Origin of the sequence: Pectobacterium colocasium (genome assembly GCF_020181655.1) — a bacterium.
In the GTDB taxonomy this organism is placed as follows: Bacteria; Pseudomonadota; Gammaproteobacteria; order Enterobacterales; family Enterobacteriaceae; genus Pectobacterium; species Pectobacterium colocasium.
In genome coordinates this window covers 1,441,273-1,556,615 of record NZ_CP084032.1, presented here as the reverse complement: position 1 = coordinate 1,556,615, position 115,343 = coordinate 1,441,273, and the positions used below count along the sequence as shown (strand labels likewise).

Here is a 115,343-nt window from a genome sequence, read left to right as displayed (position 1 = left end):
CGGTGATGCAAGAGGTTTTTTTCTGGAAACGTTTGAAAAGAGACGTTATCAGGAGATGTTGGATATCGATGTAAACTTTGTCCAAGATAATCACTCTCGCTCAAGTAAAGGCGTATTACGAGGCCTGCATTTCCAGAAAACCAAACCACAAGGAAAACTCGTCCGCGTTGTACGCGGAGAGGTATTTGATGTAGCGGTAGATATTCGTCATGGTTCATCTACCTACGGAAAATGGTATGGAGTGCTCCTATCTGAAGAGAATAAAACCCAGTTCTGGCTGCCACCTGGCTTGGCACACGGTTTTGTCGTTCTCTCTGATACCGCAGATTTCGAATACAAGTGTACGGATTATTATGATCCGAGCGATGAAGGTTGCTTGCTATGGAACGATCCCGAGCTTGGCATTGAATGGCCGATAACCGCCCCTTTACTATCTGAGAAAGATAAACTAGGGAAATTATTCAAGGACCTGGCAAAATGAAAATATTACTGACTGGCGCAAATGGGCAATTGGGTCGCTGTTTTCAGGATAGTCTTCCCGCCCACTGGCAAATATGGTCAACGGATGCCAACGAGCTTGATATCACTGATTTAAAGCAGGTTGAAGCGGCTGTAGCGCGTTATCAACCGGATGCGATTGTTAATGCTGCAGCTTATACAGCCGTTGATAAGGCGGAATCAGAATCTGTCTTAGCAGAAAAGATCAATGTTACTGGTCCCCATAATTTGGCTACCGTGGCACATGAGAAGGGAATCCGCTTAGTACACGTGTCAACGGATTATGTCTTCGATGGACATGCCACGACGCCTTATATTGAATCCAGCACCACCAATCCCTTAAGCGTGTACGGCAAAACAAAGTTAGCTGGCGAGCAAGCTGTAACCAAAGCAGCACCAGACGCCATCATCGTTCGCACTGCCTGGGTGTTCAGCGAATATGGTAATAATTTTGTTAAAACGATGCTGAGGTTGGCAAAAGAGCGTGATGCATTAAGTATCGTTGCCGATCAGAAAGGATGCCCAACTTATGCTGGAGATTTAGCGCAGGCGATTATTTCTCTTCTTGAGAAAAATGCGGAAAGCGGAATTTATCACTATTGCGGTGATAAAGAAGTGAGCTGGTATGAATTTGCAAAAACCATTTTTGAAATGGCAAAACAGCAAGGCGTTATCGATAAACTCCCACAGTTAACGGCGATAACAGCTGAGCAATACCCTACCCCAGCACATCGACCTCAGTACTCTTCACTGTCGTGTGAAAAAATCGCGAGATTGACAATAAAACCATCAGACTGGGTTGGCGCGCTGTCACGAACCCTGCCACGCTGAATGAAAGACCTGCTTTATTATAAAAATAAAGCAGGTCTTAATTTACTAATAATTTATACCACTAAAAATAACCTATCACTGCCGTAGCAGACTTAAAATCGCGTCAGTTTTCTCGACCATTAAAGCGCTATTTGCTTTGGATTCTACATTCAGGCGAACAACCGGTTCCGTGTTAGAAGAACGAAGGTTGAAGCGCCAGTCCTCAAACTCCAAACTAATACCATCCGTCTCATCAATAAACAGAGCTTCAGACAAGTACGCCGCTTTAACACGCTCTATCGCGTTAGCGGGTTCGCTTAATGTGGAGTTGATTTCTCCAGATGCTGGATAAGCCTGCATCCTTTCACTCACCAAATCGTGAAGGCTTTTATTTTTTACACAAAGCAATTCAGCGACCAACAGCCAGGGAATCATTCCAGAGTCACAGTACGCGAATGAGCGGAAATAATGATGAGCGCTCATTTCTCCGCCGTAGATTGCATCTTCTTGCCGCATCCGCTCCTTAATAAAGGCATGCCCTGTTTTGGACATAACAGGCTTACCCTGCTGGGAGCTAACAATATCAATCGTATTCCAGCTCAGTCGAGGATCATGGATGATTTTGGCACCGGGTTCTTTTTGGAGAAAAGCATCGGCCAATAAGCCAACAATGTAGTATCCCTCAATAAACTCGCCGAGATGATTGAACAAGAAACAGCGATCAAAATCACCATCAAAAGCAATCCCCATATCCGCAGAATGAGCGATAACCGCATCAGAGGTATCTTTTCTACATTCCGGTAAAAGCGGATTAGGGATGCCATTAGGGAAAGAACCATCGGGCTGATGGTGCACTTTGATAAAGGTTACGGGAATATTTAATTGGTTAAAGCGTGCTTCCAGCGCATCAATAACGTGTCCTGCCGCGCCATTACCACTGTTGATGACTAGCTTTAATGGTTTAAAATTTGCAGGCTCTATATAGGTCATTAAATGCTGAACATAATCGTCAAGCACAGAGATTTGGGTGTACTCGCCCTTTTCTTCAGCGCGAACCGCAGGAAAAACATTTTTCTCCGCTAATGCCTGAATATCACGCAGCCCAGAATCACCACTAATCGGCCTGGCACCTTTGCAAACCAATTTCATTCCGTTGTAATCAATTGGGTTATGGCTTGCAGTAACCTCAATTCCCCCGTCAATTCCCAGATGATGTGTCGCGAAATAGATTTCTTCTGTCCCCACTAATCCGATATCTAATACGTTCGTCCCCGCATCGCGTAAACCTTCGGACAGCGCTAATTTCAAACTTTCACTGGTCAACCTGACATCGCCTCCGACAACAACATTTTTGGCTTTAGTAAACTGACCATAGGCTCGGCCAATCCGGTAAGCAATATCTTCATTAAGCTCGTCATCCAGACGACCCCGAATATCATAGGCTTTAAAACAGGTTAGCGTAGACATCAATAATACCCTTTATACTCTGCCATATCGATCTTGCAGTCTAACGATGTCATCGTCAGCCAAATAATGCCCTGAACGTACCTCAATCATTACCAGATCGATAGCGCCAGGATTTTCTAAAATATGAACAGCACCAGGCGGAATAAACGTAGATTGATTCTCTGAAAGGAAAAACTCTTTTTCATCAATACTTACTTTGGCCGTGCCCACTAGCACAACCCAATGTTCTGCCCGATGGAAATGCTGTTGCAGGGAAAGACCATGCCCTGGGTGGACAATGATTTTTTTTACCTGATAGTGGTCGCCGGAATCAATATTGCTAATTTTACCCCACGGACGAAATGACTCAGGATGCTCGCGGTAGTGATGGAGATTACTTTCTTTCAGGCAATCAACCACTTTTTTGACATCTTGCGATCTATTTTTAGCAGCTACCAGAAGTGCATCTCCGGTATTAACAATAACAACATCATCAATGCCGATGGTTGCAACCAATGCTGAGTCAGAAGAGATATAGTTATTATGGCTATCAAGTGCGATCACTTCGCCAATATTAACATTACCCGATTCGTCCTTTTCTAAAATATCCCATAGTGATGCCCATGAACCAACATCACTCCACCCCGCGGCTAATGGAATCACTACAGCATCGCTGGTGTTTTCCATGACGGCATAATCTACAGAATCATCTGGGCAATGGGTAAAAGCCACTTCATCAAGGCGAGTAAAATCCAGATCTTCTCGCGAGTTAGCGCAGGCTTGTTCGCAGGCAGCAAAAATATCAGGGCGATATTCTTTAAGCGCATTCAAGTAAACACTCGCCTTAAACATGAACATACCGCTATTCCAATAATACTCGCCTGATGAGACGTAAGCTTCTGCTGTGCTCACGTCCGGTTTTTCAACAAAGCGATCGACGGAAAATGCTGCATCGTTAACACTGGCGCCCCGACGAATATAGCCATACCCCGTATGTGCCTCAGTCGGGACAATACCGAAGGTAATTAATTTCCCCAAGGCAGTAAGCGGCTGAGCCTGATTTACAGCTTGCGTAAAGGCTGCCTCATTCTCAATGACGTGGTCTGCGGCTAACACCAGCAAGATGGGATCAACATCCGGTGCTGAGCGCATGGCTTGCAACGCAGCCACAGCGATAGCCGGTGCCGTATTACGCCCACACGGCTCAAGGATAATTTTTCCTTCACAGTGCAATTCGCGAAGTTGCTCAGCAACAATAAAACGGTGCGCCTCATTACAAATAACGAGTGGGGCTGCTGACTCAAATCCAGCTAACCGACTAATTGTAGCTTGCAACATGGTGACATCGCTGTGCAATGCCAATAACTGTTTGGGATACAAGGCACGGGATAGAGGCCAGAGGCGAGTACCGGAGCCACCTGCCATAATAACGGGAACAATCATGTTACATCCTTTTATATCTCAAACAGAAGAATTCCAATAACTCTTGTACATAGACAATTTTTTGCACAGCGAGCGATTCAGGCGATGATAATTCTTACCCAACTTATATCCCAAATATTTTGCCCCCGAACTCGCAACAGAAAAAGGGATATACTGGTAATGATTATTTTTTAACAGGTAACCAATTTGACCACAGGCAAATTTTACCCCCTCGCCTTCGACCTTACCAAGACTTGTCAACATCCACTCTTGCGTTTTATGGAAGACGCCAATATCAAAATAGCGCTTAAATTCTTCACCGACGCTGTAATTGTGGGAATGACGTGCAAGCGCTTGCGGCATATAAGCCACTCTTATTCCTGCCGATAGCATCCGTGCAGCCACGTAAGCGTCTTCACCCAGGATAAGTTTTGCCGGGAACCCGCCAGCCTGACGCAGCGCACTGACTCGATATCCGGAAAAAGAGTTGGACATAAATGCCTTGCGGAAGCCCTGAGGAAAATAATCTTCCATCGATGTCACATATCCAACTTCGCCATAGCTATGTAACCGAGCATGCGTGGCAAGTGGGTTCGCATCATGGTGAGGGAGTTGACGCCCATAGACGGCCCCCACACTTTCATTATTGAATGCGCTGAGAAGATGGAAAAACGCCTCATCATTCTGCAATATCGCATCCTGAGTCATATAAATCACAAACTCGGTGTTAACTTTTTCTAATGCCATGGAGCGAGTGCCTCCATGATCAAAGGTCGATTTATCTATGTGATGGACTTCAAAGCCAGCCTCAAGGGCATACTTTACGGTATTATCTGTAGAGCTTGAATCAATAATAATAACGCTTTCAGGCTTCGTAGTTTGAGATTTAATTGAACTAATGACCTCTGGCCACATCGTTCCTGCATTATAAACCGGTATAACAAGAGAAAACTTCATAGTCACTTCCAAAATAATTTAATTAGAAATTAAATTAATCAGGTTACTTATTTTAGGCTATCTGTAATTTCAAAAAATCATTATGTCGTAGCAAAATTAATTACCACATACATAAGAGTCAGCTAGCATTTTCATTGATATTCTTTAACCCACGCATAAGCATATCTTTGCATCTGTCATAGCTGTATAAATTGATTCTCTGCAACCCAGCATCAATAATGCTTTCACGGGATACTTTCAAAGTATCAACGGCCTGTTCCCAACTTTCTCTAACATTGGGATCAACATATACAGCGGCATCCCCTAATACCTCGTTAAACACCGGAATATCCGAAACAATAACAGGTAAAGACAGACTCATTGCTTCAATAGGCGGTATACCAAACCCCTCGCTTAATGAAGGATACACGAGTGCAAAAGAGGTTTTATACAGTGAACTTAATTCCTGATCACTGATATGATGTTTAAATGTTACACTGTTCTCAAGCCCCAGCGCGGCAACCAAAGATTTTAACTCATTAAAATAATCCGTTTGACCACAAACAATGACCGCATTGTAAATATCTTTATGGTATGCAAGAAAGTTCTTCAAAAAGGAATGTGCATTCTTATGCTTCCAGTTTGCGCCAACCATTAAGAAAGTGTTTTTAACCTCCTCTTGCTCACCCTTTTCTATATCATCAGGACGCAAAGAAGGATCAATGGAATTGTAAACAACCTGTATATCAGTGCGTTTAACACCCATATACTCCTCTATTTCATTCTTCACTGTTTCCGAAACAGTAAATACGCCTCTTAGCTCTTTTACCTTACGAGGCAAGTAACGAGAGAAATAGATTTCCTGTAATTTCGAGTCTGGGTAAAATGCCGGACGCAAGTCATGAATAGTAATAAATTGATTTTTAAAGAAAGGTATAGAGTGGTGCGTTGTACTTAGCAACGCTACATTTTTTTTCTTTTTACTCATAACGAGCTTACAGCCCAATAAATAGCTGTATGAAAGCCATATTAACGGTCTAAATTTTGATACCTTCATAGTATTAGATACTATTTCCGGCGTGATAATTATCTCAACCTTGGGATTTTTATATCTATTGGAAAAATATTCAACGTGGTCTTTAGAGCATATGATCGAGTCGAGAAAACCAGATTCATGCAGCATGTCAGCAATGTTTTTGGAATAATTCCACATCCCTGTGCCGTATTTTCCTACCCTTGATAAATTCAATGCTATCTTTTCAACTTTCATGGCTATCTGACCTATTTTGTTTTTAAACGTACATTTAAAAAGAAATACAAAATCAACGCAAGAACGCAATGCTCAAAGAACAGCCAGCCAAAACCAATTGGGAGAAGGTTCGCACCACATAAAAAAGCAAAAGGAATGAAGTAGTAAATATTCCTATTAGTTTTGAGGATATGAACAGTAACCTTAAGCAATAGACCTTTAATAAAATAAGTAACAGAAATGATGACGATGGAAAAGAATCCAAAATCAGCATAGAAATCGCCTAAGCCAAAGGATGGTACGCCCTGATTATTATAAAAACTTTCAGAATAAAAACGGCGAGCCAGTTCGAAATAACCAAAGTCAACTGGCTTATCAGGGTATATCGCTCTGGGGATCCTTGAAAAAAATTCACTCTCCAATAACAATCGGCCAAACTGAGGCTCGTAGCCACTGTCGATAAGCAAAGCAAAGTTTCTGGTATAGTCGGAATACCCTGCCATCACTAATATGGCCGATTTGAAATCGATACCAAAAGTAAATACAAAGATAAACGCAATAAGGAAAGAAACAACAGCAGAAAAGATAAAAAACGTTTTGATAGAAATAATTTTATTCAAAACATAGCGCTGATAAATAATGTAGTTTATAGCGACCGTTAGCAATGGTGATTTATTACCGTGGAAATAAATAAGAACCAAATTTATCAAAATAATTGCGATAGATAAAAAACGGTATTTAGATGTTGTGTAAAAACCTAGAAACACAGCTAATTGACTAAACAATATGGAAAGGAAGAAGCTCATTCCATATCCTGTCCTCGTTCTCTCATAAATTATCCGAGGAGTAAAAAGATATTCTTTGAACTCCCGCATAATAGGAAGAAATGAATAGAACGCGATGACAGTAAGGAAAATAGAAAAAATCAGATATTTATCATAATTTATTGGTGCTGCTTCATGATTAGGTATTTCTTTCAACTTTAGTGGAAAAAAGTACCCAATAAAAAGAAATAAAAAAGAAGCTGTATAGCACAAATAGATGAATAGATAACTCAAATTGCTATATGAACTACCAACATAATATTCATGAAAAAACTCAAAAATAAAATACTGCGGTACAATCATAAAAATTAAGGGGGTAAATATATTTACAACACTCTTGCTTTTTTTATAGACAAAATAATATAGAACCAACCAGATAAAAAGAGATGACAATATAAATACAATCTTCATAAAAAAGTCTCGTCTAATACTTCAATGCCTTTAGGATAGAATAAATCATCACGATTTATTTTCATTTTAGTCATTTTATTGTTAGATAAGGCATAGTTAATCTTTTTGGCGAGATTTTTTGACTCAATATCATCACCACCACCTACATCATATAGTAATTCTTCCGAAATATAATCGCTCATGCCATCTCTATTTGCACCGATGCATGGGATATCGAGGGATAATGCTTCAAGCATCGTCAAAGGAACGCCCTCAAAACGCGACGGCATAACTACATAATCAATTCTTTCATCTATTTGGTACCATTTGTCGACCCAGCCAGTAAATGATACCTTATCGGAAAGATGATTGCTCTCTATCATGTCTTTCACCATATTCATATCTGGCCCATCACCGACTATAATCAGATGTATTCGTTTAACGATTTCATCATCGATATATTTTAATGCATTAATTAGTATGTCGTGCCCTTTTTGCTTTATTTCCACCCTACCGATAATAGCTAGATTAATTTTTTCAGATGAATGACTGTCAGCAGGAATAATTGCAGAAATAGGCTCAATGAAGTTATTAACAATACTTACTTTAGCCGAAGCATTCCTTTTCTTTAAAAGAACCTCATTAGGCTTAGATATCGTTATGTAATTCATGCACATTTTATAGGTCAATGCAGAAACCACATCACGAAGTTCGCCAAGCTTAAACCCCATATGCTTAAATGTATGACACATGGGGATATAGCTTATCAACAGATCTCGACACCCAAGAATATAAGAAACCCAAATAAACTCAGCGCCAAGCTCAATACTCCCCTGCACAAGGACAGCTTTTTGTCGTGAGGAAAAGAGTTTCTTGATAAAAAGGAGTTTTCTAACAAAAGAGAACGGTTGAAAAAAAGAAAGAAGCGGATTCTTATCTGAAGACCAGGAGTGAGAAAATATCTTTATTCTCTCATGGCCAAATTTTTCATTGAGTGCCTTCAGAGAATCTAATACCTTGATGTTTCTTTTATTAACATGACACTCAATACCGAGAGAGTTATGACTCGCCATATAATTCAAAATGTTTATTGTCATAACTTCATGTCCACCATACAGGTGGTTGGGAAAAATAAAGGATGAAGTATAGTTATTTTCTTTCATATAATCTTATAAAAATCAACTATTGATATTTTTAAAAAACAATTCCCTGTTTTTTATTTTCTTGCAGGGCACTCCGGCATTGATCGTAAATGCATCGATATTTTTCGTCACCACCGAGCCAGCAGCAATGACTGCGCCATCACCAATCGTGACACCCGGCAAAATAACAGCTCCGGCACCAATCCACACATCATTCCCAATGGTGATCTCATTCTTGTTATCATCCCAGCTTTCATCAATCATCAATTTTTCAGTATTGACAATATGGTTGGATGCAACCACGCTCACAAATTGGGCGATCATACAGTTTTCGCCAATTCTAATTGTTCCGCCAGATGCTCTTATATTTGAGTACTCATTAATTGTAGTCCCTTTTCCGATAAACAGCTGAGAGAAAACATTATCCCTTGCTTTCTCATTAGTACAGATAACAACAACGCCATGAGAAATTCTTACGCCGTCATTCAGTGTTATACATCCTCTGTCATCACTTCGAATAATAGCGGTTTTATCAATATAGATGCCGTTCGCCCTGCATTGGGCTCTTCGGAGATAAGATTTCAGCGTTTTTAATGCATCCGAAATCAAAAGTGCTAAAAAATAAAAAACAGTTTTGATTGGGTAGCTATTTTTTAATTTCATAATAACCTTGACTTGATATCCCTCAAGTGTATTTTTATTTTCGTTAAGAAGTTTCCACCATACTCCTCCGAAAATCGAATCGACTCTCTCTTTTTCAAATTTTTTATTTTCGAAACATGCCCTGAGTCAGTATTATCATGTCTTCTGTAAAAGAAACCATTAGTACCAGTATTGATGAAAGGTCGATTCGCTAGCAAGTCGCAGTAGAATTTCAAATCCGACAGCCATTTATATTCAGGGCTGAATCGGATATCCCCAATGCAACTAACTCGAAGTAATCCGTTAGATGGCCCGCCAATATAGTTTGCAGACTGAGAAGCACACTTTTTAATAACCGAATTGCCATCCACATCACTGCCTAAAAATGCGTGCTCTTTTACTTTCATCAATTTGTCATCGGTAACGATCATATTACATGTAGCAAACGATCCTCTCGGCTCAGACTCTAACGAATCAAACTGTTCCTGTATGATATTCGGTAATAACACATCATCGGACGATAGCACTTTCAGGTAATCATATTTATTATCGATAGCATACTCAATACAACGATTATGATTCATCGTCGGACCAACATTACTATCGCTTTTCTTTAATACAACTCTAGGGTTGTCCAGGAAATTTTTTTCGATTACTTCGACCGAGTCATCAGTTGACGCATTATCAAAAACAACAACATCAACCCCTGAGTAAGACTGTTTCAATACTGACTCTATCGTCTCAATAATATAGGCCGCATTATTGTAATTTGGTATGCCCACTAATATCTTTTTCATCTTTGTTTTCATCCAATGATTTTATATATTTTATGCATTTTATTGGTAGCAACCAAACCGCAATTGCCAGATATGAAACCAATAAACCTATCGTGATTCCATACAGACCAATGTTTTCAGCCAGCACCCATTGGAATGACGCACTGATTGCAGCCTGAATAGGGGTAAGTATCAAGAAGAGGCGAACTAAATTAACACTTTGCAAGATGGTTGAAAACAATGCAGTCCATATTAAAACCAGTTGGTAAGCTCCATTTAATAGAATGAAAGAGTTGGGTATTGTAATAACCTTTCCACTTCCCGACGTAAATATACTCACTACGATGTCTTTGGTAAGAATAAAGACGAGAGTAAAAACCACCACACCTAGCAAACTGAAAAAAACATATTTCTTAAGTATTCCTAGTATCTTCTCTGCATCTTTCTTTACGGAGAGCTCGGTAAAAGTTGGCCACGTTGCTGCAAGCACCGATGAATATAAAAAGTACCCAAATCCGAATATTCGCGTTGTCAGCGTATAGATAACGATATCTTCAGCAGAAAGAAATCGGGACATAATAATGTAATCTACCTGTAGCGTTAGCGCCACCATGATAGATAACACCCAGAATTTACTGCCTCTGACAACTAAAGATAGCTCAATTCGGGGAAGAGAAATACAGGGAACGGTTTTCTTCAGCAAGGCAAACAAAGCAATTAGCGCAGTTGGAGAATAAAATAACATTATCCCACCAAGAGATTTGTTCTCCATGCGGTCAATGAATAAATAAAGAAGTAAAAAACCTATTATTGCACCAATCGCTGGTAGTATGTTTGAGATATATCCTTTATTTTCAGCATACCAAATTTTGTAACATACATTACCAATCCCTGTCGTAACAAAAATTAGCCCTGTAACAAAAATCATATCGGCTTTAACATCAATGCTGACGTTACTAAAAGGTAACAATACGGATGCTATTTTAGTTGAAAATAAATATAAGACTGCGACTAAAAAAATGTACCACGGTATAACAAAGTACATTGCCTTAGATATAAGATCCTGATACTTCTCCTTGTTAGCCAATCGCTCGGAAATATAATTTTGCAGAGCAATTGCAATCCCAAAGTCCATTAATATAAACCAGCCACCAATACTAACTAAAAGTGAGTAAACAGCAAACTCATCCAAGCTAGAATGCTTAAGTAATATTCTTATACTTATTAACTGCGCGGCAATTATTATTATACGAGAAAGCCATGAAAATATGGTTGTTATGAGAATTGACTTCGCATTTATCATCTTGCTCTTCTTCTATTTCATTCCTGCCTGGCAACAGTTTCCAGGCAGGATTTTCTTAAAAAATCACAACAAAAAACCTCAATATAAAATCGAGGAAACCGAATCGATGCAAAAGTCAGCATCTCAATTTAGTCGTCAATGACGATATATAAAATGATATAGAAATAAGACATCAGAAATAAATATCTGTGACAGATAGCATGCAATTACACACCCGTAAGAAACGTAAGGTTTCTCATCTCCACTATTTAGCAGAAGATTTGTGCCACGCGTACATTTTTCGAAGAATGCCTAAGCTATCTACAGTTTCTGTAACCTTAAGTCGCTGTGATACACGTTGCGTATTAGGGTATAAATCATCAACTTTATTCTTTTTAGCAGGGTTGGTATTAATCTCGACATTGAGTTCTTTCCCAAGAAGATCGCCAATCATCTTAACAAGCTCAATATGGCTCATTGAATGGGCGCTCCCCAGATTATAAACTTCACCATCTCCTCCTTTTGCCAAAGCAGTCAGTGTCCACCAGGCTGCATCACTACCGTATAAATAACTTCTGCGGACATTACCGTCGCCATGGATGCGAACTGTCGAACCATTGAGCGCATCCCTCATAAAGTTATTAATCGCCCACGGCAGATCAAGCTCATGATAAGGACCAGCCAACGTAAATGGTCGAACGGTAGAAATAGGCAGACGATGCTGATTGCGGTAGATAGCCGCTACGGTTTCAGAGGCACGCTTGGCTTCGGCATACACACCGTGCAATTCACCGGCACGCTGTATAAATGTATCATCCTCTGCTGTTGATCCAGGACGATCGGGTTGGCCATTTACCAGACATGAACTGACATTAACCATCCGAATAAGCGAACCAAGTTTGGTCGCCGCTTCCAGACAGTTTGCAGTCCCAGTGACCGTCGTTTCATAAACTCTCAGGGGATCTGATGAATGAACGCGCGTATTGGGAATACCTGCGGCATGAATAATAAAATTCGTTGCTTTTGCAAACTCAAAAGGCGATCTGACATCCTGAGTATAAATGTTGATATCCGATCTTGAAGCCAAATGCGGTAATCGTCTCGGCCACTCCTGAACTCGGGTAGCATAGATGTCTAACGTAATGCCCGCATTATATTCATCGTTCAGTGCCGATATCATTTCAGCAATCCAGGTACCGAGGAATCCAGTTCCTCCGGTCATGCTGATATGCTTTCCAGCTAGTACCTTTCTTACGTCCTCAGCCTCAGCACAGGCCAGCAAGCAATCTGAACGACATTCTGACAATGATGATGTTTTCATTATTATTGTCCCTTTTTAACGGAGTTTTCATTACGCTTGGCAAGATCTTGTGCAACTTCGTAAATCAAGCTTTCCTGGCCAGCAACCGCTTTACGCTCACCCAGCCCAAAAAAGATATCTCTGGGATCAACATTATAATCTTTTGCCGCTTTTGCCACTGGCTTGGCGAATCCTGAAAATACCCCGGCAAGGCCACTTACAATCGATAAAGGCGATATTGACGGTGCGACAGGATTAAACCCTTTTTCAGCGATATCTGCTGCATCCAGAATTTTATAGAGATCGATCCCTGTTTCGTAACCCAAACGTTCAAACACAGCCACCAATACTTCTAACTGGGTATTTCCTGCGCCGGCACCAAATCCACGAATAGTGCCGTCAATAATGGTTGCGCCTTCTTGCACCGCCACCACTGAGTTAATAACTGACATACCCAGATTATTATGACCGTGAAAACCGACAGGTACAGTTAGCCCATTAACCAGAGTCGAAATACGCTCTTTCACATCATCTGGGAAATATGCCCCTGCAGAATCCATGATAACAATCGCTTCCGCACCATAGGACTCCATTTTTCTGGCTTCTTCTAAAAGAACCGCAGGAGAAGTCATATGACTCATCATCAAAATCCCCCACGCCTCTTTGCCCGAATTCCTGACAAAATGAATATGGCGATCGGTGATATCAGCTTCGGTACAATGCGATGCAACGCGGAATAAATCTACGCCAAGATCCAGCGCACGGGTCAGATCTTTCTTGATAGTACAAAAGCCAGGAATCAAGTGAATGGCCATGCGAGATTTATGCAAGTGCTCACGCGAGATGGTAAAAATATCTTCATCGCTCAGCAAGCATTCGCCAACAAGCATTGACGATGCACCCAGACCATTACCGTGGCCGACTTCCACGACGGGGACATTAGCGGCCTCAGCGGCCTGACAATAGGCTGCAAAGCTTTCACGCGTCAGTTGATGTCTTACAGCATGATTACCATCACGGAGAGTTGGATCACATAATAGAATTTTCTTCGCCATCGTCTTATTTCCCATATCTCAATGAAGAAATCATTTCCGTTACAGCAATCGCCGCACAATTAATAATATCAAGGTTGCCAGCGTATTGTGGCAGGTAGTCGCCATTGCCCATGACTTTGACCGTGGTGATAACACGGTTGCCATCAAGCGTTGGCGGCAGCACCAGTTGATATCCAGGTACGTAGCGTTTTAGTCGTTCAACCATTTCTCTTACCGATGCATCGATTGCAGCAATATTTGGACGATCTATCTTGGCGTAAATCGTCGTCTGCATATCAATAGGCGGTACCGCAGGATTTAATATCAGAATGGCTTTCGCTCGTTGAGCCCCAGTGAACTGCTTAAGCGCTTTCTCTGTAGTATCAATATACTCATCCAGATTTGCGCGTGTTGCTGGTCCTGCACTCCGTGATGCAATGCTTGATGCCACTTCGATATATTCAAACTCAGGGTGAACAGAAGAAATCGCATTCGCAATTGGAATCGAGGATTGTCCGCCGCAGGTGACCATATTGATATTTCGGTTACCTGACGCCAATATCTCTTCAGCATTAATCGCTGGAATGCAGAAACCACCAACTTTGGCAGGCGTCATATCAATAACGGTTTTATCAAGCTGTTCCAGTTCGCGCCAGTGCTCAATATGCGCCTGAGCAGACGTTGCATCAAAAACGACATCACAAATTGAAGGGTCGTCCAGAATGGCTTGAATACCGCGATCTGAAATGTGTACTCCCAGCTCATTGGCCCGTTTCATGCCAGCAGAATTAAAGTTTCTTCCAGCAAAAATGGTGCACGTAAGCGATTCAGAACGCATGGTTTTGATTAGCAAATCAGTACCAATGTTACCGCTACCAATAATGCCAACACGTACTTTCTTAGTTAGATTTGTCATCTATTAGTCTCTACTGAATTTTTCTCTCTAGACTGTTTTTTGGAGGCCAAGAATAGCGTTGGTCTCCTCAATGATAGTTTCAAGAGATGAATACTCTGGCAGATAGCCGAGCTCGGCAGCTCTTTTGTTCTTTGAGTAATAGTAGGGTTTAACACCCGTCGCATTAATGGACGTATTCGATTCCTGAACACGATAGGATAAACCGAACGTCTTTTTCATTTCGTCAAGTAATGTGATTTTATCCACTGGTTGGCGACTATAACAATCCAGAGAAATATTCATCGGTGGTGCTTTTAATACACTTTCAACCAACTGATAGAAATCCTTCGGATGCATAAAATCGCGATAAATCATATCAGACGAGGTAATCAACTCTGTACCGGCTTGAATCGCTCTGACAATATCCGTAATGAAAAAGCGCGCTTCCAAATCTTGAGTCCGACTAAATACATTGAAGACGCGTAAATCAACGATGGCATACTCTTTCAACGACCGGTGTCTGCATTCAGCATGTAGTTTTGCGACTGAATAATATTCTTGTGGAAGCAGATTATTAATATTAATCGTTGATGGTGTGTTGACGTCCGCAGGTTCTAAAAATGACGAACCGTAGGCCGCACCACTGGATAAGAATAGATAGCGACGCTCGGGATGTTTTTTTAGCCCATTAAGCACTAACTCATCATAGTGCAGCGTAATATCGAAGATGTTTCCCCCCATAGCAGCAGCTTTAGAGGGGTCGCCAATACCCACGAAGTTAATGACCACATCATGATCAATATTTGGATATTCTTCGTATTGATTCACGCTACAGCGTGACGTTATGCCATTTTCAACAAGCCACGACAGTGTTTGCTGAGGTGTTCGGCCAAAAAGAATCAAATCGTGCTGGCTGTAAGCATAGATAGAACGAATAAGATCTTTCGCTATTTGGCTGGTACACCCGAGAATCGCAATGTGCATGGTAATTAATCCTCAGAAATAGCCGCTGACATTTCCTTCGCAATAACATCGTCAGGTAAAGCAGGCTGCATCTCATGAATAGGCGTTGACACCATTCTGCCGTCAGGCAAACGCTTAGACGCTACGGTAGGAATAATACGCTGATTCTTCATTGTGATAACTTCAACAAGCACTGGCCCGTCCATCTCCAATGCTTCTCTGATCGTATGGCGTATTTCTTCATCCGTTTTGCAGCAGAGGTAAGGAAGCTCATAGCTCTTCGCCAAAGACTCCATCGCCGGAATAAAGACACCTGATTCATAATCGGCACCGACGATTAATCCCTGGAAGAATTCACGGTGCGTATTACGCATAGAGACATAGCCAGAATTGTTAATCACGAACAATTTGACGTTACGCTGCTCCATTCGCATAGTGGCGAGCTCATGTACGTTTGTCATCAGCGAACCATCGCCAGTGACGCACACAATCGGACGGTTGCGGTCAAACAGCGAGCATCCATTTGCTGCTGGAAGCGCATAACCCATGGCCCCCAGTGAACCAGAGGAAATAAAGCGCTGCCCGTCTTTTAAACGAATCGCCTGCCCCGCCACATAAAAGGCCGATCCTGCATCTGAGACAACGCAAGCATTATCAGGCAGAAGCTGCGATAGTATTTCTGCAAAATCATAGAAATTCGCACCGTCCTCCTCATGCTGATGCGGCTCCGCATGCACAGGATAACGTGTTTTCCAGCTATGGCAGCATGCACGCCATTTCTCAGAAGCGTGTGGCGTAATAAAAGGTTTGATGCACTCAATAAATTCGGCTACGCCTGCCCTGACTTTCAGATTGACATTGATCTGCTCTCTTTCCAGCACGGCATCATCAAGATCAATTTGTATTTTCGTCGCCGTAGGGGCAAATAGCTTGTTTTCCCAGCCTGTCGTTTGACCGTGTAAACTCGTGCCAAGCGATAAAATAACATCAGCAGTCTGGACGGCAAAGTTACCGGCCCTGTCGCCTTTGGGACCCGAATGGCCAACAAATAGCGGATGCTCATAATACATAGCATCCTTACCCAGTTGGGTTGTCACAACAGGAATTTGCCATTCCTCAATGAGTTTTCTAAATGCTTCAGATGCGTTCGCCACCCGCACGCCTACACCCGCTAATATAACCGGACGTTTGGCTCCCGAAACAGCCGTAATAATCTGCTGAATCTCATTTTCCGTCGGTGCTAACGCAGCAGCAGGTTCCTCGTCGACAAACCCTTGTAACGTTTCAGGATCGATCAGCGCTCCCTGTATATCCAGCGGAATATCAAGCAAAACAGGCCCAGGTCGGCCCGAGGTCGCTTCGTGTATTGCTTTTTCGAGATGATATTTAATCGTGCTCGCATCAGTCAGCATATGGCTATATTTAGTCACGCTCTCCATGATGGGCACGGTATTCACTTCAAATGTACCAAATTGGCGCAATCCTTTTATGCCAGACAGCGCAATTGTTTGTGTACTTTTACTTTGGCCAGTAATAAATAATGCAGGGGAACTATCTTGCCATGCCCCGACAACACCAGTAAGAATGTTGGTTGCACCCGGCCCGGCGGTTGCGTAGCAGACCCCTAATTTACCGGAAAGACGGGCGTAGGCATCAGCAGCAATAGCAGACGCCTGCTCATGATGGCTACAAACATAGCGAATACCTTCACATCGAGCCAAGGCATCGACCATATGCATCATGCCCCCGCCATTCAGTAAAAATACTGTGTCAACACCGATATTACGGAGATGTTGAACAATAAAATCTGCCACTCGCATTTTCATGATGTCCTCTTATATATTTTTATATTGAATGCTTGAAGGTGTCTACGGCCGCAGACATTGCTTGTCTGATTAATGATGTATCGACGCCATATACGAGTACATTTGCACCTAAATTAAGTGCAGAAGTAATTTCGCTTTCATTCCGAACCATCACACCAGCCGCTTTCCCTGAATTTCGAATAGTTTTAACTGTGTCATCCACTATTTTAACCAGTTCAGGGTGAAGTGTGTTACCGTTATACCCAAGAGAAATTGAAAGGTCATAAACGCCGACATAGATCATGTCAAGATCGTCAATAGCGCAGATTTCATTAATTTCTTTAAGAGAAACCGCATTTTCAACAATAATTGAAGTAAGGCCAAACGAATTGGCTAATTTACCATTTTGATTGCTAGACGCATTCGCATAGCCACCTGCACGCGTGAACGGGTTATAACCTCTCGTTCCATCAGGCGAGAATTTGGCCATTTCAACCGCCATTCGAGCTTGTTGCTCACCTAATACCTGAGGAACAATTATTCCGTGGCTTCCCAGATCCAGTGCCCATTGTACTGCGGAGGCGTTCATGCCAGGCACGCGGACGATCGGAGAAGCACCTGCAGCCTCAGTAGCCCGAATACAAGCTTCCAGTGCTTCTACGCCATAAATACCATGTTCCATATCCAGTATTAAAAAATCGATACCTGAACTTGATAAAATTTCAACGACGGTAGGAGATGATACAATAGACCAGATCCCCATAACGGGCTGACCTGCGGCAAGCTTTTGCTTTATTGGGTTAAGCTGTTTCATCGTATTTATATTTTCAGTAAGAGTAGTATTTTAATACTATAGAGCGGCTGGGCTGTAGCTATATAGGATTATAACTTATTAGTAAGATAGCCATCATGCACAATTACATTACGATTTAAAAAATGCTTTTTAGATGAATCTATTTAATAGGCGGATAGCTATATACAAGACGATCCGCCTATTATTTATTTCAATTAAAAATTCAACCCAAAGAATTCTTCAAATTTTCCGATCACAAAATCCAGATGCTCAGTATCTAATCCCGGATAAATACCGATCCAGAAAGTCTGGTTCATGATACGGTCAGTATTGGTTAACTCACCGACAACACGATATTTCACTCCTTCAAAGTAAGGCTGGCGAGTCAGGTTACCTGCAAATAATAAACGAGTACCAATTTTGGCATCGTCCAGGAATTTGATCAGATCAACACGACTAATCCCGCTTTCTTCTTTAAGGGTAATCGGGAAACCGAACCATGATGGCTCAGCATTCGGTGTAGCTTCAGGCAGCTCGATGAACTCTTCACATGATGCGAGACCCGCTTTCAGATAGTCGAAGTTAGCATTACGTTTCGCTACAAAATCAGGCAGACGATCCATTTGCGCCAGGCCACATGCCGCTTGCATGTCCGAAATTTTGAGATTGTACCCAACATGTGAATAGGTATATTTATGGTCATAGCCAAAAGGCAGAGAACCCAATTTCTGGCCGAATCGATTTCCACAGGTGTTATCACAGCCCGGTTCACAATAACAATCACGTCCCCAGTCGCGGAAAGATTCAGTGATCGTTTTCAATTCGGATGAATTAGTAAAGACAGCACCGCCTTCACCCATCGTAATATGGTGCGCAGGGTAGAAACTGACGGTAGCAATGTCACCAAATGTACCAACGATCTGACCGTTGTATTTGGCGCCCAGCGCATCGCAGCAGTCTTCAATCAGCCAGAGATTGTATTTATCAGCGATTCTCTTAACTTCTGATAAATCAAACACATTACCCAAAGTATGCGCGATCATAATCGCACGGGTTTTATCACTGATTGCCGCTTCAATTTTGCTGGGGTCGATATTGTAAGTAGGAATATGAACATCAACAAAAACAGGAATCAAGCCATACTGAATCGATGGGTTAACCGTGGTTGGAAACCCGGCAGCAACAGTAATCACTTCATCGCCTGCCTTTAACGCACGATCGCCCAGTTTAGGGGAAGTCAGCGTAGCCAGAGCCAGAAGGTTAGCAGCAGAACCAGATACTGTCGTCAGAACGTGTTTTACACCAAGGAATTCACCCAAACGGCGTTCAAATTCACGGTTAAAACGCCCTGTTGTCAGCCAGCCATCCAGACAAGCATCGACCATCATTTTGATTTCTGGAGCACCGATCACTTTGCCCGCAGGAGGGATGACACTCTCACCGGCCAAAAATACTTTGGAGGCAAAAGCCTGGTTAGCGTATTGCTCAACCAGTTTAGCGATGTCTTCTCTTAGGTTTTGGGTGCTCATCAATAGTGACCTTTATCATTTTGAGTTTTCATATAATCATGTATTTCATTTAGCGTAGTCTGACGCATATCCGCACCGGCTAACCAGGCTTTATGCCAGGCAACAATACGGTTTAGCGTCTCTTTAAGCCGCCATACTGGTGCCCAATTCAAGCGCATTTTAGCCTTGGAACAATCCAGTTTCAGGTAATGTGCCTCGTGGGGATGTTCACCATCATCCAAAATCCAGGATGCATCGTCACCCCACGCGCCAACCATCTTCTCAACAATCCATTGAACAGGTTGAGCATCTTCATCTAGCGGCCCAAAGTTCCAGCCTTCCGCATACGCCGTACCGTTTAGATAAAGCGCCTGCGCAATGCAGAGATAACCAGACAGCGGCTCAAGCACATGCTGCCAAGGGCGGATAGCGTGCGGACTGCGAATCAAGACGGGACGTTGCTCTTCAAATGCCTTAAGAATATCGGGAATAAGACGATCAAGTGCCCAATCACCACCGCCGATCACATTACCCGCTCTGACCGAAGCCAGCGCACAGCCATGTTCCTGATATTTATCAGCGTTAAAGTATGACTGTCGATATGCTGCAGCGACCAATTCAGCACAGCCTTTGCTGTTACTGTAAGGGTCATAGCCACCCATGGGTTCGTTCTCACGATATCCCCAAACCCATTCTTTGTTTTCGTAGCACTTATCGCTGGTAATATTGACTACGGCTTTAACGCCACCGATTTTACGCACCGCTTCCAGCAAATGCACAGTACCCATGACATTCGTCGCGTAAGTATCAACAGGAATATCGTACGAAAGCCTGACAAGCGGCTGCGCCGCCATGTGGAAAACAATTTCAGGGCCAAACGCTCTGATACTGTCTTCCATTTTCTGGTAATCACGGATATCCCCAATTTCGCTGGACATCCCTTCTTCAACACAGGCAGATTGATAAATAGAAGGGGTCGTCGGTGCCTCCAACGCGTACCCTTTTACCTCTGCACCCATGCTCTGCAGCCACAGGCATAACCAACTACCTTTGAAGCCAGTGTGCCCCGTCACGAAGACTTTTTTGCCTTGCCAAAATGCTGAATTTACCACGCTGTCTACTCCCATTTTTTCCAAGGAGCCTCATCATTTTGCCAAAGTTCATCAAGAAGCATTTTGTCTCTCAACGTATCCATTGGCTGCCAGAAACCCGTGTACTCATAAGCCATCAACTCACCCTGTGCGGCCAGAGTCATCAGAGGTGATTGTTCCCAAACGCTGCTGTCACCGTCAATGAGGTCCAGCACCTTAGGAGATAAAACAAAGAAACCACCATTAATCAAGGCACCATCGCCTTTTGGTTTCTCTTTAAAACTTTGAACCTGTCCATTGGATAATTCGAGTGCTCCGAAACGACCCGGCGGTAATGTCGCCGTCAATGTAGCAAGCTTACCATGGCGCTTATGGAAGGCGATCGTATCTTGAATATCAACGCCGCATACCCCGTCACCGTAGGTAAAGCAAAAGCACTCATCATCTTTAATATATTCAGAAACGCGGCGCAGGCGGCCTCCAGTCATGGAGTGATCGCCAGTATCGACGAGCGTAACCTTCCAGGGCTCTGCACGTTTTTGAAGCACCGTCATTTCATTATCCTTCATATTGAAGGTGATATCAGACATGTGCAGGAAATAATTCGCAAAATACTCCTTAATAACATATCCCTTATATCCACAGCATATGATGAATTCATTTATGCCATGATAAGAGTACATCTTCATGATATGCCATAAGATAGGTTTCCCACCAATTTCAACCATGGGCTTAGGCTTAGTCACCGTTTCTTCGCTCAGTCTGGTACCTAACCCACCTGCAAGTATCACCGCTTTCATGGAACGCTCCTAGTTGGTTCCTACTCTTTAATTTTTTGTCATCTGCTGATGACAAATAATACATTCAATATATATTTCTTAATCGCTTTATCATTCAACCCGATACAACAAAGGCATCTGAGTAAAAATTAGCTGCAGGAAGTCCATTCTCAATTAATAACGCTTTTGCTGACTCAATCATTGATTGGCTTCCACAAGCATAGACGCTGGCTGTGTTCAAGTCGCTAATATCGGCAACGACAAACTCTTGAACATAACCATATCTTCCATTCCAATCATCTTCAGGCCGAGACAGAACCAGACTGCACTTAACATTAGCATGCTGGCTTTCCCACAGCGCAACGGAAGGGTCATAGAACAATTTACTTTTTCTATTTCCCCAATAAATGTAAATATCCCGTTGAATACCTTTATTAAGTAAATCAGTAACAATCGATTTTATTGGCGCAAATCCTGTTCCCGTTGCCAGGAATATGATTGGTCCTGAGTGTTCATTGTTACGATAGAAAAAAGTGCCCTTTGGTCCTTCAAGCTGCATTAATTGGTTAGCAGATAGATGGCCAAATATTTTACTACTCATGGCACCATTTTCCACTCGCTTTAAATGAAGCTCAATTTTGCTATTGTTTTGTGGAATAGAAGCTATTGAGTAGCTTCTGGCTATACCTTGATACTTCAGATCAAGATATTGCCCAGGCAAGAATGTAAGATTTGCTGTAGGTGGTAAACGAAGCGTAATAATTGCAATATCCTCATGAGGATATTCTATAGAGTCAACCTTACACGGTGCTGTTTTACTTTTAATATTCGCTAGTTCTGGATAATACTCAGCTTCCAGCGTCATATCGCAGTCAGGTTTCACCTGACAAGTCAAAATGGTAGTAAGGACTTCACCCTGCGGACCAAGAATGTGGGCTTCACACGCATTACACGAACCATTTTTACAGCTATGTTCCAGAACAATCCCTTGTTCTATTGCTGAATCTAAAATTGTTTTTTCTGAGCCACATTCGAAAACAACACCAGAAGGCATTAATGTGATTTTATTCGTCATAATGGAAGCCAACTATTATTTACACTTTCGACTAATTTCAATTAGCTGATTTAGTACTGATTACAAAACATGAAACATGCACATTGATATGTTCTGTCCAATGTCGATTTCATTTGATAAATCACTAATACGCGCCATCTCTTTTTAAGACAACATTAATTGTCTTAAATAAAATAGCGATATCATTCCATAGTGACCAATTTTTTACATACCACGCATCAAAGTACACTCGGGTATCATAATCAACATCATTTCTACCGCTGACCTGCCATAATCCGGTCATTCCTGGCTTTGCCATGAGATAATAGTCGACATCACCGGCATAGCGCTCCAACTCTTGCTCAACAATAGGGCGAGGGCCAACCAAGCTCATCTCCCCTTTCAGCACATTGAACAATTGCGGTAACTCATCCAGGCTGGTCTTCCGGATGAAATTACCTACTTTGGTGATTCTGGGATCATTTTTTAACTTAAAATCTTTTTCCCACTCAGCCCTTGCCTCAGGATCGTTGTCGAGTAACTCCTGCAGTACCTCCTGAGAGTTGACAATCATTGAACGAAACTTCAGGCATTTAAATTTCTTTGCATTACGCCCTACGCGTTCGTGCCCATATATAGCTGGGCCACCATCTTTGGAAATCAAGAAAGCCAAAAATAGCAGCAAAGGGGAAGCGACAAAAATAATAGAGATGGATCCCACAATATCAAACGTTCTTTTTACTATTCGTGATGTTCTTTTAGCCAGATTATTGCTGACGCGCAGAATCATGACTTCATGGCTAAAAATGAAAGACATTTCAGTTCCATATAAAGGAACGCCGCGCAGCGTTGGAATGACGGAGACGGAGCGGCACTTCTTCTTGGCTAGTGATTTTAACCAATAATCCCTCAGCTCATAATCTTCTGCGTCAACCGCAACAATGAACTGTGTTTCTTCAGAACAGCACTGTTCCCAAAGTTCCTCTTCCGAAGAGAGAACAGGAATATTAAAGATCTGGCTATCATCGCTTTTCTTAGTTGAAAAAAACGCCACTATGCTAAAACCCAAGATTTCTTCGCTTTGTAAAGCAGCATAGGCATCTCTGGCGTTTTTACCGTTTCCAATGATGACCGTTTGTTTTTTCCAAAGATTCAACTTGTCTAAAATTCGTTTGGTTAACGAACGTCCAAAAGGAACTAAAATCAGCGCAAAAAACCACGTTAGAACCCAAACATATCGGGAAAAATCCCACTTTGAAAACGCAACAAACGCCAAATCCAATATGGAGAAAATAACCAGGGTTCTTAGAACTTCCTTTAACTCGAACCAGAATGGTTTACGATAGGAGTAATGTCTTAATCTGACCCAGAACCAGCTTACACAAATAACAGAGAAAACAACATGCGAAGCAAATCTGGCAAAGAATTCATCCTTTGGGATAAAAGAATATATATTAAAACCAAATAGCTTAATAAAAATAAAAGTGAGCGTTAGGGAAATATTAAAAAAGAAAAAATCTGAAAATGCCAATGAGAACTTTATTATATTTATTTTTCTAAGATTTAAAAATGAATGCATGATTGTTACACACCTTAGCAATTGCTAATGATTCATTAATTAACACGTTTAAAAATCAATAAACACTTTGGCATTTAGACTGCTAATGCTTTAGTTACATTATTTTAGTAGATTTATTATATTTTAAATGAAGGGTGAGGAATGAAATTCAGGCAAGTAATTCTATAAGAGAATTACTTGCCATAGGATAAGAATAGAACGTTTACCTAGAGAAACTACTTATCTGATTTATATTCGTATGAATAATAATCATAATTTCCGTAGCTATAGTAGCTAGCCGCACGTTTTACAATCGCATTCAGAATAACACCTTTGATTTCCGTACCATTCTGTTCAAAACGACGAATACTCACTTCAATTTCTTTCAGTGTATTCACCTCAAAGCGAGCAACCAGAAGTGAAGTTCCAGCATGTCTGCTAATAACAGCAGCATCAGTTACAGCAAGAATTGGAGGTGTATCCAGCAACACAATGTCGTAGTTCTTCGTCGCCCAATCGATGAATTGTGAGAAACGGCTATGCATTAACAATTCAGAAGGATTAGGTGGGATCTGTCCACGAGGGATAAAATCCATATTTTCTACAGCCGTTTTACGAATACTTTTCTCTGTCGTAATTTGTCCTGACAGTATATCGGAAAGCCCGTCTGTACCCTGACATCCCATCAGCTCATGGGCGTAGCCTTTGCGCATATCACAGTCGACGATGAGTACTCGTTGCCCTGACTGAGCGATAACGGCTCCGAGGTTCGCACTGACGAATGTTTTACCAATCGCAGGGCTTGCACCAGAGATCATCAGCACATTGTTTTTGGCTTCCATCATGGCGAAATGCAGACTGGTGCGTAAACTTCTGATGGCTTCAATCGCGAGATCTGCAGGATTCCCAACGGCAAGCAATTCTGTAGATCGAGTATTGCCTCTTTTACCCTTCCCTAATAGGGCTCGGTCTTTCTTCTGTTGCCAAGCTGACAACGGCACACTTGCATAGACGCTGATACCCAACTCAGCAAGCTGTTCAGGGCTCTCAATGCCTTTATGCAGTATGGTTCTTATCAGAACAAATGATACAGAGAGTAACCCGCCCAGTATTATAGATAATAAAACAATAAATACTTTCTCAGGCTTAACGGGTTTAAGCTGCACAACTGCACTATCAATGATTCGAACATTACCTACTGTGCTGGCTTTATTAATGCTTAATTCCTGCTGTTTGTTCAGCAGCTGCATATATACTTCTTGACCAGCCTTAACATCACGAGTTAACCGAATAATTTCCTGTTGCGTCTTCGGCATTGCTCCAACTCGTTTGTTAATTTTTTCCTTTTCTTCTTCAAGCGTTCTACGTTTTTCTAATAATGCCCGATAAGCAGGGTGTTCTTTTGTATAAAGTTTTGATATCTCGGCTTCTTTAAATGTTAGTTCATTTAACTGAGCCTCTAGAGCAACCATTGTTTCTAAAACGGATTTAGCTTCTAATGATAAATCTACTGATTCATTTTTCTGGCGAAACAGATTCAATTTATTATCAGCTTCATCCAATATACTTCTTACGTTAGGCAACTGTTCCTTTAAAAACTCAAGGCTGCGCCCAGACTCTTCTGACTTACGTTCGACATTTTGTTGTAAATAGTTTTCACTAATACTATTAAGTATTTTATTGGTCAGTACCGGGTCTTCACCTTCGAGGCTTAACGCTAAGACGCCCGTATCTTTTCCTCTATCAGCGACACTCAATGTTTTTAGTATATTATTAATTGCTGTTAACTGATTAAGTTTTTTGATACTAAACGTTGTTCCTTCATCAGCAGCAATATCACTAATTAACAACGTAATCCCATCATGACGTTCTAGTTTACCAACCTGACCGTCAAACTGAACAGTATCGCCAGCAGATATACTATAGTTTTTATTATCAATAACCTTTAACGTAATAGGTTCATCTTTCCAGGAATCAGGTACATCCAGACGAGAAACAGCAAGTACCCCTTTCGTGGCACCTGTCAATCTGGCAATTCCTTTACCAAAAAAAGGAAAGTAATTTTGCTGAACATTAATATCCAGCGCTAAATCATTAACGGTCTTCCCTATTATCATTCGAGAAGTTATTAACTCTATCTCCGCTGCCGATTCTGGCTTAGCGTCTGGTAGCATGCTGGTTATATCGTTAATTAACTTATTACTGCTGTTTTTCTCTACCTGAACCAAGGCATCCGCTTTATATATTGGCGTTGCCAGCGTAGCATAGAGAATACCGAATATTAGAAAAATTACCGTTACACCGATTATTAGCCATCTGTTATCTAATAATGTCCCTAATAAACGACCTAAATCAATCTCATCCGCGTTTGAATCGGCGGTTTTTACTGAAATTTTCTCTGCCATGGGTTTCCCTGACTTGTTAACGGCTTAGTACCTGCACCCATTTCTGGGCAGACTGCTCAAGTTGTGAATAGACAAATTCAAAAGCTTCGCGGCTCTTTCGATAAGGATCCGCGATCTCTTGTTGCTCCAGCCAACGACCGAATAACATGGTCTTACCACGAACCTCAGGAGCAATGCGGCACACTGCCTCAATATGCTCTTTCTCCATAACTAAAATGAGGTCGTACTGCCGACATAATGCGGAAGTTAGCTGCTGTGCAACATGTCCTTCAAGAGAAAGATCGTATTTATTTGCAACGTCAGTTGCCATAGCGTCAGCGGGTTTTCCCACCAGCGCCCCTAACCCAGCGGACGCCACTTTTTTTGCAGGTAATGCCTGTTTTAGCAATCTCTCCCCTGTAGGGGAACGACAAATATTACCTACACAGACAACTAATATTGAATCAAACATAATTATCTCTATGGCCAGGTACGAACTCGCAGGCTACCTTCACTCAAATCGTTAAACGCAGAGATCGTCGGTGCAAGTTGTGAAATCAAACGGTTCCAACGCGCGACAGGTGCAGTAGTGACATAGACTACATCATACGGCTGTAACTGGAATTCTGCGCCCATCACAAGGGATGTAGCATCGGCAGCATTGAGCTGGTAAATATCAGCCAATTTCGGCCCTTGGGTTCCTCTTAGGGGACGGATAACAAAGACACCTGTTGCATCAGCCATCGTTTGATCCATACCTTCAGCGTTACCTAAAGCTTCTGTCAAGGTCATACCGCTGCGATCCATCTTGAGCGTACTCTGTTTCTTAACCTCGCCCATAACGAAAACTTTTAAGTCGTCGTTACGAGGGATATAGAGGATATCTCCAGGATATAACAGTGTGTTCTGAGATAAGTCGCCGTTTTGCATCAAAGCCTGAAGAGAGATGCGTTTTTCTTGGCCATTGTGCGTCAGCACAATATTACGCCAGTCGGCATCTTCACTTAATCCGCCAGCCTTGTTAATGGCATCCAAAATCGTTAACGGCACATTAGTGATAGGCTGCTCACCGGAGGTTTTTACTTCTCCCGTGACATAAGCTTTCTGAGAGCGGAAGGATGCGATATTAACATCAACTTGTGGAGACTCGATATAAGTTGCCAAACGGGAAGAAATTTCACTACGCACTTCCATCACCGTTTTACCAGCAACTTTGACCTTGCCAATATACGGATAGAAGATTGTACCGTCGGAGTGTACCCAGTTCCCCGTATCAGCAGCAGTGCGATATGTTCCTGCGGGTGTCGTGAGTTCTGGATGATCCCACACGGTAACCATGATGACGTCACCAATACCAATGCGGTACTCATATTGCTGTAGTTCACGTTCCAATGCAGGATTAGTTTGTGCGATTAATGGCTTAGGCCGCATTTTATCGACCAGATAAGGCGTAAGAGGATAAACATTAACGAGTTTATCAATATTGAAATCAGCGTCTTGCTGCTCAATAACCTCTTTGCCACTCGTCGATAGATGACTTCCGGGGATTATGGTACAGCCGCTAAGGAAGGCTAGTGACACGACTAAGGGTGCCAATTTTAACTTGTGCTTTATCATCCTGTTATTCCATCACTTTTAATTCAAAATTGCACAAATCCCTACAAAATATCAAATGATTATAGAGAATCTTTATTCAACTGAACCCGCAGTCTAACGTGTAAAAAGTCGGTAATTTTCCGCTTAGCGACGCTGAACAGTACGGTTTGGCAACTCATTTACCAGCCTGTCGGAACGAGTTCGTCGTCCCCACTGCATCACCTTTTCTATACGCGGTATAAAATAGAAATAACCGGTAAACATTACAAAAAATAGGCCTAACATCATAGGCTGGCTCACGTGATTGCGATCGCTGATGATTCCCACAACGGCAAACAATAGTGCCACAAACGTAATTATCATCAACGACTGTCGCGCGGTCAGTCCTGAAGACATCAGAATGTGGTGAAGATGTCCCCTGTCGGCCTTAAACGGACTATCGCCTTTCAAAAACCGCCGTAGCGTGATAGCAACCATGTCCATCAGAGGGATCGCAATTAACCAAAGCGCCGTCACTGGATTCATTACCGCGCTTTCTCCCTGAGAAGCAAGAATCAGCAACCAAAGTACGGTAAATCCTATAACGGTGCTACCTGCATCCCCCATAAAAACCTTAAATCTTTTTCCCAGAGGGATGCCAAGATTCAGGAAAAGATAAGGTAGCATAGCCGCCATCATGCATAGGCTCCAGAGCCCAAATTGGCGTTCGCCCCCTGAATAGAATAAAAAAAACAGTGAGCAAAATGCGATACAGGCGAGTGAGCCCAGTAAACCATCAATACCATCGATCATATTAAAGGCATTGATAGCCCCGCATACGGCAAACAATGTAATGACGTACCCGAATCCCCCTAAAAGCAGTTCATGACCAAACACCACGTCCCCTAATGATGAAAGGTATAACCCCGAGTACATCATTAAACTACCCACCAGCAGTTGAACAACGAACCGGGGAAAAACGGGGAGGTCAAAACGGTCATCAATCACACCGACAACCAATAGCAAGGTAGTGCAAATCATGTATAGGGAGAAATCAGGAAGCCAGTCAGAATGCAGCATAAATAAAACGCAGAGCGCGAGATAAATCGACACGCCCCCGACAAGAGGAACATTTCCACGGTGCTTTTTACGTGCACATGGTTTATCCACCAATCCGACGTTGATTGCGACCTTTCTAACCAAGAACAGCGCGACGAATGCGCTTAAAAATACAACGATGAAATCTTGCATTTTTGCACCATCATCAACCGTTAAATATTCTGCATCAGACACGCTACCGCCCTTGGCTTATAGCAACCAATGCGCTGTCAACAACGTACGGAACACCATCCTGTGGCAACATATCTGGCTCCGTAAGCCCTCTGCTTTTATGTAAATACTTCATAAATTTGCTAGCTAACTGACATTGCTAACAAAATATTTCTCATCAATAGATTTATTTATAAAAATATAGCTAAGTCTACAACGCCAATTTTCACCCCAATAGTATTGATGACGAAGTAAAGAGTACAAGGGTAAGATGTTCCAGGACGAGCTTTTCAGAATAAGACTACGCACTCGCTTCCCCTCATGCACCGCCAACCTAAGAGGCGTTTTTGCAGGAAGCTGTAAGATGCGAATAAAAAATCATAGCAAAAACCCGCGCCTTCCTGTCGTAAAAATCCTGTTAAATAGGCTGGCATATTCTATGCGTTGTCTACCAACACTATCAAACACTAACGCGAGCTATCCCGCTCATAATTCTGAAAATCTTGCTTATTGCTGCTTTTTCACGCTGTTTTAAATAACTTGTCACACAAGATTTATATAGGCTAACTGCCGTGTAAAAGTGGAGGAAAGCGCGGGTCGACAGGCTGCCGACGCTCGTACCGGACTCGCCAAAAAAAGAATATCCCTGCAAATTCTGGTTCATCTGTGTCTGCCCTGATACGCTATCGAGGTTATCTTCATTTAAAGGTGAAAAAATAGATATGGAGTGGATCGCTGATCCAACAATATGGGCCGGGTTGGCCACGCTGGTTGTCCTGGAACTGGTTCTGGGCATTGATAATCTTATCTTCATCGCCATTCTGGCTGAGAAACTACCAAAAGAACAACGCGATAAAGCCAGAGTCGTCGGGCTGTTACTTGCCCTGCTTATGCGACTGGGCCTGCTGGCGTCCATTTCCTGGCTAGCCTCTTTGACTACCCCACTTTTCACGCTCCTTGGGCACACATTCAGCGCTCGCGATGTCATCATGCTGATTGGCGGGCTGTTTCTACTCTTTAAAGCCACGATGGAGCTCAACGAGCGCCTTGAAGGAAAAGATGAAGAGCAGCACGCCCAACGTAAAGGTGCACGCTTCTGGCCCGTCGTTGCACAGATCGTAGTACTGGATGCGATATTCTCACTGGACTCCGTGATTACCGCCGTCGGCATGACCGACCATCTGCTGGTGATGATGTCCGCCGTGACAATTGCCATCTTCCTGATGCTGCTGGCCAGTAAACCACTGACCCGCTTTGTCGCGGAACACCCAACCATCGTCATCCTGTGCCTCAGCTTCCTGCTGATGATTGGTTTCAGTCTGGTCGCAGACGCCTTTGGTTATCACATCCCTAAAGGTTATCTCTACGCTGCGATAGGTTTCTCGGTGCTGATTGAGATGTTGAATCAGGTCTCCATGTTTAACCGCCGCCGCTTCCTTTCATCTTCGGTCCCGCTACGTCAGCGTACCGCAGAAGTGGTTTTGCGTATCTTGCGCGGCAACCACGAAGAAGCCGAGCTGGATAATCAAACCTCGTCGATGATTGCAGACAACACCCGGGCAGGTCAGGAGGTATTCAACCTTCAGGAACGCCGGATGATAAAGCGGGTATTAGGGCTAGCACAACGAACCATTAGCAGCATCATGACATCGCGGCATGATATCGATGCCGTTGAGCTGGATATTACGCAAGGTGCACTCGCTAAGCTGTTAACGAGCAACCAGCATTCCCGATTAGTGGTGACCGACAGCAAGACGTCTGACGAGCCGCTGGGCATAGTACATGTTGCGGACTTACTACAGCAGCAGCTAAACCGCGAACCGTTTAACCTGCGCATTCTGATTCGTCAGCCGCTGGTTTTCCCCGAACAACTTTCGCTTTTGCAGGCTCTAGAACAGTTCAGAGAAGGGAGAACACATTTTGCGTTTGTCGTTGATGAATTTGGTTCGATGGAAGGGATTGTTACATTAAGTGACGTGATGGAAACCATTGCGGGTAACCTACCGCGCGAAGGAGAAGATCGCGATGCGCGCCACAGCATTCAGCAGAATGACGACGGCAGTTGGACCGCAAATGGCTATATTCCGCTGGAAGACCTGACGATGTATGTTCCGCTGACGCTGGATGAAAAGCGCGAATACTACACATTAGCGGGGCTGTTGATGGAACACGCACAGCGGGTTCCACAGGTGGGTGATACCCTATCAATCGATGGTTATCAGTTCACTATTCTGGCGGTGGAAAGCCATCGAATCATGGAGGTTCGCATCACGCCAAACGACGAACCACAGACTGATTTTGAAGTGTGATTAAATAGGGGCTGGGGGATGACTTATCTGTTCCCCTCCCCTGACGGGCAATACATTGATGTTCGAGCAATCCTATCAGACAATAAGAGAATCGTAGGAATGGGGGCTATCATATGTTCGATAAGATCGTTTTGACACTGAAAAAACAGATACCCGACATCAAAATTATTTATCTCTTTGGTTCTCAGGCTACAGGCAATGCCAGAGCGGACAGCGACATTGATATCGCCATCATGGCTACGAGAGCACTGGATCCCGTTGAACGTTGGGAGCTATCTAATCAATTAGCAAAAGAAGTGGGTCATGACGTCGATCTTATCGATTTATTGCAGGCTTCAACGGTATTAAAAATGGAGATCGTTCGTAACGGCAAGCTGCTTTATGATGCGGAAACAGCAGCGGGAGAATTTGAAATGACAACACTTTCGATGTACCAGCATCTGCAAAAAGAGCGTGCGGATATCATTCGTAGCTTTAATCAGGATCTAAAAGCATGACAGATATCTTGCTCAACAAAAGCAGCACCATACAAAGATGCCTGCGTCGTATTCGTGAGGAATTCGATACTGAGGAAGGGTTTCGTCAAAACTTCACCAAGCAAGATTCCGTCATACTTAACATACAGCGTGCCTGCGAAGCCGCTATTGATATCGCTAATTATCTTATCCGTATCAAGCAGCTAGGCATACCACAAAGTAGCCGCGATAGCTTCGCGCTTCTTGCTGCAAACCAGATTATTACGATTGATCTCTCTGATAATTTGCAAAAAATGGTGGGATTAAGAAATATTGCCGTGCATGACTATCAGGCGCTCAATCTGGATATTGTCATCCACGTCATTTCTCATCGTTTAAGCGACTTTGAACATTTTATCAAACAAATAGCCCGGTACAGCGACAGCCAGCACCTTTAGAGCACATAGCTTAAAGGTGCTGCTGTTTACCTAATTTCTGCTATCAGGCAGGCACCATGATCTCGGTGGCGATAACCACCACTATCAGCCCAACCAAAACCGGAACCGACGTACGCTTCACCACCTCAAACGGTGATATTTTTGCCATACCGGCAACAGCAACCACTACGCCAGATACCGGAGAAATAGTACGGCCCAGATTGGAAGCCTGAAGCATCGGAATGGCCAGATAGGCCGGGTTGATGCCCATTTGCGACGCCAGCTTTGGAATCAGTTCAACAAACGCATAAAACGGCGCGTTACCCGAACCCGTCGTCATCGCAGCCAGCATCGTGATCGCAACCAACACCAGCATAATCACTAACCCACCGCTGCCAAATGACTGCGCAAGGCCAATCAGGCCGCTGATAAAGCCAATAGTGCCAAGCCCCTGAGCAAAGACACCGGCTGCGACCAACAGAATGACCACACTCGAGAAAGCATCGGCCATCCCACGGTAAGCCACATCCAGCCCATCAAACACCTTTTGCGCATTGAACGAACGGGCGAATTCCAGCACCGCAGCCAGCACCATACAGATCACCAGCACGGTAATAATGTGAAGTTCCGGCCCCCATTTACCATCAAAGACCAGTACACCAATGATCGGCGTAAACGGCAGAATGGCGTAAAAACGTGGGGCATCGGTCTTGATTTCACTGACGTCCAGAATTTCATGGCTGACATTCGCTTTATTATCCAGATAGCGCTGCCAGAAGAAATGCGCGACGGCCATGCACACGATCGCCATGATAGAAATAGGTAACGTGGCCTTAAAGGCGAAATCCACGAGTTTCATCTGCGATGCCTGAGCCGCCAGCACGACGTCGCCTGACGTCGGCGACAGGATCAGCGCCACCGGAGAGGCACAGATTGCGGCAGCGGCTCCGCGACTAATACCAACGTTCACCATAACCGGGAATAACGTAGCCATTAACAGCACCCCCAGCCCGGTTGCCGATGACACCGCCAGCGACATCAGACAGGCGACAAAATAGGCCGCAATCATCAGTAGATAAGGCGAGTTAATCATTTTCAGCGGACGGGAAACCAGCTTGACGACGACATCATTGGCACCAATGTGCGTCATATAAGCGGCAAAACCACACAGCACCATAATCATCATGCCGAGATCGCCACCGCGGCTCATCAGCAAAATTTTTACGTATTCAACAATATCCGTTGCGCTCCAGCCTGTCGCTTTCGCGCTGGCAGGCAGGACGTTTTTCCCCAGCATGGCACTGATTGCCAAAAGTAATAGGCCCCCAACCAGCAATACGCCAGTCGCGGAATACCCTTTTATAATGTAACGACCAACCAGAATCGTTACAGCAACACCAATCAAAAGTTCGAGCATAGTGTGTTTCGATACCTGAGTAATAAATGATCTGACAGACATTCCCCGGCAACGGAGTCGCACCGCACCGAAAATAGGGAGCGAAGTTTACTGCTTTAGAAAATAAAAAAAGAGAAAAATATTAATATGTAGCATTAAAAAAGAGACACCGAGCACAAAGCCGGCCTGGAGAAGGATGACAAACCAAAAGAAAATGTTGGGGAGAGGCTGCTGGTTTGCTGACAGGAGTCAGCAAACCAGCTAAAACGGCATATTTAGAAAATTAAAGACGGTCGAGGAGTTGCTTCAGGTCTTTACCCTTCTGACTTTGCTGATTCTGGCTTGCCCAGTCATTCAGGCGTTTCTTCAGCTCGTCCTGTAGGCGTTTACGCAGCAGTTGGTCTACCTGTAGCTGGTAGTTTAATTTATCCCACTCGCCATAGACGCGTAACGGGATCGCCGTGTTTTTCAGCACGCTGACCAGTTGCTCATCGCCCTGCCATCCTTGAGTGATAGAGACATTCACATTAACATCGCAGGTCTGGGCAGGCAGATCGAATTGTCCCCCCCCGCTGAGTGATAGCAGTTCTGAACGGCCATTGAGATCGGTAAGACGCAATTTACCCGCATTCAACTGGGCTTTTCCTGTCAGCTGTTGCAGCTCGGTATAACGCTCGTAGCGCTCTTGTCCCCGCACATTACCGTTGCTACGCGCGACAGCCATCTGCACCATTTGCTGAATATTCAACCCTTGCAGACGGACGCTATTGGCCTGCAACGTCGCCGTTCCCTGCCACTGATGGAGCAACGCAGGTAGCGTAAAACTGTTGCCGTTGAACTGTCCTGCCATCGACAATTTTCCGCTGACCGTCTCGGCGGGCAACGCAAACGCGGACATGAGTTGAGATAATTCAACATCCTTGAGTTCTGGCCGTAGCGTGATGCTGGTTGATGGCTTCGTCACGACTTTACCAGGTAATGAGAAATGCCCACTGCCCAGTTCACCGCTCAACGTCGTAATATCCAACAATCCCGGCTGATTTTCTGCCCGTAGCGTGAACTGACGGACATCAAGCCCGCGATAGACCACCGTCGCAGCCTGTAGCGACAGACGCGCGGTGAATGCCTGTAGACTGTCTTCTGGCTTGGTTAACCCACTTTCATTTGAAATAACAGGCGCTGAGGATTTAGCCGGCGCGTTGGAAGTACTGTTTTCCTTTGTCGCCGCAATTCCCAGCAGGGAGTCTACATCCAGCTTCTCCGACAGCAGATCCAAATCGTAATGTGGGATATCGCCCAGCGTCACGCTCCCCGCCCCCGACAGTTGGCTATTATTGGTATTCAATGAAAGCTGGCTAAACGTGATTTTTTCAGGCTGCTGTTGATAACTGGCCTGAACGCTCCCTGTTCCGCTTATCCCACTTGCCGGTACGTCAGCGCCCTGAAGCTGGAAGTCCAGCCTGGTGATATTGGCATTAACCTGCAGAGGGAAGTGCAACAGATCGACATCGGCATTAAGCGAAAAGGCAACATCGCGCTGATCGCGATTGATACGGCTTGATAATTCGATGTTGACCTGACGGTCGCTGCTCTGCTCCAGCGCAAGATTAATATCGCGAACATTAATCTGTTCATTATTGCTGCGTTGCAGAACTAACAGGCTATCGGCGACTTTTATCTTATCAATATCCAACCGCCAGCGCTGTTCTTCGGATGGAGTCTGCGATCCCGCAGGGGCAATGGGCGCATTGTTGGCCTGTTTGGCTTCACTTTCCGGCGTCAGGCGAATAATGGCACCTTTCAGCATCACCTGCTTGACCGCTAGCTTGTGCGAAAGCAGCGGCCACAGCTGCACATCAAGACGCATGTTCTCGGCGCTGACAATCGGCGCACGGGCTCCCGGCGCGCTCAACGACATCCCGCCTGATAATATGCTCAGTTGCGGCCACACATGCCAGCGCAGATCGCCATCCAATTGAAGGCGATAGCCGCTACGTTCCTCAACTTGCTTCACCATGTAGGCGCGGAAGTCATTGGGATTAACCAGTACGACCAAAGCCGTCATTCCTGCTATCAGCACGACAAGCAGAATTGCCAGCGTCGTCAGAAATCTTCTCATGCCATCCTCATTGCGAAACGCACGGCCACCTGCTGTTTACCTTGCAAGCCTGTCGCCAGATGCCTAGCCCTAAGATACCTAGCCCTAAGAGGCTTAGTCTTTATCGATCCGGCTCGCTACCGCACCCTGTTGGTCTTTATATTTGGCATCCTGACGGCGGTTGTATGGACGAGCCGCTGGCCCGGAAAGCGGTTCAAAACTCAGAGCGCCAATCATCATGCCGGGGCGTAGCGCCAGCGGCAACTTACCTGAATTATAGAACTCCAGCACAATTCTTCCTTGCCAACCTGGATCAATACGGTGTGCGGTGACGTGAACCATCAATCCCAGACGTGCCAGCGAAGAGCGACCATCCAGCCAGCCGACCAAATCATCGGGCAGCGTCACTGACTCAAACGTCACCGCCAGCGCTAACTCTCCCGGATGCAGGAAGAATGCTTCGCCTTCCGGTAAATTGATTTCATCACTCATGACGCGATCCAACGCCGCACTGACCTCATCCTTCGGCCCGCTTAAATCAATAAAAGGCGCAGTGTGTCCGCGGAAGACGCGAAACTGATTTCCCAGGCGAACATCAACGGTCGCGCCAGAGATTCTCTCGGTTGGCGGACGGGGCGTAATCACCAGTCGGCCATCATCCAGCCAGGCTTCAATGTCACGGTCACACAGTCTCATCTTATTCTCCATTCGACACCGGTATCTATCAGATAAACCTCATCTCTTTCCGTCATACATTACACTGCGGCGGCGTGTACCAAACGTCAACGCCGGTCACGCAACCTGAATGCTTCAGGAGATATTATTCAAAGAACTGGCTTATCTTGGCTTTCAAAATATCAATCGCAATACGGTTTTTCCCGCCGCGCGGCACGATAATATCGGCGTACTGCTTGGATGGCTCAATAAATTGCAGGAACATCGGACGCACGGTTTTCTGATACTGTTCCATCACGGAATCCATGGAGCGTCCGCGCTCATTCACGTCACGGCGCATGCGACGCAACAGACAAATATCCAGCGGTGTATCAACAAAAATAGAGAAATTCATCTCATCGCGCAGACGTGCATCCGTCAGCAGCAGAATACCTTCCAGAATAATGACCTTTTTCAGCTCGATATGCACCGTTTCCTGCTTGCGGGTATGTTCAACATAGCTGTACTGCGGGACTTCAATCGCCTGACCCGCTTTCAGCATTTGCAAATGTTTCAGCAACAGGCTGTGATCCATTGAGCTTGGGTGGTCATAGTTGGTTTTTACCCGCTCTTCCATCGTCAGGTGGCTTTGATCTTTATAATAGCTGTCTTCAGATATCACCCCGATATGCTGATCGCCAACCTGATCGCGCAATTCTCGATACAAGGTGCTGGAAATAAGACTTTTACCCGAAGCGGATGCTCCTGAGATCCCGATGATGACGCACTGGTGAGACTGATCAGTCATGGTATTAACGACCTGATTAACATAAATAAAAGAGAGGGGAATGCGCCAACGGGCGCTTTGACGCGGCAATTATAGGGAGTTACCCCCCTTCACGCCACCCTTTCCCTGAATTGGCTATGTCCAATATCTATTTTCAGCTACCGGTAGCAAAAATTCTCAATGGTTACAGTTTCACTATTATCGCAAAGGAAATGGAATAACTCATGGACAGCGACTGGTGAGAATCGGTAGTATTTAAGCTTTGGTTTCTTTGGCTGTTTTGACTTGGTAGATACGATGGCTCACTCAAAACTGGTAAAAAAGAAGGTTGTCAAGAAAGTCGACAAGGCAGCCCCTCCTCAAACTCCCCAAGAGCAATTTCAATTTTACTGGTTAAATATTGAGAAGTACCAGAAAAAAATCGATAAGCTGAAGAAAAACCAGGCAGATCTATTCAGTGATTTTCAGCGCGAACTTCTGCCATACGAACACGACTACATGCAGGCTGTTTATAATAAAACGGCACGTTTGCTTTCTTTTGCTGAGAAAAAATCATTGGGCAAAGGAGATCGAGAGGATCTCTTCCATTGGATCGATGAAGAGCTATCTAGGCTACGTAATTACCCCTTCAATAGCCATCTTGATATCGATAAATTATCCGATCAGTTCTTCGCCTTGAATGCGTTGCATCAAAAGGATGAACCACCTTTAGAAGAACAGTTGGATTTTGTCCGTGATGTTCTGGAAGAACGATTTAGTTTTGTTGAAGAACTTTCCGATGATGAATTACTCGATATGATGAAAGATCCCAATAAAATGCGGGAAAAAATTGAAGAATATATTCAGCATCACGAGAGCGATTTTTTTAGTGACAGTGACGAGCAGGACGAAGACGAGTCTACCCCCCCTACTGATAGCGCATTAGATTTGAATCATCTCACACAGTTATACCGGAAGATCGCGAAAGTACTTCATCCCGACCGTGAACAAGATTCTGATGAAAAAGAGAAAAAACATCACCTTATGGTAATTTTGTCACAAGCCAAGAAAGATAATGATATTTGGACCATTTTGAACATGTACCATAAATATGTTGATGTTTCTTTCAATTTTGACTCACAAGTCATTCCGGCTATTAATGCGTTACTTAAAAATCGGATGGAAGCGATCAAAAATCAGTTGAAAGAACAAGAACACGATCCATCACTATCGGGCATGATCTGGCAAGAGCTTGGTGCGGCATCACAAAAAACACGAGAAAAGAAAATCGACCAGCATCGGCAAAATTTGTTGGAATCAATCAAAATTGAAAAAACACAAACTGCGCATCTTCGCTCTTTAACGGTGCTGAAAGAGTGCCTGAGAGAACGCTACGCTAGTGAGCAATATTTCTTTGCGGACATAGACATCATCGATAGCTTTAACCGCATGAGGCGATAAGTTCTGTATCACGCACCTCCCCCCATTGTTGCCTGCTAACACGCGTTACCAGGCAACAGGTGAGTGGGACAGTGTTGAATCACAGCGCGCGGAAAGAAATTTCGCCGGGAATAACGGCACCCTGCCAATAAAGCTGAGCGGCAACCTGTCCCGCCAGCTCACGGTACAGAGACGTGAATTCACTCTCCGGCTGGCTGACGACCGTCGGCTCACCGCGATCAAGATCCTCACGCAGGGAGATGTGCAGCGGAAGCTGACCTAACAGGGAACAGTGGTATTTCTCCGCCAGCTTCTGCGCGCCACCCGTACCGAAAATCGGCTCCAGATGCCCACAGTTGCTACAGATATGCACGCTCATATTCTCAACAATACCCAGTACCGGCACGCTGACTTTTTCAAACATCGCGATACCTTTCATGGCATCCATCAGCGCGATATCCTGCGGGGTCGTCACGACGACGGCACCGGTGACGGGAATATTTTGCGCCAGCGTCAATTGAATATCGCCCGTACCCGGCGGCATATCTAGCACCAGATAATCCAGATCCGGCCAAAGCGTATCCTGCAACAGTTGCAATAATGCCTTGCTGGCCATCGGCCCACGCCACACCATCGCGTTATCGTCCGTAACCAGATAACCAATCGAGTTGGTTGCCAGACCATGCGCGATAATCGGAGCCATATGTTGACCGTCCGGCGAGGTTGGGCGCTCACTGGCCGATCCCAGCATGGTCGGAATGGAAGGACCGTAGATATCGGCATCCAGAATGCCCACATTGGCACCTTCAGCCGCCAATGCCAGCGCCATGTTGACCGCCGTACTGGATTTGCCGACGCCGCCTTTCCCGGAACTGACGGCGATGATGTTTTTCACGCCCTTCACACCAGCCTGCTCGTTAACCCGCCGCAGCGTAGCGATGTCATGCGTTAAACGCCATTCGACCGCCTTTGCGCCTGATAAACGTAATAGCTCATCGCTAACCGTTTCTTTTAATACTGCCAAACCGCTCAGCCAGACAAACGGCATCGTCAGTTCGATATGCAACACGTTATCCAACAGCGCACAATGGCGCAGCGCATTGAGTGTCGTCAGATTATTTTTCAGTGTCGGGTGCTGAAAAGTAGATAAAACCCCGGCGACCATCGCACGTAGTGCTTCAGGGCGTTGTTCGGGGACTGTCGCGTTCATTCCGGCTCCTTGAAATTCTCATATTTGACCGTTGAGATCGTATATAGCATACCAGAGCGAGGAAAGCGTGAGGCCCTTCGTCATCAAAAACGTGGAAACACTACGCAAATTAAAATCAGCTAGGGGATTTCCTGCCGTTTTACTCACGCCAGCGGTTTACGCAGCAAGGCGCTATCGGTTAACATCGATCTCCCTCTATTCACAAAAGAAAGCAAGTTCCTCATGACTCAAGTCGCAAAGAAAATCCTGGTAACGTGCGCGCTGCCTTACGCTAATGGTTCGATTCACCTCGGTCATATGCTTGAACACGTTCAGGCTGATATTTGGGTTCGTTACCAGCGAATGCGCGGCAACCAGGTTCACTTTATCTGTGCGGACGACGCCCACGGCACGCCAATCATGCTGAAAGCACAGCAGATGGGGATTGCGCCAGAACAGATGATTGCGGCAATGAGTCAAGAGCATCAACAGGACTTTGCCGGTTTCAATATCAGCTATGACAACTACCACTCCACGCATAGCGAAGAGAACCGTGAGCTGTCTGGTCTGATTTATCGCCGCCTGAAAGAGAACGGCTTTATTAAAAATCGCACGATTTCTCAGCTGTACGATCCAGAAAAAGGCATGTTCCTGCCGGATCGTTTCGTTAAAGGCACCTGCCCGAAATGTAAGGCTGCTGACCAATATGGCGATAACTGCGAAGTCTGCGGCGCGACCTACAGCCCGACAGAGCTGATCGAACCGAAGTCAGTGGTGTCTGGTGCCACGCCAGAGATGCGTGACACTGAGCACTTTTTCTTCGATTTGCCCGCGTTCAGCGAGATGCTTCAAGCCTGGACGCGCTCTGGCGCATTGCAGGAGCAAGTCGCCAACAAGATGCAGGAGTGGTTCGATTCTGGTCTGCAACAGTGGGACATTACCCGCGACGCACCGTATTTCGGTTTTGAAATTCCTGATGCACCGGGCAAATACTTTTATGTCTGGCTGGATGCACCAATCGGCTACATGGGGTCGTTCAAAAATCTGTGCGACAGACGTGGCGATCTGAATTTTGATGATTTCTGGAAGAAAGACTCAGACGCAGATTTGTATCACTTCATCGGTAAAGACATCGTTTATTTCCACAGCCTGTTCTGGCCGGCGATGTTGGAAGGCAGCGGGTTCCGTAAGCCGACGAACCTGTTCGTACACGGTTATGTCACGGTCAACGGCGCCAAGATGTCTAAATCACGCGGCACCTTCATTAAAGCAGGCACCTATCTTCAACATTTGGATGCTGATTGCCTGCGCTACTACTACGCGGCAAAACTGTCTTCTCGCATTGATGACATCGATCTTAATCTGGAAGATTTCGTGCAGCGCGTGAATGCTGACATCGTGAACAAGGTCGTAAACCTGGCATCGCGCAATGCCGGTTTTATTAACAAACGTTTTGACGGCAAACTGGCGGACCAACTGGCCGACGCCGAGCTGTACAAAACCTTCACCGACGCTGCCACGAGTATTGCGGAAGCCTATAGCAGTCGTGAATCAGGCCGTGCCATTCGTGAAATTATGGCGCTGGCGGATATCGCCAACCGCTATGTCGACGAACAAGCACCGTGGGTTGTGGCGAAAGAAGAAGGCCGGGATGCCGATCTTCAGGCCATTTGCTCAATGGGCATCAACCTGTTCCGCGTGCTGATGACATACCTGAAGCCGGTGCTGCCTGCACTGGCACAGCGGACAGAAGCGTTCTTGAACACGGAACTGAGCTGGGACGCGATCACCGCCCCGCTGCTGAGCCATCAGGTAAGTCCATTCAAAGCGCTGTTCAACCGCATCGATCTGGATAAAGTCAACGCGATGGTTGACGCCTCTAAAGAAGACATGGTCACGGCGCAAAAAGTCGTGTCCGGTCCGCTGGCGGACAATCCGGTACAGGACACGATTAGCTTTGACGATTTTGCCAAAGTCGATATGCGTATCGCCTTGATTAAACAGGCTGAATTGGTTGATGGTTCTGACAAACTATTACGTTTGACGTTGGATCTCGGTGGCGAAACCCGCCAGGTCTTCTCCGGCATCCGTGAAGCCTATCCCGATCCGGCAAAGCTGGAAGGCCGCTTAACCGTGATGGTTGCTAATCTGGCACCGCGTAAAATGCGCTTCGGCATATCGGAAGGGATGGTGATGGCTGCTGGGCCAGGTGGGAAAGATATCTTCCTGCTAAGCCCAGACAGCGGCGCTCAGCCAGGTATGCAAGTCAAATAACCTCCCCATCAAGCCGGATTCTTATCCGGCTTTTTTCTGCAACAATTTCGCCACAAATCCCCGCTTATTTCTTTCTGGCTGACTCGCTGCTTCGCATGATTTGTAACCATGAAATAACAAAATCGTTATGCATTATAATATATAGCGAATAAAAAACATACCTCTTTATGGGTGCAATGGGGGGTTAAATACTTAAATTTTGATTTCGCGCAAAACCCACATTTTATGTGTTGTTAAATTGCTCGCAACAAAAATGACACATAATGACACAGGGAAACTAATGCAACTCAATAGAAGAGGTTTCTTTAAAGTTTGCGCGGGGGGAATGGCTGGAACCACTCTCGCGGTATTGGGCTTTACACCCACAGAAGCAATGGCATCAGTACGTCAATATAAGCTGTTACGCGCGAAAGAGACACGTAACAACTGCACATACTGCTCGGTCGGTTGCGGTGTGCTCATGTATAGCCTGGGCGATGGCGCCAAGAATGCAAAACCTTCCGTTTTTCATATCGAGGGTGACGCGGATCATCCAGTCAGCCGCGGCTCCCTTTGCCCGAAAGGTGCGGGTCTGGTCGACTATATCCACAGCGAAAACCGCCTGCTCTACCCTGAATACCGCGCCCCCGGCTCCGACAAATGGCAGCGAATCAGCTGGGACGATGCGATCGAACGTATCGCACGCCTGATGAAAGCAGACCGTGACGCCAACTTCCAACGGACTAACGCCAAAGGCGACACCGTCAACCGCTGGCTGACTACCGGTATGCTGTGTTCTTCTGCCGCCAGCAACGAAACGGGTATTCTCGACCAAAAATTTGCCCGTTCTCTGGGCATGATCGCCATCGACTGCCAGGCTCGCCTGTGCCACGGGCCAACGGTTGCCGCGCTGGCACCGACATTCGGCCGTGGCGCCATGACCAACAACTGGGTTGATATCAAAAACGCCAACGTCATCATCGTCATGGGCGGCAACCCGGCAGAAGCACACCCGGTCGGTTTCAAGTGGGCCGTTGAAGCAAAAACGCACAATAATGCGAAACTGATCGTTGTCGATCCACGTTTTAACCGCTCCGCAGCCGTTGCCGACCTCTACGCTCCCATTCGCGCAGGTTCAGATGCCGCCTTTCTGTTAGGTATCGTTAACTACCTCATTACACACGATAAAATTCATCATGAGTATGTGGTATCTTACACCAGCGCCAGCCTGATCGTACGAGACGATTTCAGCTTTGACGAAGGCTTGTTCAGCGGTTACGACGCACAAAAACGTCAATATGATAAATCCAGCTGGCAGTATGAGCTTGATGAATCCGGCTTTGCCAAACGCGACACCACGCTATCTCACCCGCGCTGTGTGTGGAACCTGCTGAAGAAACACGTTTCCCGCTATACGCCAGAAATGGTGACATCCCTGTGCGGTACATCCGCCAAAGATTATGAAACGATCTGTCGCACGCTAGCCGAAACCTGTGTACCGAATAAAACGGCGACGTTTATGTACGCCTTAGGCTGGACGCACCACACTAACGGTGCACAAATCATTCGTTCAGCGGCGATGATCCAACTTTTACTTGGCAACATCGGTATGGCTGGCGGCGGTATCAACGCGCTGCGCGGCCACTCAAATATTCAGGGTTATACCGACCTTGGTCTGCTGTCATTAAATCTTCCGGGCTATATGCCGCTGCCGTCAGAAAAACAAACGGATCTGAAAACCTATCTGGGACAAATCACGCCGACCGCACTGCTGCCCGACCAGGTTAACTATTGGAAGAACACGCCGAAATTCTTTATCAGCATGATGAAGAGTTTCTACGGCGATAATGCTCAAGCGTCGAATAACTGGGGTTATGACTGGCTGCCGAAGTGGGATCGTAGTTACGATGTTATGGTGCAAACCGAGTTGATGGTGGAAGGCAAAATGAACGGCTATATCGTTCAGGGCTTCAACCCCGTTGCTGCGTTTTCCAACAAAAATAAAGCGACAGAAGCCCTCTCCAAACTCAAGTATATGGTCATCATCGATCCTCTGGTCACCGAGACATCCACGTTCTGGCAGAACTATGGCGAATTCAATGACGTGGATACGAAGTCCATTCAGACTGAAGTTTTCCGTCTGCCTTCTTCCTGTTTTGCCGAAGAGAATGGCTCTATCGCCAACTCAGGCCGCTGGCTGCAATGGCACTGGGCGGCGGCTGAGCCACCAGGAGAAGCCCATCACGACGGCAAGATCCTCGGTAAACTGCTGATGCGCCTGCGTGAGCTGTATCGCGAAGAAGGTGGTACGTATCCCGATCCGTTGATGAACATCAACTGGAACTATAAAGACCCGGAAGATCCGACACCGGAAGAGATCGCTCGTGAAGCCAACGGCATGGCGCTGGCCGATATCTACGATGACAGCGGCAAACTGATCCTGAAGAAAGGCCAACAGGTCGCTGACTTCTCGCAGTTGCGCGATGACGGCTCCACATCCAGCTTCTGCTGGATCTATGCCGGTAGCTGGACGGAAGCGGGTAACCAGATGGACAGACGCGACAATGCGGATGCCGGTCTGGGCTGCACACCGAACTGGTCATGGTGCTGGCCGCAAAACCGTCGCATCCTCTATAACCGCGCTTCTGCCGACCTACAAGGTAAGCCGTGGGACAGCAAACGTAAATTACTGGAATGGAATGGTCAGAAATGGCAAGGCATTGATGTGCCTGATTTCGCCGCGACCGTACCACCGGGCAAAGACACCGGGCCGTTCATCATGCTGCCGGAAGGTCTGGCACGTCTGTTCTCCGTAGACAAGCTGGTCGATGGGCCGTTCCCTGAGCACTACGAACCGATCGAATCCCCTATCGGCACCAACCCGCTGCATCCATCGGTGGTGTCCAGCCCGGCAGCGCGTTTGTTTGAACGCGATGCGAAAACCATGGGCACCGCGAAGGACTTCCCTTACGTGGCGACAACGTACTCGATTACCGAATTGTTCCGTCACTGGACAAAACACGCACGTCTGAACGCGATTGTGCAGCCGGAACAGTTTGTTGAGATCGGTGAAAATCTGGCGAAGAGCAAAGGCATTAAAGCGGGCGATGAAATCAAAGTCTCCTGCCAGCGTGGCTACATCAAAGCCAAAGCGGTAGTCACCAAGCGTATCAAGACGCTGGAAATTGCCGGACGCAGCGTGGAAACCGTGGGTATCCCCTGCCACTGGGGCTTTGAAGGAACCACGCGTAAAGGGTTCCTGGCTAATACACTCACCCCAAGCGTCGGCGACGCTAATTCACAAACGCCTGAATACAAAGCGTTTCTGGTTAATGTAGAGAAGGTGTAAGGGTAGCCAATTATGTCAATGCAATCACAAGATATTATTAAACGTTCGGCCACCAACGGCTTTACACCGCCTCCGCATGTGCGTAATGACAAAAGCGAAGTGGCAAAACTGATTGATGTGACAACCTGCATCGGCTGTAAAGCCTGCCAGGTTGCCTGCTCAGAATGGAACGACATCCGCGATGAAGTCGGCCATAACCTCGGGGTTTATGATAACCCAGCGGATCTGAGCGCCAAATCCTGGACGCTGATGCGCTTTTCCGAAGTGGAAGAGAACGATCGTCTGGAATGGCTGATCCGTAAAGATGGCTGTATGCACTGTAGCGATCCGGGCTGCCTGAAAGCTTGCCCTTCCGCTGGCGCGGTTATTCAGTACGCCAACGGTATCGTCGATTTCCAGTCCGAGCATTGCATCGGCTGCGGCTATTGCATCGCCGGTTGCCCGTTCAATATCCCACGTCTGAATAAAGAAGATAACCGCGTCTATAAATGTACGCTGTGCGTCGATAGAGTCAGCGTTGGGCAAGAACCTGCCTGCGTGAAAACCTGTCCGACAGGTGCCATTCGTTTCGGTACGAAAGAAGAGATGAAGTATCTGGCGGAAGAACGTATCGCCGATCTCAAAAACCGTGGCTATGAGCACGCAGGCCTCTACGATCCGCAGGGCGTGGGCGGTACGCACGTGATGTATGTTCTGCACCACGCGGACAGACCATCGCTCTATCACAATCTGCCAGATAACCCGCAGATTTCCACGCCGGTCAATCTGTGGAAAGGCATTCTGAAACCGCTGTCCGCGTTAGGGTTTGTCGCCACATTCGCTGGGTTAATGTTCCACTACGTCGGTGTGGGTCCAAACACGGAAGAAATGGAGCATGAGCACGAGGGAGAAGACAAAGAAGGGGGAGACAAACATGAGTAAACCACAAATGATTTTGCGTACCAAGTTTATCGATCGCATCTGTCACTGGATTGTGGTGATTAGCTTTTTCCTGGTCGCACTCTCGGGTATTGCTTTGTTTTTCCCAACCCTGCAATGGTTGACGCAGACGTTTGGTACACCACAAATGGGACGTATTCTGCACCCGTTTTTTGGTGTGTTGATCGTCATTTGTCTGATTCCGATGTTCTTCCGGTTTGTTAGTCATAACATTCCGAAGAAGCGCGATCTGCCGTGGTTCCTCAACATTATTGAAGTGTTGAAAGGCAATGAGCATGAAGTCGCAGAAGTGGGTAAATACAATCCAGGTCAGAAGATGATGTTCTGGAGCATTATGGGGCTAGCACTGGTGCTGTTGATTACCGGTGTGATTATGTGGCGTCCTTACTTTGCCCACCTGTTCCCGATTGATATCGTGCGCTATGCCATTCTGATTCATGCGGTTGCAGCCATCGTCCTCATCCATGCCATTCTGATCCATATGTATATGGCGTTCTGGGTCAAAGGGTCGATCAAAGGGATGATTGAAGGCAAAGTCTCTAAACGCTGGGCGCGTAAACACCACCCGCGCTGGGCACGTGAAATGGAAGAGAAAGAAGCGAAGAAATAACTCGCTCTTTCTTCATCCTACCACTCACCTGAAATGCCGCGCCTCGCGGGCATTTCAGGCTGTTGACAAACCTATTTATCGAACGAGAACGGGAGTAACGGAATAGAAGAGTAAAGCGTTTGCGCCAGGGATGGCGCAATCCGAGCGTACAGGGATGTATTTACAGCGTCTTTACGATCTATCCGTTACTACCGCCATACGGACTTTGTCAGCAACCTCGAATGCCCGCCCTGCGGGCATTTTCTTTTTTATCCGCAGTCAGCACGAATCGTTATAACTTAAACCCAAACGTCATAATGCTCCCCTCTTTCCCGACTATCGCTCAGCGGCTATGATGCAGTATCATTTTTAAATAGACATCCAGACATAAAGACAGCTATAAAGTAATGACGCAGAGAACATAACAATACTGCAATCAACACGACATCAATTTATAAAACGCCATGGAGCTGATAATGAAGAGATTTACGCCCGCCCTGCTTGCACTGAGCTTACTGACTGCATTACCGGCACTGGCCAATCAGAACGCCACAATTGCTCCCGTTCCAGCGGCTATCGCCAATCATGATGGCCCGGTTCGCATCGCGGTTATCCGTAATCTGGGATCGGACGACAACACCACGCAGTTTGTTTCCGGCGTACTCGAAGAAGGCAAAAAGCTGGGCTTCAAGGTCAGCACCTTCCTGAGCAACGGCGACGATGCCCGCTTTCAGGATTTCGTGAATCAGGCTATTAGCCAGAAATATGACGGCATCATCCTGTCACAGGGGCGCGATCCCTACTCTACCGATTTGATTAAACGTATCGTCGACAGCGGTATTGCCGTTTCCGTGTTTGATACTGCCGTGAATGGCGACATTCCCGGCGTGACCGTTACCCAACAGGATGACACCTCGCTAACTAACGAGTCACTCGGCCAACTGGTGAAAGATTTCAACGGTAAAGCCAATATCATCAAGCTGTGGGTCGCAGGCTTCCCACCGATGGAACGCCGCCAGCTCGCCTATCAGCAGATCCTGAAAGCTAACCCCGGCATCAAGGAACTGGAATCGATTGGTGCCGTGTCCTCTGACGTACAGGGCGATACCGCCAACAAAGTTGGCGCGGTGCTGGCGAAATACCCGAAAGGCAAAATTGACGCAATTTGGGGATCGTGGGATGCCTTCAGCCAGGGCGCTTATAAGGCATTGAAAGAAAACGGCCGGACTGAAATCAAACTGTACAGCATCGACATCTCCAATCAGGATTTACAGCTGATGCGTGAAGCGAGCAGCCCGTGGAAAGTCAGTGTGGCGGTGGATCCAAAACTGATCGGTAAAGTTAACCTGCGTCTGGTTGCCAACAAGATAGCCGGTGAACCCACGCCAGCAACCTACGAGTTCCGCGCCGCAGCCATTCCGCAGGCGCTGTTAGCCAGTCAGGCTGGTGCAGTCAACGTCGCAGGATTAGCGAAAATCATCCCAGGCTGGGGTCACACGGATGATTTTATCGCACCGTGGTTTGCTACACTGGAAGCCAAACAGGCAAAATAATACGGAGATAACGTTATGGCATCGACTCCTCTGCCCACTCCTGATTACAGCCGCAATATGCGGCTGATTGGACACAGCGATCAGGGCGGCAGACCCGACGGCGTGCAGGTGATGGTTCATCGCGGCTACGCTTACATCGGGCACATGGTTTCACAAGGCGTGTCGATTGTGGATGTGCGCGATGCCAAAAATCCCAAGCCTGCGGGGTTTATTGCTGCCCCGCCCGGTACCTGGAATATCCACCTACAAACCCATGATGACCTGCTGCTTGTCGTTAACGCACGCGATTTGTTTGCCGATGCCAACTTCGCCGAGGAAAAGGTCTATTACACCCGCTCCGTCGCCAATACGGTCAGTACCAAACAGCAGGGCAAAAGCTGGAGCGCCGGATTACGGATTTTCGATATTTCAACGCCGGATAAACCGCGTGAAATCAGCTTCCTGCCGCTGGACGGCATTGGCATTCATCGCATCTGGTACGTGGGTGGACGCTGGGCCTACGTCTCCGCGCTGCTCGATGGCTACAGCGACTATATTTTTCTGACTATCGATCTGGCCGATCCACAGCGCCCTGAGGTTGCTGGCCGCTACTGGCTACCCGGCATGCACACCGCCGGTGGGGAAACCGCAAACTGGCCAGAGGGCAAACGTTATGCCCTGCACCACGCCATCATCAGCGGCGACACCGCCTATGGAAGCTGGCGCGATGGCGGGCTAACGCTGTTGGACGTGAGCGATCGCACCAATCCACAGCTCATCAGTCACCGTAACTGGAGTCCACCGTTTGGCGGCGGCACACACACGGCGCTGCCGCTGCCGGATCGCGATTTGCTAATCGTGTTGGATGAAGCCGTATTGGATAATCAGGAAGATGGCGAGAAGTTGATTTGGGTGTTCGATATTCGTGAACCGAGTAACCCGGTGAGCATCGCCACCTTCCCGCAGCCAAAAGAAACAGACTATGTGAAAAAAGGCGCACACTTTGGCCCACATAATCTGCATGAAAACCGACCCGGCAGCTTCATCAGTTCGTCACTGATCTTCGCAACGTATCAAAATGCGGGCGTGCGGGCTTACGACATCAGTAACCCGTACCAGCCGAAAGAAACCGGTGCGCTGGTGCCTGCTGCACCAGCCAGCATGGTCGATAAACGTCCCGGCAGGCCGCAGATTATTCAGTCCTGCGATGTGTTTGTGGATGCCGACGGCATCATCTACAGCACGGATTACAACGCGGGTTTGTCGATTATCGAATACCGGGGTTAATCGAAAAAAAGCCCTGCGGATAAATACAGGGCTTAATCTCAATGTTGTGCCTGGCTTGTTTAGTTCAGCGCCAGCACCGACACCCACATTGGCCCCTGACCGACGGCATAACGCGCCAGCGGTTGCAGATCGCCCGTGTTCTGGTCGATGTGATACACCTCGATGTGCTGAGATTTCTGCCCTGCTGAAATAAGGAACTCACCGGTATTGTCGATATTGAAACCGCGCGGCTGCGTTTCGGTTGGCTGATGACCCGCCAGCGTTAACGTGCTGCCGTCTTCAGACACTTGGAAAACACTCAGCAGGCTGGCAGTACGATCGCTGATGTACAGGAAACGGCCATTCGGCGTAATGTGAATATCTGCCGCCCAGCGCGTGTCGCTGAAACCTGCTGGCATAGCATCCAGCGTTTGTACTTTCTGCAAGTCGCCGCTGGCTGCATCCAACTGGTACACATCCACCGAGCTGTCCAGTTCATTCACACAATAGGCAAAACGCTGATTGGGGTGGAAAGCCATATGGCGTGGACCGGCACACGCTACCGTCGTTATTTCAGCCTGACGATGCTCGCTCAATTCGCCCGCCGTCCCCAGATCGTACAAACGGATGCGGTCTTCTTTCAGGCAAGGCGCCCATACAACACTGTTGGTTGGATCGACATTGGTAGAGTGGCATCCTTCCAATCCATCCAACTGCTGAATAGGCTCGCCAACGATGCCGTCAGCACCGATTGGGCTAACACTCACGCAAGCGCCACTGTAAGATGCGCTGAACAGGAAACGTCCGTCATTATCGGTCGACAAATGCGTCGGGCTGCCAGGTAAAGATGCCACACCTGCTTGCGTCAATTTACCCTGTTCATCAATACGATAGCTCAGAACCCGGAAATCAGGACGAACGCCAACATACAGGTGGCGCTTGTTCGGTGCGATCACCATCGGCTGAACTTGCCCTGGAACCTCAACGGTTTGCAATAATGTCAGATTTCCCTGAGCACCGAGTTGCCAAACATGAATCTGCTGGCTTTCCGGGCTGGCGACATAAACCACTTGCTGCATCGTATTCTCCTTGTTTCACGCGAATGTAGCGGCTCAGGAAGGCTCAAAAAGAGGTTCATCAGAAGGATAACGAACTTGCTCAACCTGACGCACGGTATACCATAAATGACTAATCACTTTATTCTACAGAGACATCGCAAGGCTACTATTGATTTAAGCAATGGCTGATTTAAGTAATGATTGATACGGCAGCGTCCGCATGTCCCTATTTTTTGCATCGTTCATGTTTTACGGACTTTAGGTTATGACCACGTTTGATTCGCTGTTTTCCCGGCTGTCGCGTTCCCCTTTCCGCCAGCGTTTTAAGTTGGGTGCCAAAGAGCGAGACTATTGCTACAGCAAAGGTAAAGAAACGATCGCCTCCCACGCCGCCGATTTTATCGCACGCAAACTGGCACCGGCGGATCCGGCCAATGATGGCAAGCAGACCCCGATGCGCGGCCATCCCGTATTTATTGCACAACACGCCACCGCAACCTGCTGTCGCGGATGTCTGGAAAAATGGCATCATATCGCCCAACACCAGCCGCTGAGTGACGAAGAGCAGCGTTATGTCGTCGGCGTAATTTTATACTGGCTGGAAAACGATTTGATTAATAGACGCTGAAGATGTAGCGATAATGAATGAAGAGATATTGCGACGGTAAATCGTCAGAGAGAATGAAGAAGCAGGAAATAACGAGATAAAAAAGATGAAGATTTGAATATTGAAAGTGGCGGAGGAGTAGAGATTCGAACTCTAGAACACTTTCGCGTCGCCGGTTTTCAAGACCGGTGCCTTCAACCACTCGGCCACTCCTCCGCAATGACGCGCACTATAAACAGTAAGCCGCACATTGTAAAGCAACGTTGTGGTCAACTGCTTAAAAAATAGATGATAAGCCGTTGAAAGCATAGAAAATCGACAATAGCGTTGTAAAATCGTCCGTTTAGCCCGATTTCCCACCGCCTCACGGCATCATTCGTCATCAAATAGATCTAAGACACTTTTATCTCGTTGTTGTCTGTCTATTTCTCGCCGCGTCCTTTATCGTAAGGTTAATTCGATATCCACATTTTTATTTGCGAGACAACGATGACCTACCGAGTAATTGCACTTGATCTTGATGGTACGCTGCTGAATCAACAGAAAAAAATCCTGCCCGAATCGCTTAGCGCACTCGCGCTAGCCCGCCAGCAAGGTATAAAAGTGATGATCGTCACCGGGCGCCACCACTCAGCCATTCACCCTTTTTATCAGGGATTGCAGTTAGATACGCCCGCTATCTGCTGTAACGGTACCTACGTCTATGATTACCAGCAGGGCCAGGCATCACACACCAATCCACTCTCTGTTGAACAGGCAAAAAACGTCATCGCACTGCTGGAGGAATGTGATATTCATGGGCTGATGTATGCTGATGACGATATGTATTACCAGTATCCTACCGGGCACGTCGTTCGCACGCTGGCATGGGCGGCTAACCTGCCGGAACAACAGCGCCCCCGCTTTGCGCAGGTGGAAAATCTGGTGCGCCAAACGGAAGCCTCCCACGCCATCTGGAAATTCGCGACCACACACGCCGATGTCCCTACGCTAAACCATTTCGCCGCGGAAGTGGAAAAGCAGCTCGGACTGGCCTGTGAGTGGTCATGGCAAGATCAAGTTGATATCGCTCAAACCGGTAACAGCAAAGGCAAACTGCTTCAGCAATGGCTTGGCGAACAGGGCATCAGTATGAAAGACGTCGTGGCATTCGGCGATAACTTTAACGATATCAGCATGCTGGAAGGCGTTGGATTGGGTGTCGCCATGGGCAACAGCGCCGATGAAATCAAAGCACGTGCCGATTTGGTGATTGGCAGCAATGAGGAACCCAGCATCGCAGATGTCATCCGCACCCGCATTCTGGCCTAACCAACGATGATGCAATCAGGCAAGCAAGCCGTATTAGGCGATTGCCTGATTGCGTTCAACGAACACGCTCACTTATAGCGCGTTGCCGAGCACCTGACGCAGGTAAGCGCCCGCTCCCATTAATCCCGGCTGTTCATGGGTAATCAGGTACACAGGGATATCCTGCATATAGCTCTTCAATCGTCCTTTGTCTTCAAAGGCTGCCCGAAAGCCGGAAGCTTTAAAAAACTCAAGAAAACGCGGCACGATGCCGCCCGCAATATAAACACCGCCAAATGTGCCTAAATTTAACGCCAGATTGCCACCAAATCGTCCCATGATGACGCAGAATAGCGACAGCGCGCGACGGCAATCCACATCCGTGTTGTTGACGGCCCGTTCGGTAATATCTTTCGGCTCGAGCGCCTCCGGCGTACGGTCATCGGACAGCACCACGGCACGGTAAATATTCACCAGCCCCTGACCGGAGAGTAAGCGCTCTGCGGAAACGTGCCCCAGCGACTGGCGCAATACCGCCAGAATGTTGTCTTCTTCATCGCTATTCGGCGCGAAATCCACGTGCCCGCCCTCACTCGGCAAACTAATCCATTGATTGGCAACATGAACCAAGTGAGCAACCCCCAGACCCGTGCCTGCACCATACACGGCGACGGGCTTACCCGGTACTGGCTCCCCGCCTCCGAACTGGAGCAGACTCTCACTCCCCAACACCGGCACCGCCATAGAAACTGCGGTAAAGTCGTTGATGACTTCAAAGTGGCGTAAGCCCAGACTCACTTTCATTTCAGCGATGGAAAATGCCCAGGTGTGATTCGTCATCGCCACCCAGTCACCGGTAATCGGACAGGCAATCGCGATACAGGCATCCTGCACCGTGACCTGTCGCGAATCGAGATAATCACGGACTGCCCCTTCCAAAGAAGGGAAATCCAGCCCGGAATACGTCTCGATTTGCGACAGCTCGCCCGTCATGGCGTCACACAGCGCCAAACGCGTATTGGTGCCGCCGACATCGCCCACTAAAACAAAGTGCGTCATTCTTCTTTTCCCCTCAAGCAAAGCAGATACCCGATCATTGCGCGAAAACAGCCAGCTACGCTATGGCTATATCACTTTCCAGTGATAAGGATCTCATTCGCGTCATTCAATGAATGACAGCTCAAGCTGGGAAACATGCGGTGACAGTGTTGCCGCAAGTGATTGTCGTCACAACATGTTGATCACCCTGACAATAGGGAAGAAAACGACGGTTAAAACGTCGTTACTGAGAAGAATGTCGATCGTGTAAGGCTTGAGAGAGCGAGGGCTACCACGGTGCGAGGCATCTATACGGAAGCCTCATCACCGTAGCACACGGCGATGAGGCTTCGAACCTGACAACATGCGTCCATAAACCACAGGCTACTGCCAGAAAGTCACGACTTTATTATCGACCAACTCACTGCAACAGAGAAAAACCGCATTGACCTCCATTACGCCGTAATGGACACGCTCTTAACCTGCGCATAGAGCGCTTGCCCGGGATGAAGTGCGAGATCGTCTCGTGCCCACGGCGTAATGCGGGACCACAGCGTCTGCTGACCAACCTCAAGTTTCACTTCAACCTGTCCGTCTACATCAAGGTATTCCACCACGCTGGCACACAGCACATTGCGGATACTGCTTTTTTCCGGCGGCTGTAGCACCAGAGAAACATCCGCCGCATTCACCCGAATGCGTAATGCAGCATCCTGCGGCAAGTCGACTTTACCGACCCACACCTGCTGGTCACCTAATGCCAGCGCCGTCATCGCGTAATGCTCATGTTGAGCCAACACGCGCGCACTCAGAATACTGCTCTGCTCTTCTTTCGGTAACCAGGGGCGTAGTGCGCTGCTGGCCCACACTTCTTCCAGAATCCCTTGTGCTTTCACTTTGCCTTTATCGAGCACTACAACATGATCGGCTAATCGAACAATTTCTTCCAGACTGTGGCTGACATACAGAATCGGAATCTTGACTTCTTTCGCCAGACGCTCCAGATACGGCAACAGCTCACGCTTTCTGGGCAAATCCAGCGACGCCAGCGGTTCATCCATGAGCAACAGCTCCGGCGCAGTCAGCAATGCCCGGCCAATCGCGACACGCTGTTTTTCTCCACCGGACAGCGTCCGTGGATAGCGATTCAGCAACGGTTCAATACCCAGTAAACCGACAATATCATCGAACTGCGATTCCATGACCTCAGCCATACCGTAGCGTAAATTGCCACGTACACGATAATGTGGAAACAGGCGAGCGTCCTGAAATACGTAGCCGATTCGACGCTTTTCCGGTGGAAGAAAAACACGCTGCTGCGTATCCACCAAGACATGCTCATTGAGCACAATCCGCCCGCTATCTGGGCGAGTCAGGCCAACAACGGCATTAATCAGCGAGGTTTTCCCCGCACCGGATACGCCAAAAATAGCGGTAATCCCGTTCGCGGGCAGTTCAGACTGAACGCGGAGTTCGAGGTTGCCCAGTTGTTGATGAAAATCGAGTTGCAGCATTATCCCCCCAACCGCTTGCGGCTCCAGTTTGTTAACCATTCCGATGCCAACAGCGCAGCCAGCGACAAGACAATGGCAATGATACACAGTCTTGCTGCATCAGCCTCCGCACCGGGCGTTTCAATCAGGGTATACATCGCCAGTGGAATGGTTCGGGTTTCACCGGGAATGTTAGAAACAAACGTAATGGTCGCGCCAAATTCACCCAGCGAACGGGCAAACGCCAATACGGTTCCAACAACGATGCCAGGAAAAGAGAGAGGTAATGTGATGGTGAAAAACACACGCCAGGGTGTGGCACCCAGTGTTCGGGCAGCCTGTTCCAGATGCTTATCGACAGCATCCAGTGACAGCCGAATCGCTCGAACCATCAGCGGGAACGCGACAATCGCCGACGCTAATGCAGCACCGCGCCAGCTAAAACTAAAGCTGAAGCCGAACCAGTCATAGAGCCAGGAACCGATTACGCCGCGTCTTCCCATCGCCACCAGCAGCAGATAACCAATGACCACTGGCGGCAACACCAGTGGTAAATGGATAATGCTATCTAACAGCGATTTGCCGGGGAACCGACAGCGCACCAAAATCCACGCCATCAGTATCCCAAACGGCAAGCTGCACGCCACAGCCACAACGGAAACTTTGAGGCTCAGCTCAACTGCCTGCCATTCGTAATCACTCAGCATCATTAACGCGGCGCGAAGCCGTAACGTTTAAATACAGCTGCTGCTTCCGGCGTTTTCAGGTAGTCATAAAACCCGGTAACCGCTGGGTTTTTATGTTCTTTTACGATCGCCATCGGATATTCGACAGGCTTATGGCTCGTTGCCGGGAACATACCGACAACTTTGACTTTATCGCTGGCAACCGCGTCAGAACCGTAAACAATGCCCAGAGGCGCTTCTTCACGTTCCACCAGCGCCATCGCTGCACGTACGTTGTTCGCCCGAGCCATCAGTGGGGAGAGTTCATCCCAGGCTTTCAGATTCTGTAACGCTTCTTTCGCATAGATTCCGGCAGGCACATGATCCGGGTCGCCAACGGCCAGACGTCCGCCTTTCAGCAGGCTTTTCCAGTCGGTTTTATCATCAATTTTGAGATCTTTCTGCGCACTGGCTTTCGGCGCAATCACCACCAGCTCATTGCCCAGCAGCGTGTGACGCGTGGTGGTATCCATCAGGTTTTTATCCTGCGCGTAGTCCATCCATTGTTGATCAGCAGAAATGAACAGATCGGCAGGCGCACCTTGCTCAATCTGGCGCGCCAGCGTTGAAGATGATGCGTAAGACGCTACAACGGCAACGTTTTTCTCTTTCTGATATTGCGTAGCAATGTCCTGCAACGCATTCGTCAGTGATGCCGCGGCGAACACCGTGACTTTATCTTCTGCCGCCGCAGGCAGCGCAATTCCTGCACTGAGGGTCAGTGCGGCAAACCATTTTAACCATTGCTGCTTCATTCTTGTCTCCTGACAATTATCGTTGTGTAAATAATGATATAACGAATCATAAAGCAGTGTCATGCGCTTTAAAGAGGTAGATATGGGGGGTAGAAAAGAAATGTCCGGCAAAAAAGCCGGACATCAAAATAGGAAAGGATCGTGAATCAGTGCTGATTCTTTGCGCGCTGACCGTCGGAATGACCGATACGGGACAACACGTTAAACACTTCGCCCAGGCAATAAATCGCGCCCATGATAACCACCATCATCACAGGAACCATGGCAACTGCAAACAGCAGGCTCTTCAACAACTCCAACATGCTTACCTCACTTATTGCAACGGTTACCGCTACTTTAGCTCGTCGAATGTGCTATTTCACTGTAAACCGAGATCGTCATTATTGCCACGTAGTCTACCGCAGTAATAGAAAATAGTGCGTCTATTTGTGCGATTTGCCCCTGATGAAGAAAATAGCGACAATACAGAGAATTAAACTCACCGACGGTGCCCTCACTATGCAGGCTGAAATTCTTCTCACCCTGAAACTCCAACAGCGTTTATTCGCCGATCCGCGGCGCATTGAATTGCTCAAGCAAATTCGTCATACCGGTTCAATCAGTCAGGGCGCCAAGCTAGCGGGGATTAGCTATAAAAGCGCGTGGGATGCCATCAATGAGATGAATCAATTGGCCGAACAGACCATCGTCGAGCGTATGACCGGTGGCAAAGGCGGTGGCGGGGCTCAGCTCACCCGCTACGGCGAACGTCTTCTCCAGCTGTACGATTTGCTCGCGCAGATTCAGCAAAAAGCCTTTGATGTCTTGCAGGAAGACGGACTACCGCTGGATAGCCTGCTGGCAGCCATCGCGCGTTTCTCGCTGCAAACCAGCGCACGTAACCAATTTTTTGGAACCGTGCTCGCACGCGGTGAAGAACAGGTGCAACAACATCTGGATATTTTACTCGCTAATGGTAAAACAACGATCAGCGCCCTGATTACGCAGCAAAGCGCCGAACGTCTGCAATTACAGAAAGGAAAAGAGGTGCTGGCGCTGATCAAAGCCCCGTGGATCGATGTGTACGCTGCCACGTCCGCTGCGCCCGCCGTTGATAACGTCTTGCCTGGGCGAATTGAGACCATTCAGCACGGTGTGGAAAACAGCGAAGTTCTGATTACGCTGACAGGGGGAGAAGCACTGTGCGCAATGGTACCGAACGCCCTGCTTGAGCAACAAAAGCTGCAACAGGGAACGGACGTGAATGCCTGTTTCAATGCTGATCGGGTCATCATCGCCACGCTTTGCTAACATTTACCAACATCGCTTATCGCCGACTGACGAAGGATAGAAAATGTCATTGTTGAAAATCACGCAGGGACTGTTTCGTCTCAGCGATACCCGCATGCTGCGTCTGGACGAACTGACGCTCGACGAAAACCAGTGCTGGGCCTTTGTCGGGGCCAACGGGAGTGGTAAATCAGCGCTGGCGCGGGCGCTATCCGGCGAGCTGCCGCTATTGCGTGGTGAACGAACAACGGAATTCCAACGCCCCGTTCGTCTGTCGTTTGAACAATTACAAAAACTGGTTTCTGACGAGTGGCAACGCAATAACACCGATCTACTGAGTGAAGGTGAAGATGACACTGGCCGCACGACGGCAGAAGTGATTCAGGATAGCTTCAACGATCCCGAACGTTGCCAACAGCTGGCACGCCAATTTGGTATTGCGCATTTGCTGGAGCGTCGTTTCAAATACCTCTCTACAGGGGAAACCCGTAAAGCGATGCTGTGTCAGGCGCTGATGCCCCAGCCCGACTTGCTGATTCTCGATGAGCCTTTTGATGGGCTGGACGTTGCCTCTCGCCAGCAGCTTGCTGATGAGCTGCGAAAACTGGCAGGCACGGGTTATATGCTGGTGCTTATTCTCAATCGCTTTGACGACATTCCTGATTTTATCAACCATGTCGGCGTACTGGCAGACTGTACCCTGACCCGCCTCGGCGAGCGTGAAACGATCCTCTCTGAAGCGCTGGTGGCTCAACTTGCTTTTAGCGAAAAGCTGTCAGGGAGTTCGCTGCCAGAACCCGAAGATCCGCTGCGCTACATGACACTTCCCGCTGACGAAGCGCGTATTCAGTTGCGTAACGGCGTGGTGCAATACAACGATCGCCCCATTCTGCATGCACTGACATGGGACGTACTGCCTGGACAGCATTGGCAGATTGTCGGCCCCAATGGCGCAGGAAAATCGACGCTGTTGAGTCTGATTACCGGCGATCATCCGCAAGGCTATAGCAACGATCTCACGCTGTTTGGCCGTAAACGCGGCAGCGGGGAAACCATCTGGGATATCAAGCGCCACATCGGCTATGTCAGCAGCAGTTTCCATCTGGATTACCGCGTCAGCACCAGCGTTCGCAACGTTATCCTGTCTGGCTTCTTTGACTCTATCGGTATTTATCAGGCTGTTTCCGACCGCCAGCGCCACCTGACCGAGCAGTGGCTCACCCTGCTTGGGCTTAATGGCGCGATCGCTGATACGCCATTTCAGTCGCTCTCCTGGGGTCAGCAGCGTCTGACGTTGATTGCACGTGCGTTAGTCAAGCACCCCGCCCTGCTCATTCTTGACGAACCCCTACAGGGGCTGGATCCACTCAATCGCCAACTGGTGCGCCGCTGGTTAGACATCCTGATTGGCGAGGGCGAAACGCAGCTCCTCTTTGTCTCTCACCATGCGGAAGACGCGCCAGAGTGTATTACACACCGGCTCACTTTTGTGCCTCACAACGACATCTATCGCTACCAAATTGATGAGCTATGTAAATAACACCTAAAAACAGGAATGATAACGCTACCACAAAATAAAATGTAGGGCAGAAAGCTGAGCTCATATACACTGTAGCCTACGCTTCACTAAATTTATTCGTAAATAAATCATCGATAACAGAGGCAGATTCTCGCTGTAGATCACCTTTTTCAGCGTCTAGCCATGTTATTTTGCAGCATTGCGATAATAGGGGTTATTATGAACGTTCTCGTCACAGGTGGTAGCGGTTACATAGGAAGTCATACATGCGTACAATTGCTGGCTGCTGGGCACACGCCGGTCATTCTCGATAACTTGTGCAACAGCAAGGCTAGCGTCGTTAAAACTATTACACGCTTAACCGACAAAACGCCCATTTTTTATCAAGGCGATATTCGCGACAGCGCGCTACTGGACGATATTTTCGCTAAGCATTCCATTGATTCTGTCATCCACTTTGCCGGCTTGAAAGCCGTGGGGGAATCGGTGCGTGAACCGCTGAGTTACTATGACAATAATGTCTACGGTACACTTGTGCTGGTAGAGGCAATGAAGAAAGCAGGCGTGAAAAACCTGATTTTTAGTTCCTCAGCCACCGTCTATGGCGATCAACCACGTACCCCCTATCAGGAAAGTTTCCCAACGGGCCACCCAGCCAGCCCCTATGGCCGCAGCAAGCTGATGGTCGAGCAAATCCTGCAAGACTTACAGCATGCAGAACCGGAATGGAGTATTACGCTGTTGCGGTATTTCAACCCGGTTGGCGCACATCCATCGGGTGAAATGGGCGAAGATCCGCAGGGCGTGCCCAATAACCTGATGCCTTACATCGCTCAGGTTGCTGTCGGACGTCGCGACTCGCTGGCGATTTTCGGTAATGACTACCCTACCGCTGACGGCACTGGCGTGCGAGATTACATCCACGTTGTCGATCTGGCTGACGGTCATATCGCCGCCATGAACACCCTGAAAAATCGTGCTGGCGTGCATATTTATAATCTGGGTGCAGGCATAGGCTACAGTGTATTGCAGGTCGTCGAAGCCTTTAGTCAGGCCTGTGGCAAGCCGCTGGCTTACCATTTTGCCCCGCGTCGTCAGGGCGATCTGCCCGCTTATTGGGCAGATGCCGAGCGTGCAGCGAAAGACCTTAACTGGCGAGTCACACGCTCACTGCAAGAAATGGCGCAGGACACCTGGCGCTGGCAGTCCAACCACCCCAATGGGTTCGACGAAGCATAACGGCGTTTTTTCACGCCGAGTGACAAATTAAGGGAAGCGTAGCAGAGCTAATTTCTGCAACCTTCCCCTATTTGAAACTATCGGCCAATCCTCTCTATCTTCTCAGACCTCTACAGGAGCAAGTCATGTTGAATGAAAGTCTCACTTCGCTGGCGCCAGATGGTCAGCCGTTTCAATTAACAACCTTGCAGAATCAGGCGGGCATGCGCGTGTGCCTGATGGACTGGGGGGCAACCTGGCTTTCCTGTGAACTCCCGCTGCCTGAAGGTGAAGTACGAGAGGTTTTATTGGGCTGTGCATCGCCCGAGCAGTATCCGCAACAAAGCGCTTATCTCGGTGCATCAATTGGCCGCTATGCCAACCGCATAGCCAAAGCCACATTCAGTCGAGAAACCGAAACGTTCCATCTGGTTCCAAACCAGAACGAGCACCAGTTGCACGGTGGCCCGGAAGGCTTTCACGCCCGTCGCTGGCGAATAGCCAGTCAGGATGCCGCGCAGGTGACGTATCAGTTGCACTCGCCGGATGGCGATCAAGGATATCCAGGGCATCTCAACGTACAGGTGACCTACGCGCTGACCGAACATAATTCGCTGGAAATTTCGTATCAGGCGACCGTAGAGAAAGCCTGCCCCGTCTGTCTGACTAACCACGCCTATTTCAACCTTGACGGCGATCTGACTGACGTACGTAAACACCAATTGCAGCTGTTTGCTGACTATTATTTACCGGTCAATAGCTCGGGAATTCCCAACGCTGACCTGACACCAGTAAACACGACCGGAATGGATTTCCGCCAGCCAAAAACGCTCGAAGAGGATTTCCTGCGCGACAGCGATCAAATGGCCGTCGGCGGTTACGATCACGCTTACTTACTGCATCGCACCTGCGCTTCCAGCGAGAGCCCGGCAGCTAATCTCTGGTCATCCGATGGCCGCGTGCTGATGAGCGTCTTCACCAGCGCCCCCGCCTTGCAGCTCTACAGCGGCAACTTTCTGGCTGGAACGCCTTCGCGAGACGGTGGTCAGTATGAAAACTATGCTGGCGTCGCGCTGGAAAGCGAATTCCTGCCGGACAGCCCGAATCACCCAGACTGGCCGCAGCCCGACTGCTGGCTCAAACCGGGAAAAGTCTACCGTTCGGATACTACGTACCAGTTTCTCGTACAGTAACCGAACCGCAAAAGATAATTAACCCATTGATAACATTGGCAGATAGGGTTCTGCCAATTTACTACACGACTTTACAAAACTATGCCATTCCCCGCTTGCTCGCTTCCAGTTCAGACGCTTACACTTCTATGACATCCAAAAAGGGAATGCCATGTCCGCATCATCACGGTCTCCATTACTCATTCATCATCTGCGCCATAAAGGCAGGTGGGGATGGCTATTGGCGATGTGCTGGCTTTTCCTGAATGCACAACTGGATATCGCAGGTCACCAATGCGATATGACGCTCAGCCAGACATCCCCCGCTCTTCAGCATCAGGCACATCTGCAACAGGCTGACGTTCAGCCATTATCGTCTCACGCTCAGCATACGGCTGAAGCGTCTTACACTGCCGACCAGCAAACATCACTGTGCGAAAAGCACTGCATACCGGATAGCGTTAAGCAGGATAACGGTTCGCTGGCATTACTCGCACTGCCGGTCAGCGGTGAGCTGGTTTTAGCAGACAACCCTGTCACCCTTAATCAGGCATGCGATGCCTGGCTCTCTCCTCCCGCAGCTGGCCCGCCAGCTGAGATCCGCTTCTGTCGATTCAGAGAATAACCCAAGCGATTGATAACCCCTGCGCCAGCGAGCGCAATACCTTGTTTATCAATTATTTTTACACTCCAAATAATTCGAGTTTCAGGACAAAACGTTAGCGTTTTGAACAACGCAAAGCGTTGGCCCGCAGGGCGAGGCTCATTTATGCGCCTCGTAACGCGGCAAGAGAAGGCATCCCGATGAGCTTACTCAGGTAAGTGATTCGGGTGACTGAACGCGGCCAACGCACATGCAACTTGAAGTATTACGAGTATATTGGGATTATTTTTATGCATATCACTTATCTGGCTCTGATTAGCGGCCTGCTTTTTTCTGTTTCTTCCGTTACCTTTTCCGCGTGGGCAAACGACCACCAGCATCACGCGATGATGCATACCACACCTCCTGCGGCCACTCCCGTTGTTTATCAGAGCACCGGGATGGTTAAACAGTGGAACGCCAATAGCGTGACGATCTCTCACGCCCCCATCGCCGACCTAAAATGGCCGGCTATGACGATGGCCTTCACGCTGCCATCAGAGGGAAAAATAGCGCCGTTACCCATCAACACGTCCGTTTCGTTCAGCTTTATCCAGAACGACAACGGCTACATTCTGACCGCGATTACACCACAGCAGCCTTAACCGGAGCACATCATGAACTTATCCAAACACGATGCCGCGCGCGCGTGTCTGGCGATGTTGCTGTGGCTGCCTGCCGCCGTATTTGCGGCAGATCTGAGTCTTGAACAGGCCTTACAGGCGGCGGAACGTTATTCCGCCGATCTGTCCGCCAATCAACACCAGATTAATGCACTACAGAACATGGCCGACTCCGCCACGCAACTCCCCGATCCCAAATTAAAATTTGGCGTCGAGAATTTGCCATTAGGCGGTAACAACGGTAGCCGACTCACGCGTGAAGGCATGACGATGCAACGTATCGGCGTCATGCAAACCTACGTCAGCAGCCGTAAGCGTGATAGTAAGGCACAGGCTATTCGGGTCGAAGCCGACGCACTGCAAAGTAATAGCGAAAGTATCCGTGCTCGCCTGCAACGGGAAACGGCACAGGCGTGGCTGGATTTGGCACTCTCGCAAAAAGCATTGGCCGACGTCGTTGCACTGGTCAACGAAAGCCAACGGCAGATCGCGTCACAAAAAGCGAATGTGGCGGCTGGCGGTGAAACCAGTAGCGTGCTGGATGCTCGTCTGACACTAGCAACCATGCAGGACAAGCTGGCCGACGCGGAACGAGATACTCAGATCGCGCACGTTCGACTCGTGCAGTTGACCGGCATGACGGCCATTAACGTGCACGGCGAACTGCCCCGTTTTGAACGACTGCCAGCGTCACCAGAAGTGTTGAGCAGCGCCATTCACCAGCACCCGGAAATGCAACAGGCACGGCGTGAAGCCGAACTGGCACAGGCTCGCTCCGCGCAGTCAGCCGTTGCTGCCATCCCTAATGTCGATGTTGAAGTCTATTACGCGAAACGTGGTGACGATTACGACGACATGGCGGGCATGATGGTGACGGTTGATTTGCCGCTGTTCACCTCCAAACGTCAGGACAAGGACTACGCCGCAGACGTCTCGCGCAGTATGGAGGCACGCGACAAAGTCTTACTCACCGAACGAGAACATCAGGCGCAGCTCGATACGCTGATTGCCCAATATCTCGCCGCACAGTCACGCTGGCAGCGTCAGAGTAACGACGTTCTCCCGCTACAACAGCAGCGCATCAAGCTGATTCAGGCTCAGTATCAATCCGGCAGCAGTAATCTCGCTGCCGTACTGGATGCCCGCCGAGCGCTGCTTGAAAGCCGGATCGCGGTTCAGGATACCGCCCGGGAGATGGCACAATATTGGGCTGCCATCCGCTATCTGACACCACAAGGAAGCCCTGCGCGATGAACAAAAACGTAACGAGAAAATCACTCATGTTTAGTCTGGTGACACTGGCTGTGATCAGTGCGGGCGGCGTGGGCTATCTGGTGGGTCAACAGCAAACATCGCACGCCCCCGTGGAAATTGAGACAGAACGTACCGCCCTCTACTGGTACGACCCAATGGTGCCGGATAAACGTTTCGACAAGCCGGGAAAATCCCCCTTTATGGATATGGAACTGGTGCCCCGCTACGCCGATGAAGTACAGGATGATGGCGGTATCACCGTCAGCGCCCGCCAGCAGCAAAACCTCGGCGTCCGCACCGCCCGCGCGGAAATTCGCGAACTTGCCGACCGTAGCACGGGTTACGGCACCGTCGCGATCAACGAGCGCGGATTGCACACGCTCGTCGCGCCCAGCGGTGGCATTGTCGAAAAACTTACGGTTAATGCGCTGCAACAGCAGGTGAAGAAAGGCGAAACGTTGGCCACATTGTGGAACCCAACCTGGGCAGCGGCGCAGCGCGAATATTTGGCAGTGCGGCAGTTGGGCGACGATATCCTTAGCCAATCGGCCCGACAGCGGCTGTCGCTGCTCTTCATGCCGGAAACGGTGATTCGTCAGGTCGAGCGTAGCGGCAAGCCGCAGGATAGGATCGCCATTACTGCACCGGAAGATGGCTACGTGAACAAGCTCGAAGTACGGCAAGGCATGCAGTTAAGCCCTGCTCAGTCGTTATTTGAGCTTGCCAGCCTGAATCCAGTTTGGGTCGATGTCGATTATCCCGAGTCACAGGCGGCGCAGCTCACGATTGGCAGCGACATCAGCGCCGCCAGCACTGCCTGGCCGGGCAAAACCTTCCACGGCAAAATCAGCGAGCTGCTGCCCGTGCTGGATAGCACCACGCGCACGTTAAAAGCGCGTGTTGTACTCGACAACCCACAGCAGCAGCTAAAACCCGGCATGTACCTCACCGTACAGCTTTCTCACGCTCAGGCACAGCCGCGTCTGGCGATCCCACAGGAAGCACTATTGGTCAGTGGTAGCCAGAATCGGGTCTTGCTGAGCGACGGGAACGGCCATTTTACCCCGCGTAACGTCACTGTGGGTGCGTCGCTAGGCGACTGGGTCGAAATCATCGAGGGCTTAAAGGCGGGCGACAGCGTAGTCACCTCTGGCCAGTTCCTGATTGATTCCGAAGCCAGCCTGCGCAGCGCCTTACCGCAATTTGATGCAGAGACATCAGAAAACCCAGCAACGCCAGCTACCTCGGCTGGCTATCAAACACAGGGCGTCATCAGGGCAATCAACGGCAATCAGGTTACCATTGAGCACGAAGCCGTTCCGGCGCTCAACTGGTCACCAATGACGATGGACTTCACTCTGCCACCATCAGGGCTGCCTCAGGGCGTAGGGCTCGGCAGCACCGTGCGTTTCCAGTTCAGCATGGACGACAGCGGGATACACGTTCTGCATTTTTCCGCTACTGACGATCCGCATGCCGGACACGGAGGCCATCCATGATTGCCTACGTAATTCGCTGGTCGCTCAACAATCGCCTGCTGGTTTTGCTGGCGGCGCTATTCATGGCGGCGTGGGGGCTGCTTTCCCTGCAAAAAACGCCGCTGGATGCTCTTCCCGATCTGTCTGACGTGCAGGTCATCATTCGCGTCAGCTATCCGGGGAAAGCGCCACAGGTGGTGGAAAATCAGGTGACCTATCCGCTCACCACCACCATGCTTTCCGTGCCGGGCGCCAAGACAGTCCGGGGCTTTTCCATGTTCGGCGATGCCTACGTCTACGTGCTGTTTGAGGACGGAACCGATCCTTACTGGGCGCGCTCCCGCGTGCTGGAGTACCTCAGTCAGGTGCAATCCAGCCTGCCCGCCGAGGCCAAAACCTCGCTGGGGCCGGATGCCACTGGCGTAGGCTGGATCTACGAATACGCGCTGGTCGATCGCAGCGGCAAATACAGCCTGGCCGACCTGCGCGGGTTTCAGGATTGGCTGCTGAAATATGAGCTGAAAACGGTTCCTGATGTGGCAGAAGTCGCCAGTGTGGGCGGTATGGTCAAGCAGTATCAGATCATCGTCGCTCCAGAACGGATGCGGACGCAGGGCATCACCCACCAGCAGATCGTGAGTGCCGTGCAGGCAGCCAATCAGGAAAATGGCGGCTCCGTGCTTGAGCTGGGTGAAGCGGAGTATATGGTACGCACCACTGGCTATCTGAAAACCGCGCAAGACTTTAACCACGTGGTGATTACCACCCGCAACGGCATTCCTGTGCTGTTACAGGACGTGGCTACGCTCAGAGAAGGGCCGGAGATGCGACGCGGCATCGCCGAACTGAATGGCGAAGGTGAAGTGGCGGGCGGCATTATCGTCCTGCGCTATGGTAAAAATGCGCTGAATACGCTGCATGCCGTCAAGGCACGGTTACAGGAGATACAAAAAAGCCTGCCAGCGGGCGTTGAGATCGTCCCAACCTACGATCGCTCGCAGTTGATAGAACACGCTATCGACACGCTCAGCTTTAAGCTGTTGGAAGAGTTTGCAGTTGTCGCCGTCATCTGCGCCCTGTTTTTGTTCCACTTCCGCTCGGCGCTGGTGGCGATTATCAGCCTGCCGCTGGGGATACTGGGGGCGTTTATCATCATGCGCTATCAGGGCGTGAACGCGAATATCATGTCACTAGGCGGAATCGCGATTGCTATCGGTGCCATGGTGGATGCCGCGATTGTGATGATAGAAAATATGCATAAAGTCATTGAGCAGTGGCGGCATGAAAACCCGGGCAAGCAGCCGCAAAATAACGAGTGGTGGCAGTTAGCGGAACGGGCGGCGGTGGAAGTCGGTCCCGCGCTGTTTTGCAGCCTGCTGATCATTACGCTGTCGTTTGTACCGGTGTTCTCACTGGAGGCGCAAGAAGGCCGCATGTTTTCACCGCTGGCTTTTACCAAAACCTATGCCATGGCCGTTGCCGCCGGATTAGGGATTACGCTGGTTCCGGTATTAATGGGGTATTTCGTGCGCGGTAAGATACCGGACGAGCAGGCAAATCCGATTAACCGTTGGCTTATCGCCCTGTATCACCCGGTGCTGCAAAAAGTGCTGAGCTATCCAAAGATCACGCTGCTGGTCTCCGGCCTGCTGTTGCTGCTCACGCTCTTTCCGCTCAGCCGTCTGGGAAGCGAATTTATGCCGCCGCTGGATGAAGGCGCTCTGCTGTATATGCCTTCTACCCTGCCCGGCATCTCCGCGCGTGAAGCGGGTCGCCTGCTGCAACAAACGGATCGGTTGATTAAAACCGTACCCGAAGTTGAATCGGTTTTCGGTAAAGCAGGTCGGGCCGAAACGGCAACCGACCCCGCTCCGCTCACCATGCTGGAAAGTACGATTCGGCTGAAACCGCGCAACCAGTGGCGTGAAGGCATGACCATGGACAAGCTGGTGGCCGAGTTGGATCGCACCGTCAGCCTGCCGGGCATCGCCAACGTGTGGGTGCCACCGATTCGCAACCGACTGGACATGCTGGCTACCGGCATCAAAAGCCCGGTGGGCATCAAGGTCAACGGCAATAATCTGGCAGATATTGAGCGTACAGCCGAGCAAATCGAGCAGGTGGTAAAACAGGTGCCGGGCGTGACCTCTGCGCTGGCGGAGCGGTTAGCAGGCGGGCGCTATATCGATATTGATATCGACCGCCCACGCGCCGCGCGCTACGGCGTGTCTGTTGAGGAGCTTCAGTCGGTGGTCGCAACGCTCATCGGCGGGCAGAATATCGGCGAAACCATTGAAGGTCGTCAGCGTTACCCCATCAATATCCGCTATCCGCGTGAATTACGTGATTCACTGCAAAAATTGCGCGACCTGCCCATTGTGACGGCAAACGGCAGCAGAGTGACGCTGGCAGAACTGGCTGATATTCGCGTCAGTGAAGGGCCACCCATGCTGAAAAGCGAGAACAGTCGTCTGTCGGACTGGATTTATGTCGATCTGCGCGGCCGTGACCTGAAATCCGCCGTTGAAGATATGCAGCAGGCCGTCGCCCAGCAGGTCACGCTGCCGGAAGGGGTGTCGCTGAGCTGGTCCGGTCAGTTTGAGTATCTGGAACGCGCGACGGAAAAAATGAAAGTCGTTGTTCCCTTTACGCTGCTGATCATTTTTGTGCTGTTGTATGTCACCTTCAACCGCATCAAAGATGCGTTGCTGATTATGGCAACGCTGCCCTTCGCGTTGATTGGTGGCGTCTGGCTGCTCTATATCCTTGGCTATAATCTTTCTGTAGCCGGTGCCGTAGGCTTTATTGCACTGGCGGGTGTCTCGGCGGAATTTGGCGTCATCATGCTGCTCTACCTCAATCATGCGGTGGAAAAACACTGCGTGGCCGGTCAGGCTCTGTCGCGCCAGCAGTTAATGGATGCTATCCACGAAGGGGCTGTTCTGCGGGTACGGCCAAAAATGATGACCGTAGCAACGATTATGGCAGGCCTGCTGCCCATTATGTGGGGCGGAGGCAGCGGTTCCGAAATCATGCAGCGGATCGCCGCGCCGATGATAGGCGGCATGGTAAGCGCGCCTCTGCTGTCAATGCTGGTGATCCCTGCGGTTTATCTGTTATTGCACAAGGGGGAAACCGGTTTGCTGAAACGGTAAAGCCAGAGCGTGATTTTACGCAAATAACCTGCGGATAAATCACGCTTGCCATCGACTATCGATTGCCGATAACCGTTCTCCGCCCCTATAATGAAATCAGTTATCACAGAAATCTTAGGATAGGAAGGAGTTTAGCTATGGCTGTAACTAAGCTGGTACTGGTAAGACACGGTGAGAGCCAGTGGAACAATGAAAACCGCTTCACAGGCTGGTACGATGTCGATCTGTCCGACAAAGGCCGTTCAGAAGCCAAAGCCGCAGGTCAGCTGCTGAAAGACGAAGGTTTTGCCTTTGATTTCGCGTATACCTCCGTGCTGAAACGTGCCATTCACACACTGTGGAACGTACTGGACGAGCTGGATCAAGCCTGGTTGCCAGTGGAAAAATCCTGGAAACTGAATGAGCGCCACTACGGTGCGCTGCAGGGTCTGAACAAAGCCGAAACCGCTGAAAAATACGGTGACGAGCAGGTTAAACAATGGCGCCGTGGTTTTGCGATTACGCCACCAGAGTTGACGCGTGATGACGAACGTTTCCCAGGCCACGATCCACGTTATGCATCTCTGAGCGACAAAGAGCTGCCACTGACTGAAAGCCTGGCGCTGACCATCGAACGTGTTGTGCCTTACTGGAATGAAACCATCCTGCCACGCATTAAGAGCGGCGAGCGCGTCATCATCGCGGCTCACGGTAACTCACTGCGTGCACTGGTGAAATACCTGGACAACATGGGCGAAGACGAAATTCTGGAACTGAATATCCCAACTGGCGTGCCGTTGGTATATGAGTTCGACGAGAACTTCAAACCAATTAAACGTTACTACCTGGGCAACGCAGACGAAATCGCTGCAAAAGCTGCCGCAGTAGCGAATCAGGGTAAAGCGAAGTAATTTAGCCCCGAATGAGAAAAGCCCGGTCATTACTGGAACTCTTCAGTAATGACCGGGTAAAAAAGACAGACATAGCGTTATACCATATACTTTCGACAGAATACCCTTCTCGACGCGAACACAGCTTTAACGTGTAACGTATCGCTCACCTTAGCCCGTATCGAACAATACCTTCCCGAAACTGTACCGATAAAAAACAAGATAAAACGCATCAGCCACCTGCAGAGTAAATACCTTTCTGCACCGCAGATATATCCACTATTTTTCATACTATTACAGCATTACTGACCCGCACCGTTGATGGTATGTAATTCCTGTTAGCTGGAGTGGTTTATCCCCGCGTGTGCGGGGAACACCCCTGAAACGAGATTTCGAGCGTTGGCTGAACCGGTTTATCCCCGCGTGTGCGGGGAACACAAACACCTACAGAAAATTAAAAAGCTGTTGAACGGCTTATCCCCGCGTGTGCGGGGAACACAGCGTATTTAACGGAATAGCCGCTTACGTCTGCGGTTTATCCCCGCGTGTGCGGGGAACACAACAGGTGATTGTTCAAATCATTGAGTGTGTTCGGTTTATCCCCGCGTGTGCGGGGAACACGCCAGACTCTCCAGAACGGAATGGAACGAAGTCCGGTTTATCCCCGCGTGTGCGGGGAACACCGCAGTTTCCGGTAATCCATCACCGTTTTCATCGGTTTATCCCCGCGTGTGCGGGGAACACCCTGCATGTCCGGCAGATCATCGATGTTGGGGAGGTTTATCCCCGCGTGTGCGGGGAACACCGCATAACCTCATCGCCAATCTGTTCTAGGTACGGTTTATCCCCGCGTGTGCGGGGAACACACGCTGCGTGGCAAACAACGGAATCCCGAAAACGGTTTATCCCCGCGTGTGCGGGGAACACCGGATCATTTCTTTTACGAGCCGTTCAAATTCCGGTTTATCCCCGCGTGTGCGGGGAACACCCTACGGCGAATTTATTGATGATGTGGTTAATCGGTTTATCCCCGCGTGTGCGGGGAACACGCCGATATTTGTACGAAACGTCGCAGGGTTGGAGGTTTATCCCCGCGTGTGCGGGGAACACTTTTCTATCCTCCATCACCAACTCACCAGTTTCGGTTTATCCCCGCGTGTGCGGGGAACACTCTAAATATAGAGATTTGTTTTATAACATTTTTTCCAGAATAAAGAATCCTACCGATTTTTCCACACCGGTACATATCTATAACTCATTGATTATCAATAGATAAAAAAAGACAAACCGCGTTCCGCTCTATTCTACCAAATTACGATAATTTTCTTTTAGAATTCAATAGGCTAACACGGTGAAAGCACGCGGTGTGCTTCTATATCTGACAGGTGTTGAGAATATCCTGAGACACTCCCACTGGTTTTAAAACGAATAACGCTGGACGTTGTTGTTACCAATCTGGTCAGAACCTAACAAATAAAGTAGGGTTCTAATTTATTGCGCCAGATTTGTGAGAATTCCTCAATGCCTGTACCGGATTTTTATGGCGAGCTTCCTGCTCGCCATTCAAGTGTTATTTACTGCGGCGTTCGCGTACGGCAGACGCTAACTGACGCAGCAGGGATTCCGTATCTTCCCAGCCAATACACGCATCGGTCACGCTGCGGCCATAAACCAGCGGTTCACCACTTTCCAGACTCTGGTTACCTTCAACCAGATGGCTTTCCACCATCACGCCCATAATCGCTTTGTCGCCCTGAGCGATCTGCCCACTGACGTCAGTACAGACATCCATCTGCTTTTTAAACTGCTTGCTGCTGTTAGCATGGCTGAAATCGATCATGACCTGCGGTGTCAGACCCGCTTTTTCCAGACCAATTTTTACGTCTTTCACGTGCTCAGCGCTGTAGTTTGGCGTTTTTCCGCCGCGCAAAATGATGTGGCAATCGTTGTTACCGCTGGTGTTCACGATAGCCGAATGACCCCATTTGGTCACAGACAAGAAGCAGTGCGGTGCGCTGGCGGCGTTAATCGCGTCAATCGCAACCTTGATGGTACCGTCGGTGCCATTTTTAAAACCAACAGGACATGACAGGCCAGAGGCCAGTTCACGGTGTACCTGAGATTCTGTTGTACGAGCCCCGATTGCGCCCCAGCTCATCAAATCCGCCAGGTATTGCGGGGTGATCATATCCAGGAATTCACCCGCAGCCGGCAAACCGGTATCGTTAATTTCCAGCAACAGCTGGCGCGCAATGCGCAATCCGTCATTGATCTGGAAGCTGTTGTCCATGTGCGGATCGTTGATTAGCCCTTTCCAGCCAATTGTGGTGCGAGGTTTTTCAAAATAAACCCGCATCACGACTTCCAGATCGGCGCTCAGCTCATCACGCAGCGTTAGCAGACGCGCAGCGTACTCTTTTGCCGCTTTTGTGTCGTGAATCGAGCAAGGACCAATCACCACCAGCAGGCGATCGTCATTGCCGTTAAGAATTTTATGGATGGCAGTACGTGCGAACGATACCGTTTCCGCTGCCTTCTCCGTGGCTGGAAACTTTTCTAACAAAGCAACCGGCGGCAAAAGTTCATTAATCTCTTTAATTCTTAAATCATCATTTTGGTAATTCATAAATAAATCCATCGGTTCCGAAACGGTATGTTAACCCATCCAATACGCGCCATCCCGCCCGTGCAGGTAGCCTGAGAAACGGGATGTTTCATATTGAAGATTGATTATTATATGTCAAGCTGGTGTTATCAGGACGCTGAAATCAACGGGATTTACGCGATCAAATGCTCTCAGATGCCCTATCCGTCCTATTTTCACCAGAAAATACCTCAATCGACAGTTCGGTGAAACGCAGGATAGGTTTTCTCTACGGGTTTCAGTAAAGTGGAATAAAACCGCAACTCAGGGTGATCTATGGCACATAACCACAGCCACACGGAATCAGGTAACAGTAAACGTCTGCTGGCCGCATTTATCATTACCGCCACGTTTATGGTGGCAGAAGTCATTGGTGGCCTGCTATCCGGCTCCCTCGCTCTGCTTGCGGATGCAGGTCATATGCTGACAGACGCCGCCGCGCTGTTTGTCGCACTTGTCGCCGTGCGTTTCGCACAACGTAAACCCAATGCGCGCCATACCTTCGGCTATTTACGGCTCACGACCCTCGCCGCGTTTGTAAACGCGCTAACGCTAATACTGATTACCGCGTTCATCTTCTGGGAAGCTATCCAACGTTTCTATGAGCCTCAGCCTGTTGCAGGCATCCCCATGTTGCTTGTCGCCGTTGCCGGATTGCTGGCAAACATCGTGGCGTTTTGGCTGTTACACCACGGCAACGAAGGGAAAAACATTAACGTCCGTGCGGCAGCCCTGCACGTGTTGGGCGATCTGCTCGGTTCTGTCGGCGCGATTGTCGCAGCCGTTATTATCCTTTATACCAACTGGACGCCTATCGATCCGATTCTCTCTGTTTTGGTGTCATGTCTGGTGCTGCGCAGTGCCTGGGCGTTATTGAAAGAGAGCATTCACGAACTGTTGGAAGGCACTCCCACCCAACTTAGCGTTGAGGTTTTGCAGAAAGATCTGACGCTGAATATTCCCGAAGTCAGAAATATCCATCATGTTCATTTATGGCAGGTTGGCGAAAAACCGATGATGACGCTGCATGCGCAGGTGGTTCCCCCGCACGATCACGATGCGTTATTAAGACGTATTCAGGAATATTTACTGAAAAACTACCAGATTGGACATGCGACGGTGCAGATGGAATATCAACGCTGTGATGATGACCACTGCGATTTCCACCATCAGGAAAGCCATCATTCGGCTATTCATAATGGTGAAAATCATGAGGTAGAGGGTCACCACCACAAGCATTAAAGTTGGATTACGCGCCTTGTGAAACCGTACTGACGCGGTTTTCCTGTGCGCTCTTAATCCATAGCCAGGAACCATTCAGGGCGATCAGCGTCAGGATCGCGTACTCCACCGCCATCGCGTAGACGCCCTGATAAGCAAAAATCACCACGCTTATCACATCAATCACTACCCACAGCAGCCAGTTTTCGACGTATTTACGCGTCATCAGGATCATCGCTACGATCGATAGTACCATCATGGTGGAATCCCAGAATGGGAACGCATCCGGCTGAAGGTTCGGCATCTGCACAGACAACCCTAGCCCCTGCATCCCGGAAACAGCAATGCGCGTCAGCACAGCGAATACCGCATCAATGTAGAACGTCATCAAGCCAATCGCGACAATACAGGCCACCGACCAGCCAATCAGCTTCTGCATCGGCAGCCAGCGGATGCGTAGCTCCACTTCCTGCGAATCCGTCTTGCGCGTCCAGGCATACCAACCATAAATATTGGCGGCAAAGAAGAAGATTTGCAGCAACAGGCTGGCGTAAAGCTGAATCTGAAAAAAGATCACGGCAAACAGCGTGACGTTAATCAACCCAAACAGATAGTTGATGGTTTTTTCCTGACTCGCGAACCAAATACACAACAGGCCAAACAACGTACCAATCGCCTCAATCCAGGAAAGATCGTATCCCCCTTCCCCCAAAGGAATATGAATTAAAATATTACTGGTACTAAAAAAATCCATCTCACCACCCTGTCTCAATTATTGTAAGAAATGTCTATGCCCGTCATACTTCAAGCTGCTTGTGTGTTGGCTGCCCTTACTCACCCCAGTCACTTACCTGTGTAAGCTCCTGGGGATTCGCTCGGTTGCCGCCTTCACGCAACTCGAATTATTTAAGGCATATCAAGAGGCTCTGATTCGCCGTCAGGCATTTCCTTTCACACGCAATTTTAGTGAAGCCGCAAAATCCAGCATGCGATTCAGAGGGATTAATGCGCCTTCTCGCAGGGCGGCATCAACATGAATCTCATGGGCATTGCCGCCTTGTTCCAGGCCGTTAGCAATCGCTTCCAGCCCATTCATCGCCATCCACGGGCAGTGGGCGCAGCTGCGGCAGGTTGCCCCTTCACCCGCTGTCGGCGCTTCCAGCAACGTTTTCTCCGGGCAAGCCTGCTGCATCTTGTAGAAAATGCCGCGGTCAGTCGCCACAATCAGTTCGCGCTGCGGTAGCGTTTTCGCCGCCTGAATCAGCTGGCTGGTCGACCCAACGGCGTCAGCCATCTCTACCACGCTCTGCGGCGATTCTGGATGAACCAAAATGGCCGCATTCGGGTACAGAACCTTCATGCGCTTCAGCGCCTGCGTTTTAAATTCGTCATGCACAATGCACGCGCCCTGCCAACACAGTACATCCGCCCCTGTCTGCTTTTGGACATAGCTTCCCAAGTGACGATCCGGCGCCCAGATAATTTTTTCTCCTAGGCTATCCAGATGCTCGATCAACTCTACTGCGATACTGGACGTGACCACCCAATCGGCACGCGCTTTTACCGCCGCAGAGGTATTGGCATAAACGACGACTGTTCGATCTGGGTGTGCATCGCAAAAACGGCTGAACTCCTCGACGGGACAGCCGAGATCGAGCGAGCATTCGGCTTCCAACGTAGGCATCAGAATTGTCTTTTCTGGATTGAGTATCTTGGCAGTTTCCCCCATGAAGCGGACACCTGCCACCAGCAGCGTCGATGCCGAATGGGTGCTACCGAATCGCGCCATTTCCAGCGAGTCCGCCACGCAACCGCCGGTTTCTTCTGCCAACGCCTGAATTTCAGGATCGGTATAGTAGTGCGCGACCATGACGGCGTTTCTTTCCCGCAGCAGTGTTTTTATCCTGCTACGATAGTGCTGTTTCGCCTCAGCCGATAATGGCTTCGGCTTCGGCGGAAACGGATAAATGGTCTCATTGCTATCAAAAAGGGTGCTCATTATGAATTTCCACGATGACAACTCGGGTTGTAACACCGGATACTGATTCATCATCAGCATCAGCGTTTTTTATCCTAAACAAAATACCGAAAAGCATGCCTAAAGTCGCGGTGTTTTTTCCAAAAAACCGGTCATTTTGTTTAATATGCTTAAAACTCCGATGTGAAATGCGTGAGTGGTATGACTTATAGAAAAAGAGACAAGGAGATAAATGGCATGGCCAGCCTCTATATCAGAATATATCGCGATACCCTGACCGTCAGAAATGTGGACACGCAACAAGAAGCGACGGAGAAACCAGAAACACCTTTTACCACCACACGCTTGCTGCTTGGGCAGATGATTCCGGCGATGAAGCTATTGGATCGACTCACGCGCAAGGTGGCAGCCAAACGGCTGATTGGCCTGTTTTCCTCGCACAATGTCATCATTCATGCCATGGAGATGAATGAAGGCGGGCACAGCCAGGTCGAATTTGCCAGCTACATCGAGCTAGCCAAGAGCATTAGCCCGCAGGGGAAGCATATTTATGTCTGTAGTAAGAATGTGCCGCTTACCGACCAGGAAGTCATACAAATTTTTAGCGGCGACATGCCCTCGATCGTCAGCCGCTAATCAGACATGACTTTTAGGCGAAGAGGCGATGCCAGTAGAGAGAGACAGGAATAACCAGCACCAAAGCAGGCAGGAAGTTAACCACCGCAAATGATTTGATCTGCGCGATCCTCAGCCCTACCGCAATCATGATAATACCGCCACAGGCAGAAAAATCCCCCATCGTGATGTCGGTCATAAAGGGCATAATTAATTTGGCGGAGAAAAACAACAGCGTCTGGACAATCATCTGCGGTATCGCAATCGACATCACAGCAATGCCAAGCGTGATGGAAAAAATCAGCGCGGTGAAAATATCCAAAGCAGATTTGATGATCAGCAGTTGATAATCACCGGTTAGTCCTTCCGTCAACGCACCGACCACGCCCGTTCCGCTGGCACAAAACAGGACGATTAACGCGGTAAAGTTCTGGGTGTAGACATCCTGCGGTAAGCGGTGCCCTTGCCCTTGTGCAGGCAGAACGCGGTTTAGCCCTCTCTGAATCATCGTGCCAGCCCATTGTACGCCAGACTCCATGCGGAGCAGCTCGCCTAACGCAACACCAATCACGATAGCCAGCGCCACCGCAGGCAGTTGCTGGACTTTAACGACCAGCGTGATACCCATTGCAATCGACACCATCGCAAACGCTGGCGGAAGGCCATCCTGCAAACGTTGGGGGATAAAGCGACGCAAAGTAATACCTAAGCCACTACCAATCAAGATAGCAGCACCATTAATCAACGGACCAATCATATATCTTCCTAAACAGGGCTACAGGCGCGTCCCTGTGACAGTGACTCCATTCCCGCTCGATAGGATGAGAAAACAGTTCCTGACGGGCTATATAGCCTAAATCATCCGAGTTGCGGGCAAACAGCGCAGCGCTGCCTCTGTAGCTTATGACGGAAATGAACAACGCTGCCGTCTATCGCCCATCAAGAGGGGTAAAATTCTAATATACCGCAAAGCCTTAATGAGTAGGGAATGGTGATGATTTTAACGTGAATTTATTTGAGGAAGGATTCTACTACTGAAATGGTGGGTCGTGCAGGATGACTCGGCCTCTGGCCTCACCCCTTCGGGGCCAACGCTGACGCGTTGCTGTCTCGCTTCGCTCGGCTCGAACCTGCCCTGCAATCAATTGATTAAAAGTCACGATATACATTATGTGGATGAAGAGAGAAGCAATGATTGTGTAATGAGGAATTAAACTACTAAGAGATGGTGGGTCGTGCAGGATGACTCGGCCTCTGGCCTCGCCCCTTCGGGGTCAACGCTCACGCGTTGCTGTCTCGCTTCGCTCGGCTCGAACCTGCGACCAATTGATTAAAAGTCATGATATACATTATGTGGATGAAGAGAGAAGCAATAATTGTGTAATGAGGAATTAAACTACTAAGAGATGGTGGGTCGTGCAGGATTCGAACCTGCGACCAATTGATTAAAAGTCAACTGCTCTACCGACTGAGCTAACGACCCGCAATGCGGAACTGCTTGATGCTTATTAACTTAACACTGTTCTTGAAATTGGTGGGTCGTGCAGGATTACTCGTCCTACGGACTCGCCCTTCGAGCCAACGCCTTCGCGTTGTTCAAAATCGATACTGCCGATTTTGTCGAACCTTTCGGTTCTCATCCTTCACGATTCAAAATCAATTATCACACTTGAAATTGGTGGGTCGTGCAGGATTCGAACCTGCGACCAATTGATTAAAAGTCAACTGCTCTACCGACTGAGCTAACGACCCAATTTCATGCTGCTTTAGCGTTTCACTGTTTGCCTTGGCAACGGCGGCACATATTACTGATTTAAATTTTCAGCGCAACCTATTTTCTTAAAAAACTGTTTGATTGCTTACTCTTAAGACGTTTAGGCACAAAAATCGCTCATGCTGCGCAATTTTCGTGCCAATTAATACGGTATTACGATCCCGCTAAACGCTTTTGCGCCTGCTTTGCACTTTCTGTATTGGGGTACATTTTTACAACTTGCTGGTAAACGGCCTTGGCTTTGTCAGCCTGACCTTTTTCCTGCATGATCACCCCAACCTTCAGCAATGCCTCGGAGCTTTTTGGTGATTTGGGATAATTTTTAACAACGTTGGCGAAATAGTACGCCGCATCGTCCTTTTTCCCCTTGTTGTAATTCAACTGACCGAGCCAATAGTTCGCATTAGGCTGATAGGTTGAATCAGGGTACTTCTTGACGAATGCCTGAAATGCGCTAATCGCCTGATCGTACTGTTTTTTCTCCAGCACAAGCGCGACTGCGGCATTGTAATCCGTATTCGCATCCCCCGTACTGGCCGGTGCCGCCGTGTTGGCTGCACCGGTATCAGTACCCGCAGCAGCGGCAGGTGTGCCGTCTGTCGTCGGTGTAGAAGAGGATTGCGAACTTAATCCATCAATCTGCTGATAGATTTGCTTCTGCCGTTCAACAACCTGATTCAACTGATACTGACTTTCCTGAATCTGCCCACGGAGACTGTCAATATCACGCTGATTATCAGAGATCTGCTGCTGAAGTTGGGTTAAAAGCTGACTGTGAGCGTTAGAAATACGCTCCAATTGAGTGACACGGTCTTCGACCGAGCCTGAGCCGACATTACTGATTGGCGCTTGGGCAGTAGCGGCCCAAGGGACCGCTACGCCAACCAGTAACGACAGACCCAACAGGTGACGTCTGAAGTTACTGCTCATGCGATTCTCTTAATATACCAGAACGGCACGACGGTTTTTGGCATACGCCGCTTCGTCATGACCGAGAACAGCTGGTTTCTCTTTACCGTAAGAAACGATAGAGATCTGATCGGAAGAAACGCCTTTACCCTGCAGGTACATTTGTACCGCGTTGGCACGACGCTCACCCAGAGCGATGTTGTATTCTGGCGTACCGCGTTCATCCGCGTGACCTTCGATAGTCACTTTGTAAGACGGGTTGCTACGCAGGAATGCAGCGTGTGCGTCCAGCATCTGAGCGAATTCAGAGCTCACATCGTACTTGTCCAGACCGAAGTAAACGATGTTGTTGCGCTGTAATTCTTGCATCTGCAAACGCGCTTGCTCAGAAGAAGACATGTTGCCGCCATCCATCATGCCGTTGTTGCCAGCACCCATGGAAGATTGGTCATTGTCCGCGTTCTTGTTGGAGCTACAAGCGGCCACTGCCAGTACCGGCAGAGCCAACATCAGGCCTTTCAGCACTTTATTGAATTGCATTTCTTATGTCCTTTGACGAGTTTATTGTACATATCTGTACTTATAGATACGGCGACCAGGCAGGGAATTTAACCTGTCCATCAGTAGCCGGAAGACGCGCTTTGAAACGCCCATCTGTCGAAACCAGTTGTAGCACTGACCCCAGTCCTTGTTTGGAGCTGTAGATCACCATCGTGCCATTCGGTGCGATACTTGGCGTTTCGTCCAGGAACGTGTCCGTTAATACTTGTACGGCACCCGTTACCAGATCCAGTTTGGAAATATGCTGAGCTCCACCATTAGAGCCAACCGTTACCAAAAACTTCCCGTCGGCGCTCACATCAGCATCCTGATTCTGGGAACCTTCCCAGGTCAAACGCTGCGGTGCTCCGCCGTTAACATTGACTTTATAAACCTGAGGACGGCCAGCCTGATCTGAAGTATAGGCCAAGGTCTGGCTGTCAGGGAACCACGTTGGCTCCGTATTATTGCTACGGCCATCCGTCACCTGGCTGATTTGACCCGATCCCAGATTCATGACATACAGGTTCAGGCTACCGCTCTTGGAGAGCGCGAATGCCAGTTTGCTGCCATCAGGAGAGAAAGAAGGCGCGCCGTTGTGACGTGGGAAAGAAGCAACCTGACGGATCGCACCATTTGCCAGCGTCTGGATAACCAGCGCAGAACGACCACTTTCAAATGTTACATAAGCGAGTTTGCTACCGTCTGCCGACCAGGCTGGAGACATCAGCGGCTGTGGTGAACGGTGTACGACAAATTGGTTGTAACCATCATAGTCCGCAACACGCAGTTCATAAGGGAACTGACCGCCGTTGGTCTGAACAACGTAAGCGATACGGGTACGGAATGCACCTTTGATACCGCTCAGTTTTTCAAACACTTCATCGCTGGCCGTGTGTGCAGCATAGCGCAGCCATTGCTTAGTGACTTTGAACTGATTCTGAGCCAGAACGTTACCTGGGTTACCTGAGGTATCGACGAGCTGGTAAGAAACCAGATAGCTGCCATCGGCACTCGGTTGAACCTGACCAACCACAACCGCATCAATACCCAGCGCCGTCCATGCAGCAGGCGTGACCTCAGATGCCGTCGCAGGCTGCTGTGGCATGCGGTTTGCGTCGATCGGGTTGAATTTGCCGCTGTTGCGTAAATCAGCACCCACAATGCCGCCTACGTCTTCAGGCGCAGCGCCAGGCCCCGCCCATTTGAACGGAACCACACCGATAGGACGCGCAGAGTCTACCCCTTGGGTAATCTCTATGCGTACTTCCGCGTGCAGCGCCGCTGCCCACAGCATTAAAAAGCTTACTGCAACTTTCAGTACTTGCTTCATCTCATCTCCCTTATCCAGACTCGAAGTCTACGATAAATTAGCAGAATTTTAACAAAAACAAACCAATGTCAACAAAACAACATAACCTGGTTTATTTACCATCGTAATAATCTTAAATCTATTGGGTAAACAGCCCGGTTACTGCGGTTTAAAGTCTATCGGCGCGTTTTTGAAAGCCTCATAAACCTCTGTGCTCGGTGGCTTCGGTATTCTGGCCTGTTTGGCAGCCGCAATAGCCGCCTGGCACAATGCCGGATCGCCGTCTTCAGCAGTGACATCAATCAGTAAGCCATCTGGTGCCAGTTTAATCCGTAATGTACAGGTGCGTCCTTTATAGAGCTGCCAATCATAAAACTTACTCTGAATGGCTGAACGCACCTGACCACCATAGCTATCCAGCGCTGCACCTGATGCACCGCTCTTCTTATTGTTGCCTGTGCCCGCAGGCGCCCCGCCGCCAGACTTCGGCGCATTTTTCGATGAAGCCAGGCCGCCCAGCAAGTCGTCAACGGCGCTTTCCTGCTTAGCCGCTTCTGCTGCTGCTTTCTTTTTCTCATCAGCCGCTTTCTTAGCTGCAGCGGCTGCTTCTGCTTTTTTCGCTGCTTCAGCATCAGCTTTTTGCTTAGCCGCCTCGGCTGCTGCTTTTTGTTTAGCTTGTTCAGCCTCTGCGGCTGCCTTGGCTGCTTCGGCTTTCGCGGTTTCTGCTGCCTTCTGCTTAGCCGCTTCCGCAGCTTTTTCCTTGGCTTCTTCTTCCGCCTGCTTCTTAGCAGCAGCGGCCGCGGCAGCCTGTTTCTTCGCTTCGTCTTCCGCTTTCTTCTTAGCGTCTGCCGCCGCTTTCGCCTGTTGTTCGGCTTCAGCCTTCGCTTTGGCTGCCGCCGCTTCGGCTTGTTTCTGCTGTTCTTTTGCCTGCTGAGCCGCAGCTTCAGCCTGGTTACGCTGTTCTGCTTGTTCCTGAGCCTGCTTTTTCGCCTCTTCCTGCGCTTGCAGACGCTCTTTTTCCAGCTCTTTCAGCCGCTGCTGTTCAGCCGCTTGCTTCTGTTGAAGCTCTTCGGCCTGCCGTTCAGCCTGCTTTTGACGCTGCTGCTCAGAACGTTTTGCATCAGTCTGCTGCTGCTGTTGGCGGTTATATTGCTCCACCACTGCGCTCGGATCGACCATGACGGCATCAATTGACGAGCCTCCGCCGCCCCCGCTGGCATCCATCGTTTGTGTCGACGAACTCCAGAGCAGCAAAGCAATCAGTATGATGTGCAAAACAGCCGAGATAATAACGGCGCGTTTCAGCTTATCGTTTTGTTCGTTTGCCTTTAGCACAAGCGATTCCCAAAAACAGTGTTGCCAGAAATAGGCTTAACGATCATTACCGTGATGCGCTCATTTAAATCGGTTGTGTCATCAAACCAACGGATTTCACGCCAGCCTGATGCAATAAATTCAACGCTTTAATGATCTCATCATAAGGAACATCCTTCGCGCCACCAATCAAAAAGACGGTCTTGGGATTGGTTGACAACCGTGATTGCGCTTCAGCAACCACTTGTTCTGCTGGAAGTTGTTCCATACGGTTTTGTTCAACAACCAGACTATATTGTCCTATGCCTGAAACCTCTACGATCACGGGCGGATTATCATTGCTGGAGACCGTTTTTGAGTCGGTCGCGTCCGGCAGATCCACCTCAACGCTCTGCGTAATAATGGGGGCTGTCGCCATAAAAATCAGCAACAGCACCAACAGCACGTCCAGTAACGGAACAATGTTGATCTCGGATTTCAGTTCACGACGACCTCTGCGTACTCGTGCCATGATCCCCCCTGATTACTTGCTGTTGTCGCTGGAGAACGCCTGACGGTGCAGGATAGCGATGAACTCTTCCATAAAGTTGTCGTAGTTCTGCTCCAGTTTGCTCACCCGCAGGTTAAGGCGGTTATACGCCATGACCGCAGGAATTGCCGCAAATAGGCCGATTGCCGTGGCAATCAACGCTTCGGCAATACCAGGGGCAACCATCTGTAAGGTTGCCTGCTTCACGGCGCCCAGCGCGATGAAGGCATGCATAATCCCCCAAACGGTACCGAACAGACCAATATACGGACTGATAGAACCAACAGTGCCTAGGAAAGGAATGTGCGTTTCCAGCGTTTCCAATTCACGATTCATTGAAATACGCATTGCACGTGACGCCCCTTCCACCACCGCTTCCGGCGCATGGCTGTTAGCACGATGCAGCCGTGCAAATTCTTTGAAACCTGAATGGAAGATTTGTTCAGTGCCCGTCAGGCTATCCCGACGGCCTTGGCTTTCCTGATAGAGGCGCGACAGTTCAATGCCCGACCAAAATTTGTCCTCGAACGCCTCAGCCTCACGCGTCGCCGAATTCAGAATGCGGGTACGTTGAATAATGATCGCCCAGGAAGCGATAGAAAAACAGATTAAAATCAGCATGATTAGTTTGACCAGAAGGCTTGCCTTCAGGAACAAATCAAAAACGTTCATGTCAGTCACTGCTTGAACTCCGCGACAATAGACTTAGGAAGCGCAATTGGCTTCATTTGATGTGGATCGATGCATGCGATCAAAACTTCAGCATGGCTTAGCAGGGTGCCATGAGCATTGAGAATACGCTGTGCAAAAGTTAGCGAAGCACCACGTAGTGAGATAATCTCACTTTGCACTTCCAGCATGTCGTCGAGGCGCGCAGGAGCAAGATACTCCACCGTCATCCGACGAACAGCAAACGCGACATGCTCACTTAGCAAGGCTTGCTGGTGAAAGTTGCGCTCACGCAACGCCTCAGTTCTTGCCCTTTCATAAAAGGCAACATAGCGTGCATGGTAGACAACGCCACCTGCATCAGTGTCTTCAAAGTAGACTCGAACTGGCCAGCGAAACAACGAATTACTCACTCTACATCCCGGTAATGCATTAAACCTCGCTACTATACGCAAGAGAAATGAGGTTTGGAATGGATTGTGACAGCGGAAAGAAAATAATTATGGGCTGCAAGCAACCCATAACTAAATGGAATAGGAGACTATTTTAACCGAAGAAATAGTACAATCCTGCGCACAGGATCACAAAGGCAGGAAATGGTGCGAAAAACGCACGCCAGAGCAGGCGATGCGGACGAAAACCAACGCCGTGAACAACGCCAGCACAAACGGCCCAAATCAGTAGTAGCCCCTGCCAAACCGCGAGTTCACTGGTTCGCGCCGCAAAGCGCGTCGGATCCCAGAATACACAGCCCGCCAGCAGCAACGCCATGATAAGGGAAAGAGCCCTTATCGGGCTCTTATCCATCAGGCGATAGAGTTTATCGACCAGATCATTCATTGCTTATCTTCTTCAGCCGCTTTGCTTGCCTCACTCTGCTCAAGCGCCAGGGCCGTAATAATCCCTAGTGAGCAAGCAAGAAGCGTTCCGAGTATCCAGGCAAAATACCACATAAATTAAGCTCCTTACTTAGTACATAGAGTGAGTGTTTTGCTCAATCTGCTCTTTGGTAATGCGACCGAACATCTTGTAGTAACACCATGCGGTATAAGACAGCACGATAGGAACAAAAATAATCGCAACCACCGTCATGACTTTCAGGGTAAGCAGGCTCGACGTCGCATCCCACATTGTCAGACTCGCGTTAGGCACGGTGACTGACGGCATGATGAACGGGAACATGGCAACCCCAGCAGTCAGAATCACACAGGCGATAGTCAGAGAAGAAAACAGGAATGCCCATGCCCCTTTCTCTGCGCGCGCCATCACTGTAGTCAGCACGGGCAATACGACGCCCAGAGCAGGAATTGCCCACAGTACAGGGTAATTATTGAAGTTGATCAACCAGGCTCCCGCCTGATGAGCGACTTCTTTATGCAACGGATTAGATTCAGCCGCAGTGTTAATCGCAGACGTCACCACATAACCATCAATACCGTAAACGACCCACACACCAGCCAGAGCAAACGTTACCATCATCACCAGCGCAGAGATCTGCGCAGCAGATTTGGAACGCACGTGCAGATCGCCCGTGGTCCGCATCATCAGGTAAGTCGCGCCCTGAGTCAGGATCATGGTCAGGCTAACCACGCCAGCCAATAAACCAAACGGATTCAGCAGTTGGAAGAAGTTTCCGGTGTAGTACAGACGCAGATATTCATCGACATGGAACGGCACACCTTGTAACAGGTTGCCAAACGCCACACCGATCACCACCGGCGGAACAAAGCTACCGATGAAAATGCCCCAGTCCCACATGCCACGCCACCGCGGATCCTCGATTTTCGAGCGATAATCGAAGCCGACAGGACGGAAGAACAGTGATGCCAACACCAGAATCATCGCCACGTAAAAGCCGGAGAACGCGGCAGCGTAGACCATCGGCCAGGCAGCAAACAGCGCACCACCGGCGGTGATTAGCCACACCTGATTACCGTCCCAGTGCGGTGCAATACTGTTAATCATGACACGACGTTCGGTATCGCCACGTCCCATCAGACGCACCAGAATGCCCACGCCCATGTCAAAACCATCAGTGATAGCGAAGCCAATCAGCAAAATACCGATCAACAGCCACCAGATAAAACGCAAGACTTCATATTCAAACATAGTGGACTCCTGTTTACCGTGCTTCCTGCGCAGCTGCTATAGGTTGTTCAAAGTGGTAGCGCCCCGTTCTCAGGCTACTTGGGCCCAGGCGTGCGTATTTGAACATCAGATACATTTCTGCAACCAGGAATAGCGTATACAGACCACAAATCAGCGCCATAGAGAACAGAATATCCCCTGCTGTCAGTGATGACGTGGCGACAGCCGTTGGCAGAATTTCACCGATGGCCCAAGGTTGACGGCCGTATTCAGCCACAAACCAGCCTGCTTCAACAGCAATCCACGGCAACGGAATACCGTACAACGCAGCACGGTGCAGCCATTTTTTCTGACCAATTTTGCCACGCAGAACCGTCCAGAAAGACAGGCCGATAATCAACAGCATCAGTACGCCACATGCAACCATGATACGGAAAGAGAAATACAGCGGTGCAACGCGTGGAATAGAATCTTTGGTCGCCTGCTGGATTTGCGCTTCAGTCGCATCAGAGACTTTCGGCGTATAGCGTTTCAGCAGCATGCCATAACCCAGATCCTGCTTAGACTGGTTGAACGCTTCTTTTACTGCCGGATCGGTATTGCCTGCGCGTAGTTCTTCCAACAGCTGATAGGCTTTCATACCGTTACGGATACGCACTTCGTGCATTTCCATCAGCTCTTTCAGACCAGTAACTTGCTTGTCCGTTGAACGGGTAGCGATCAGTCCCAGAACATAAGGAATCTTGATGGCATAGTTGTTTTCCATCGTATCCTGGTTTGGAATACCGATCAGGGTGAAGGATGCCGGAGCGGGCTGAGTTTCCCATTCGGCTTCAATCGCTGCCAGTTTGGTTTTCTGCACATCGCCCATTTCATAACCGGATTCATCACCCAGCACGATAACAGACAGTACCGCAGCCAAACCAAAACTTGCTGCAATAGCGAATGAACGCTTGGCAAACGCAACATCGCGGCCTTTCAGCAGATAGTAAGAACTGATACCCAGGATGAACATCGCGCCCGTACAGTAACCCGCGGCCACCGTGTGAACGAATTTCACCTGAGCAACCGGGTTCAGCACCAGATCGGCGAAGCTCACCATTTCCATACGCATGGTTTCGAAATTGAAATCCGATGCGATGGGGTTCTGCATCCAGCCATTGGCAACCAGAATCCACAGTGCGGAGAAGTTAGAGCCCAGCGCGACCAACCAGGTAACGGCCATATGCTGCACTTTTCCTAAACGGTCCCAGCCGAAGAAGAACAAGCCAACAAAGGTCGATTCCAGGAAGAATGCCATCAGGCCTTCAATCGCCAACGGCGCGCCGAAAATATCCCCGACGTAGTGAGAGAAATATGACCAGTTGGTTCCGAATTGAAACTCCATGGTCAATCCGGTAGCGACCCCCAGAGCGAAGTTAATAGCGAATAACTTGCCCCAGAATTTGGTCATATCTTTATAGATTTGTTTGCCGGACAGCACATATACCGTTTCCATAATCGCCAGCAAAAACGCCATCCCCAGCGTTAATGGTACGAATAGAAAATGGTACATTGCAGTTAAGGCAAACTGTAAACGTGACAGTTCGACTACATCAAACATTTTGACTCCTTGCTCCTCGCAGGAAGGGATTAGCTTGCAAACGCTGACAAGCCGCCAAACATCCGGCCATTACACCCAAAAGAACACAACAAGAATTGCTTTAACACAGGCTGTAACAAACGCTATAAATACCGTTCACCAGGGCAGTCACACCCCGACAGCAAGCTCAAGATAAATCACAAGTATTACAAGTAGCGTACCCCATAGGGAGGTAGCCGTATATTACGCCTGTAATCCCCTACAATAAATAGGTTTTTACGTGACCCAGACTAGGTTTTTGGCTTCAAATCAACTTACCGACTAAATAGCATGAACGGCGATAATTGACCTCGCGCAATTTAAGCCTATTTCAGAAATTATATCCAGAGGCGTTTTTTGATCTAAAACAATTTAACGCTTTTCTCGTGATTGGTGAGTTGCATTAATTTCTTTATTGCACTTATTGTTAATGCAATGTGATTTTTAGGTTTAATTAAAATTAATTCGGCAATATAATTTTTACTTCCCGTTATCGATTATTCACATGCATTTCTTATCTTTTATTTTATGTCAGATTTTTATTTTTTATTGCTGACATCCACAGGGCATTTTCGTGGTGAACGCCCTTACCATCAGCGTCCGCCCGTTTGTAACGCACCATACCAAAACGGAGGCCAAAAGGGCCTCCGCTGTGGTTACAGATTAGGTGATGTACAGCAAGCTGCTATCGTTTACCTCTTCGCTTTCATGCGTTCGATCGCCTTATCGTAAACGGTGTTACTTTTCTGGCTTTTCGCTAGTTCATAATGCTGAAGGGCATCGCTGAACTGACCCGCATTCTCGTAGATTTTTGCAATGTTGTAGTACGAGCTGGCACGCGTGGTCGCCGCATTGTTACCACTTGCCAGCGCAATCGCTTTACGGTTGGCCCAGATAGCTTCGGCAATATTGCCCCGTTTTTGATAAGCCAGACCCAGATTACTGTATGCCTGACCAAATGCGCTGTCCTGCTCGATCGCAGCCAGGAACAGCGTCGTGGCCTGTTCTAACTCACCGCGCCCATAGGCCGCTTCACCGTCACGGTTAAGGCTTTTTGCTAACTCGGCATTCGCAGGGGCGGAAACACCCGCCAGAAGTGCAGCTTGCGCGGGGTTTAACGCCATTGGCAGTGCATCAACATCCTCCTTCACTTTTGTGAAATCAGCCTCACCAACGGCATTAATATCTTCAAAATCACCATTCGGATTAAGACGGAAAACCGTCCAGATATTCCCTGTCTTACTCAACGGGACGGAATACGACCGTACCTGTGAACTTCCGACATAGACAAATACTTTTGCACGACTTGCGGAGAGCGCTAATGAATTAGCCTTCTCACCATTCGAATAATCATGAACGGCATAAATATAACTTTCGCCTAAATGTTTTTTATCAATCGTGATAGTTTCTGGGCCGAAACTATCAGTGTCGTCGACATCAAGATTAGCATCGCGTCCATTTTTATGGCTGAAATAAATATGGTTGCCTGGATAAATAAGGTGGGAATCTAAATCGTCAGGTTTTTCACCCCAGGTTAATACAATTCGCATTCCATCCAGATTTTTCATTACTGGACTAATAGCATAAGTCATTCCATCGCACGGGCATTTAACCACCAGATCGGAATACCCTTCTTTTTTTATAAGAAGTAAGCTGTCCTGATCCACCTCGAATGGTGCGTTAAGCGCTGCACGGCCTGCGGCATCAGAGCGAGCAGTCACTGACTGCGCACCGTTCTTCTGTAGAATCACCGAAGCGTCATCAATCTTTTTATCTTTAACTGTCGCACTCAGCACTTCAATATTAATAGACTGTGCACTGGCCACGCAGGTAAATGCAGATAATGTCAGCATCAACGCTTTTATATTTATTTTCACACGATATCCCCTTAAGGCAAATTAATTAACCATTCCCTGCTTACATGAACGCAATGAAATAATCTTCATTTGTGTTTATCACTAATCGGCCTTTTCAGGCGCGCGAATTATCCAATAAAACTGAGAAGAAGTCATGTGCAATTCAATTGTGCCGATTAACCCCAATGGCAAGATTTGAATAAAAAAAAGCCACCCGAAGGTGGCTAGAGTATTTCATTGAATAATGGATTAACGCGCTAATATCGCTTTTACTGCATCGCCGATATCCGCCAGGCTGCGAACGGTTTTAACACCCGCCGCTTCTAACGCTGCGAATTTATCGTCAGCGGTACCTTTACCACCCGCGATGATTGCACCAGCGTGGCCCATGCGCTTACCTTTCGGTGCCGTCACACCTGCAATGTAGCCAACAACCGGCTTAGTCACGTGTTCTTTAATGTACGCTGCCGCTTCTTCTTCCGCCGTACCGCCGATTTCACCGATCATCACGATGGCTTCGGTCTGCGGATCCTGTTCAAACAGCTTCAGAATATCGATGAAGTTAGAGCCAGGAATCGGGTCACCGCCAATACCGACACAGCTGGACTGACCCAGCCCGGCATCGGTGGTTTGCTTCACCGCTTCATACGTCAGTGTACCTGAACGAGAAACGATACCCACTTTGCCCGGCAGGTGAATATGACCCGGCATAATCCCGATCTTACATTCGCCCGGTGTGATCACACCTGGGCAGTTCGGACCGATCATCCGCACGCCGCTCTGGTCGAGTTTCACTTTCACCGTCAGCATATCCAGTGTAGGGATACCTTCGGTGATACAGATAATCAGCTCGATACCGGCGTCGATTGCTTCCAGAATAGAGTCTTTACAGAACGGCGCAGGAACGTAGATAACAGAGGCGGTTGCGCCCGTTGCTTCTACTGCCTCACGCACCGTATTAAATACGGGCAGCCCCAGATGTTCCGTGCCGCCTTTACCCGGCGTCACGCCACCAACCATTTGCGTACCGTAAGCAAGTGCTTGCTCAGAGTGGAATGTCCCCTGACTACCGGTAAAACCCTGACAGATAACTTTGGTATTTTTATTAATCAGAATGGACATTATTTACCCTCCACTGCTGCAACAACCTGCTGAGCGGCACCGGTCAGGCTGGTCGCGGCGATAATATTCAGGCCGCTATCCGCCAGTTTCTTGGCACCCAGCTCCGCATTGTTTCCTTCCAGACGTACCACAACCGGTACGTTAACACCCACTTCGGCTACCGCGCCAATGATGCCATCAGCAATCAAATCGCAACGCACAATGCCACCAAAGATGTTAACAAAGACGGCTTTTACCTTGTCATCAGACAGGATAATTTTGAACGCTTCAGTAACACGTTCCTTCGTCGCGCCACCACCAACATCGAGGAAGTTTGCAGGAGAACCGCCGTGCAGTTTCACGATATCCATCGTGCCCATCGCCAGACCGGCACCGTTCACCATACAGCCAATGTTGCCGTCCAGCGCAACATAGTTCAGTTCCCACTGTGCCGCATGCGCTTCACGGGAATCTTCCTGACTTGGGTCGCGCATTTCGCGCAGTTCAGGCTGACGGAACAACGCATTGCCGTCCGCGCCCAATTTACCATCCAGACAGACTAAATCGCCCTGCGTGGTGATAACCAGCGGGTTGATTTCTACCAGTGCCAGATCGCGCTCCAGGAACAGCGTGGCCAGTCCCATGAAGATTTTGGTGAATTGAGCGACTTGCTTACCGCTCAGACCCAGTTTGAAAGCCAGTTCGCGTCCCTGATAAGGCTGTGGGCCTACCAGTGGATCGATCGCCGCTTTATGGATCAGTTCCGGCGTCTCTTCCGCCACTTTTTCAATTTCGACACCACCTTCGGTGGACGCCATGAACACCACGCGACGCGTACCACGGTCAACGACAGCACCCAGATAAAGCTCTTTGTCGATATCCGTTGCCGCTTCAACCAGAATTTGGTGAACGGGCTGACCCTGCGCGTCAGTTTGATAAGTAACGAGTTTTTTACCCAACCAGTTTTCAGCAAAGGCGCGGATATCTTCTTTGTTACTGACGACTTTAACGCCGCCCGCTTTACCGCGACCGCCTGCGTGAACCTGACATTTTACGACCCACGGACCCGCACCAATTTTAGACGCGGCTTCTTCCGCTTCACGCGGTGTGGTGCAGGCATAGCCGGTCGGTGCCGGTAAACCATATCGAGCAAAGAGTTGTTTTGCCTGATACTCGTGTAAATTCATGATGTTCTATCCATTTAGGTTTGGAGATAAGTCGGCAGGCGGTTTCTCATCACCGACTCTTTCGGTAGCGAAAAACGCCAATAACTCTCTGATATATTTGGATAACGCCGCTGAAAAAAACGGCCTACATAGCACTTAATCTGTCTATTTCGGGCTGAAACCGTCAGGGTTATCCGCCCGAGAACCTACCTGTCAGACTAGACGTCTAACAGCAGACGCGCTGGGTCTTCCAGCATCTCTTTCACCGTCACCAGGAAGCCAACGGATTCACGGCCGTCGATCAAACGGTGATCGTAAGACAGCGCCAGATACATCATCGGCAGAATAACCACCTGACCATCCACCGCCATTGGGCGATCTTTAATAGCGTGCATACCCAGAATCGCACTCTGCGGTGGGTTGATGATCGGGGTCGACATCAGAGAACCAAAGACGCCGCCGTTGGTAATCGTGAAGTTACCGCCCAGCAGTTCTTCAACCGTCAGTTTGCCGTCACGGCCTTTCACTGCCAGATCTTTGATACGCTTCTCAATGTCGGCCATGCCCAGCGCATCCACATCACGCAGCACTGGCGTAACCAGACCACGCGGAGTCGAAACCGCAATACTGACATCGAAATAGTTGTGGTAAACCACATCTTCGCCATCAATAGACGCATTCACTTCAGGATAACGCTTCAGCGCTTCAACCACGGCTTTGATGTAGAAAGACATAAAGCCCAGACGCACGCCGTGACGTTTCTCAAACGCCTCACCGTACTGCTTGCGCAGATCCATGATTGGCTGCATGTTGATTTCGTTGAACGTCGTCAGCATGGCCGTGCTGTTTTTCGCTTCCAGCAGACGCTCTGCAACACGCTTACGCAGGCGCGTCATCGGTACACGTTTTTCACTGCGCGCACCCAAAGCAGGTGCAGGAGAAGCCGCCGGAGCCTCAGACTTAGCCGCTTTGCCAGGTTCTTTCTTCTGGGCAGCCAGGTGCTTATCTACGTCTTCACGCGTAATTCGACCCCCTACGCCGCTGCCTTTGATAGCAGAGGCATCAAGATCGTGCTCTGCAATCAGACGGCGGATTGCCGGGCTAAGCGCATCGCTGCTTTCTTCTTCCAGTCCAGCCGTGTGGCGCTGTGCCGGTGTTGATTCTTTGCTCTGTGATTTCTCGCTGGTTTCTTTGCCTGAGCTGTCGCCACGACGGATACGACCCAGCAGTTGGCGAGACGTTACCGTAGCGCCTTCCTCTTCCAGCACAGCATCCAGAATGCCAGCTTCAGAAGCAGGCACTTCCAGTACAACTTTGTCAGTTTCAATTTCAACCAGTACTTCATCGCGCTGAACGCTATCGCCTGGTTTTTTATGCCAGGTCGCAACCGTGGCGTCAGCGACGGATTCAGGCAGGTCGGGTACAAGAATATCTACGCTACTCATTATCTATCCTTTTATTTAATCAACGTTCAGCGCGTCATCGACCAGATCTTGCTGTTGTTTCTGGTGTACGGACATATAGCCAACGGCGGGTGATGCAGACGCCGGGCGTCCTGCGTAACGTAAAGAAGCCCCAAACGGAATCACTTCACGGAAATGGTGCTGACTGCAATACCAGGCTCCCTGATTCAGCGGCTCTTCCTGACACCACACGAAATCGTGAACATGGGCAAAAGGTTCCAGTGCCGCTTGTACTGCCTGATGCGGGAATGGATAAAGCTGTTCGATACGGACGATCGCGACATCTTTTTGCTCGTTTTTGCGGCGCTGCTCCAGCAAATCATAGTAGACCTTACCGGAACAAAGCACGACACGCTTCACGGCTGCCGGATCTAATTCTTCTATTTCCCCAATCGCTGGCTGGAAGGAACCGTTCGCCAGTTCTTCCAGTGAAGAGATTGCCAGCGGATGACGCAGCAGGGATTTCGGTGACATAACCACCAGCGGACGGCGCATTCCGCGCAGCGCCTGACGGCGAAGCATGTGATATACCTGTGCAGGCGTTGACGGAATACAAACCTGCATATTTTGCTCAGCGCACAATTGCAGATAACGTTCCAGTCTCGCAGACGAGTGCTCTGGGCCCTGTCCTTCGTAACCGTGCGGCAGCAGCATAACCAGACCACACATCCGGCCCCACTTCTGCTCACCGGAACTGATGAACTGGTCGATAACCACCTGCGCACCGTTGGCGAAGTCACCAAACTGCGCTTCCCAGATGGTCAGCGTGCGCGGTTCTGCGGTCGCATAACCGTATTCAAACGCCAGAATCGCCTCTTCGGACAATACGGAGTCCCAGACGTTAAACGCGCCCTGCCCGTTGTGCACGTGGTTCAGCGGCGTATAGCTGGAACCGTTTTTCTGGTTATGGACAACAGCATGGCGATGGAAGAACGTACCGCGGCCGCTATCCTCACCGGACAGGCGAATCGGGATACCCTCATCGACCAGCGTCGCGTAGGCCAGCGTTTCCGCTCCGCCCCAGTCAAATGGCTTGTTGCCAGCGGCCATTTCAGCACGGTCAGCGTAGACTTTGGCAACGCGAGGATGAACGTCGATCCCTTCCGGCACTTCACTGATACGCTTCGCCAGTTCCTGCAAACGCTTCATTTCTGTTGCGTGCGGATAAGGCTCATCCCACTCATGGTTCAGATACGGCGTCCAGGTAAAGGACTGCATATCCATTTCACGCCATTCTTCTACCACGCACTCACCCGCATCCAGTGCGTCACGGTACAAATTGACCATTTCGGTGGCATCTTCCAGCGTGATAGATTTTTCCTGCTCCAGACGGTCGGCATAGACCTTGCGTGGCGTAGGATGTTTTTTGATCTTCTGGTACATCATCGGCTGCGTTGCACTTGGCTCATCTGCTTCGTTATGGCCATGGCGGCGGTAACAAATTAGATCGATAAATACATCGCGCTTAAAGGCATTGCGGAAATCCAACGCCAGGCGTGTAACAAACGCCACCGCTTCTGGATCGTCTGCGTTAACGTGGAAAATCGGCGCCTGCACCATTTTACCGATATCGGTACAGTACTCGGTGGAACGGATATCCAGCGGGTTAGACGTGGTGAAACCGATACGGTTGTTGATAACAATACGCAGCGTGCCACCGACTTCGTAGCCACGCACCGTAGACATATTCAACAGTTCCTGAACCACACCCTGACCACTCACTGCCGCATCGCCGTGGATAGTGATTGGCAGAACACGTGGACCACTCTGGCTGCTAAGGCGGTCAAGACGTGCACGAACCGATCCCGTCACAACCGGGCTAACGATTTCAAGATGCGAAGGGTTGAACGCCAGTGCCAAATGCACCAGGCCGCCAGCGGTATCGAATTCAGAAGAGAAACCCTGATGATATTTTACGTCACCCGTGCCCAGGTGTTCTTTATGCTTGCCGGCGAACTCATCGAACAGATCCTGAGATTTTTTGCCCAAGACGTTGATCAGCACGTTGAGGCGGCCACGGTGCGCCATCCCCAATACCACTTCGCGCGTACCATTCGCGCCAGCATGGCGAATCAGTTCTTTCAGCATCGGAACCAACGCATCGCCGCCTTCTAGCGAGAAACGCTTCGCACCGGGATACTTAGCACCCAGATAACGTTCCAGCCCTTCGGCTGCGGTTAATTCTTTCAGGAAACGACGCTTTTCTTCGAGAGAAAATGACGGCTGCCCCATTACCGATTCGATACGCTGCTGGATCCAACGTTTCTCTTCCGTACTGGTGATATGCATGTATTCCGCACCGATAGAACCGCAATACGTGCGCTTCAGTGCTTCATACAGATCTTCCAGCTTCATGGTGTCTTTGCCGATGGCAAAAGAACCTACGTTGAAGGATTCCTGTAGGTCATCCTGCGTCAGATTGTGGTAATCCAGATCCAGTTCTGCAACTGGCTCTTGAGGGCGCAGGAAAATCGGGTCCAGGTTAGCGCGCTGATGTCCACGGAAGCGGAACGCATTGATCAGCTGCAATACCTTGACCTGCTTAGCATCAATATCGGGATCGGTGACAGATGAAGTAAAGCGCGAAGCGTCTTTCGCCAGACGGCGGAAATAATCACGCGTTTTGGAATGGAGTTGATCCGGTTTGACCCCACTCGTAGGCAATTGCTGGAAGATCGAGCGCCAGCTATGTTCGATCGAGTCAGGATCGGTTAAAAAATCTTCATAGAGTTGCTCTATGTAGGACTGATTCGCACCCGCCAAATAGGAGGAATCCAGCCAGGCCTTCATTGCGCCGTTCTGCATTATGATCCCTTAAGCTAATAAGCTTCAGTTTTCGCCGTGGTTAACATGTAATTAGTGCCCGTATATCGTTTACCGTACAAACGGTTCACTTGTCGTACATCGGTACGCGCTTAGGGTATCCATCCCCCCTAAGGAACCTTTAAAAACCGGTTCTGCCGCGTAAGCCGGTTTTTAAAGGTTTCCTGCGCTCCCTCTGAAGAATAGCAACTCCAGAGGGAGATACATGTTTTACTACTTATCTTTATGCAATAACGCGTTACATACTCACTATCCGTTACGCGCTGCGGTGCAACAACATCGATTTAATATGACCAATAGCCTTAGTCGGGTTCAGCCCTTTAGGACACACGTTGACGCAGTTCATGATACCGTGGCAGCGGAAGACGCTGAACGCATCGTCCAGCTCGTCCAGTCGTGGCTTGGTTTCCGTATCGCGGCTGTCGATCAGGAAACGGTAAGCCGCCAGCAGCCCCGCAGGCCCAACAAACTTGTCCGGGTTCCACCAGAACGACGGGCAAGACGTTGAACAGCAGGCGCACATGATGCATTCATATAACCCATCCAGCTTGGCACGTTGATCGGGCGATTGCAGATGCTCACGCGCCGGCGGATTTTTCCCATTATTCAACAGGTAAGGCTTTATTTTCTCATATTGAGCATAGAACTGTCCCATGTCCACTACCAAATCACGTACAACCGGTAATCCAGGTAAAGGACGGATAACAATTTTGCTGTTTCCGCGACGTAACGCAGAAACCGGCGTAATACAGGCCAGTCCATTTTTGCCATTCATGTTAACGCCATCGGAACCGCAGACGCCTTCACGGCAGGAACGACGGAATGATAACGTCGGGTCCTGCTCTTTCAGCAGCATCAGCGCATCCAGCAGCATCATGTCGCGGCCTTCTTCCGCTTCCAACTGGTAATCCTGCATCCGCGGAGCATCATCAACATCCGGGTTGTAACGATAAATAGAAAATTCGAGTTTCATCGTTTGATCTCCGCAATTAATAAGTACGTACTTTCGGCGGGAACGCCGGACGCAGTTTAGGCTGCATGTTCACCTCACGGCGCGTCATGCTGTCGGTTTGCGGCAGATACAACGAATGGCACAGCCAATTCTCATCGTCACGCTCTGGATAGTCGAAGCGGCTGTGTGCACCACGGCTTTCGGTACGGAAGTTGGCGGATACCGCTGTCGCATAGGCGGTTTCCATCAGATTATCCAGCTCCAGGCACTCGATACGCTGAGTATTGAACTCGCTTGAGGTATCGTCCAGACGCGCATTTTTCAGACGTTCACGGATCACTTTGAGCTCTTCCAACCCTTTCGCCATCGCGTCACCTTCGCGGAAGACCGAGAAGTTGTTCTGCATACAGGATTGCAGCGCTTTACGGATTTCAACCGGATCTTCCCCTGAACGGGTATTATTCCAACGGTTCAGACGATCGAGCGATGCCTCAATATCGGAATCGCTGGCATCACGACTAGTGCCCTGCTCTTCCAGAGACTCTTGCAGGTGAATACCCGCCGAACGACCGAATACCACCAGGTCGAGCAGTGAGTTACCGCCCAGACGGTTAGCACCATGAACCGAGACGCAGGCAATTTCACCCACGGCGAACAGCCCTGGAATCACCACATCTTCGCCTTTCTCATTCACCGTCAACGCCTGACCGCTCACTTTGGTCGGAATACCACCCATCATATAGTGGCAGGTTGGAATAACCGGAATCGGCTCTTTCACCGGGTCGACGTGAGCAAACGTGCGGGAGAGCTCCAAAATACCCGGCAGACGGGATTCCAGAACGTCTTTACCCAGATGATCCAGCTTCAGCTTGGCGTGTGGTCCCCACGGGCCATCGCAGCCACGGCCTTCACGAATCTCGATCATGATGGAACGCGCAACAACGTCACGGCCCGCCAGATCTTTCGCGTTCGGCGCGTAGCGTTCCATAAAACGTTCACCGTGCTTGTTCAGCAGGTAGCCGCCTTCACCACGGCAGCCTTCGGTTACCAGCACACCGGCGCCAGCAATACCCGTCGGGTGGAACTGCCACATTTCCATGTCCTGCAATGGAACGCCGGCACGTAATGCCATGCCAACACCATCACCCGTATTAATGTGTGCGTTGGTTGTAGACTGATAGATACGGCCCGCACCACCCGTCGCCAGTACGGTCGCTTTGGCTTTGAAATAGACCACTTCACCGGTTTCAATACAGATCGCCGTACAGCCGACCACCGCACCATCCTGATTCTTCACCAGATCGAGGGCGTACCACTCGGAGAAAATGGTCGTATGGTTTTTCAGGTTCTGCTGATACAGCGTATGCAGCAGTGCGTGACCGGTACGGTCAGCCGCCGCTGCGGTACGCGCGGCCTGCTCGCCGCCAAAATTCTTAGACTGACCGCCGAACGGACGCTGATAAATGCGGCCATCGTCCAGGCGGGAGAACGGTAAACCCATGTGTTCCAGTTCCAGAATCGCTTCCGGGCCGGTTTTACACATATATTCAATCGCGTCCTGGTCGCCAATGTAATCTGACCCTTTTACGGTGTCATACATGTGCCATTCCCAGTTATCTTCATGGGTGTTACCCAGCGCAACGGTAATACCGCCCTGCGCAGAAACAGTATGGGAACGGGTTGGAAACACTTTCGATAACAGGGCACAGGACAGGCCCATTTGGGAGATTTGCAGCGCGGCACGCATACCTGCGCCACCCGCACCAACAACCACTGCATCAAATTCTCTGACTGGCAAATTCATCACGCACCCCACACCACAATAGTTCCATAAATGACGTACACCAATAGCGCGACGACAATCGCCAACTGTAAAGTCAGGCGTAAAGCCAGCGGTTTGATGTAGTCGGTCAGTACTTGCCACATCCCTATCCAGGCATGAACCAGAATGGAAAATAACGTTAGCAGTGTGAATACTTTGGTGAGAGCCATCGCGAAGAAACCACGCCAGATTTCATACGTGATATCGCCAGCCGTAGCAATAAAACCAATGATATAAATTACATACAGAACAATGACGATGGCGGAAGCGCGAATCAGTAACCAATCGTGTACGCCATTGCGTCCTAACGCAGAAGCATTGCTTACCATACGAGGACTCCAGCCAGAATTGAAAGCACGACAGTAATAATAAAGGAGATATTTGCAGAACGCTTACCTGCGGCAAGGTCTTCTTCTATATAGCCAAAATCCATCAAGAGATGACGTAAACCACCAACAATGTGATAAGCCAGCGCAACGAGGATGCCCCAAACGATAAACTTGACGATGAAGCTATCCATAATTTCCGCAGCGCGCAGGAACCCTTCCTCTGAAGAAAGAGAAGTGCCTAACAGCCACAGTAAAATACCGACAGCGACAAAGGTGATAACGCCGGAGACGCGGTGAAGAATAGATGCTATCGCAGTAACGGGAAACTGGATCGTCTGCAATTCCAGATTGACAGGTCTTTGTTTTTTCACAGATTTGCCCACACAGCTTTTATTATTGTTTCTTCCTCCGGGCCTGATGTGAGGTCAGACAGTATGAAAGTTGCAGCCCTGAAGAGTGGGTTTACGATACGCGCTCAAACATCGACATTCCGGTGTCTAAACGGCGCATGATCCTTTCATACTGGGTGCTCCTACTGCAGGGTGATTCCGGAGACCTGGCGGCAGTATAGGTGCTTCACATTCCTATTACAATTCCCATACAAACTGTTTGGTGACATTTGCCCCGAACAGTGATTTAGATCACGAATTTCACAATTTATATAAAATTAATTATCTGATTTGACAAAAGTTCAACATTTCAATTACAACTAGGGGATTGAGTTCCTTATGATGTGTTAAAGCACACGGCGACACTTCCACACTGACGTAACTTATGTAACAGTGGAGAGAGTCCACGTAAAAGTCATAGGTAATGACTAGAATCTATTCAGAGCGCAACTCATTATCTGAATATCGTTAATTACCTGGAGAACGAATTTTTCATCCTGAATGCGGCGATCCGCCTTACTCTGTACCCTATTTGACGACTGTGTCACGACAGAGTTTCACCGGTTATTATCCTTTACCGGTGCACAGGCATGACGGTATTTCTTCAGTGAAAATTTTTAAAATTAAAGCGCTAAGGAGACTGTAAATGGCTGATAAAAAAGCAACACTTATTCTAGAAGGTAAAGAACCAATTGAGCTAAATGTCCTATCAGGCACACTAGGACATGATGAGATTGATATTCGTCCCCTCGGTTCTAAAGGTTACTTCACATTTGACCCCGGTTTTACCTCTACCGCATCTTGCGAATCAAAGATTACTTATATCGACGGTGATGAAGGCGTTCTGCTGCACCGCGGCTTCCCAATTGCCCAACTGGCTGAAAAGTCTAATTATCTTGAAGTGTGTTACATCCTGCTGTTCGGTGAAGTCCCAACGGTAGAACAATATGAAACCTTCAAGACGACCGTGACGCGTCACACCATGATCCATGAGCAGATTACCCGTCTGTTCCACGGTTTCCGCCGCGATTCACACCCAATGGCCGTATTGTGCGGCGTGACTGGCGCGCTGGCGGCGTTCTACCACGATTCACTGGACATTAACATTGAGCGCCACCGTGAAATCGCGGCCTACCGCTTGCTGTCCAAAATGCCGACCGTCGCGGCAATGTGCTACAAATATTCACTGGGTCAGCCGTTTGTTTATCCGAAAAACAACCTGTCCTACGCGGGTAACTTCCTGCACATGATGTTCTCCACCCCTTGCGAAGAGTATGTTGTAAATCCGGTGCTGGAACGCGCCATGGATCGTATTCTGATCCTGCATGCCGATCACGAACAAAACGCCTCGACGTCTACCGTCCGTACTGCTGGCTCGTCTGGCGCAAACCCGTTTGCCTGTATCGCCGCGGGGATCGCCTCACTGTGGGGACCGGCGCACGGCGGCGCGAACGAAGCCTGTCTGCGTATGCTGGAAGAGATCAGCAGCGTGGAACACATCCCTGCGTTTATCGAACGTGCAAAAGACAAGAACGACTCCTTCCGTCTGATGGGCTTCGGCCACCGCGTGTACAAGAACCACGATCCACGCGCCAAAGTCATGCGTGAAACCTGTCATGAAGTGCTGAAAGAACTGGGCAGAAAAGACGACCTGCTGGAAGTGGCAATGGAGCTGGAGCATATCGCGCTGAACGACCCGTACTTCATTGAGAAGAAACTGTACCCGAACGTGGACTTCTACTCCGGTATTATCCTGAAAGCGATGGGTATTCCTTCTTCCATGTTCACCGTTATCTTCGCGATGGCACGTACTGTGGGCTGGATTGCGCACTGGAACGAAATGCACGACGACGGCATCAAAATTGCCCGTCCACGTCAGCTGTATACCGGCTACGACAAACGTGACTTTACGTCCAATCTGAAACACGATTAATCCATTCAGTACGCATCAAAAAGGCCGGATATAGTATCCGGCCTTTGTTTTTTACCCTACACTGATTTTCAATGGTGATTGAAATACGGATAATCAGCGCAGTTAGTCATGGAATACTTTCGTAAGGTAAACCTGTTTAGCGTCTTTATTAACCCAGATATAGAAGGTTGCCCCTTCAATCTCAGTACGCTTTTTCCACACATCTTCCTCCCCCTGCTTACGTTTCTGCTGTTCATATCCTAATGCTGTGAGGTACGTTTTTAGCGGGGTAGCATCAGAGGTATCATTACAAATGATGGCATTTGATGGCGCATAACCATCGCCGGGCACATATTCAAAAGCGTAATTGCTCGATATCCTTGGGGTATTGCGGATATCTTCATCGGTGAACGCATAGTAGGTAAAATGATCGCCTTCAGTATACGTTCTTATCTCCGTAGAACCCGATGCCACAATAAATATAAATAACATCCCAACCATCATCGCAGGAACCAAAAGCAGTAATAGATATTTGATTACTTTCATGCCCGCATTCTTCTGCCTTTGGTTTTGTTAAATTCTAGTGTTGTACCGTCATCCGTTAGAATGTTAACTATGCAAGTGTTCACCCAATGCAACTTCGTTTGAACCATTCAGGTCAGCCCCGGTAGAGTTAGCATTTTCATAACGGCACTAAAGGGATGACTTACAACCTAAACTTTGCGTGAATCGCAATAAATAGCCATCTGGATCCTGTACCAGAAAATTACTTTCCCCGTGGTACACCTCATGATCGCGGTACCAGCACGTTTCCACGGGTCTGCGTAGCGTATAACCCGCACGTTCAATCGCCGCCGCCAGCGCCTGAGCATCTGGGCACTCAATCGATAAATTCATACCACGGCCAAACGGTGGTTCTAAAGGCTCCACACGCCAGGGCGATTCGGTTAAATAATCCTGTTCCAGCATCAATTGGCTCCCATGATAAGAAAGGAACGCGAACTTATCTTCAGGCCTGTCGTACTCAATCTGAAATCCCAAAACGTAGCAATAAAACGCCAGACTCTTTTGTAAGTCAGAGACAATCATTTCTGGGATTAACGTATTCATCGTGCGCATAAATCACTCACATTATTACTTCTGGCAACCCGGGCACCAATAGAATGGGCGTGATAACAGCATCGTTCTTTCGATGATTCCACCGCAGCGCTCACAGCGTTCCCCTTCACGATGGAAAACCTTGAACGAAAAAATCGCCCCATGATGGTGGTTTTCATCAACGGCGCCGCGTGTGTTGTAGGACAAGCGAGGAATCTCCAGCAACGCCTGACTTAACGTTTGCAACTGGTCCTCATTCAGCTGTGCTGCCGTATGTTGCGGCGCCAGCTGTGCCTGCCAGAGAATCTCGACGCGCAGGTAATTCCCCAGCCCCGCAAGAAAAGCCTGATCCAACAACAGCCCACTAAACTGGCGACGACGAAAACGGGGGAGTAGCAAACGCTCATAGACCTGTTCCGACGTCAGTGAGAGATCCAAGACATCAGGGCCGATACGTTGCAGGAAAGGATGCGCAGCGAGTGCCTCCGGCGTCAACATTGCAATATCGGACGCGCTGTAAAGCAAAATGGCACGATCCTGCGTTTCCAGCCGGACGCGCAAATCCCGCTTCGTTTCCGGCGATTCGCCGGCATTCACCACGCGCCACACGCCATACAGCTGGTTGTGGCTATACAACACCCGATCATTGCTAAAATAGGTCAGCAGCGCTTTTCCGCGCGTTTCAATCTGCCTGATCTGCTGCCCGACCAATTCTGCCTCATACGATTTCAACTCAGGAAACGCAAACCAGACACGCGTCAGCGTTTTTCCTACAACGGCTGCAACCAACTTATCGGCCGCCCGACGAATTTCCGGCCCTTCCGGCATACCTTACTCCCTGAAATGCACACGTATTACGCGATTAACCCCACTCTCGGTTAACGACATTCTTGGTTAACCACGCTAATGCAGGGCGCCTCCCGTCACCGCCACATCTACCTGCTGCACCAACGACTGCTTGATCATCACTTCCAGCGCCGCCGTAACGAGCGGCGTGGGCATGCTCGGCTCACCGGGATGTCGTGCAGCCTGTTCCGGCGAATAAGGAATATGAACAAATCCGCCGCGCACCACATCACCTTGTTGATGCAATAGATGTAAAAGCCCATACATCACATGGTTGCAGACAAACGTCCCCGCAGTTTGCGATACCGAGGCGGGAATCCCCGCCACACGTAACGCTTGCACCAGCGCTTTAACCGGCAACGTAGAGAAATACGCCGCAGGCCCCTTTTCGACTACGGGCGTATCAATCGGCTGGTTACCTCGATTATCGGCAATGCGGGCATCATTAATATTAATCGCCACGCGTTCGACAGAAATATCAGCACGACCGCCGGCCTGCCCTACCGCGATGACCACTTCCGGCTGCCATTCCGCTATTGCGCGGTAAAGCTGTTCCAGCGACACATCAAAAACACAAGGTAAACAGCAGGCAACCACGCGTGCGCCGCCGACTTCCCGTTGATGAAGCACTTTCACCGCTTCCCATGAGGGATTAATCGGTTCACCCTCAAAAGGTTCAAACGCCGTGATCAAAACGGTTTTCATCGGTTATCCCCGCCTTACAAAAATAATCATTATGCCGCAGCAACCGCTATCTGATGCTCGCTAAAGCAGCTGCGTAATTTGCGGGCAAACAGCAGTGCATGTTGTCCATCACCGTGAATACACACGGTATCCGCCTGCACATTCACCCAAGAACCGTCGATTGCCCTCACCCGCTGGCGCTGAATCATTTCCAGCGTCTGGGCCAGCGCCAACTCATCACTATTAATCAGCGCTCCCGCCTGAGTGCGCGGTACCAGCGTTCCGTCAGGCAGATAACAGCGATCGGCGAACACTTCCTGACGCGTCTCCAGCCCCAACCGTTGCCCGGCCCGGATTAGCTCACTGCCCGCCAACCCGACCAGACGCAGCGCGGGATTGACGACCTTCACCGCCTTGGCTATCGCATCGGCTAACGCGGGTTCGCACGCGGCCTGATTGTAAAGCATGCCGTGTGGCTTTACATGCGACAGCGTGCCCCCTTCAGCAGCGACAATCGCACTAAGCGCACCAAGCTGATACACCATCTGCGCAAAGACAACTTCAGCAGGCACATTCATCGCTTTGCGGCCAAAATTTTCACGATCGGGAAAACTCGGATGCGCACCAAGCGCAACCCCATAGCCCATTCCCCAACGCACTGACTGGCGCATGGTTTGTGCGTCGCCAGCATGAAATCCACAAGCAATATTGGCAGAGGTCACTAACTTCAGCAGCGCTTCGTCGTTCTCCCCCCCCTCGCCCAGATCGGCATTCAGATCAATAATCATGCAGCCTCCACGCCAGTTGTTCGAGATAACGCCGCTGATCTTCACCCGCTTTTTGCGCCTGAACCTGCGTGCAGCGAATAAAATGTATCGGTTCACCGAGCCGGATTTGCGCCAGATGGAATAAATCCGCCTCGATCACCGTCGCAATGCGTGGATAACCGCCGGTTGTCTGCGCATCCGCCAGCAGTACGATAGGGTGACCATTATGCGGAACCTGCACGACGCCGGGCAGTAACCCATGTGACGGCAGTTCGCGCGGTTTGTTGCCTGACAAGGCGGAACGCTGTAGCTCAGCGCCCAGCAAACGGTAGCCCATGCGGTTACTTTGCGGGCTCAACTGCCAGGAAGTTCGCCAGAACAACTCCTGCATTTCTTCGCTGAACTCCTGATACTCCGGCCCCGGCAATGCCCGCACACGGTTGCTGAACAACAGCTGCTTGATGCCGACTTCCCGTGTCAGTTCACGAGTCGGCGTACCCAACGCAAGCTCATCGCCGTCCATCAGCAAACGTCCGTCAAAACCCCCAAAGCCCGCTTTCAAATCGGTACTGCGCGAACCGAGTGCTTCCGGCACATCTATGCCACCGGACAAGGCCAGATAGCTGCGCATTCCGTTACGCGGCATACGCATTTTCAACGTTTGTCCCGGCTTCACGGCGAAACGCCAGCCTGTCCAGAGCGGTTTGCCATCAAGGTCGGCATGGCAGTCTGCACCGGTCAGCGCCACCCAGCAGGCGGTAGTGAATGTTGCGGTAAACTTGCCCAGCGTAATTTCCAGCGCGGCCGCATTCTCTGCGTTGCCCACCAGCAGGTTAGCCATCGTCAGAGCGGGCAGATCGAGTGCGCCTGACTGGCTGATTCCTAAACGGCGAAAGCCGACACGGCCGCCGTCCTGCACCGACGTATGCAATCCGGCATGGATAACTTTCAGCATACGCCCTCCTTCTGTGGCAGAAACCGAACGTTATCGCCAGGACGCAACAGCGTGGGCGGCATCGTTTGTGGATTAAACAATTTCAACGAGGTGTGACCAATCAGTTGCCAGCCGCCCGGTGTCGCCAGCGGATAAATCCCTGTCTGCGCTCCCCCAATACCAACCGACCCGGCTGGCACGCGCAGGCGTGGTTCGGCGCGACGCGGCATATGCAATTTCTCGTTTAACCCGCCTAGATAGGCAAAACCCGGCTGAAAGCCCAAAAAGTAGACCACATACTGTGCAGACGCATGCGCTTCCACAGCCTGACGCTCGCTGAGACCACTGTGAGCGGCCACTTCCGCCAGATCCGGCCCCGCCTCTCCGCCATAGACAACAGGAATGTCGATATCCCGCGGGTCAAACACCAGCGACTCACTCTCTTCCCACCAGCGCTGCAAGCGTTCAATCGCATCCAGCGCCACCTGCTGCGGATTCGCCAGTAACACGGTCAGGTTGTTCATGCCCGGAATCGCTTCCAGCACTTCTTCATGGTGGTTCAGGCGCTCGGCAAGCCCCCATATCCGCTGCTGGCTCTCCAGCGACATGGGCGGTTCCAGTTCCAGAACAACCGCTCTCTCGCCCAGAAGATAACATCGTGCTCGTTGCAATCTTTCCTCCTGAATCGCGTTTTATCCGTCATGGCGAACATGGCCAAATGATTAGCGTTGCTTACCTATACATTTCCTTCCCAACAGCTAAGCAACAACGATGCCAACATAACAAATACGGCATCATTCCTGTACGATACAGAGACTTTCAGCCCATCATGCAGGGTTAGGAATATCAATAAATGTCACATCAAAACCGTGCTGTGCCGCCAGCCATTCGCCCAACGCCCGAATGCCGCCACGCTCGGTGGCATGGTGTCCAGCAGCGAAAAAGTGCAACCCCATTTCGCGCGCGATGTGGATGGTTTGCTCAGACACTTCACCGGTAATAAAAGCATCAACACCAAATCGGGCCGCCTGTTCAATAAAGCCCTGCCCACCGCCGGTACACCAGGCCACGCGCTGTATCTGTTGCGGTGCATTATCCCCACAATGCAGCACGGTACGCCCCAGACGCTTTTCTACACGACGGCAAAAGGCATCCGCCGTCATAGGTTGCGCCAGCTCACCATACGGCACCAGCGGCTCAATTGCCCCCTGCACCTGAATCTCCAGCAGTGCCGCCAGTTGGGCGTTATTTCCCAGTTCAGGATGTGCATCCAGCGGCAGGTGATAGCCGTACAGATTGATATCATTGAGCAACAGCGTTTTCAGTCGGTTACGCTTCATACCACAGACAATCTGCGGTTCGTTTTTCCAGAAGTAACCGTGGTGAACCAGAATCGCATCGGCCTGCTTTTCTACCGCCGCATCCAGCAGCGCCTGTGAAGCCGTTACGCCTGTCACAATACGTTTTACTTCTGCACGCCCTTCAACCTGCAAACCGTTCGGCGCATAGTCCTGAAACGTCGCCGTGTTCAGTTTCTCGTTAATAATGCTTTCCAGTTCCACATTACGCATACTTACTTTTCTCTTCTCGATCGTTATCCGCCATACCGATATTTTTGGCCGCCTCAAACGCCGCCAGCGTATTCTGACGCGCGGTTTTATGGTCGACGATTGGCAGCGGATAGTTCAGCTGATGGTGGTGTTTGTCAGCCCAGCGATGGGGCTGATGAATATCTTTATCTGGCACAGCGGCCAGTTCGGGCAGCCAGTGACGAATAAACCGACCTTCAGGGTCGAAACGCTCGCCCTGCGTTGTCGGATTGAAAATACGAAAATAAGGTGCCGCATCGGTGCCGGTCGATGCCGCCCACTGCCAGCCGCCGTTATTCGCCGCCAGATCGCCATCCAGCAGTTGCGACATAAAGTAGCGTTCGCCTTCGCGCCAATCGATCAGTAAATCTTTGACGAGAAAACTGGCGCAGATCATACGCAGGCGATTGTGCATCCATCCCGTTTCATTCAGTTGACGCATCGCCGCATCCACGATCGGGTAACCGGTTTTCCCCTGCTGCCAGGCGGCGAAATCCTCCGGCGATTCTCGCCATTTCACCCACTGCGTCCATGCGGTGAACGGTCGGTGTTTACATAGCTGTGGCCAGGACACAATCAGGTGGCGGTAAAATTCACGCCAGACCAGCTCGTTAAACCAGGTAAATGCCCCACCCTCACGCCGTTCCAGCATATCCGGGCACTCGGCACGCAGACGGTTAAAGCACTGGCGCGGCGATACGATCCCAAGCGCCAGATACGGAGAAAGTTTGCTAGTGCCGGGCAACGCAGGAAAATCCCGCTGCTGGTCATAATCCTGCACCTGCTCGCGGCAAAAACGGCGCAGTTGCTGCAATGCCGCACGTTCACCACAGGGGAAATCGTCGCTATCCACGTCGCACAGCGGATAGCTAAACGGCGCCAGTTCCAGTGTGTTATTGATCGGCTCACCGCGTGCGTCCGGTGCTGGTACGCACGTCGTCTCCGACTCCAGCAGACGTTTGATAAAGGCCTGACGGAAGGGCGTAAACACTTTATACATCTCGCCGTTGCCCGTCAGCACACTGCCCGGCGGCAGCAACAGGCTGTCATGATAGCCGTGACAAACCACACTATCTGCTAGCCGATCTTTTACCTGCTTATCACGCAGTCGCTCATTAATTTCATATTGATAATTGAAGAAAAGGTCGGTGGTCTGCTGCTGCGCACAAAATTGCACCAGCCAGTCAACCGATGCCGCAAAGTCGGCACATTCATGGTAATACAGCGGGATTCCTTTCTCGGCCAGCGCATGCTGCACCGACGTCAGGTTTTCCAGCAGAAAGGCCGCCTGTCGCGGTGCCATACTGTGTTTTTCCCACTGTGCAGGCGTCGCGATAAAGACGGCCATCACAGTGGCATTCGGATCCTGACAGGCCGCGTACAGCGCCAGATTATCGGTAATGCGCAGGTCGTTGCGCAGCCAGACGACATGGGTAACGGCATGATGTGTAACGACATGCGTGGTCATGAAACTCCTCGGGCAGTCAAACTAGTGTCCGTAACGCAGGCGCAATGCCTCTGGGTACGGCTCAAAGTAACGCTGCTGAGCCAGGTACGCATCAGGGTATTCCGCCATGTAATGTTGCAGCAGCGTGATAGGTGCCAATAGCGGCTGCAAACCTTGCCGATAGCGATCGATGAGCTGCGCCAGTTCTTGCCGCTGCTGAGCATTAAGCTGACGCCGGAAATAGCCCTGCACGTGCATCAGCACATTAGTGTGATTGCGCCGCGTCGCAGGCGTCGACAACAGCTTCATGAGACGTTTCCGGTATTCAACAATGTAATCTTCCAACGATTCCCATTTATCGATTCCCGCAACAAATGGTCCCAGTTCGCGGTATTCCGGCTGGGAATGCGCCAGCAGCAGTAATTTATAGCGGCTATGAAAGGCAATGAGCGCGCCACGGCTCAGCCCGTCCTGCCATAGCTGGTTCAGTTCGTGTAGCGCATAAACGCGCTCAATAAAATTCTCCCGCAGGCCGGGATCGTGCAAGCGTCCGTCTTCCTCAATCGGTAGCCAGGGCATTTGCCGCATCAGCTCCTGCGTAAACAGGCCGACTCCGCTTTTACGTGCATTCTTTTGCCCTTCATCGTAGACCTTCACGCGTTCCATACCGCAGCTTGGCGATTTCGCGCAGACAATATAACCGCATAAATGCTGAAGCTGGCTGACTTTGTCAGCAGAAAACACCGTCATCTGCTGGGTGACATCCAGCGACGAGCCATTGCTGGCGCGCAGCGTAATGTGGCTTTCCCCTTCTCGCACCAGTCTGAGCGCCGGACGCGGCACGGGTAAACCAATCGCCATTTCCGGGCAGACCGGTTCAAAGCGAAAATAAGGCGCCAGTTGTTCAACAGCAAACGTCAGACGCTTGTGCCCGCCATCAAACCGCACGGGATTACCGAGCAGACAGGCGCTGATACCAACAGGGATGAGTTCGAGCGTCATGATTTATCCTTATACCCGTCATATTTCAAGCGGCATGCACGTTGGCATTCTGTAAACCCTCTGACCAGCATAGCGGATTTCACCACGATTCTGTGCAGTCGTAGCGAAGAATAAAGTAATAAATCATGAGATTGGGGAGAAATAACGGCAGAACAGGCAGGAAGGGAAATGGGTAAATCTCGTCAAAACATATTTAAACCGATCCTTCGCCGGTTCATTTTTCGTGTTTATCTGCCATTCCCGTTTTAAGGATACAGCAGATAAACACGAGAGACCTTATACGCAGGCCTTAATAAAAATCGCAAGCAGCCGCTTCGGACTGTGCCATCCATACTGGTTTATCGCTGGTTTTCAGCCAGACGCGGTGTAAATAGCTGTAAAAACGCGCCCGATCCCGGCGAAACAGCATCACCGGTAACGCCAGCACGCCGATGGCAACCACGGCGGCGCGACGCAGGAGAATACGGTGCAAGGGATAAGTAGTGTAAAGCGACATAACGATCCTCCTCTGGGATAAGCGCCTTTGTTCAGCGGCGCTTTTCATAACGACAAAATAAGAACTGTGATATTGGTTAAAATTTTACCGCTTTTTCTGAAAGTTTACTACTCATCTGACCAGTAAAAGATGAAATAATCGCCAACTTTTTTCGTCACTACGTTATTAAGTTACAATAACGTTAAAAATAAACTTACCATTAGTTAATTTATGGTTTTAGATTGGATCACTTTATCCCTTTCTCTTAATACCCCCTTCCCATCGCAGACGATGCTGTTGGCACAGCAGCGCCATTACCGCTCCCACCATCTACTTTTCAGCCCATTTTTATACTTTTTTTACGCCCGCAGACGGGAAATTTGCACCTTCTTTTCCTGCGTTTTCCTACTCTGACAGTGTCTATTTTGTTCTGGAGGTGTGTTGTGACGCTTAGCATCGTCTTAGGCGGCCTGCTTGTGCTGTTGTTACTGGCCTATCTGGTTTATGCCTTGTTGAAAGCGGAGGAATTCTGATGGCCGCTGACGCTTTTTTACTGATCTTTGGCCTGCTGCTTACCGTGCTGATCGTCGCTCAGCCATTGGGTAGCGGACTGGCTCGTCTGATTGAGGGTGAAACGGGTACGCTTCTGCAAAAGTTTGAAGCGGGAGCGGCGCGCCTTTTCGCTTTAGATACGACGGAGATGCGCTGGCAACAGTATGCGGCAGCTATTCTGACGCTTAACCTGATCGGCATTGTCGTCTTGTTTGTCCTGTTAATGGCGCAGGGGGCGCTACCGCTTAACCCAGAAAATATGCCGGGATTGTCGTGGCATTTGGCGTTAAACACAGCAATCAGCTTTGTTACTAACACCAACTGGCAGGCTTACAGTGGTGAAAACACGCTGAGTTATCTGAGCCAAATGGTTGGCCTAACGGTACAAAACTTCCTGTCCGCCGCCAGCGGCATCGCCGTCGCTTTCGCGTTAATCCGCGCATTTTCTCGTCGCTGTGTCGACACGTTGGGCAACGCGTGGCTCGATCTGTTTCGTATCACGCTGTATGTGCTGCTGCCGCTGTCTCTGTTGCTGGCGCTGTTTTTTGTCAGTCAGGGCGTGTTGCAGAACCTGCTGCCTTATCAGCATCTGACCACGCTGGACGGCGCAGCCCAAACGCTGCCGATGGGGCCGGTTGCCTCACAGGAAGCGATTAAACTGTTGGGCACCAACGGCGGCGGTTTCTTTGGTGCCAACTCGGCACACCCGTTTGAAAACCCGACCGCGCTGAGCAACATCGTACAAATGCTGGCGATCCTGCTGATTCCTACTGCACTGTGCTTCGCCTTTGGTAAAGCCGTCAGTGACAATCATCAGGGCCATGCACTGCTATGGGCGATGGGGCTCATCTTCATCGTCGCCGCGGCCGTAGTGATGAAAATGGAGGTCAGCGGTAACCCCCATCTGCTGGCATTAGGCGCGGACAGCGCCGCGAATCTGGAAGGTAAAGAGACGCGTTTTGGCGTGCTGACGTCTAGCCTGTATGCCGTTGTCACCACGGCTACCTCGACGGGGGCGGTGAACGCCATGCACGACTCTTTCACCGCGCTTGGCGGCATGGTTCCCATGTGGTTGATGCAGATTGGTGAAGTGGTGTTCGGTGGCGTCGGTTCTGGCCTGTACGGCATGCTGCTGTTCGTCCTTCTGACCGTCTTTATTGCCGGCCTGATGATTGGCCGCTCGCCGGAATATCTGGGCAAAAAGATCGAAGTCTATGAAATGAAGATGACGGCGCTGGCGATTCTGATTCCTCCTGCATTAGTACTGCTCGGTACGGCGCTGGCGCTGAGTACGGAAGCCGGACGCAGCGGCATTCTGAACCCCGGCGCACACGGCTTTAGCGAAGTGCTCTATGCCGTGTCCTCCGCCGCGAACAACAACGGCAGCGCGTTTGCTGGCCTGAGCGTCAACACGCCGTTCTATAACGTTCTGCTCGCTGTCACCATGCTGCTGGGCCGCTTTGCCGTCATGGTGCCCGTACTGGCTATCGCCGGTTCGCTGGTCGTGAAAAAGCGCCAGCCAGAAAGCAAAGGCTCACTGTCCACTCGCAGTCCGCTGTTTATCGGCATGCTCATCGCCATTGTTCTGCTGATTGGCGCACTGACGTTTATCCCTGCACTGGCGTTAGGGCCAGTCGCTGAACATTTACAGTTCGGCCTGACTCACTAAGGCTGGAGACTTTTTATGACTCGTCACACGATGAATCATCAGGCAACACAGGAACCGACCTCTGCCCAGCAGGGCGAGGCTTCCCGCCCTGTTGGCAAACGTAAACCGCAAACGCTGTTTGACAGAGCGTTAATCCGCTCGGCGCTGAAAGATGCGCTCAAGAAACTCGATCCGCGCGTGCAGTGGCGCAACCCAGTCATGTTTGTGGTGTATCTCGGCAGTATGCTGACCACCCTCGTCTGGCTGGCTATTCTGGCCGGTAAAACGGAAGGGAACGCCATGTTTACCGGGCTGGTCTCACTCTGGCTGTGGTTTACCGTCCTGTTCGCCAATATGGCCGAAGCGCTGGCGGAAGGTCGTAGCAAAGCGCAGGCAAACGCGTTGAAAGGCGTCAAAAAAACCAGTTGGGCTAACAAGCTTTCTGCGCCGCATCACGATGCTGGTTCGGAATCCGTTCCGGCTAATAGCCTGCGTAAAGGCGATATCGTGCTGGTGAGCGCGGGCGAGACCATTCCGTGCGACGGCGAGGTGCTGGAAGGCGGCGCGTCCGTCGATGAAAGCGCCATCACCGGGGAATCCGCACCAGTAATCCGTGAGTCCGGCGGCGATTTCGCCTCCGTCACCGGCGGCACGCGCGTGCTGTCCGACTGGCTGGTGATTCAGTGCAGCGTCAATCCCGGCGAAACCTTCCTCGACCGGATGATTGCCATGGTTGAAGGGGCGCAGCGTCGGAAAACCCCGAACGAAATCGCGCTGACCATTCTGCTGATCGAGCTTACGCTCATCTTCCTGCTGGTAACTGCCACGCTCTACCCGTTCTCCTGGTTCGGCGTACAGGCGAATAATAGCGGCGATGTTGTCGGTGTGACCGTACTGGTCGCCCTGCTCGTCTGCCTGATCCCCACCACCATCGGCGGGCTGCTGTCAGCTATCGGCGTGGCTGGGATGAGCCGGATGCTGGGGGCTAACGTGATTGCCACCAGCGGACGTGCCGTCGAAGCGGCAGGCGATATTGACGTTCTGCTGCTGGATAAAACCGGCACCATTACGCTGGGCAACCGTCAGGCTTCGGCTTTCCTGCCTGCGCCAGGCGTGACGGAACAGGCGCTGGCTGACGCCGCGCGTCTCGCTTCCCTGGCGGATGAAACGCCCGAAGGCCGCAGCATCGTGGTGCTGGCAAAGCAACGTTTTAACCTGCCGGAACAGGACTTAGCGTCGTTGGACGCCACCTTTGTCCCCTTTACCGCCCAGACGCGCATGAGTGGCGTCAATTTTGGCCAACGCACCATTCGTAAAGGCGCTGTCGATGCCCTGCGTCGCTACATTGAAGCGAATAATGGCAATTTCCCACATCAGGTCGAAGAAGCGGTCTCCAACGTCGCACGCAGCGGGGGAACACCACTGGTCGTTGCAGAAGGTAAGCGCGTGCTTGGCGTGGTGGAACTGAAAGATATCGTAAAAAGTGGCATCAAAACGCGCTTTGCCGAGCTGCGCAGTATGGGGATAAAAACCGTGATGATCACTGGCGACAACCCGCTCACCGCCGCGGCGATTGCCGCAGAAGCCGGCGTCGATGATTTTCTGGCGGAAGCCACACCGGAAACCAAGCTGGCGCTGATTCGCCAGTATCAGGCAGAAGGCAGACTGGTGGCGATGACCGGCGACGGCACGAACGATGCTCCCGCGCTGGCGCAGGCGGATGTAGCGGTAGCCATGAACTCCGGCACGCAGGCAGCAAAGGAAGCGGGCAACATGGTTGATTTGGATTCCAATCCAACCAAGCTGATCGAAGTGGTGCACATCGGTAAGCAGATGCTGATGACGCGCGGCTCGCTGACGACGTTCAGTATCGCCAACGACGTGGCGAAATATTTCGCGATTATCCCAGCCGCCTTTGCCGCCACCTACCCACAGCTCAATGCGCTAAACGTGATGCAACTGCACTCACCCACCTCAGCCATGCTGTCGGCGGTGATCTTCAATGCGCTGATTATCGTGTTTCTGATCCCACTGGCGCTCAAAGGGATTCGCTATCGCCCCATGAGTGCAGCGGCGCAATTAAGCCGCAATCTGTGGATTTATGGTCTTGGCGGGCTGCTGGTGCCGTTCCTCGGTATCAAGCTGATTGATATGTTGCTGACTGGGCTGAATCTGGCTTAAGGACTAACGGGTGTATGCTATGCGCTATTTACGTTCCTCTTTGTTTTTATTCTTATTATTGCTGCTGTTTACCGGTCTGGCCTACCCGCTGCTGACAACGGTGTTGGCACAGTGGTTGTTCCCGACACAGGCAAACGGATCGCTGATTTATCGTGAGAATACCATCGTCGGTTCATCCCTGATCGGGCAGTCATTCAGTCGTGCTGGCTATTTTCAGGGGCGTCCTTCCGCCACATCAGATACGCCGTATAACGCGCTGGCGTCCGGTGGCAGCAATCTGGCCGCCAGCAATCCCGCGCTGGATAAACTGATCGGTGAACGTGCCGCTTATTGGCATCAGTTGGTTGGCAATCAGCAACCGGTGCCCGCTGAACTGTTGACGGCCTCCGGCAGCGGACTGGATCCGCAAATATCCCCAGAAGCCGCACGCTATCAGGCGCTGCACATTGCCCAGGCCAGAGGGATGTCGCTCCAGCAGGTACAGCAGTTGATCGATCGCTTTACTGAAACCAGCAAGCCCGCGTTCATTGGACAGCCAACGGTTAATGTCCTGCTGTTGAACCTGGCGCTGGATAAGGAAAAAGCCCTGCCTTAATCGACAGTGCGTTACTATTAATTATCATACGGGGAGCCAGACTCCCCGTCGTCTTTGCTGCGGCCTGACGACGGTTCAGGCCGCGCTAATAAGGGATAGAACATGATTGACGGTGAAGATCGCCGCCCGGATCCCGATAGCCTGCTGGCGCAGGTCGGTGCGCCACCGCGCGGCAAACTGAAGATCTTTTTTGGTGCCTGTGCCGGTGTCGGGAAAACCTATGCCATGTTGCAGG

102 protein-coding genes, 3 tRNA genes, 3 other RNA genes and 1 CRISPR repeat array (2 of these 109 only partly in view) are annotated in these 115,343 nt (G+C 49.5%); of the genes, 32 read left to right on the top strand and 76 right to left on the bottom strand.

Annotation, left to right across the window (positions count from 1 at the left end; translation table 11 throughout):
• A protein-coding gene (rfbC, locus tag LCF41_RS06910; RefSeq protein ID WP_225087423.1) for a dTDP-4-dehydrorhamnose 3,5-epimerase crosses the window boundary here: on the top strand, positions 1 to 481 show its 3' portion. It extends 56 nt beyond the left edge of the window; only the last 481 of its 537 coding nucleotides appear in the window; its start codon lies off the left edge, out of view; the stop codon is at positions 479 to 481.
• Positions 478 to 1,329 (top strand): dTDP-4-dehydrorhamnose reductase, encoded by an 852-nt coding sequence (gene rfbD, locus LCF41_RS06905; RefSeq protein WP_225087422.1) that lies wholly within the window; start codon positions 478 to 480, stop codon positions 1,327 to 1,329. The genes rfbC and rfbD overlap by 4 nt, the downstream gene beginning before the upstream one ends.
• Before the next feature lie 75 nt (positions 1,330 to 1,404).
• Here the strand turns inward: rfbD and cpsG are convergent, their stop codons facing one another.
• The 24 genes from cpsG to wecA form a co-directional block, all read right to left on the bottom strand.
• Entirely contained in the window at positions 1,405 to 2,775 is a 1,371-nt protein-coding gene (gene cpsG / locus LCF41_RS06900; RefSeq protein WP_225087421.1) for a phosphomannomutase CpsG, read from the bottom strand.
• Between the two features lie 12 nt (positions 2,776 to 2,787).
• A complete protein-coding gene (locus LCF41_RS06895) occupies positions 2,788 to 4,197 on the bottom strand; it encodes a mannose-1-phosphate guanylyltransferase/mannose-6-phosphate isomerase (protein ID WP_225087420.1) in 1,410 nt (469 codons plus the stop codon).
• Positions 4,198 to 4,215: 18 nt separating this feature from the next.
• Complete coding sequence (locus LCF41_RS06890; RefSeq protein WP_225087419.1) at positions 4,216 to 5,133, bottom strand: glycosyltransferase family 2 protein; 918 nt, start codon at positions 5,131 to 5,133, stop codon at positions 4,216 to 4,218.
• A gap of 118 nt (positions 5,134 to 5,251) precedes the next feature.
• Positions 5,252 to 6,382: a glycosyltransferase family 4 protein gene (locus tag LCF41_RS06885; protein ID WP_225087418.1), complete on the bottom strand. Its 1,131-nt coding sequence runs from the start codon at positions 6,380 to 6,382 to the stop codon at positions 5,252 to 5,254.
• A gap of 11 nt (positions 6,383 to 6,393) precedes the next feature.
• Positions 6,394 to 7,167 (bottom strand): hypothetical protein, encoded by a 774-nt coding sequence (locus tag LCF41_RS06880; protein WP_225087417.1) that lies wholly within the window; start codon positions 7,165 to 7,167, stop codon positions 6,394 to 6,396.
• A 425-nt stretch (positions 7,168 to 7,592) separates the two neighbouring features.
• Entirely contained in the window at positions 7,593 to 8,738 is a 1,146-nt protein-coding gene (locus tag LCF41_RS06875) for a glycosyltransferase (RefSeq protein WP_225087416.1), read from the bottom strand.
• Positions 8,739 to 8,753: 15 nt separating this feature from the next.
• Positions 8,754 to 9,380: an acyltransferase gene (locus LCF41_RS22235; RefSeq protein WP_284144948.1), complete on the bottom strand. Its 627-nt coding sequence runs from the start codon at positions 9,378 to 9,380 to the stop codon at positions 8,754 to 8,756.
• Positions 9,377 to 10,156 carry a glycosyltransferase family 2 protein gene (locus LCF41_RS06865; protein WP_225087415.1) on the bottom strand — a complete coding sequence of 260 codons (780 nt, stop codon included), beginning with the start codon at positions 10,154 to 10,156 and terminating at the stop codon, positions 9,377 to 9,379. Before LCF41_RS06865 ends, LCF41_RS22235 begins: the two co-directional genes overlap by 4 nt.
• On the bottom strand, positions 10,119 to 11,438 hold the full coding sequence (locus LCF41_RS06860; RefSeq protein ID WP_225087414.1) for an MATE family efflux transporter: 1,320 nt from the start codon (positions 11,436 to 11,438) through the stop codon (positions 10,119 to 10,121). Before LCF41_RS06860 ends, LCF41_RS06865 begins: the two co-directional genes overlap by 38 nt.
• Positions 11,439 to 11,682: 244 nt before the next feature.
• Complete coding sequence (locus LCF41_RS06855) at positions 11,683 to 12,738, bottom strand: NAD-dependent epimerase/dehydratase family protein (protein WP_225087413.1); 1,056 nt, start codon at positions 12,736 to 12,738, stop codon at positions 11,683 to 11,685.
• Between the two features lie 2 nt (positions 12,739 to 12,740).
• Positions 12,741 to 13,772, bottom strand: a complete 1,032-nt coding sequence (dmpG, locus tag LCF41_RS06850; RefSeq protein WP_225087412.1) for a 4-hydroxy-2-oxovalerate aldolase — start codon at positions 13,770 to 13,772, stop codon at positions 12,741 to 12,743.
• 4 nt (positions 13,773 to 13,776) lie between these two features.
• Positions 13,777 to 14,667 (bottom strand): acetaldehyde dehydrogenase (acetylating), encoded by an 891-nt coding sequence (locus tag LCF41_RS06845; protein ID WP_225087411.1) that lies wholly within the window; start codon positions 14,665 to 14,667, stop codon positions 13,777 to 13,779.
• Between the two features lie 27 nt (positions 14,668 to 14,694).
• Entirely contained in the window at positions 14,695 to 15,630 is a 936-nt protein-coding gene (locus LCF41_RS06840; protein WP_225087410.1) for an NAD-dependent epimerase/dehydratase family protein, read from the bottom strand.
• Positions 15,631 to 15,635: 5 nt separating this feature from the next.
• Entirely contained in the window at positions 15,636 to 17,435 is a 1,800-nt protein-coding gene (locus LCF41_RS06835; RefSeq protein ID WP_225087409.1) for a thiamine pyrophosphate-binding protein, read from the bottom strand.
• Positions 17,436 to 17,454: 19 nt separating this feature from the next.
• Positions 17,455 to 18,228, bottom strand: a complete 774-nt coding sequence (locus tag LCF41_RS06830; protein ID WP_225087408.1) for an HpcH/HpaI aldolase family protein — start codon at positions 18,226 to 18,228, stop codon at positions 17,455 to 17,457.
• Positions 18,229 to 18,422: 194 nt separating this feature from the next.
• Positions 18,423 to 19,736: a lipopolysaccharide biosynthesis protein RfbH gene (gene rfbH, locus LCF41_RS06825; protein ID WP_181848260.1), complete on the bottom strand. Its 1,314-nt coding sequence runs from the start codon at positions 19,734 to 19,736 to the stop codon at positions 18,423 to 18,425.
• Positions 19,736 to 20,827, bottom strand: coding sequence for a CDP-glucose 4,6-dehydratase (gene rfbG, locus LCF41_RS06820; RefSeq protein ID WP_225087407.1), 1,092 nt, complete (start codon positions 20,825 to 20,827; stop codon positions 19,736 to 19,738). Before rfbG ends, rfbH begins: the two co-directional genes overlap by 1 nt.
• Before the next feature lie 5 nt (positions 20,828 to 20,832).
• Positions 20,833 to 21,606 (bottom strand): glucose-1-phosphate cytidylyltransferase, encoded by a 774-nt coding sequence (gene rfbF, locus LCF41_RS06815; protein WP_225087406.1) that lies wholly within the window; start codon positions 21,604 to 21,606, stop codon positions 20,833 to 20,835.
• A 94-nt stretch (positions 21,607 to 21,700) separates the two neighbouring features.
• Positions 21,701 to 22,660 (bottom strand): CDP-6-deoxy-delta-3,4-glucoseen reductase, encoded by a 960-nt coding sequence (locus tag LCF41_RS06810; RefSeq protein WP_225087405.1) that lies wholly within the window; start codon positions 22,658 to 22,660, stop codon positions 21,701 to 21,703.
• Positions 22,661 to 22,784: 124 nt separating this feature from the next.
• Entirely contained in the window at positions 22,785 to 24,218 is a 1,434-nt protein-coding gene (wbaP, locus tag LCF41_RS06805; RefSeq protein WP_225087404.1) for an undecaprenyl-phosphate galactose phosphotransferase WbaP, read from the bottom strand.
• A 215-nt stretch (positions 24,219 to 24,433) separates the two neighbouring features.
• Positions 24,434 to 26,602: a tyrosine-protein kinase Wzc gene (wzc, locus tag LCF41_RS06800; RefSeq protein WP_225087403.1), complete on the bottom strand. Its 2,169-nt coding sequence runs from the start codon at positions 26,600 to 26,602 to the stop codon at positions 24,434 to 24,436.
• Positions 26,603 to 26,618: 16 nt separating this feature from the next.
• A complete protein-coding gene (locus LCF41_RS06795) occupies positions 26,619 to 27,053 on the bottom strand; it encodes an arsenate reductase/protein-tyrosine-phosphatase family protein (RefSeq protein ID WP_225087402.1) in 435 nt (144 codons plus the stop codon).
• Positions 27,054 to 27,061: 8 nt separating this feature from the next.
• Positions 27,062 to 28,198 (bottom strand): polysaccharide export protein, encoded by a 1,137-nt coding sequence (locus tag LCF41_RS06790; protein ID WP_225087401.1) that lies wholly within the window; start codon positions 28,196 to 28,198, stop codon positions 27,062 to 27,064.
• Between the two features lie 123 nt (positions 28,199 to 28,321).
• Positions 28,322 to 29,407: a UDP-N-acetylglucosamine--undecaprenyl-phosphate N-acetylglucosaminephosphotransferase gene (gene wecA / locus LCF41_RS06785; RefSeq protein WP_225088115.1), complete on the bottom strand. Its 1,086-nt coding sequence runs from the start codon at positions 29,405 to 29,407 to the stop codon at positions 28,322 to 28,324.
• A gap of 740 nt (positions 29,408 to 30,147) precedes the next feature.
• Here wecA and LCF41_RS06780 point away from each other — a divergent pair.
• The 3 genes from LCF41_RS06780 (at position 30,148) to hepT (ending at position 32,647) form a co-directional block, all read left to right on the top strand.
• The gene (locus LCF41_RS06780) at positions 30,148 to 31,734 is read left to right on the top strand and encodes a TerC family protein (protein ID WP_225087400.1); all 1,587 of its coding nucleotides are present in this window, start codon (positions 30,148 to 30,150) and stop codon (positions 31,732 to 31,734) included.
• Positions 31,735 to 31,847: 113 nt separating this feature from the next.
• The gene (gene mntA / locus LCF41_RS06775) at positions 31,848 to 32,231 is read left to right on the top strand and encodes a type VII toxin-antitoxin system MntA family adenylyltransferase antitoxin (protein ID WP_225087399.1); all 384 of its coding nucleotides are present in this window, start codon (positions 31,848 to 31,850) and stop codon (positions 32,229 to 32,231) included.
• Positions 32,228 to 32,647, top strand: coding sequence for a type VII toxin-antitoxin system HepT family RNase toxin (hepT, locus tag LCF41_RS06770; protein WP_010296752.1), 420 nt, complete (start codon positions 32,228 to 32,230; stop codon positions 32,645 to 32,647). The genes mntA and hepT overlap by 4 nt, the downstream gene beginning before the upstream one ends.
• 43 nt (positions 32,648 to 32,690) lie before the next feature.
• Here hepT and dcuC read toward each other — a convergent pair whose 3' ends face one another.
• The 4 genes from dcuC to udk form a co-directional block, all read right to left on the bottom strand.
• A complete protein-coding gene (gene dcuC / locus LCF41_RS06765; protein WP_225087398.1) occupies positions 32,691 to 34,043 on the bottom strand; it encodes an anaerobic C4-dicarboxylate transporter DcuC in 1,353 nt (450 codons plus the stop codon).
• Between the two features lie 262 nt (positions 34,044 to 34,305).
• Positions 34,306 to 36,141 carry an outer membrane assembly protein AsmA gene (asmA, locus tag LCF41_RS06760; RefSeq protein ID WP_225087397.1) on the bottom strand — a complete coding sequence of 612 codons (1,836 nt, stop codon included), beginning with the start codon at positions 36,139 to 36,141 and terminating at the stop codon, positions 34,306 to 34,308.
• A gap of 93 nt (positions 36,142 to 36,234) precedes the next feature.
• On the bottom strand, positions 36,235 to 36,816 hold the full coding sequence (dcd, locus tag LCF41_RS06755; RefSeq protein WP_225087396.1) for a dCTP deaminase: 582 nt from the start codon (positions 36,814 to 36,816) through the stop codon (positions 36,235 to 36,237).
• A gap of 124 nt (positions 36,817 to 36,940) precedes the next feature.
• Positions 36,941 to 37,582 (bottom strand): uridine kinase, encoded by a 642-nt coding sequence (gene udk, locus LCF41_RS06750; RefSeq protein ID WP_015839564.1) that lies wholly within the window; start codon positions 37,580 to 37,582, stop codon positions 36,941 to 36,943.
• Positions 37,583 to 37,858: 276 nt separating this feature from the next.
• Here udk and LCF41_RS06745 point away from each other — a divergent pair, with 276 nt between their 5' ends.
• Positions 37,859 to 39,001 carry a hypothetical protein gene (locus LCF41_RS06745; protein ID WP_225087395.1) on the top strand — a complete coding sequence of 381 codons (1,143 nt, stop codon included), beginning with the start codon at positions 37,859 to 37,861 and terminating at the stop codon, positions 38,999 to 39,001.
• Between the two features lie 79 nt (positions 39,002 to 39,080).
• Here LCF41_RS06745 and apbC read toward each other — a convergent pair whose 3' ends face one another.
• Positions 39,081 to 40,190, bottom strand: coding sequence for an iron-sulfur cluster carrier protein ApbC (apbC, locus tag LCF41_RS06740; protein ID WP_225087394.1), 1,110 nt, complete (start codon positions 40,188 to 40,190; stop codon positions 39,081 to 39,083).
• Between the two features lie 222 nt (positions 40,191 to 40,412).
• Between apbC and metG the strand changes: the two genes are divergently transcribed.
• From metG to LCF41_RS06710, 6 genes are all read left to right on the top strand, one after another.
• On the top strand, positions 40,413 to 42,443 hold the full coding sequence (gene metG, locus LCF41_RS06735; protein ID WP_225087393.1) for a methionine--tRNA ligase: 2,031 nt from the start codon (positions 40,413 to 40,415) through the stop codon (positions 42,441 to 42,443).
• Positions 42,444 to 42,723: 280 nt separating this feature from the next.
• Positions 42,724 to 45,771 carry a formate dehydrogenase-N subunit alpha gene (gene fdnG / locus LCF41_RS06730; protein ID WP_225087392.1) on the top strand — a complete coding sequence of 1,016 codons (3,048 nt, stop codon included), beginning with the start codon at positions 42,724 to 42,726 and terminating at the stop codon, positions 45,769 to 45,771.
• A 12-nt stretch (positions 45,772 to 45,783) separates the two neighbouring features.
• Positions 45,784 to 46,692 carry a formate dehydrogenase subunit beta gene (gene fdxH / locus LCF41_RS06725; protein WP_225087391.1) on the top strand — a complete coding sequence of 303 codons (909 nt, stop codon included), beginning with the start codon at positions 45,784 to 45,786 and terminating at the stop codon, positions 46,690 to 46,692.
• On the top strand, positions 46,685 to 47,320 hold the full coding sequence (fdnI, locus tag LCF41_RS06720; protein ID WP_225087390.1) for a formate dehydrogenase-N subunit gamma: 636 nt from the start codon (positions 46,685 to 46,687) through the stop codon (positions 47,318 to 47,320). The genes fdxH and fdnI overlap by 8 nt, the downstream gene beginning before the upstream one ends.
• 455 nt (positions 47,321 to 47,775) lie before the next feature.
• Complete coding sequence (locus tag LCF41_RS06715) at positions 47,776 to 48,852, top strand: sugar ABC transporter substrate-binding protein (RefSeq protein ID WP_225087389.1); 1,077 nt, start codon at positions 47,776 to 47,778, stop codon at positions 48,850 to 48,852.
• Between the two features lie 15 nt (positions 48,853 to 48,867).
• Positions 48,868 to 50,118 carry an LVIVD repeat-containing protein gene (locus tag LCF41_RS06710; RefSeq protein WP_225087388.1) on the top strand — a complete coding sequence of 417 codons (1,251 nt, stop codon included), beginning with the start codon at positions 48,868 to 48,870 and terminating at the stop codon, positions 50,116 to 50,118.
• Positions 50,119 to 50,177: 59 nt separating this feature from the next.
• Here the strand turns inward: LCF41_RS06710 and pgl are convergent, their stop codons facing one another.
• Positions 50,178 to 51,176 (bottom strand): 6-phosphogluconolactonase, encoded by a 999-nt coding sequence (pgl, locus tag LCF41_RS06705; RefSeq protein ID WP_225087387.1) that lies wholly within the window; start codon positions 51,174 to 51,176, stop codon positions 50,178 to 50,180.
• A 244-nt stretch (positions 51,177 to 51,420) separates the two neighbouring features.
• Between pgl and LCF41_RS06700 the strand changes: the two genes are divergently transcribed.
• Positions 51,421 to 51,783, top strand: a complete 363-nt coding sequence (locus LCF41_RS06700) for a DUF4186 domain-containing protein (RefSeq protein ID WP_225087386.1) — start codon at positions 51,421 to 51,423, stop codon at positions 51,781 to 51,783.
• Positions 51,784 to 51,890: 107 nt separating this feature from the next.
• On the opposite strand, the gene LCF41_RS06695 is transcribed toward LCF41_RS06700, so the two are convergent.
• Positions 51,891 to 51,978, bottom strand: a tRNA-Ser gene (locus LCF41_RS06695).
• Positions 51,979 to 52,251: 273 nt separating this feature from the next.
• On the opposite strand from LCF41_RS06695, the gene LCF41_RS06690 reads away from it, so the two are divergent.
• Positions 52,252 to 53,073, top strand: coding sequence for a pyridoxal phosphatase (locus LCF41_RS06690; RefSeq protein ID WP_225087385.1), 822 nt, complete (start codon positions 52,252 to 52,254; stop codon positions 53,071 to 53,073).
• A 72-nt stretch (positions 53,074 to 53,145) separates the two neighbouring features.
• Here LCF41_RS06690 and glk read toward each other — a convergent pair whose 3' ends face one another.
• From glk to LCF41_RS06665, 5 genes are all read right to left on the bottom strand, one after another.
• A complete protein-coding gene (gene glk, locus LCF41_RS06685; RefSeq protein WP_225087384.1) occupies positions 53,146 to 54,111 on the bottom strand; it encodes a glucokinase in 966 nt (321 codons plus the stop codon).
• Positions 54,112 to 54,545: 434 nt separating this feature from the next.
• Positions 54,546 to 55,604 carry a molybdenum ABC transporter ATP-binding protein ModC gene (modC, locus tag LCF41_RS06680; protein ID WP_225088114.1) on the bottom strand — a complete coding sequence of 353 codons (1,059 nt, stop codon included), beginning with the start codon at positions 55,602 to 55,604 and terminating at the stop codon, positions 54,546 to 54,548.
• A complete protein-coding gene (modB, locus tag LCF41_RS06675; protein ID WP_015839546.1) occupies positions 55,604 to 56,293 on the bottom strand; it encodes a molybdate ABC transporter permease subunit in 690 nt (229 codons plus the stop codon). The genes modC and modB overlap by 1 nt, the downstream gene beginning before the upstream one ends.
• Positions 56,293 to 57,063 carry a molybdate ABC transporter substrate-binding protein gene (gene modA, locus LCF41_RS06670; protein ID WP_225087383.1) on the bottom strand — a complete coding sequence of 257 codons (771 nt, stop codon included), beginning with the start codon at positions 57,061 to 57,063 and terminating at the stop codon, positions 56,293 to 56,295. The genes modB and modA overlap by 1 nt, the downstream gene beginning before the upstream one ends.
• A 146-nt stretch (positions 57,064 to 57,209) precedes the next feature.
• Entirely contained in the window at positions 57,210 to 57,365 is a 156-nt protein-coding gene (locus tag LCF41_RS06665) for an AcrZ family multidrug efflux pump-associated protein (RefSeq protein ID WP_010285329.1), read from the bottom strand.
• A 196-nt stretch (positions 57,366 to 57,561) separates the two neighbouring features.
• Here LCF41_RS06665 and modE point away from each other — a divergent pair, with 196 nt between their 5' ends.
• The 10 genes from modE (at position 57,562) to gpmA (ending at position 70,284) form a co-directional block, all read left to right on the top strand.
• Positions 57,562 to 58,353, top strand: a complete 792-nt coding sequence (modE, locus tag LCF41_RS06660; RefSeq protein ID WP_225087382.1) for a molybdenum-dependent transcriptional regulator — start codon at positions 57,562 to 57,564, stop codon at positions 58,351 to 58,353.
• A 43-nt stretch (positions 58,354 to 58,396) separates the two neighbouring features.
• Entirely contained in the window at positions 58,397 to 59,872 is a 1,476-nt protein-coding gene (modF, locus tag LCF41_RS06655) for a molybdate ABC transporter ATP-binding protein ModF (RefSeq protein ID WP_225087381.1), read from the top strand.
• 198 nt (positions 59,873 to 60,070) lie between these two features.
• Complete coding sequence (galE, locus tag LCF41_RS06650) at positions 60,071 to 61,090, top strand: UDP-glucose 4-epimerase GalE (protein WP_225087380.1); 1,020 nt, start codon at positions 60,071 to 60,073, stop codon at positions 61,088 to 61,090.
• A 125-nt stretch (positions 61,091 to 61,215) separates the two neighbouring features.
• On the top strand, positions 61,216 to 62,262 hold the full coding sequence (galM, locus tag LCF41_RS06645) for a galactose-1-epimerase (protein ID WP_225087379.1): 1,047 nt from the start codon (positions 61,216 to 61,218) through the stop codon (positions 62,260 to 62,262).
• A 151-nt stretch (positions 62,263 to 62,413) separates the two neighbouring features.
• Entirely contained in the window at positions 62,414 to 62,866 is a 453-nt protein-coding gene (locus tag LCF41_RS06640; RefSeq protein ID WP_225087378.1) for a hypothetical protein, read from the top strand.
• 269 nt (positions 62,867 to 63,135) lie between these two features.
• A complete protein-coding gene (locus LCF41_RS06635; RefSeq protein WP_225087377.1) occupies positions 63,136 to 63,489 on the top strand; it encodes a copper-binding protein in 354 nt (117 codons plus the stop codon).
• A 12-nt stretch (positions 63,490 to 63,501) separates the two neighbouring features.
• Entirely contained in the window at positions 63,502 to 64,761 is a 1,260-nt protein-coding gene (locus LCF41_RS06630; RefSeq protein ID WP_225087376.1) for a TolC family protein, read from the top strand.
• Positions 64,758 to 66,260, top strand: a complete 1,503-nt coding sequence (locus LCF41_RS06625; protein WP_225087375.1) for an efflux RND transporter periplasmic adaptor subunit — start codon at positions 64,758 to 64,760, stop codon at positions 66,258 to 66,260. The genes LCF41_RS06630 and LCF41_RS06625 overlap by 4 nt, the downstream gene beginning before the upstream one ends.
• Positions 66,257 to 69,394 (top strand): efflux RND transporter permease subunit, encoded by a 3,138-nt coding sequence (locus LCF41_RS06620; protein WP_225087374.1) that lies wholly within the window; start codon positions 66,257 to 66,259, stop codon positions 69,392 to 69,394. The genes LCF41_RS06625 and LCF41_RS06620 overlap by 4 nt, the downstream gene beginning before the upstream one ends.
• A 137-nt stretch (positions 69,395 to 69,531) precedes the next feature.
• Entirely contained in the window at positions 69,532 to 70,284 is a 753-nt protein-coding gene (gpmA, locus tag LCF41_RS06615; protein ID WP_015839535.1) for a 2,3-diphosphoglycerate-dependent phosphoglycerate mutase, read from the top strand.
• 328 nt (positions 70,285 to 70,612) lie between these two features.
• A CRISPR array of direct repeats spans positions 70,613 to 71,434; the repeat unit is 28 nt; unit sequence GGTTTATCCCCGCGTGTGCGGGGAACAC.
• A 399-nt stretch (positions 71,435 to 71,833) separates the two neighbouring features.
• On the opposite strand, the gene aroG is transcribed toward gpmA, so the two are convergent.
• Positions 71,834 to 72,889: a 3-deoxy-7-phosphoheptulonate synthase AroG gene (gene aroG, locus LCF41_RS06610; RefSeq protein ID WP_225087373.1), complete on the bottom strand. Its 1,056-nt coding sequence runs from the start codon at positions 72,887 to 72,889 to the stop codon at positions 71,834 to 71,836.
• A 294-nt stretch (positions 72,890 to 73,183) separates the two neighbouring features.
• Between aroG and zitB the strand changes: the two genes are divergently transcribed.
• Positions 73,184 to 74,149, top strand: a complete 966-nt coding sequence (gene zitB / locus LCF41_RS06605) for a CDF family zinc transporter ZitB (protein ID WP_225087372.1) — start codon at positions 73,184 to 73,186, stop codon at positions 74,147 to 74,149.
• A 7-nt stretch (positions 74,150 to 74,156) separates the two neighbouring features.
• On the opposite strand, the gene pnuC is transcribed toward zitB, so the two are convergent.
• Both pnuC and nadA read right to left on the bottom strand, forming a co-directional pair.
• Positions 74,157 to 74,882: a nicotinamide riboside transporter PnuC gene (pnuC, locus tag LCF41_RS06600; RefSeq protein ID WP_225087371.1), complete on the bottom strand. Its 726-nt coding sequence runs from the start codon at positions 74,880 to 74,882 to the stop codon at positions 74,157 to 74,159.
• Positions 74,883 to 75,065: 183 nt separating this feature from the next.
• Complete coding sequence (gene nadA, locus LCF41_RS06595) at positions 75,066 to 76,127, bottom strand: quinolinate synthase NadA (RefSeq protein ID WP_225087370.1); 1,062 nt, start codon at positions 76,125 to 76,127, stop codon at positions 75,066 to 75,068.
• A 216-nt stretch (positions 76,128 to 76,343) separates the two neighbouring features.
• Between nadA and LCF41_RS06590 the strand changes: the two genes are divergently transcribed.
• A complete protein-coding gene (locus tag LCF41_RS06590; protein ID WP_225087369.1) occupies positions 76,344 to 76,742 on the top strand; it encodes a YjaA family stress response protein in 399 nt (132 codons plus the stop codon).
• Between the two features lie 13 nt (positions 76,743 to 76,755).
• On the opposite strand, the gene LCF41_RS06585 is transcribed toward LCF41_RS06590, so the two are convergent.
• The 26 genes from LCF41_RS06585 to sdhC form a co-directional block, all read right to left on the bottom strand.
• On the bottom strand, positions 76,756 to 77,478 hold the full coding sequence (locus LCF41_RS06585) for a DUF554 domain-containing protein (protein ID WP_225087368.1): 723 nt from the start codon (positions 77,476 to 77,478) through the stop codon (positions 76,756 to 76,758).
• A gap of 283 nt (positions 77,479 to 77,761) precedes the next feature.
• Positions 77,762 to 77,895, bottom strand: a non-coding RNA gene (locus LCF41_RS06580) — RtT sRNA.
• A gap of 52 nt (positions 77,896 to 77,947) precedes the next feature.
• A non-coding RNA gene (locus LCF41_RS06575) (RtT sRNA) lies at positions 77,948 to 78,083 on the bottom strand.
• Between the two features lie 45 nt (positions 78,084 to 78,128).
• Positions 78,129 to 78,204 (bottom strand) — tRNA-Lys (locus LCF41_RS06570).
• 49 nt (positions 78,205 to 78,253) lie between these two features.
• A non-coding RNA gene (locus tag LCF41_RS06565) (RtT sRNA) lies at positions 78,254 to 78,382 on the bottom strand.
• 15 nt (positions 78,383 to 78,397) lie between these two features.
• Positions 78,398 to 78,473: transfer RNA gene (locus LCF41_RS06560), tRNA-Lys, on the bottom strand.
• A 175-nt stretch (positions 78,474 to 78,648) separates the two neighbouring features.
• Positions 78,649 to 79,425 carry a cell division protein CpoB gene (cpoB, locus tag LCF41_RS06555; RefSeq protein ID WP_180742392.1) on the bottom strand — a complete coding sequence of 259 codons (777 nt, stop codon included), beginning with the start codon at positions 79,423 to 79,425 and terminating at the stop codon, positions 78,649 to 78,651.
• A 9-nt stretch (positions 79,426 to 79,434) separates the two neighbouring features.
• Positions 79,435 to 79,944, bottom strand: a complete 510-nt coding sequence (pal, locus tag LCF41_RS06550; RefSeq protein WP_010299226.1) for a peptidoglycan-associated lipoprotein Pal — start codon at positions 79,942 to 79,944, stop codon at positions 79,435 to 79,437.
• 40 nt (positions 79,945 to 79,984) lie between these two features.
• On the bottom strand, positions 79,985 to 81,277 hold the full coding sequence (gene tolB, locus LCF41_RS06545) for a Tol-Pal system beta propeller repeat protein TolB (protein ID WP_225087367.1): 1,293 nt from the start codon (positions 81,275 to 81,277) through the stop codon (positions 79,985 to 79,987).
• A 138-nt stretch (positions 81,278 to 81,415) separates the two neighbouring features.
• Positions 81,416 to 82,591 carry a cell envelope integrity protein TolA gene (tolA, locus tag LCF41_RS06540; RefSeq protein ID WP_225087366.1) on the bottom strand — a complete coding sequence of 392 codons (1,176 nt, stop codon included), beginning with the start codon at positions 82,589 to 82,591 and terminating at the stop codon, positions 81,416 to 81,418.
• A 64-nt stretch (positions 82,592 to 82,655) separates the two neighbouring features.
• The gene (gene tolR / locus LCF41_RS06535; RefSeq protein ID WP_010285025.1) at positions 82,656 to 83,081 is read right to left on the bottom strand and encodes a colicin uptake protein TolR; all 426 of its coding nucleotides are present in this window, start codon (positions 83,079 to 83,081) and stop codon (positions 82,656 to 82,658) included.
• A gap of 12 nt (positions 83,082 to 83,093) precedes the next feature.
• The gene (gene tolQ, locus LCF41_RS06530; protein ID WP_225087365.1) at positions 83,094 to 83,780 is read right to left on the bottom strand and encodes a Tol-Pal system protein TolQ; all 687 of its coding nucleotides are present in this window, start codon (positions 83,778 to 83,780) and stop codon (positions 83,094 to 83,096) included.
• Positions 83,777 to 84,181, bottom strand: a complete 405-nt coding sequence (gene ybgC, locus LCF41_RS06525; protein WP_039348462.1) for a tol-pal system-associated acyl-CoA thioesterase — start codon at positions 84,179 to 84,181, stop codon at positions 83,777 to 83,779. Before ybgC ends, tolQ begins: the two co-directional genes overlap by 4 nt.
• A gap of 133 nt (positions 84,182 to 84,314) precedes the next feature.
• Entirely contained in the window at positions 84,315 to 84,608 is a 294-nt protein-coding gene (gene ybgE, locus LCF41_RS06520) for a cyd operon protein YbgE (protein ID WP_225087364.1), read from the bottom strand.
• Entirely contained in the window at positions 84,605 to 84,721 is a 117-nt protein-coding gene (gene cydX / locus LCF41_RS06515; protein ID WP_015839522.1) for a cytochrome bd-I oxidase subunit CydX, read from the bottom strand. Before cydX ends, ybgE begins: the two co-directional genes overlap by 4 nt.
• Positions 84,722 to 84,737: 16 nt before the next feature.
• Positions 84,738 to 85,877, bottom strand: coding sequence for a cytochrome d ubiquinol oxidase subunit II (gene cydB, locus LCF41_RS06510; RefSeq protein WP_225087363.1), 1,140 nt, complete (start codon positions 85,875 to 85,877; stop codon positions 84,738 to 84,740).
• 13 nt (positions 85,878 to 85,890) lie between these two features.
• The gene (gene cydA, locus LCF41_RS06505; RefSeq protein ID WP_225087362.1) at positions 85,891 to 87,459 is read right to left on the bottom strand and encodes a cytochrome ubiquinol oxidase subunit I; all 1,569 of its coding nucleotides are present in this window, start codon (positions 87,457 to 87,459) and stop codon (positions 85,891 to 85,893) included.
• A gap of 710 nt (positions 87,460 to 88,169) precedes the next feature.
• The gene (locus LCF41_RS06500; RefSeq protein WP_225088113.1) at positions 88,170 to 89,330 is read right to left on the bottom strand and encodes a YfaP family protein; all 1,161 of its coding nucleotides are present in this window, start codon (positions 89,328 to 89,330) and stop codon (positions 88,170 to 88,172) included.
• A 252-nt stretch (positions 89,331 to 89,582) separates the two neighbouring features.
• Positions 89,583 to 90,455 carry a succinate--CoA ligase subunit alpha gene (sucD, locus tag LCF41_RS06495; RefSeq protein WP_014914674.1) on the bottom strand — a complete coding sequence of 291 codons (873 nt, stop codon included), beginning with the start codon at positions 90,453 to 90,455 and terminating at the stop codon, positions 89,583 to 89,585.
• Positions 90,455 to 91,621, bottom strand: a complete 1,167-nt coding sequence (sucC, locus tag LCF41_RS06490) for an ADP-forming succinate--CoA ligase subunit beta (protein ID WP_180742384.1) — start codon at positions 91,619 to 91,621, stop codon at positions 90,455 to 90,457. The genes sucD and sucC overlap by 1 nt, the downstream gene beginning before the upstream one ends.
• A 197-nt stretch (positions 91,622 to 91,818) precedes the next feature.
• Entirely contained in the window at positions 91,819 to 93,045 is a 1,227-nt protein-coding gene (odhB, locus tag LCF41_RS06485) for a 2-oxoglutarate dehydrogenase complex dihydrolipoyllysine-residue succinyltransferase (protein ID WP_225087361.1), read from the bottom strand.
• Positions 93,046 to 93,060: 15 nt separating this feature from the next.
• Positions 93,061 to 95,868: a 2-oxoglutarate dehydrogenase E1 component gene (gene sucA, locus LCF41_RS06480; RefSeq protein ID WP_225087360.1), complete on the bottom strand. Its 2,808-nt coding sequence runs from the start codon at positions 95,866 to 95,868 to the stop codon at positions 93,061 to 93,063.
• A 274-nt stretch (positions 95,869 to 96,142) separates the two neighbouring features.
• Complete coding sequence (locus LCF41_RS06475; RefSeq protein WP_015839515.1) at positions 96,143 to 96,859, bottom strand: succinate dehydrogenase iron-sulfur subunit; 717 nt, start codon at positions 96,857 to 96,859, stop codon at positions 96,143 to 96,145.
• Positions 96,860 to 96,875: 16 nt separating this feature from the next.
• On the bottom strand, positions 96,876 to 98,642 hold the full coding sequence (gene sdhA / locus LCF41_RS06470) for a succinate dehydrogenase flavoprotein subunit (RefSeq protein WP_180742381.1): 1,767 nt from the start codon (positions 98,640 to 98,642) through the stop codon (positions 96,876 to 96,878).
• Positions 98,642 to 98,989 (bottom strand): succinate dehydrogenase membrane anchor subunit, encoded by a 348-nt coding sequence (sdhD, locus tag LCF41_RS06465; RefSeq protein WP_010284997.1) that lies wholly within the window; start codon positions 98,987 to 98,989, stop codon positions 98,642 to 98,644. The genes sdhA and sdhD overlap by 1 nt, the downstream gene beginning before the upstream one ends.
• Positions 98,983 to 99,372 carry a succinate dehydrogenase cytochrome b556 subunit gene (gene sdhC, locus LCF41_RS06460; protein WP_015839512.1) on the bottom strand — a complete coding sequence of 130 codons (390 nt, stop codon included), beginning with the start codon at positions 99,370 to 99,372 and terminating at the stop codon, positions 98,983 to 98,985. The genes sdhD and sdhC overlap by 7 nt, the downstream gene beginning before the upstream one ends.
• 652 nt (positions 99,373 to 100,024) lie before the next feature.
• On the opposite strand from sdhC, the gene LCF41_RS06455 reads away from it, so the two are divergent.
• The gene (locus LCF41_RS06455) at positions 100,025 to 101,311 is read left to right on the top strand and encodes a citrate synthase (protein ID WP_225087359.1); all 1,287 of its coding nucleotides are present in this window, start codon (positions 100,025 to 100,027) and stop codon (positions 101,309 to 101,311) included.
• A gap of 102 nt (positions 101,312 to 101,413) precedes the next feature.
• On the opposite strand, the gene LCF41_RS06450 is transcribed toward LCF41_RS06455, so the two are convergent.
• From LCF41_RS06450 to LCF41_RS06400, 11 genes are all read right to left on the bottom strand, one after another.
• Complete coding sequence (locus LCF41_RS06450; RefSeq protein ID WP_225087358.1) at positions 101,414 to 101,836, bottom strand: hypothetical protein; 423 nt, start codon at positions 101,834 to 101,836, stop codon at positions 101,414 to 101,416.
• Between the two features lie 147 nt (positions 101,837 to 101,983).
• On the bottom strand, positions 101,984 to 102,409 hold the full coding sequence (locus LCF41_RS06445; protein ID WP_225087357.1) for a bleomycin resistance protein: 426 nt from the start codon (positions 102,407 to 102,409) through the stop codon (positions 101,984 to 101,986).
• Positions 102,410 to 102,424: 15 nt separating this feature from the next.
• The gene (gene nei / locus LCF41_RS06440; RefSeq protein WP_225087356.1) at positions 102,425 to 103,216 is read right to left on the bottom strand and encodes an endonuclease VIII; all 792 of its coding nucleotides are present in this window, start codon (positions 103,214 to 103,216) and stop codon (positions 102,425 to 102,427) included.
• A gap of 75 nt (positions 103,217 to 103,291) precedes the next feature.
• Complete coding sequence (gene pcp, locus LCF41_RS06435) at positions 103,292 to 103,939, bottom strand: pyroglutamyl-peptidase I (RefSeq protein WP_225087355.1); 648 nt, start codon at positions 103,937 to 103,939, stop codon at positions 103,292 to 103,294.
• Between the two features lie 29 nt (positions 103,940 to 103,968).
• Positions 103,969 to 104,706, bottom strand: coding sequence for a 5-oxoprolinase subunit PxpA (pxpA, locus tag LCF41_RS06430; RefSeq protein ID WP_225087354.1), 738 nt, complete (start codon positions 104,704 to 104,706; stop codon positions 103,969 to 103,971).
• Entirely contained in the window at positions 104,696 to 105,640 is a 945-nt protein-coding gene (gene pxpC / locus LCF41_RS06425; protein ID WP_225087353.1) for a 5-oxoprolinase subunit PxpC, read from the bottom strand. Before pxpC ends, pxpA begins: the two co-directional genes overlap by 11 nt.
• A complete protein-coding gene (gene pxpB / locus LCF41_RS06420; protein ID WP_225087352.1) occupies positions 105,634 to 106,290 on the bottom strand; it encodes a 5-oxoprolinase subunit PxpB in 657 nt (218 codons plus the stop codon). Before pxpB ends, pxpC begins: the two co-directional genes overlap by 7 nt.
• A 156-nt stretch (positions 106,291 to 106,446) precedes the next feature.
• Entirely contained in the window at positions 106,447 to 107,190 is a 744-nt protein-coding gene (locus LCF41_RS06415) for a type 2 GTP cyclohydrolase I (RefSeq protein WP_225087351.1), read from the bottom strand.
• Positions 107,183 to 108,676, bottom strand: coding sequence for a deoxyribodipyrimidine photo-lyase (phrB, locus tag LCF41_RS06410; RefSeq protein ID WP_225087350.1), 1,494 nt, complete (start codon positions 108,674 to 108,676; stop codon positions 107,183 to 107,185). Before phrB ends, LCF41_RS06415 begins: the two co-directional genes overlap by 8 nt.
• 21 nt (positions 108,677 to 108,697) lie before the next feature.
• A complete protein-coding gene (locus LCF41_RS06405) occupies positions 108,698 to 109,657 on the bottom strand; it encodes a YbgA family protein (protein ID WP_225087349.1) in 960 nt (319 codons plus the stop codon).
• Between the two features lie 289 nt (positions 109,658 to 109,946).
• Positions 109,947 to 110,153 carry a YbfA family protein gene (locus LCF41_RS06400; protein WP_010299142.1) on the bottom strand — a complete coding sequence of 69 codons (207 nt, stop codon included), beginning with the start codon at positions 110,151 to 110,153 and terminating at the stop codon, positions 109,947 to 109,949.
• A gap of 422 nt (positions 110,154 to 110,575) precedes the next feature.
• Between LCF41_RS06400 and kdpF the strand changes: the two genes are divergently transcribed.
• From kdpF to kdpD, 5 genes are all read left to right on the top strand, one after another.
• Positions 110,576 to 110,665, top strand: a complete 90-nt coding sequence (kdpF, locus tag LCF41_RS06395; RefSeq protein WP_039290783.1) for a K(+)-transporting ATPase subunit F — start codon at positions 110,576 to 110,578, stop codon at positions 110,663 to 110,665.
• Positions 110,665 to 112,353 (top strand): potassium-transporting ATPase subunit KdpA, encoded by a 1,689-nt coding sequence (kdpA, locus tag LCF41_RS06390; protein ID WP_225087348.1) that lies wholly within the window; start codon positions 110,665 to 110,667, stop codon positions 112,351 to 112,353. The genes kdpF and kdpA overlap by 1 nt, the downstream gene beginning before the upstream one ends.
• Before the next feature lie 15 nt (positions 112,354 to 112,368).
• Positions 112,369 to 114,513 carry a potassium-transporting ATPase subunit KdpB gene (gene kdpB, locus LCF41_RS06385; RefSeq protein ID WP_225087347.1) on the top strand — a complete coding sequence of 715 codons (2,145 nt, stop codon included), beginning with the start codon at positions 112,369 to 112,371 and terminating at the stop codon, positions 114,511 to 114,513.
• 19 nt (positions 114,514 to 114,532) lie between these two features.
• Positions 114,533 to 115,108: a potassium-transporting ATPase subunit KdpC gene (gene kdpC, locus LCF41_RS06380; RefSeq protein WP_225087346.1), complete on the top strand. Its 576-nt coding sequence runs from the start codon at positions 114,533 to 114,535 to the stop codon at positions 115,106 to 115,108.
• A gap of 102 nt (positions 115,109 to 115,210) precedes the next feature.
• On the top strand, positions 115,211 to 115,343 hold the 5' portion of the coding sequence (gene kdpD, locus LCF41_RS06375; protein ID WP_225087345.1) for a two-component system sensor histidine kinase KdpD. Its footprint extends 2,630 nt past the window's final position; only the first 133 of its 2,763 coding nucleotides appear in the window; the start codon lies at positions 115,211 to 115,213; its stop codon lies off the right edge, out of view.

Excerpts from the sequence above, each read along its gene's own strand:
- LCF41_RS22235 (WP_284144948.1), bottom strand. The coding sequence starts at position 9,380 with ATGAAATTAAAAAATAGCTACCCAATCAAAACTGTTTTTTATTTTTTA.
- LCF41_RS06845 (WP_225087411.1), bottom strand. The coding sequence starts at position 14,667 with ATGACAAATCTAACTAAGAAAGTACGTGTTGGCATTATTGGTAGCGGT.
- LCF41_RS06590 (WP_225087369.1), top strand. The coding sequence starts at position 76,344 with ATGGCCAGCCTCTATATCAGAATATATCGCGATACCCTGACCGTCAGA.
- LCF41_RS06700 (WP_225087386.1), top strand. The coding sequence starts at position 51,421 with ATGACCACGTTTGATTCGCTGTTTTCCCGGCTGTCGCGTTCCCCTTTC.
- LCF41_RS06620 (WP_225087374.1), top strand. The coding sequence starts at position 66,257 with ATGATTGCCTACGTAATTCGCTGGTCGCTCAACAATCGCCTGCTGGTT.
- LCF41_RS06745 (WP_225087395.1), top strand. The coding sequence starts at position 37,859 with ATGGCTCACTCAAAACTGGTAAAAAAGAAGGTTGTCAAGAAAGTCGAC.
- odhB (WP_225087361.1), bottom strand. The coding sequence starts at position 93,045 with ATGAGTAGCGTAGATATTCTTGTACCCGACCTGCCTGAATCCGTCGCT.
- rfbH (WP_181848260.1), bottom strand. The coding sequence starts at position 19,736 with ATGAGCACCCAAAACCTAAGAGAAGACATCGCTAAACTGGTTGAGCAA.
- LCF41_RS06875 (WP_225087416.1), bottom strand. The coding sequence starts at position 8,738 with ATGAAAGAAAATAACTATACTTCATCCTTTATTTTTCCCAACCACCTG.
- modE (WP_225087382.1), top strand. The coding sequence starts at position 57,562 with ATGCAGGCTGAAATTCTTCTCACCCTGAAACTCCAACAGCGTTTATTC.
- sucC (WP_180742384.1), bottom strand. The coding sequence starts at position 91,621 with ATGAATTTACACGAGTATCAGGCAAAACAACTCTTTGCTCGATATGGT.
- LCF41_RS06780 (WP_225087400.1), top strand. The coding sequence starts at position 30,148 with ATGGAGTGGATCGCTGATCCAACAATATGGGCCGGGTTGGCCACGCTG.
- LCF41_RS06830 (WP_225087408.1), bottom strand. The coding sequence starts at position 18,228 with ATGAAACAGCTTAACCCAATAAAGCAAAAGCTTGCCGCAGGTCAGCCC.
- rfbD (WP_225087422.1), top strand. The coding sequence starts at position 478 with ATGAAAATATTACTGACTGGCGCAAATGGGCAATTGGGTCGCTGTTTT.
- wbaP (WP_225087404.1), bottom strand. The coding sequence starts at position 24,218 with ATGCATTCATTTTTAAATCTTAGAAAAATAAATATAATAAAGTTCTCA.
- LCF41_RS06835 (WP_225087409.1), bottom strand. The coding sequence starts at position 17,435 with ATGAAAATGCGAGTGGCAGATTTTATTGTTCAACATCTCCGTAATATC.
- modF (WP_225087381.1), top strand. The coding sequence starts at position 58,397 with ATGTCATTGTTGAAAATCACGCAGGGACTGTTTCGTCTCAGCGATACC.
- rfbF (WP_225087406.1), bottom strand. The coding sequence starts at position 21,606 with ATGAAAGCGGTGATACTTGCAGGTGGGTTAGGTACCAGACTGAGCGAA.
- pxpC (WP_225087353.1), bottom strand. The coding sequence starts at position 105,640 with ATGCTGAAAGTTATCCATGCCGGATTGCATACGTCGGTGCAGGACGGC.
- mntA (WP_225087399.1), top strand. The coding sequence starts at position 31,848 with ATGTTCGATAAGATCGTTTTGACACTGAAAAAACAGATACCCGACATC.
- LCF41_RS06795 (WP_225087402.1), bottom strand. The coding sequence starts at position 27,053 with ATGTTTGATTCAATATTAGTTGTCTGTGTAGGTAATATTTGTCGTTCC.
- dmpG (WP_225087412.1), bottom strand. The coding sequence starts at position 13,772 with ATGGCGAAGAAAATTCTATTATGTGATCCAACTCTCCGTGATGGTAAT.
- pgl (WP_225087387.1), bottom strand. The coding sequence starts at position 51,176 with ATGCAGCAAGTGGTTTATGTCGCCAGCCCGGAAAGCCAGCAGATTCAT.
- sdhA (WP_180742381.1), bottom strand. The coding sequence starts at position 98,642 with ATGAATTTGCCAGTCAGAGAATTTGATGCAGTGGTTGTTGGTGCGGGT.
- kdpA (WP_225087348.1), top strand. The coding sequence starts at position 110,665 with ATGGCCGCTGACGCTTTTTTACTGATCTTTGGCCTGCTGCTTACCGTG.
- apbC (WP_225087394.1), bottom strand. The coding sequence starts at position 40,190 with ATGAACGCGACAGTCCCCGAACAACGCCCTGAAGCACTACGTGCGATG.
- fdnG (WP_225087392.1), top strand. The coding sequence starts at position 42,724 with ATGCAACTCAATAGAAGAGGTTTCTTTAAAGTTTGCGCGGGGGGAATG.
- cydB (WP_225087363.1), bottom strand. The coding sequence starts at position 85,877 with ATGTTTGAATATGAAGTCTTGCGTTTTATCTGGTGGCTGTTGATCGGT.
- tolR (WP_010285025.1), bottom strand. The coding sequence starts at position 83,081 with ATGGCACGAGTACGCAGAGGTCGTCGTGAACTGAAATCCGAGATCAAC.
- pxpA (WP_225087354.1), bottom strand. The coding sequence starts at position 104,706 with ATGATTATTGATCTGAATGCCGATCTGGGCGAGGGGGGGGAGAACGAC.
- kdpB (WP_225087347.1), top strand. The coding sequence starts at position 112,369 with ATGACTCGTCACACGATGAATCATCAGGCAACACAGGAACCGACCTCT.
- hepT (WP_010296752.1), top strand. The coding sequence starts at position 32,228 with ATGACAGATATCTTGCTCAACAAAAGCAGCACCATACAAAGATGCCTG.
- LCF41_RS06865 (WP_225087415.1), bottom strand. The coding sequence starts at position 10,156 with ATGAAAAAGATATTAGTGGGCATACCAAATTACAATAATGCGGCCTAT.
- fdnI (WP_225087390.1), top strand. The coding sequence starts at position 46,685 with ATGAGTAAACCACAAATGATTTTGCGTACCAAGTTTATCGATCGCATC.
- LCF41_RS06405 (WP_225087349.1), bottom strand. The coding sequence starts at position 109,657 with ATGACGCTCGAACTCATCCCTGTTGGTATCAGCGCCTGTCTGCTCGGT.
- LCF41_RS06860 (WP_225087414.1), bottom strand. The coding sequence starts at position 11,438 with ATGATAAATGCGAAGTCAATTCTCATAACAACCATATTTTCATGGCTT.
- cpsG (WP_225087421.1), bottom strand. The coding sequence starts at position 2,775 with ATGTCTACGCTAACCTGTTTTAAAGCCTATGATATTCGGGGTCGTCTG.
- LCF41_RS06455 (WP_225087359.1), top strand. The coding sequence starts at position 100,025 with ATGGCTGATAAAAAAGCAACACTTATTCTAGAAGGTAAAGAACCAATT.
- LCF41_RS06890 (WP_225087419.1), bottom strand. The coding sequence starts at position 5,133 with ATGAAGTTTTCTCTTGTTATACCGGTTTATAATGCAGGAACGATGTGG.
- pnuC (WP_225087371.1), bottom strand. The coding sequence starts at position 74,882 with ATGGATTTTTTTAGTACCAGTAATATTTTAATTCATATTCCTTTGGGG.
- LCF41_RS06690 (WP_225087385.1), top strand. The coding sequence starts at position 52,252 with ATGACCTACCGAGTAATTGCACTTGATCTTGATGGTACGCTGCTGAAT.
- LCF41_RS06855 (WP_225087413.1), bottom strand. The coding sequence starts at position 12,738 with ATGAAAACATCATCATTGTCAGAATGTCGTTCAGATTGCTTGCTGGCC.
- gpmA (WP_015839535.1), top strand. The coding sequence starts at position 69,532 with ATGGCTGTAACTAAGCTGGTACTGGTAAGACACGGTGAGAGCCAGTGG.
- LCF41_RS06665 (WP_010285329.1), bottom strand. The coding sequence starts at position 57,365 with ATGTTGGAGTTGTTGAAGAGCCTGCTGTTTGCAGTTGCCATGGTTCCT.
- pal (WP_010299226.1), bottom strand. The coding sequence starts at position 79,944 with ATGCAATTCAATAAAGTGCTGAAAGGCCTGATGTTGGCTCTGCCGGTA.
- galE (WP_225087380.1), top strand. The coding sequence starts at position 60,071 with ATGAACGTTCTCGTCACAGGTGGTAGCGGTTACATAGGAAGTCATACA.
- LCF41_RS06475 (WP_015839515.1), bottom strand. The coding sequence starts at position 96,859 with ATGAAACTCGAATTTTCTATTTATCGTTACAACCCGGATGTTGATGAT.
- sdhD (WP_010284997.1), bottom strand. The coding sequence starts at position 98,989 with ATGGTAAGCAATGCTTCTGCGTTAGGACGCAATGGCGTACACGATTGG.
- LCF41_RS06810 (WP_225087405.1), bottom strand. The coding sequence starts at position 22,660 with ATGACGAATAAAATCACATTAATGCCTTCTGGTGTTGTTTTCGAATGT.
- galM (WP_225087379.1), top strand. The coding sequence starts at position 61,216 with ATGTTGAATGAAAGTCTCACTTCGCTGGCGCCAGATGGTCAGCCGTTT.
- tolB (WP_225087367.1), bottom strand. The coding sequence starts at position 81,277 with ATGAAGCAAGTACTGAAAGTTGCAGTAAGCTTTTTAATGCTGTGGGCA.
- dcd (WP_225087396.1), bottom strand. The coding sequence starts at position 36,816 with ATGAGACTGTGTGACCGTGACATTGAAGCCTGGCTGGATGATGGCCGA.
- wzc (WP_225087403.1), bottom strand. The coding sequence starts at position 26,602 with ATGGCAGAGAAAATTTCAGTAAAAACCGCCGATTCAAACGCGGATGAG.
- modA (WP_225087383.1), bottom strand. The coding sequence starts at position 57,063 with ATGAAGCAGCAATGGTTAAAATGGTTTGCCGCACTGACCCTCAGTGCA.
- cpoB (WP_180742392.1), bottom strand. The coding sequence starts at position 79,425 with ATGAGCAGTAACTTCAGACGTCACCTGTTGGGTCTGTCGTTACTGGTT.
- LCF41_RS06585 (WP_225087368.1), bottom strand. The coding sequence starts at position 77,478 with ATGATTGGTCCGTTGATTAATGGTGCTGCTATCTTGATTGGTAGTGGC.
- LCF41_RS06625 (WP_225087375.1), top strand. The coding sequence starts at position 64,758 with ATGAACAAAAACGTAACGAGAAAATCACTCATGTTTAGTCTGGTGACA.
- nadA (WP_225087370.1), bottom strand. The coding sequence starts at position 76,127 with ATGAGCACCCTTTTTGATAGCAATGAGACCATTTATCCGTTTCCGCCG.
- modC (WP_225088114.1), bottom strand. The coding sequence starts at position 55,604 with ATGCTGCAACTCGATTTTCATCAACAACTGGGCAACCTCGAACTCCGC.
- sucD (WP_014914674.1), bottom strand. The coding sequence starts at position 90,455 with ATGTCCATTCTGATTAATAAAAATACCAAAGTTATCTGTCAGGGTTTT.
- LCF41_RS06880 (WP_225087417.1), bottom strand. The coding sequence starts at position 7,167 with ATGAGCTTCTTCCTTTCCATATTGTTTAGTCAATTAGCTGTGTTTCTA.
- asmA (WP_225087397.1), bottom strand. The coding sequence starts at position 36,141 with ATGAGAAGATTTCTGACGACGCTGGCAATTCTGCTTGTCGTGCTGATA.
- zitB (WP_225087372.1), top strand. The coding sequence starts at position 73,184 with ATGGCACATAACCACAGCCACACGGAATCAGGTAACAGTAAACGTCTG.
- sucA (WP_225087360.1), bottom strand. The coding sequence starts at position 95,868 with ATGCAGAACGGCGCAATGAAGGCCTGGCTGGATTCCTCCTATTTGGCG.
- cydA (WP_225087362.1), bottom strand. The coding sequence starts at position 87,459 with ATGTTTGATGTAGTCGAACTGTCACGTTTACAGTTTGCCTTAACTGCA.
- LCF41_RS06640 (WP_225087378.1), top strand. The coding sequence starts at position 62,414 with ATGTCCGCATCATCACGGTCTCCATTACTCATTCATCATCTGCGCCAT.
- cydX (WP_015839522.1), bottom strand. The coding sequence starts at position 84,721 with ATGTGGTATTTTGCCTGGATACTCGGAACGCTTCTTGCTTGCTCACTA.
- kdpC (WP_225087346.1), top strand. The coding sequence starts at position 114,533 with ATGCGCTATTTACGTTCCTCTTTGTTTTTATTCTTATTATTGCTGCTG.
- metG (WP_225087393.1), top strand. The coding sequence starts at position 40,413 with ATGACTCAAGTCGCAAAGAAAATCCTGGTAACGTGCGCGCTGCCTTAC.
- LCF41_RS06415 (WP_225087351.1), bottom strand. The coding sequence starts at position 107,190 with ATGCGTAATGTGGAACTGGAAAGCATTATTAACGAGAAACTGAACACG.
- udk (WP_015839564.1), bottom strand. The coding sequence starts at position 37,582 with ATGACTGATCAGTCTCACCAGTGCGTCATCATCGGGATCTCAGGAGCA.
- LCF41_RS06710 (WP_225087388.1), top strand. The coding sequence starts at position 48,868 with ATGGCATCGACTCCTCTGCCCACTCCTGATTACAGCCGCAATATGCGG.
- modB (WP_015839546.1), bottom strand. The coding sequence starts at position 56,293 with ATGATGCTGAGTGATTACGAATGGCAGGCAGTTGAGCTGAGCCTCAAA.
- LCF41_RS06500 (WP_225088113.1), bottom strand. The coding sequence starts at position 89,330 with ATGCTGACATTATCTGCATTTACCTGCGTGGCCAGTGCACAGTCTATT.
- LCF41_RS06790 (WP_225087401.1), bottom strand. The coding sequence starts at position 28,198 with ATGATAAAGCACAAGTTAAAATTGGCACCCTTAGTCGTGTCACTAGCC.
- LCF41_RS06840 (WP_225087410.1), bottom strand. The coding sequence starts at position 15,630 with ATGCACATTGCGATTCTCGGGTGTACCAGCCAAATAGCGAAAGATCTT.
- LCF41_RS06630 (WP_225087376.1), top strand. The coding sequence starts at position 63,502 with ATGAACTTATCCAAACACGATGCCGCGCGCGCGTGTCTGGCGATGTTG.
- LCF41_RS06450 (WP_225087358.1), bottom strand. The coding sequence starts at position 101,836 with ATGAAAGTAATCAAATATCTATTACTGCTTTTGGTTCCTGCGATGATG.
- LCF41_RS06715 (WP_225087389.1), top strand. The coding sequence starts at position 47,776 with ATGAAGAGATTTACGCCCGCCCTGCTTGCACTGAGCTTACTGACTGCA.
- phrB (WP_225087350.1), bottom strand. The coding sequence starts at position 108,676 with ATGACCACGCATGTCGTTACACATCATGCCGTTACCCATGTCGTCTGG.
- LCF41_RS06635 (WP_225087377.1), top strand. The coding sequence starts at position 63,136 with ATGCATATCACTTATCTGGCTCTGATTAGCGGCCTGCTTTTTTCTGTT.
- LCF41_RS06400 (WP_010299142.1), bottom strand. The coding sequence starts at position 110,153 with ATGTCGCTTTACACTACTTATCCCTTGCACCGTATTCTCCTGCGTCGC.
- LCF41_RS06885 (WP_225087418.1), bottom strand. The coding sequence starts at position 6,382 with ATGAAAGTTGAAAAGATAGCATTGAATTTATCAAGGGTAGGAAAATAC.
- glk (WP_225087384.1), bottom strand. The coding sequence starts at position 54,111 with ATGACGCACTTTGTTTTAGTGGGCGATGTCGGCGGCACCAATACGCGT.
- LCF41_RS06895 (WP_225087420.1), bottom strand. The coding sequence starts at position 4,197 with ATGATTGTTCCCGTTATTATGGCAGGTGGCTCCGGTACTCGCCTCTGG.
- pcp (WP_225087355.1), bottom strand. The coding sequence starts at position 103,939 with ATGAAAACCGTTTTGATCACGGCGTTTGAACCTTTTGAGGGTGAACCG.
- dcuC (WP_225087398.1), bottom strand. The coding sequence starts at position 34,043 with ATGCTCGAACTTTTGATTGGTGTTGCTGTAACGATTCTGGTTGGTCGT.
- fdxH (WP_225087391.1), top strand. The coding sequence starts at position 45,784 with ATGTCAATGCAATCACAAGATATTATTAAACGTTCGGCCACCAACGGC.
- ybgE (WP_225087364.1), bottom strand. The coding sequence starts at position 84,608 with ATGAATGATCTGGTCGATAAACTCTATCGCCTGATGGATAAGAGCCCG.
- LCF41_RS06445 (WP_225087357.1), bottom strand. The coding sequence starts at position 102,409 with ATGCGCACGATGAATACGTTAATCCCAGAAATGATTGTCTCTGACTTA.
- nei (WP_225087356.1), bottom strand. The coding sequence starts at position 103,216 with ATGCCGGAAGGGCCGGAAATTCGTCGGGCGGCCGATAAGTTGGTTGCA.
- aroG (WP_225087373.1), bottom strand. The coding sequence starts at position 72,889 with ATGAATTACCAAAATGATGATTTAAGAATTAAAGAGATTAATGAACTT.
- wecA (WP_225088115.1), bottom strand. The coding sequence starts at position 29,407 with ATGCAAGATTTCATCGTTGTATTTTTAAGCGCATTCGTCGCGCTGTTC.